This is a genomic window from Roseibium salinum, from assembly GCF_026240905.1.
GTDB lineage: Bacteria > Pseudomonadota > Alphaproteobacteria > Rhizobiales > Stappiaceae > Roseibium > Roseibium salinum.
In genome coordinates this window covers 3,090,223-3,205,565 of the sequence record NZ_JAPEVI010000003.1, presented here as the reverse complement: position 1 = coordinate 3,205,565, position 115,343 = coordinate 3,090,223, and the positions used below count along the sequence as shown (strand labels likewise).

Here is a 115,343-nt window from a genome sequence, read left to right as displayed (position 1 = left end):
CTATCCACTATCTCGTAACAACCTTTGATGCCTGCATGTGCTTCGTCGAGGAAACCCTTATCCAGCGTAGGAATTTTTATCCTGTCACCGTTCCAAAGCAGCACGATGCGTTTGCGAGATCGGCGACCAGCAAGAGGGTCAGTAAGCATCGAAAATTCGTCGACTGCTAGTTCTTCAAGGCGCCGACGCGTCCAATCGGATTCGAGATTGCGTATAGTAAGCTTTGTGCCAGACCAGCCTTTATCAGGCTTTGTGATGCCTTCTCTAGGCGCAATATTTATGTCCTCAAGCATCGCGTCGAGTGCGCCGAATTGTCTCCAATCAATGTCAAGTAAATTGAAATTTCGGTCGTTGGCTGTTGCTGAAACAACTTCGAGAGATGCACCAAGGCGCATCGCTGAAAGTCGGCCGATTCCTTTCTCACCAAGAAATGGTGCAGTAGTTTCTTTCCGGCGAATCGCATCTTCAACTTCAATTTTCCTGGATGGTGTGCCGATTACCAAAAATACTCGCTCAAGATCGTCGAGCGTCATTCCGTGGCCCGTATCTGAAATTGTAATGAAGTTGGATTCGTATATCTTTTCCAGATAATTAAGTAGATCTTCTTCTGAAGTTGCGCTTTCTATTAACTCAGCCGCCAGATTATACAATACTTCCGCATCCGAGTTCAGCTTTTTCTTAATGTCAAGCTTTAGTTTTTCGAGGTCAATTGATCCTTCTGCGAGCCGGTGACGGAGTTCTTTGAACGCTCTGAGGCCGAGGACAACATTAAAAGATATCTCTACACCACGCTCGGAGCCTGCATCGAAGCCATTCTTAATTAGCTCATAAAATGCGATGATGTCGGAACTGATTAGTTCCGAACCTAGCTCTAGAATCGTGCGGGCAGTAACTTTAAACATCAGAAGTCCATAGTACGAAAATCACAAAAAAATCTTAGTTTTACTTGTGACATGTAAGGCATGCTTTTGCCGCTCCACCATACACGTCGTCTAGGTCAACCGTTTGCCGAGGGCGAAGAGGGTTAGACTGCAGGCGTGCTTTAGCTCGCTCCAGCCGCCTCTCATGCTCTTCTCTAATCTGTGCCTGCCTTTCAGGCTGCTCGAGATCTGAAAGCGACTCGCCCTGACTCCAAGTAAAAGGTGAGCCATGTTCAATTGCTGACTTCTCGTAAAGTTTGGCCTCTTCAAATGCTTCAGGATGCCGCTCGCGCAATCGTACCCACTCAATTTTTTGCTGAAAAAAGCAAAAAGTGCAACCACTTCTAGTGCGCCAATCGTAGTAGGCAGGTAAGCCCAAACCTGAACCTTCGAGAATCTCGATAACACCAGACTTATCGATACTTGCCTCTTTGAACGGCAAACGTACCAAGAGTTTATCCTTGTTCGACTGATAACCTTCGCGATATTCCTCGTCGCTCCGGATAGCGACATAGGAAATCACAGTGTCGCCAGCCTCAAGATATTCACGCGCCCACTTTTCAAATGGCTTTAGTTTCAATTGCTTAGTGCACCAACGTGACTGCGCTGACGGTAGGTAGTTCTTGTAACTCTTCAACCAGAAGTCAAAATCCCGGTCAGGGTTCAGGCGCCGAATGGGCTTGCCGAGATAGCCTTCCAATCGGGTGAGGTAATCGTAGACTTCAGGTAGCTCCTTCCCTGTGTCAGTAAAGAAGTACTCCACGTCAATTTCCGGATACCTTTGCCGCATATAGATCGCGAGCGCCGCGCTGTCTCGCCCACCGGACAGCCCTAGAACATGCCGATTGGAGTTCATGCTTTTTCTCCCCTGAGGCGTTCGTCGCTCGCGTGAAGGTATTTTGAAGTCACTTCAATGAGCGCTGCTAGAATTATTTCCCGACTCTTTTGGTCTGCGTTGCTCAGCGCAAGATCCAACGTCTCAGCTAGCTGCGCCACGTCACTCCGGTCGACATCGGAAATTTGGAACTCCCTGAATAGCGACTGAGGCATATCATCTTTGCCCAGGACAACAGCCAGAGCATGTCGTCGGTCTTTGCGCCCCTTCACTCGGGCGACCGTCTCCGTTTTCAGAAAGGATTTCGCAAGTTCCACCAAGCCAACGGTCGCCCGTTCCCGGTCGCCATCATTCCAGTCTCGAGGGAGTTTATTGACCGCCACACCTGCGATCCCTTCCATGTCCTCACGCGTGCCATGGAACTGGGTAAGCCGGCCGACAAAAGCCTCGAGGCGTAGATCGCCGCCGATCTGCCGAATGTTATCTGCGCGGTCGCGCAGATCTTTCAACGCCGCATCGCTTTGGCCGCGCACATCAAGTTCCTTAAGCATCAAAAGCTTTAGATCATCCAGTACTTTGGGGTATGCAGCACGCATTTCGGCGAGAGCATCACGCAAGAGAATGGCTGTCGCGTTCGCGTCAAAATTGCCGTCAGGCAAGGGTTCCGTCAGTCGGGGAAGATCATCGAACAGCAGCTTGTTGGGATCGCTCGCGCGTTTGAGGATCTCACGCACCTGCAGTGTTTGAGGAGACAAGGATTGCGTTCTGGCTGTCCAGGGAACAAGCGCGTCGAATTCGCCGATAATCTTGCGTGCGACTGCGAGTGGCTCAGCTTTGCCCTTCAGTTTCAGAAGAATGCCGAGTGCTTCGAGGGTCTCACCGATAAAGCCTTCCATCTCTACGCGCCTCAATCCGATGTCTCGGGGGTCGCGTGCCAGGAACTCAACACATAGTTCGTTGAAGCTGCTTTGAAAGACACCTTCTCCATAAACTGCTACGCGTTCTCGGCGGGAAAATAGATAAGCGATGATAAAGACTGGGCCGAGTCCGCTCTTCAATCCAATAGGGTTCTCACTCCATTTGCGGATGACCTCGTCAGCCGTGACAACACTATGTTCTGACGCCTCAAGCAGACGGTCGGCTTCGCGCCAAAGCGGAAAGAGTGTGTCGCGCTCTGTTGGTGCGCGATACCGGCCATCAACATGGATGCCAGTTTCCTGGAGAAGCGAGATGTAGAGCCCTCTTTCAGCGGGGTAATTCTTTCCTTCAAAGCCTAGGTCGCGATCGAATGCGCGGATCGCCATCCGCTTCATCAGTTTCGTACGTGCGCTTACCGCGTTGGACGAAGGTTCGGAACAATTTAGCAATTCGTTGTGAATGTGGGGAGCGTCCACGAAGATCGCGTCAGCCAGAGTTGACAGTCGTTCGTTGAGTTGCCGTTTTGTCAATTTCCGGGGCTTTTCGTCGGCCTCAAACCAAAGACACTCGCCTATAAGGCTATGCAGCTTTTCTTCAAGCTTTTGGCGGACCTCAGTGCAGCGCGCATCGATTTCTCGTCTGGCAATCGGATCGCCGCGCAGCTCCGTAAAACGGGTCTCGAGGCTGTTCAGCCCTTCGAGCTCCCGCGACAGTTCAAGCAATCCGATAGCATCACCATGATGGCCGATTATCAAAGGAAGAGGCTTATGTGCCTGTCCGGCTCGCTTGTAGGTGCTCTCGAGCTCCTGCTCCCCTTCTCCATCCATCGGTAAAGTGAAGACGATCCGGCCAATCACATCCTGCGCATTTTTGCGTAAAGTCAGGTTTTCCAAAGCCGATACAGGTTCAATTGACATCTCGAACCACCGCATCGCACCAGTTTCCTCATGATGACGTTTGGCCAGCATGGGCTGAAGATCGGCAAGACTTCGCACTAGGTCGAGGTTGACTTCCTTTATCTCCGTGAGAACCTCGACAAGCCGCGCCTCGACATCGAAATCAGAACCAGCGTAAAGAACGTAGATACCAGAGTGTTTTCTGAACACGATCTCCGATTGCTGCTCGAGACGCCCGAGAGCGGTCTCGATCCCGGAGCGGTCGACCTCATGCAAGGCCAGGGCAAGCGTATCTACATCGGCCGCTAGCCCTGATCGATCCTTGAGCAATTCAAAGATTGCAATCGTCTTCAGAACCTGCTGTTCGATCTCACTTGAACCGCGCGCGACGCTACGTTCGAGCACATCTTGAGCCAAAGCCCAGCGGTGCCCGTCCGGCGAAGAAAGTATAGCTGCGTCAAAGTTCGCTGCGAGATAGTTCCAAAGCAGGTGAGGTGGATAGCAGGTGTCAATGAGTTGGCTGGTGAGAGCATCCTGCAGGCCAAAAGGTTCCGCTGAACTCAGAAACGAAAAGACGCTCCTTTGGTTTTGCCCGAAACGTCTCCGAGAAAGTGGCCCGACCAGACAAGCTGTCAATGGATGAAGCGGGGCTGCTCGCGCGAGCTTGCCTGCCATACGTTTAGCGTCGGCCTTAGTGCGCGCAGGCCGCAAGCGTTCGACGCACGCTTCGGCCAGAGGGATGGCCTTGCGAACTGCGCGTTGGTGGCCGAGTGCCTCGCCGATTAGCTCAACGGTTTCCTCTAATGAGACCGATATCGAGATATCGACAAAGCGACCCTGAATCTTGGCCCAGGACTCCTGTGCCTTACGTCCAAGACGTTCAGCATATTCCTCGAACGCCTGATGCAATATCCCGAGAAAAACCAATTTTCCCTGACTGCGTGATGCGAGTTCAGCAATATCTTGAAGCAGATGCAGGTCGCCGTCGCCTTCAGCGGCAGCCTCTAAGCCTCTTCCAAGCTCGTCCATTATCAGAAGCAGACCATGATCGACCGTTCTGTTTTCAAGCTCAACAAGAATGTCCGAGGGCGTCGCATTGACTGGCAAGTCGAGCAACTCAGCCAATTGGATTGTGATCGATCGCCTTTCCGTCACCAGAGGCAGCACATTCCATCGGGACGGGAAATATGGCAGAGCGCTTTTCAGTGCAGAGACAACATGATCGCCAAAGACTGAAGCAGCATGCTCGCGAACCGGCTTCGGTGCCCCGAACAAGCAGGCGAGCGCAAGTGCAAGACTCGATTTTCCGCCACCATAAGGGCCGGTCCATGTGAAGGCTCCTTGCTCGGTATCTGCAATATGGGATGCCATGAACGTGACCGCCGCCTGAAAAGACGCAGGGCAATGAAAGCCTTCAAGTGCTACTGGCGAGGCATAATCAGTATCGATCCGAACAGAACGTCGAAATCTTGGCGTGATGAATATGGGATCGGTCATGCGGCCTCGCTTTTGCCACCCATAGAAAGAGCGTCGTGAAGAATGGCTCGTTGCTTGTCTTTAGAGCGTATTTGTTTGCGAATGATCTGGCGAAGGCCTGCAGTTTCTGACCAAACAAACTCGCCGGCGGACGTCTGTTCAAGCCGCTCGAGCCGGTCAACGATGTCGTCTTCGTCCAAGAGAAATACACGTCCTGGGGAACCCGGCGCGTAAGCCGTATTCTCAAACGACATTGTATTTTGACTTTCGGCGAATTCACTCCAGAACTCGTTGAGGCAAAACACAAAAACCGAGTCGGGCAGATTCGGCTTGCGTCCCCGGGAGAGTCGTGAGCGGTGCTTATCTATCGGCCGTATCAAACCTAGCTCGGCGAGTATGGATTCTCCTGCCTCGCTCGACCCTCGGCCGCCTATATAGGTTCTGAGAAGACACTGAAGATCCCGATCGACGGTCGTTGAGGCAACTCGGCTCCACCCACGCTCTTGCGCAAGTTTCAGCAAAGCGGCGACAATGTCCTGCTTGAGGAAACTCCCCCCGGAACTCGTTGAAGATCCAATAGGCTGAAGTTAACCGTGTGCGGCCTGCAAGATGCCAATGCAGTAGCCACAATGAAGCGTCTTCTTCAAGATTAGGATCGGTGCCATCTTCCCCGAAAAGCATGTTGCCGAGCCACGTAACCTCGAGGCCTTCACTTGATTCTTCAAGTATACCGGCACCCGTTGCCCAATACCTAATCGCACCAACCATGTTTCGGCCGACGCCAAAGCGTGCAATCGAGTCTGGATTCCGGAACACATGAACGGCATCCTTTGGCGATTGGGCCCGACTTACTGCCTCGTAGGCTTTCTGAAGCCATCCGTAGCGCAACGGAAAAGTTTCATGGCCTGAAAAACAGGGCCGGTACTCATCAGATTTTATCCCGTGCGCGTTCACTTGACCTCCTGGGGGTGTCATCCAGTACGAGACTCAGTCATACTAGGTACTGGAGGCGTCGTCCAGTATTGGGGGCAACATGCAAGTTGGCGATACGATCTATCTCGACTATCAGGCTTCGACGCCTGTGGATGAGCGCGTGCTGAAGGTAATGAATGCTGCATCGACCGCGCTGTTTGCAAATCCACATTCTGCCGATCATGTTCTCGGGTGGCGCGCAGGCGCGGCCATAGAGGCAGCAGCTCATCAGGTTGCAAATCTCTTTGGACTTCAAGGAGATGACGTCATTTTCACGTCCGGCGCGAGCGAATCAAATGCCATGGCGATCCATACAGCCGTTGAGGTTGGTCGAGCATCGCAGCGAACCGAACTTCTGATTGGCGTGGCCGACCATGGATCCATTCTCACTGAAGCCAAAATTTGCCCGCTGGACGTGCGAAAAATTCCGGTAGACAATCGCGGCGCGCCAAATTCTCGCTGCCTTGATGGGATGATAACAGACGTTACAGCGCTCGTATCGATCATAGGGGTCAATAACGAAAACGGTGCGATCGCGGATCTAAAGGACATTGCGACTATCTGTAGAAAGAAGGGCGTGCTCCTGCATGTCGACCTTGCCCAAGCCCCGCTTGCGATGGATATCGATCTCCTTGAGCTTGAGGTTGATTTTGCCACCATCTCTGCCCACAAGCTCTACGGACCCAAAGGCATCGGCGCCCTCCTTACCGGTCCCGGCGTGTCCGACCTTGTAAAACCGGTCATTGTTGGCGCAGGGCAGCAAGCCGGTCGGCGCGGCGGCACAATGCCGACCGAACTGATTGTAGGTTTTGGGGAAGCATGCGAACTCGTAAAAGACTCCGGCCTTGCCGAGCGTGCGAGAGTGTCTGCCATTCGCGACCGGTTTGTGAAAATACTTCAGGAAAAACAGATTGCTAGCCTAATAGGTTCGCAAGAGTGCCGGCACCCTGGCAATGCCCTTCTGCGCTTTCCAGGGCAGAATGCTTCGGAGCTCCTCGGGCGATTGCAGCCTCAGATCGCCGCGTCAACCCAGTCTGCCTGCGCGTCAGGCTCAATTGAACCGTCTCATGTTCTACAGGCCATGGGATACGACAAGATGATAGCCGCTGAATGTATCCGTTTCAGCTTTGGAAGATATTCCACGATAGAGCAGGCGGATGCGGCAGTTGCCGTTCTGGAGAACGCTTTCGAGGCTGCGTAAGGTTTCAAGGCCAAGGAATAGGGACAATAACATGGCACTTTAGGCACATCTTAGGGTACTGCTGCAGTGTTCGGAAAACAGATACACGCGCTATCCAGCTTAATGGGTGCTCTGGACGGGGCCATCAGGCCCCGCCCTTGATTATGTTCTCGCGCTTCCAGAGTGGTTGCAGGTTCGTGTAGTGGCATAGCCTGATTGCCTCTGCGAGGGTCCTGGCACGGCTCAGCGGCACGATATGATCGACTTCCCACTGCCCGTATTTCGCCCACGTCATTCCGGTCCTGAACCGCTTTTCAATATACTGTCTGAGAGCTTCCATGGAGCAGCCTATCGCAGCGACAGGGCTGTGGCTTCCTCGAAGAACCTGTCCACTGCGGCGCTGTACGCTCCGGAACATCCGGTAGGCGGGTTCCCGGCGACAGCGCCGATCCTCCTGGGTCGCTGCCCGAACCGCGTTGCACGCTGTGCATTGCCGGTTGCTGACATACCGTGGTGCGTCATGGCCGGACTTGCAGGGCTTGCCAGTGTAGAAACGAGAGAGGCCGCGCTGGGCGGCCTCTGCTCGGCTGATCACCTGGTGGGTGTCAGGATTTGCGGTTGTCATTGGTCGTGGTCAGGAGACGATAAACTGCGCCTGGGCACCTCCAATCGCACAGGCATAGTCGACGTTGAGTTCTGCAAGCCGCTTGTAGGCTGATGTGGTCGGGTCCTGCAATTTCCTGGACAGTCTGTCGAAGCTTCGCTTCGCGATATTCGCTGCCTGCATCACTTCTCGCTTGGTGTATGTTCCCGGCTTGAGCTGTTTCAAATGTTCAACGAGCCGGTGCAGCGTCAGCTGCTTTCGTGCCGGTGGCACCTTGTCGGCTTTCTTCCAGCTCAACACCTGAATGCCCGGCATCTGTTCTTGTATCGCTGACACTATCTTGTCGCCCTTAGCTCCCTTCGGCATCAGCACGTAAATGTCTGTGCGCTCGCATTCTCCGTGTTCATTGATCGCCTGTCTGCAACGAACCCGGTTAATCGCCTGTACAACGCTTCGGATGGTGAACCCGTCCTTGAGTGCCTGCTGGATGTCAGCGTGCACACCGTATTCACGGTCTCCGCTCAGCCATTCGTTCGTGAGCGTTCCCACGCATCCGAGAAACAGGTTCGTGGGTGTAACGTTGTCCAGGGACGGAAGGCCGAACAACAATGCACTGTCGAAGTCAGCCCAGTTGTTCTTGCCGTCCAGGGCTCCCCAGTGAGCCACCGACAGTTCCCCGTCGAAGTGACCGAAGGTCTGTAGAACGGGTACATTGTCCTTGTGACTGATCGCCAGTACGCGGCGGCCCTCATCTAGGTCGCGCTTCAAGGCTTCCAGAACACGTGACCATTCCTCCCGTCCATTGCTGCACATGTGTTCTTTTCCAACACGGTGGCCATAAGACAGGTTCAGCCGGACGTTGCTGTAATCGCGAATGCCCTCTGGGCGAGGCAGGATTTTGATCCGATCGCCAAGAAGTTCATACGCCGGGTCAGTGCTCGCGGTTGCGTCAAGAATTACGCCGGAGCTGCCCGCATATTTGAAGAGAAGCCTTGCGCCGTTCAGACGCTCAATGCCGCGTTGTGAGCTCTTCCACAGAACGTCGAGCTGGGACAGTTTCTCAAGGCAGGAAACGACTTTCATGTATCCGGAACGAACTTCCACTCCGCGAAGCTCATGGGGTTCTCCACTCGTAAAGTGCCGCTCTGGTGTAAGCCAAAGATCATTGTCGAGTTCATCGAACCAGATGTCGCGCAGAAGGTTCATTTCCTCGGCCGTGAGGACCCGGTTCTGCTGAGTAGCGTTGTCTGCACTGCGCAGCTTGTTGAGGAAGCGTTTCAATTGCTGGTGGCAAATTGTGCCGGACAAGGACTGTATTCTGTCAAGCTCCGTGACCATGGCTTCGATAGCGTTCAAGCTCACAGTAAGTGGTTCCACGAAATTAGGCATTTCATCAATAATCGTCCAAGCTCGCGTTCCCCGTTTCCAGTCCTTAAAATCGTGCAGCCGGGACGTGAGTTTCCTGCCATCCGCAACAGCTTTCAGGGCTTGTTCAAATGCGCTGTGCGTGATGATGAGCACCGGATGACGCTTCATGGCCTCACAACTGATGTCGTTCTCTGAGTGGCAGGCGACAGCGATTGGTGTCTCTGCAATATCGTTGATTTGATCCGCCAATGAATTGGCTTCACTCCGAAACCGGGTGACGATGAGTGCACCGGGGTGTTCAAGTTCTTCGTATCGTGAACACATCAACGCAATGGCCTGGGTCTTTCCGGCTCCAGTCGGTAGTTGGACTGCACTCCAGTGATCGGCCAACGGTTGTCCAGCGACTGCAGCATGCAACTGTTTCCAGCCTTCAATGAGAGCTGGATTGGCTTTCAGTCCGAGCTCGTTGATCCAGCGGCGTTCCATGGCTTCGGCAAATTTCATCTTCAAGTGACTGCTCCTGTAGGCACAAAAAAGGCCCGCCGCATGAAGCGACGAGCCAGGTGAGTTGAAGACCGCCAGTTTTCTCAAGAAGGGTTTATAGAGAGAAGTGGCGGAGCTTGGATGATCAGAACAGGGTTCTATTATCTAATACGAGACAGCTGCTTGAACTTGCTGATTTCAGCCAATTTTTGCATTAGTGTAAGTCAATGCACCTACCCATGTTGGATGTTTGGTACAGCCTCCAAGCGACTGCACGTACCGCTGCGGATAGCTTCATGCAGAACGTCATGTCGTGGTTCCCGTTAGGCATCGGAAACTCTGTACGATGCAATACCGATTGTACCGCATCATTCCCTCCAAGCACCGCAATGGCCACCGAGATACCTTCCTTTGTACCCCGCAGAAATCCCTTTCTTGCCGTATGCATGATGACGACATGTACCGTGGTCCCGTGCTCGAAACGCAATGGACATTGGATCATGCAATCGTCTTTGATGTATGGTTCCAGCTTCAGCAACCTGAATGGCAACGCGATCAGTTCTGCCAGTTCCTGGGTCAGCGGGAGGACTTGTAGGCTCATGCCGCTTCCCTCCGGTTCGTCGCAGTCTGTAGCTTCGTTCTGATATCCTCGGGCTTCAGGTGCGTGTACCGGAACAGCATCCGCAGGTCCCGGTGTCCGCTGATGGTAGCGACTTCCGGGACGCTCAGGCCGAACTCAAAGAACCGGCTGATAGCTTCGTGCCGCAGATCGTGAAAACGCAGAGACTTGATGTCGGGGTGTAGCCGCGCAGCCCGCTTCTTGCAGTGCTCCCACGCGAGCCGGAAGGCGTTTGGGGTTACCGGGAACAGCAGATCATCCGGACGTGAACCGGCGCTGATGCGCTTGCGCAAGAGCGTGACTGCACGTTCGGTCAGCGGAATGCACCGGGCATAGCCGGTCTTCGTTTCGGGGATCGTGAGCAGGGCATCTGCAAGGTTCAGGTCGCGGACACGGATGTTCAGGAGTTCGCCCCGGCGCATTCCCGTATCAACGGCAAGAAGGATACAGGGTATCAGCCAGTCATTCCGGGTGTCCTGAGCCGCTTCCAGGACCCACTCCAGCTCTTCCCCGTTCAGGCGCCGCTGCCGTCCCTGTGGAGCCCTGGGCTTCTTGACCTTCGCCAACGGGTTCTCCGGCAAGGGAATATCCCATTCGCGCCGTGCCGTCTCGAACACCGCTCGCAACAGGCCCATCTCGCGTATGATTGTGCCGGGGCTGACTTCCTGCGCTCGAATATCGCGGTGACGGGAGAACACCTGTGGAGTTGCCTTGGACAGCGGGAGCTTTGCCCACTGATACCGGAGAAAGACCTCCAGCCGCTTGTCTTCGGAGGCTGCGCCGCGCTTAGACGGGGTCACCTCGCGCCGGTATCGCACGATCAGATCGGCAACGGTAGTGTTCTCAAGTTGCGTAGGGTCGCAGGCAAGGGCAGTGCGGTCGAGTTCTTGCTCGGTCTGCCGTATCCAGCGTTGCGCATCAGCTTTGGATATGAAGGATTGTGCACGTGGTTTCAGCCCGGCACGCCGCACCTGTGCCTGCCACTTTCCGTTTCTCTTTCTCAGGGACGCCATGGGCGTTTCTCCTCGTAGCTGTGACCAGAATGTGACCAGCTGATTTAAGGAGTGTCCGAGAGCGGGTTGCAGTTAGCATAACCCGTTGACTTTTCAGGTGAAAAAATGGCGCACCCGACAGGATTCGAACCTGTGACCTCTGCCTTCGGAGGGCAGCGCTCTATCCAGCTGAGCTACGGGTGCCGCGGCCGCGCATTGCGGAAAGGCGCGGCGGATAGAGCGTCCTGATACTAGATCCGGCGATCCTGGGCAATGGCTTTCTGAAATTTTGGACAAGTAATCCGGGCCGGCACAGCGCTTGCGACACTCGGTTTGCCGGGATCGGGGTCAGGGCCGAATTCGCTGCGGTTGCTGCTTCCCGTGAAAGAAGAGACAACCTGTTCCACAGTGTCTGCGCTGCCCGAACAGGCAGCATTTTCGGACTGCCGGAAGAGACACGGCCGAATTATTTCAGTCAGGCAAAAAAAACGCGCAGCCCGAAGACTGCGCGAATAAAGTTACTGTGCACGTGGCCCCATCGACCACGGCGGCAACTCTAGCGGCATCTTTAGTGAATGTCATTACCGTAAAATATTTTATTTTTTGATTCACCTTAATGCGACTGATCGTTATTCATACTGAGTCAGATTCGCAATAACAGGCAATGGCGTAGCGCCCGGCGGCTCCCTGGCGCCGGGACGAGAGAGGTCACCGGAAGCGGGCTGCAGAATGCGTCCGGCAACTGTTCGGCGTTGCGTCTGAAACTTACCCGCAGCTCTTGCCGGAGGAACTGCTGGCTTCGACGGCGAGGCCCGATACCTGCACGCGTGTAATGCCCTTGCTGACAAATCCGAGCGACTTTGCGGCAGCCCATGTCAGGTCGATGACGCGGCCGCCGGTGAAGGGTCCGCGGTCATTGATGCGAACCGTCACGGATTTGCCGTTCGAGAGATTTGTGACAGTGACCAGGGTGCCGAAGGGCAGGGTCCGGTGAGCGGCGGTCAGCCCGTTCGGGTTGGCCCGTTCGCCGCTCGCAGTCGTTCCGCCCAGCTTGTACCAGGAAGCCTTGCCACACTGCTTGAAGGCCGTTACCGGAGAGGCCTGTGCCTGTGCGCTCAGGCAGGAAAGGGCAAAGGCACAGATTGCGGCCCGCCGGAGGCGGCGCGCAAGGTTCGATTGACGCATGTTTTTCCCCGTTCAGAAGGCAGGCCCAAGTCACGCCCCAAGGAACAGGCGGCGTGACCCCACTCAGATCTGCTGCAATGTCATGATTGTTGCCGAGTACCCTGCCGTAGCGGCAGATTTTGGGCCGGGAAGTGATAAAAATATGGCGCGATTCCAGTCCGGGAATCGCGCTAAGTATAAACTGAAGTAAATATCATTTAAATTTTATATATTCTAATAAATATCTTATTAACCATAAAAATCCTAAGATTTGTGGGTAGTTTGTCGTGCCGGAATTTACAAAATAAACTGTGTTATTGATTTGATTCTTAGCAACGGCGCCGTTGGTATTTGAGTTGGCGCCGTTCTGATCTTTTTTGAAAGGGCGGTCTGGTGCAAGTCAGCCATCGGTTTGTCGGCGGCCGGGGGAAACGATCCGGTCGTACGAAAAATAATACGATCTCGGTTTTTCACATTTCCCTGCTGGAGGTCCTGCCTCACGCAGCAGCCTATGTCGCGCAGGATGGACGCATTCTGGCTCTCAACAAGCATATGAAGGCTGCCTGTGACACGGCGGGGGTGAGCGATAGTCCACGCGGCCTTGGCGAGCTGTTGTCCGCTGCCGGCTGGAAACGCTGCGAGCCGGTCCTGTCCGCTGCCTTCAGCGGCGTGCCCGCCGAGGTCCGGGGCCGGATTACCTTCAGGTCGGGCGCTCCCTTTTGCCGGCACGTGATGTGCACTTCGCTGCCCCTGGCCGGAGATCTTCAAGCGGTGCTGGTGCAGTTCGACATGGCGGAAACTGTCCCGGCAACAGGTGCCGGGCCGTCCCGCCGGGCGCCACCGAAGAGGCCTGCCTTGCCAGCGGAACTGCTGGAACATTTCCCGGATGACATTGTGATCTTCGACGGGTGCGAAAGCGCTGAAGAAAAGGCAGTCATGCTGCTTGAGCTCATCGGCAGCGATCGTGAAGCCGGGTTTCTGATCGAGGCGATCGCAGGCCTTGAAGGCGATGCGCCGCAGACCCTTTACCTCCCCGAAGGCAGCGGCCTGGAAACGGCGGGTTACGCCGCTGTCCGGCAGATGTGCGAAATCCGGCTGGTGCCGACTCCGAGCCTTCAGGAAGCGGAAAACGGCGGCCGGCCGGCAATGGCGATCATTCGGCACAATGTCGACTGTCCGCACGAGGTCGCGGAAAACCGCCGTCTTGCCTATCTGGACCCGCTGACCGGCCTGGAGAACCGGCGGGCTTTCACAAAGGTGCTCGAACGGGAGTTGAAGCGCCTCGCCGCCGACACGGAAACGGGCCTTGCGGTTTTTTATATCGACCTGGACGAATTCAAGAAGGTCAACGACCTTGGCGGACATGATGCGGGAGACGATATGCTGCTGCGTGTGGCCGCCTGCCTGCGTCTGACTTTGGGCGAATTCGGCACGGCGGCCCGGATCGGCGGCGACGAATTTGCCGGAATGCTGCCGGCGGCCAACAAGGAAGCGGCGCTGGACGTGGCCGAAAGAATTCTGGATGGGTTCGACCGGATCCGCCTGGAGGTCGGCGAACGGGTCTTCACCATCGGAGGCTCCGTCGGGATTGCCTTTGTTGAAGGGGCCATGCCTTTGAAACAGCTGGACGCCTCCGTCCTTCTGGGGCTCGCCGACCGGGCCTGCCTGCGCGGCAAGCGCTTTGGCGGGCAGTCGGTCCAGCTTCACGCGGTCCAGTCCAACGACTGCGCCGAGGGCGGCGAAGTCGCTGCGCTGCCCGAGCCGGGAAGCTTCCGCGGCAACGAGCTCACGCTCTATACCATGCCGATCATGTGTCTGAAGAAGAACAGGATCTGCGGCTCCGAAGTGTTGTTGCGCCTGCAGGGGGAGCGGGCGCACGAACTGTCGTCGCGCGCCTGGATATCGGCCGCGGAGCGCTCCGGCTTCATCGCCCAGGTCGATGCATGGACCCTCGACAAGGTGCTGGACGCGGCGGACAAAAACCCCTCCCGCGTTACGCTGACGATGAATGTTTCGGCCGAATCCGCCCGCGACCCGCTTTTCCGCGACGGGTTGTCCCAGCGACTGTCGGTAAACCCGCTTCTGGCGGCAAAGCTGTGCCTGGAGATTGCGGAAAAGGACTTCCTGCGCGAGCCGGCGACCGTTGAATCCTTCTTCAAGTTCGTCTCCGGACTCGGCTGCCAGACCGCGATCGACGACTTCGCGGGGCACTGGCCGGTGCTCTCGCGCCTGACCGGCCTGCGCGTCGAATGGCTGAAGCTCGACCCCGGCCTCACCCAGCAGGTGGCCGACGAGCCGGCGAAAGCGGCCATCCTCAACGGGCTCGTCCGGGCAGCCCATGAACTCGGCATCAAGGTGGTCGCCAAGCATGTCGAAAGCGCAGAAGAGGCCGATCTCCTGCGCGAGCTCGACATCGAGGCGGCCCAGGGCTTTCATTTCGGCAGGCCGGAGCCCTGGCCCGATGCCGGTGCGCCCTTCGGCAGACCCGTCAAATGACAAGAGCGGCGAAATCGCCGCTCTTGTCAGTTCCCTGCGATCCGGCGCCCGTCAGATGTCGAGGTTTGCCACGGACAGCGCGTTGTCCTGAATGAACTCGCGCCGCGGCTCAACCTCGTCGCCCATCAGCTTGGTGAAGATATCGTCGGCATCGTCCGCCTCGCGGACTTTCACCTGCAGCAGGGAGCGGGCATTCGGGTCGAGCGTCGTTTCCCAGAGCTGCTCCGGGTTCATTTCGCCAAGGCCCTTGTAGCGCTGCAGCGAAATGCCCTTCTGGCCGATGGTGAAGACCTGCTTCATCAGGGCCCGCGGGCCGCGCACTTCCGTCGCCGTATCTCTGCGGCGCAGCACGGCGGCTTTGGCGTAGATCTCGTTGAGATGCGGCGCATGGGCCGCCAGCCGGCGCGCGTCGGACGAGCCGAGCAGGGCGGCATCGATCATGGCTGCTTCCTCCACACCGCGAACGGTGCGCTTGAAGACCAGGCTGCCGTCGTCCCGTGCCTCGCCGGTCCAGCCGCGCTCGAATTCGTCGGCGAGAATGTCCAGGCGGCGGGCGATATAGGCTGCGGCCTCCTCGGCCTTGGCGCGGTCGTCCAGGATCTCGGGATTGAGAGCCCCCGCAATCGCGGCCTGTTCAACCACATCCCGGTTGTAGCGGGAATGGAGGCCGTCGAAGATTTCCGAAATCTTCCGGGCGGTCTCGACGACCGTATGCAGATCCTGGCCGGTGCGGACCTCGCCATTGGCAAGGCTCAGCGAGGCGTCGTCCAGGCCCTGGGCGATCAGGTAGTCTTCCAGGGCCGTTTCGTCCTTCAGATACTGCTCCGACTGGCCGCGCTTGACCTTGTAGAGCGGCGGCTGGGCAATATAGATGTAGCCCTTCTCGATCAGCTCGTTCATCTGCCGGAAGAAGAAGGTCAGGAGCAGGGTCCGGATATGGGCGCCGTCCACGTCAGCATCGGTCATGATGATGATCTTGTGGTAGCGCAGCTTTTCGATGTTGAACTCTTCCTTGCCGATGCCGGTGCCGAGCGCGGTGATCAGGGTGCCGATCTCGTTGGAGGACAGCATCTTGTCGAAACGCGCCCGTTCCACATTGAGGATCTTGCCGCGCAGCGGCAGGACGGCCTGGTTTTCCCGGTGGCGGCCCTGCTTGGCCGAGCCGCCTGCGGAATCGCCCTCCACCAGGAAGAGTTCGGCCTTGGAGGCATCGCGCTCCTGACAGTCGGCCAGCTTGCCGGGAAGGGAGGCAACGTCGAGCGCCCCCTTGCGGCGGGTCAGTTCGCGGGCCCTGCGGGCCGCCTCGCGGGCGGACGCCGCTTCAACCACCTTGGAGACGATGGTCTTCGCGGGCGCCGGATTTTCCTCAAGCCATTCTGCGAGGATCTGCGAGATCAGGTTCTCGACCACCGGACGGACTTCGGACGAGACGAGCTTGTCCTTGGTCTGCGAGGAGAATTTCGGGTCCGGGACCTTCACCGAGAGGACGCAGGTAAGGCCTTCGCGGCAGTCATCGCCGGACAGGGACACCTTTTCCTTTTTCATCAGGCCGGTCGACTCGGCATAGCTGGTGACCTGGCGCGTCAGGGCCGCCCGGAAGCCGGCAAGGTGCGTGCCACCATCGCGTTGCGGAATGTTGTTGGTGAAGCACAGGACATGTTCGTGATAGCTGTCGTTCCACCACATGGCGGCTTCAACGGTGATGCCGTCCCGCTCGGCCCTCATGTTGATCGGAGCCTCGATCAAGGGGTGCTTGGCCCGGTCCAGGTAGCGCACGAAGGCTTCCAGGCCACCCTCGTAGTAGAGCTCCTCGACGACATCTTCCACGCCGCGCTTGTCGGTGAGGATGATCCGGACGCCCGAGTTGAGGAACGCCAGTTCCCGCAGGCGATGCTCCAGCGTGGCGAAATCGAACTCGATCCTGGTGAAGGTTCCCGGCGACGGCGTGAAGCTGACTTCCGTGCCCTTCTTGCCGTTTGCGGGCCCGACCTCCTGCAGGGGGCCGTCGGCTTCCCCGTGGGAGAAGCTCATGTAGTGTTCCTTGCCGTTCCGCCAGATGCGCAGTTCCAGCTTGGTGGACAGCGCGTTCACCACGGAAACGCCGACGCCGTGAAGGCCGCCGGACACCTTGTAGGAATTCTGGTCGAATTTGCCGCCGGCATGGAGCTGGGTCATGATGACCTCGGCGGCGGAAACGCCTTCTTCCCGGTGGATGTCGGTCGGAATGCCGCGCCCGTTGTCGGAGACGGTCACGGAGCCGTCGGCATTGAGGGCCACCGTGACGTGGTCGGCATGGCCGGCAAGCGCTTCGTCGATGGCGTTGTCGACCACCTCGTAGACCATGTGATGAAGGCCGGAGCCGTCATCCGTGTCGCCGATATACATGCCGGGCCGTTTGCGCACGGCGTCGAGGCCTTTCAGGACCTTGATGGACTCCGCGCCATATTCGGCGCTGTTGTCGGGTTCAGGGGTCGGGATGGGCTCGGGCGTGGATGTGTCGCTCATGCGAATCAGTCACCAATCGGTTTGTCTTTTCCAACCCCGTTATACGGGGTTACGTCAGGCGTTCAACCGCGCGCGGCCCACAGCAACGCCTGCTAGAGGATTATCGTGGAAAAACCACAAGAATCCGGCGGATTTAAGGGGTCTGGGCACCCCGGATTTCCCGTGCCGCGTTGTCCCTGATCTCGAACACCTGCGCCGCAGCGGGCAAAGCCTCGAAAAGCGCTTCGTCCGTACCGGTCATGAACACCTGTCCGCCGAGCGAATTCAGCTTCACGAACAGGGCGGCACGGCGATTGGAATCCAGATGCGCCGCCACTTCGTCCAACAGCAGAACCGGTGTCATGCCGGAGACTTTTGCCGTCAGTTCCGCATGCGCCAGGATAAGCCCGATCAGCAGCGCCTTCTGTTCACCGGTGGAAGACTGGGCGGCCGGCATCTCCTTGGCCGCGTGCAGCACTTTCAAATCGCTCAGATGCGGCCCGTTCAGCGTCCGCCCCGCGGCGCGGTCGCGCGCGCGCCCGTCCCGCAGCATCTGCCGGTAGTGGTCTTCCCGGTCCGCCGCACTCAGGCCGGCCGTTTCGGCTTCGAAATCGCCCTCGAGCGCAACGGCTGCATGGGGAAAGGGCAGGTCCTCGGCGGCCTGGTTCGCGATCATCCGGCTCAGCAGGCCGACGGTTTCGGCCCGGGCGATGGAAACGGCGGTGCCCAGTTCGGCAACCTGTTGTTCCAAGGCATTCAGATAGGCATCGGAGCCGCCTTGATCAAGGAGCCGGTTGCGCTGGCGCAGGGCATTTTCGAAATCGCCGACCCGGCGGCCGTGAGACGGGTCGATGGCCAGCGTCAGCCGGTCCAGGAACCGGCGCCGGTCGGAGCCGGGCCCGGTGAATAGCCCGTCCATGGCCGGGACCAGCCACAGGATGCGCATATAGTCGAGCAGGTTCTCCGAGCCGCGCACTTCCACGCCGTCGACACGCACCTTGCGTCCGCCGGCGCCGGCAGTGATCCCGGTGCCGATCCGTGTCTCCATGCCGTCCAGGAGAACGGTGGCGGCCACGCTCCAGCTGCCGTCGCCATCCTTGCGGGCCGCGTCGGCAAGGGCCGCGCGGCGCAGGCCCCGGCCTGCGGTCAGAAAGGAAATCGCTTCCAGGATATTGGTCTTGCCGGCGCCGTTGGGGCCGACAAGGGCTACCATGTTGGCCGACAGCGTCAAGGTCAGGGCGGCATAGTTGCGGAAACCGGTCAGGGACAGACGGGTGAGCTGCGCCGTCCGGAACTCCGTCATGACCCCACTTCCGCTGGCACTGCGTTGATCGACATGCTGGCTTCACCGCCGTCTTCGGCCGGCCCCTCGAAATGGAATGGCGCTGGCGGCCGGTTCACTCTCGCTTTGGAGACGGCACCGGACCAGGAGGCACGTGTCTCCAAATGCCGGAAACGCCCGCCGCTCGGCCGGACGGGATGTCCGGTTCAGACCCGCATCGGCATCAGAACAAACAGGCAGTCATCGACCGTGTTGTCCTGGATCAGCGTCGGAGACCCGGAATCGGCCAGCCTGAACAGAGCCGTGTCGCTGCACAGCTGGTTGGCGATGTCGAGCAGGTAGCGGGAGTTGAAGCCGATCTCGAGCGGCTCGGCCTCGTATTCGGCGGCCAGTTCTTCCGTCGCGCTGCCTGAATCCGGATTGTTGACCGTCAGGATCATCCGCCCTTCGCTGATGGAGAGCTTCACCGCCCGTCCGCGTTCGGAAGAGATCGTCGAGACACGGTCGACCGCTTCCTTGAACTCGTCCCGGTCGACGCGCAGTTCCTTGTCGTTTCCTTGCGGAATGACGCGGCCGTAATCCGGGAAGGTGCCGTCGATCAGCTTGGAGGTCAGGATGACGGAGCCGGTCGTCAGGCGGATCTTGGTGTCGGAGAGTTCGACCTGGACACTGGCTTCCGGGTCTTCCAGCAGCTTCTGGATTTCGCCGACCGTCTTGCGCGGCACGATGATGCCCGGCATTCCGGCGGAACCGGACGGTGCCGGCACCTCGGCCTGGGCAAGGCGATGACCGTCGGTTGCAACGGCGCGGAACTGTTGGCCCTGGGGCGCGTCCACCGTATGCAGGTAGATGCCGTTCAGGTAATAGCGGGTTTCTTCCGTGGAGATGGCGAATTGCGTGGTGTCGATCAGCTTGCGGAAATCGGCCGCGCTCAGGCTGAAGGAGTGGCTGAACTCACCGGCGGTCAGATCCGGGAAGTCGGTCTCCGGCAGCATCTGCACAGTGAACCTCGAACGGCCGGCCCGGATTTCCAGCGTCGCGTTGTCGCTCGTGGTCTCCAGCACCACCTGCGAGCCTTCCGGCAGCTTGCGCACGATGTCGTAGAACATATGCGCCGGCACGGTGGTCGCGCCCGGCAGCTCGACCATGGCAGGAACGGCCTCGACGATTTCCAGGTCGAGGTCCGTGGCCTTGAGATTGATCGTGCCGCCATCTGCGCGCAGCAGAACGTTGGACAGGATGGGAATCGTGTTCCGGCGTTCGACCACCCGGTGAACATGGGTCAAGGACTTGAGGAGGTCGGTCCGCTCGAGGGTCGCTTTCATTCACTCATTCCGTACTCAAGAAACGCCAGGCGGTCCGCCTTGGCAAAATGAACATTGGCTCCGGGTAGGGAGCGGGGGAAGACACTGCCCTTAACCCGCTTCAAAAGCAAGGGGGCGCCCCGCCGGAACGCCCCCAAAATAGAACGAAATTCGCCTATTTCAAACTCCCGTCGATCCGCCTTCCGGAGCCCTTGCCGGAATGCGGAAAAGCGGATCGTTTTTCGACGCGCCGGAGCATCACGGCGACCGCCCACGTCACGGTGAAGGCATGCATATGATGTTCGCCGGGAGGTTCGTATGAACAACCTCCCGAGAACTCACGGACAGCTAAGCGTCGAGCATGCGTTTGAGCAGCTCGAGCTCCTGGGCGAGGGAATAGTCGGCGCGGGCCAGCTCTTCGATCTTGCGCACGGCGTGCAACACGGTCGTGTGGTCCCGGTTGCCGAAGCGGCGGCCGATTTCCGGCAGCGAACGCGGCGTCATCACCTTGGCCAGATACATGGCGATCTGGCGCGGGCGCACGATGGTCCGGGTCCGGCGGGCCGACAGGAGGTCCGCCTTGGTCACGTTATAGTGCTTGGAGACCACCCGCTGGATGTCCTCGATCTTGACCCGGCGCGGCTCGCTGGAGCGAACCAGATCACGCAGGGTCAACTCTGCCATTTCCTGCGTGATCGGCTGATTGGTCAGCTGGTTGTGGGCAATCAGCCGGTTCAGGGCACCTTCCAGGTCGCGGCCGGAGGAGGCCACGTGACGGGCGACGTAATCCAGGACGCCTTCGGGAACCTCGAACTGCGGGTAGGCCCTTTTGGCCGCCTGGACACGGGACGAAAGAATGTTCCGGCGCAGGGCGAAGTCCGGCTCCTGAATGCCGACGACGAGACCGCCGGACAGACGCGAGCGCACACGGTCGTCGAGCGTATCCAGCTCGGACGGCGCGCGGTCCGCCGCCACGATCACCTGGCGGGCCCCGTCGATCAGGGCGTTCAGGGTGTGACAGAATTCCTGCTGAACCTGCTTGCCGTGCAGAAACTGCATGTCGTCGATCAGCAGCAGGTCGATGGTCCTCAGGTTCTCCTTGAAGGCCAGGGCCGACTGCGATTTCAGCGCGGCAACGAACTTGTACATGAAATGCTCTGCGGTCAGGTAGAGCACCTTGCGCCCGTTTTCGCGTGCCTTCGCGGCCACGGCCTGCATCAGGTGGGTCTTGCCGAGACCGACCGAGGCATGCAGGTAAAGCGGATTGAACGTGACCGTGGTGCCGCCGGCGACCTGCCGGGCCGCCGCCACGGCCAGGTTGTTGGAATCGCCTTCGACAAATGTCTCGAACGTGTATTTGGGATCCAGCGCAGCCCCGTGCAGCACGTCGCGCGGCGTGTCCGCCGCGGCAGCCGAATGTTCGCCGCGGCCGAGAGCGGCGGTCGCCGCCTGCGCACGGGTCACCTGGGACGCATCGCCGAGCCTGTCCGCATGGCTCTCGCCCTGAGCCGGCTTTGTACCCGAAGGAGCGACAAGGCTGGGCTTGGCCACGGTCTGGCGCGGCCGGATAGCGCCGCGGACCGTCAGCTCGATGCGGTGCACGTTGTCGCACTCGCGCTGCCAGAGCCCCATGAGCTGGTCGTTGTAGTTGTTCTGGATCCATTGCTTGAGAAAGCGAGTGGGAACAGACAGGCGCACGGTGCCGTCCTGGTGTTCCTCCAGATCCACGCGTGCGAACCAGCTGGTGAATACGTCATCACCCAGTTCCGCGCGAAGCTGTTTCTTGACGCGCTTCCATTGTTCAGAGCCGCCTGCCTCCTGAACCTGCATGTTATTTGCCTCCTGTATAGATGAAGAACAGTCCGCCACAGCCGTTCTTCGACGCCTTGCTGCTTTTGCAGCATTATGATGTCCCTTTTGGGACGGTTATGGTGTTGGCGGCGGAATGGTTTCCGCCACCTGACCCCGTCTTGCTGCGAGGTATCTAGTTTTGAATCCAAGGCAGGCCGGCTGCCTTCCATCCGGACTGGGTTCCGCGATGGGCCTCCGCGTCGAGCGGGCCCTCGAAACCATCAGATATGTTGAAGCACCGGGAATATCCTGCCTGTGTCATGGCAATTGCCGCGGCCCGGCTCCGGGCGCCGGAGCGGCACAGAAAATAGATCGGCGCATCCTGGTCAAGTCCTTTTTTGACCAGAAGGTCTGAAACCGTCACCGTGAAGTCCGGATTGGGACCTGAAGACGGAAAGCCCTGCCATTCTGTCAGAACGGCTTCCTTTCCGATCGGCCGGAGATCCGGCAGGCCGACAAAGGCCCATTCGGCCTGCGTGCGCACATCGACAAGGACTGCGTCCTCTCGATTGGAAAGCTCCCCAAAAGCCTCCTGCGCGGTTACATCCCCAGCGTAGCCACCCTCAAATTGCACAACTGCCCCCTTCAATAGCTCGAAAGCCATTGACTTAAAGAAAAATCCAAATTTTCGGAAGAAGAATTAGACCAGATCGACGCTAAACACGCTGAGGATTGAATAAGACAATGTATCCATTCGCGCATCTAGATTTTGTTTGATTAGATTTACATCGACTAGACTTATTCATTGTTTGCCCGAACGCCGCTTTTAGGTTGTCCGCTGGTCTTTCCGCGCCAGCCATTGTTAATATACAGACCGCGTCCGGCGGGGCAACTGCGTGTTTTGAAGATTGCCGGAAAGTCGCGATTTCGGCCCGTGCAGCATGCAAGTTGGGCGCCTGATGGGGATAGACCAAATGCTTTTTGCCGCAATGACTTTTCGCCCTTCCAGACACCGTCACAATGCAAAAACAACGGCGTCGAAAAAAATTTAGGCGGGGGTAGCTTGACTCGTATCGAATCCGGTTCGATCCGCTTTCCTAGATAGTACATGCTTATAAACTGTTGAAAGTTATAACTATTCTTTGACAGCATTATGCTCGAGAAATTTACGTAGATCGGGCGCCCAAGTTGCTGCTCTGCGTCATCCACAAAATTGCATGGCTAAAAAAACCCGGCACTGCGGCCGGGTCTTTTTGACGTTCAAATGACAGAAGAATTACGCGCCGAGTGCCTTGATGCGGGCATTGAGACGGGAAACCTTCCGGGACGCCGTATTTGCGTGGAGCACGCCCTTGGACGCGGCGCGCATGATTTCCGGCTGCGCGGCCTTGAAAGCTTCGTTGGCAGCGCTCTGGTCGCCGGAAGCGATCGCTTCTTCAACAGTGCGCAGATAGGTGCGCATGCGGCTGCGACGGGCTTTGTTGGTGGCCGTCCGGCGGGCAATCTTGCGGGCCGCCTTCTTGGCCGATGGTGTGTTGGCCATGGGCTCAATCCTGATCGGTAATTGGGACTAGTGTCCGGTGGCAATCGGGACCGTAACTCAAGGACGGCAAGACCCGATCAAAAAAACAACGGCGGCGGAAATCCGCCACCGATTGGGCGCTGCTTATAATCGTGCTTGGGCTATCCGTCAACGGCTTATCGCCCATAATGGCAAGATTATTTGTTCCTGAATTGCGGTGCGCGTTTCTCGGTGAAGGCGCTCATGCCTTCCTTCTGGTCGTCGAGTGCGAACATCGCCTGGAACACCCGCCTTTCGAACCGGATGCCTTCCGAAAGCGTGGTCTCATAGGAACGGTCCACGCTCTCCTTCGCCATCATGACGACGGGCAGCGAGAAATCAGCGATCTTTTCGGCCGCCTTCAGCGCTTCTTCCAAGAGTTCATCCGCCGGAACGACCCGGCTGACCAGGCCGCTGCGCTCGGCTTCCTCCGCATCCATCATGCGGCCCGTCAACACCATGTCCATGGCCTTCGACTTGCCGACGAAGCGCGTCAGCCGCTGCGTGCCGCCCGCGCCGGGTATCACGCCGAGGGTGATTTCCGGCTGGCCGAACTTGGCCGTATCGGCCGCGATGATGAAATCGCACAGCATCGCCAGTTCGCAGCCGCCGCCCAGGGCATAACCGGCTACCGCGGCGATGATCGGCTTGCGGTTGCGCGAGACCCGGTCGAACGGGGTGATCAGGTCCGTCTGGTAGGCGGAGGAAAAATCGTGCGGCTGCATCTCCTTGATATCGGCGCCGGCGGCAAAGGCCTTTTCCGACCCGGTGATGACGACGCAGCCGATTTTCTCGTCGGCGTCGAGCGTGTCGAGGGCAGTGCCGAGCTCGCGGATCAGAGCAGAATTCAGCGCGTTCAGGGCTTTCGGCCGGTCAAGGGTGATCAGGCCGACCCTGCCGCGCTTCTCGACGCGGATGTTTTCGTATCCCATGTACCCGCTCCCAGTGCTGGATGCCTTCAGGTTGAAGCACCTCAATGCAGGAAAAATTGATCGCTTTCAATGTGCCGGGACTGTCCCTGTTCATTCAACGCGGACAGCTCCGGGTAAAGTCAAAAGGACCGGTCATCCGTAGCCGACCTTGGGCGGGTCTGGCAAGCTTGGCCGTTTGGATAGCGGCCCGGGATCCGTGCCCTGGGTACGCAGCCTGGCGTCAGGTCTGGCAGGACGGGCAGTAGAAGGTCGAGCGGCTGGATTGTACCAGTCGGGCGATGGTTCCCCCGCACCCTGTCGTGCGGCAGGCCTCGCCCTCCCGGTCGTAGACGGCGAAGGAGTGCTGGAAATAACCGAGCGTGCCGTCCGTCCGCGTGTGGTCCCGCAAGGAGGATCCGCCTGCCCGGATGGCCTCTTCCAGCGTCGCCCGGATGTTGACCGCCAGCTCCCCGGCCTTTTTCGTCGGCCGTCCGGTGCCGGTGGCAAGCGTACCGGCCGCCCTTTCCGGGCTGAGGCCGGTCCGCCACAGGGCCTCGCACACATATATGTTGCCGAGGCCGGCGATGAACTTCTGGTTCAGCAGGGCCGCCTTGAGCGGCATCTTGCGTCCCGCGAACAGCCGCGCCAGGGTCTCGCCGCTCAGGTCGTTGCCGAGCGGCTCCAGGCCGAGTTCCCGGAAATAGGGATGGTCGGCAAGGGACGGCCGGGCAATGAGATCCATGAAGCCGAACCGGCGCGGGTCGTTATAGACGATGCGCGCCGTAGACCCCGGCGCTGTTTCCAGATGGAACACCACGTGATCGTGCTTCGGGTCCTTGCTGCGTTCGTGGGCAAAGCCGCCAGGCATTGTTTGCCGGGAATCGTTTTCGATGCGGAACGATCCAGACATTCCAAGGTGCATCACAAGCACGTCGCCGCCCTCGATATCGGCGAGCAGGTATTTTGACCGGCGCGAGAGAGCGCTCACCCGGCGCCCGGCCAGCCTGTCGGCAAACCCCGCGGGAAACGGAAAGCGCAGGTCGGGCCGGTTCTGTTCGACCCGGGCGATGCGCGCGTTTTCAAATGTCGGTGCGAGACCGCGCTTGACGGTTTCGACTTCCGGTAATTCTGGCATTCACAGCCTCTCACGATCGGTTTGTACCACGCTGCCGGCGCCTGCCCGTGCCGGATCGCCGTCCCGCGCCCGAGCGCCGTCGAGCGGACCCAATACCGGCTGCAGCGGCATAAGGACTGGTCTCCACCCCGTTTGCGCGCTATAGGCCTGCGGCATATGGCTTTCTTGGCCGGCCAAGATAGCGCTTGCCAGGCGCTTGTACTATGGTCCGGCGCAATTTGAAGAGAAATGGCGACAGGCTCCGCTGGAGCATCCTGCGTTCACGCGGACGCAGAAGAGCTGATCTAGGAGGCGCTTTCATGACGCAGCAGGCACGCACCGGCACATCCGGCCGCGCTCCGGAAGACATGCCGACCAGCTTCGGGTATGCCCGGGTCGACGAAGGCCGGAAACAGGCCCTGGTGGACGAGGTCTTCCACAAGGTGGCCGAGCGCTACGACCTGATGAACGACCTGATGTCCGGCGGGCTTCACCGGGTGTGGAAGGATGCCATGGTGTCTTACCTGGCACCGCCCAGGGCCATGGGCTCCGGCTGGCGGCTTCTGGATGTCGCCGGCGGCACCGGCGATATCGCCACGCGGGTGGTGCGCCGCTCGAACGAGATGGCCCGGGCGGTCGTCTGCGACATCAATGAATCCATGCTCAATGTCGGCCGCGACCGGGCCGAAAAGGCCGGTCTTGGCGACGTCATCACCTTCACCCAGGGCAACGCCGAGGACCTGCCGTTTCCGGACAGGAGCTTCGACGCCTATACGATTGCCTTCGGCATCCGCAACGTTCCGGACATCCCCAAGGCGCTTCGCGAGGCCCGCCGCGTCCTGAAGCGGGGCGGCCGGTTCCTGTGCCTTGAGTTTTCCGAAGTCGACGTGCCGGTGCTGGACAAGCTCTACGACACCTTTTCCTTCCAGGCGATTCCGGTCGTCGGAAAATGGGTGACCGGCGACGGCGATCCCTACCAGTATCTGGTGGAATCGATCCGCAGGTTCCCCAACCAGGAGCGGTTCGCGGACATGATCCGCGAGGCCGGCTTTGAGCGGGTGACCTACCGCAATTACTCCGGCGGGATCGCGGCCCTGCATTCTGGCTGGAAGCTCTGATAGATGTCGTTTGCGGTAATGCCTTTCTTCCGCCTCGCGCGGGCAGGTTTCGTCATGGCGCGCGAAGGCGTGTTCGGTCTCGCCTCCCTGCCGGATCTGCCGACGGGGCCGCGGGTGATGATTGCGGCGGCGCGTCTTCTCGAGCGCCGCACGGTCAAGAACAAGAGCGCCGACCTGCGCCTGTCCGACGCGCTCAACAGGCTCGGGCCGTCCTACGTCAAGCTCGGCCAGTTCCTGGCGACCCGTGCCGATGTGGTCGGCAAGGACGCGGCCCGCGAACTTGCCGCCCTGCAGGACCGGCTTCCCCCTTCGATCATGACGAGGCCCGCGAGGCGGTGGCCGAGCAGCTCGGCAAGCCGGTCGAGGAAGTATTTGCCGAATTCGGCCAGGCCGTCGCCGCCGCCTCCATCGCGCAGGTGCATCCGGCCATCGTCCGGGAGAAGGACGGCACGGAGCGGAAAGTCGCCGTCAAGGTGCTGCGTCCCGGGGTTTCCCGCCGCTTTCAGCGGGACCTGGAGAGCTACTACATGGTCGCCCGTCTCGCCGAGCGGTTTCATGCGCCCTCGCGCCGCCTCAGGCCGGTTGCCGTCGTCGATACGCTGGCGCAGTCGGTCGCCATCGAGATGGATTTCCGCCTGGAGGCAGCCGCCCTTTCGGAAATGGCGGAAAACACGGTGGAGGATCCCGGGTTCGAGGTGCCCGGTGTCGACTGGCTGCGCACCTCCAAGGGTGTCCTCACCATGGAATGGATCGACGGCCGCAAGATGTCGGATCTCGACGGCCTCAGGCAGGACGGTCACGATTTCGAGGCGCTTGCCGCCGCCATCATCCAGAATTTCCTGCGCCACACGCTCCGGGACGGCTTTTTCCACGCCGACATGCACCAGGGCAATCTCTTCGTCCAGACTGACGGAACGCTGGTTGCAGTCGACTTCGGCATCATCGGCCGGCTGAGCAAACGCGAGCGCCGGTTCCTGGCGGAAATCCTGTTCGGCTTCATCACCCGCAACTACAAGCGCGTGGCGGAAGTGCATTTTGAAGCCGGATATGTTCCCGCCGATCAGGATGTCGACATGTTCGCGCAGGCGATCCGCGCCATCGGCGAACCGATCCACGGCCACCATGCCAGCGAGATTTCCATGGCCCGGCTGCTCACCCAGCTGTTCGAGGTCACCGAGCTCTTTCACATGCGCACCCAGACCCAGCTCATCATGCTGCAGAAGACCATGGTCGTGGTCGAAGGCGTGGCCCGCACGCTCAACCCAAATCTCGACATGTGGAAGACGGCAGAGCCGGTTGTCGGCAGCTGGATCAAGGAGCATCTGGGGCCCACGGGCAAGCTGCGGGACGCCGGAGACGCGCTCGCATCGCTGGCCCGCATCGCCAACGACATGCCGATCTTTGCCGACCGCATCGGCCGCCTGTCGGAAGAAGTCGAGGAGATGGCGAGCGAGGGACTGCGTTTCAACCGGGAAACCGCCGAGGCGATCGGCAAGGCCGAAGCCCGGCACACCCGCTCCGGCCGCGTCGCGCTCTGGGTCATTGCCCTGTCGATCAGCGCGATTGCCGCTCAGATGTTCTTCTGAATTTTCTTCGCTCGCCCATGACGTCTTCAACAATCCGCCTGGCGTGAGGTTGAAAGATCGCCCGCCTGTCCGTGCCTGGCAACGCGAGCCCGGCTGACGTCACATTCAGGGGCCGGTTTTGTCCGCAATGGCGGCCAGAAGCGTCCTGCAGGCTGTCTGGATATGGCTTTTCAGGATGCTTGCCGCCTCGGCCCCGGATCGGGCCCTGCAGGCTTTGACCAGGTCTTCGTGATCCTGCAGCCATTCGCCGGTGCGTGACGGCAGGATGCCATAGCCGGCGATGTGGATGCGGCAGGTACGGCGCAGACCCTCTATCATGGCCAGTTGCCGGGGCCGCCCGGTGGGCAGGTAGAGACTGCGGTGAAATTCCCAGTCGCCTTGCGCCCATCTCTGCGTTCCCGCATCGATCGTCGAATGGGCGAGGGCGGCCTCGATGCTGTCGATATCCCGTTCGCTCATCTTAGCGATCGATTGGTTCAGGCAATCGGTTTCCAGAAGCAGCCGCAGATCGTAGACCTCCCTGATTTCGGCCGCGGACAGGCTGATCACGCGGGCGCGCCGGTTCGGCACCAGGTCGATCAGCCCGCGCGCCGCCAGCAGTTGCAGGGCATCGCGTACGGGAATCCGGCTGATGGAGAAACGCTCGGCAATCTGGCCCTGCTTCAGCTCTTCCCCGGGCTTGAAGGCGCCCGTGACGATTTCGGCTTCAAGCGCGGCGGCAATCCGGTCGGCGGTCATCGGACGAAGGAATCTCCTTTTTGCTGTTTATACCCGCCTTGACAGCGGCGCACAATTCGAATGTATAATTGTATACACTTTACTTGATGGAGTGCGTGGATGAACTCGGAACACAAATACACGTCCGCCGTCGCCTGGACGGGAAACCGGGGCGAGGGCACAAAAACCTACCGGGGCTATGACAGGAGCTGGGAGATCAGGACGCCGGGCAAACCGCCGGTCTCCTGTTCGAACGATCCGCTGCTCGGCGGCGACCCGGCCCTGCATAATCCGGAAGACCTGCTGCTTTCGGCGCTCGCAAGCTGCCACATGCTTTGGTACCTGCACCTGGCCAGCAATGCCGGGATTACGGTAACCGCCTATGAGGATGCGCCCGAAGCCATCGGCGAGTCGGAACCAGGCGGCGCTGGCCGGTTCCTGCGGGCCACCCTGCGGCCGAAGATCACGGTGCCGCCCGGGACGGATCTGGCAAAGGCCGACGCCATCCACGGCAGGATCCACGACGTCTGCTACATCGCCCGGTCGGTGAATTTTCCGGTGCGCTGCGAGGCGGTCTATCTGGAAGGATGAGGGGCAGGCGAAGCCTTCCCTCATTCTCCCGTCACGCGCCTCAGGGTCAGATTGATCCGCCCGCCGTTCTTCAGCAGCGTCGACGTGCCTTTCAGCACCCGGTCGATGCCGTGGAAAGCCAGCCTGGCTTCGCCGCCGAGCACGACCACGTCGCCCGATTGCAGGCGGAACGACCGGGTCGGGTCCTTGCGGCTGAGGCCGCCGACGCGGAAGGTGGCCGTCTCGCCCAGGGAAACGGAAACGACCGGCGCCTCGAAGGTCTGTTCGTCCCGGTCCTGATGAAGGCCCATGCGGGCCCCCGGCTCATAATAGTTGATGAGACAGGCCTCGGGAGGCGGGGCCTGCGGCGCAACGTCGCGCCAGAGGCTCGTGAGAAGCTCCGGCATCTCCGGCCAGGGCCTGCCCGTCTCCGGATGGTGCGGCTGATAGCGGTAGCCGTTGATATCGGACACCCAGCCGAGCGGCCCGCAATTGCTCATCTTCACCGTGAACGGTTTTCCGGTCTTGGGCATGACCGGCCGGAACAGCGGCGCCTCTGCAACGATCGCGCGGATCTCCTCCAGCAGCGTTTCCTGCGCGCCCCGGTCGAAATAACCGGGCAGATAGGAGAGGCCGCTCGGGCCGTTGATGGAAACTTCCTGCATGACGCTCCCTGCCTGGCGGCTCCCTGCATGGCGGGCCATTGTGTCCGTTCGTCATTGCCGCCGCAACCTCCACGACCGGAGCCGGGCCGGATGGCAATTGCCGCGATCTAGGACAAAGGCCTGGATCGGATTCGATGCCCGAAATGAATTCCAGAATTCGGCGCGGCCTCCGCAGTCTTCGCTTTCCCGGTAACGACTTGCGAAGAAATATCGGCGATGTCTTTGCACAGCCTGCAAAATGTCAGTGGATAGATGACTTGCAGGCAAAGTTTCATCCACCTATATAGCGGTCAAGCTTGCGCCAGGTCTTCAGCCGGAAGGTCTGGCGCAATGTCCGGTCCCCCGGAACCCAAGTGAGAGGAGCCGGAACAGACGCCTTAATGGGTCTTTCCGGTTTGCTAGAAAGAGAGGCAGATATGGCAAAGGTCATTGGTATCGACCTCGGCACGACCAACTCGTGCGTCGCCGTCATGGACGGCAAGGATCCCAAGGTTATTGAAAACGCAGAAGGCGCCCGCACCACTCCTTCGATGGTGGCCTTCTCCGACGACGGCGAGCGTCTCGTCGGTCAGCCGGCAAAACGCCAGGCGGTCACCAACCCGACAAATACCCTTTTCGCGGTCAAGCGCCTGATCGGCCGTCGCTACAGCGACCCGACCGTCGAAAAAGACAAGGGCCTGGTTCCCTACGGTATCGTCGAGGCTGACAACGGCGATGCGTGGGTGGAAGCCAACGGCGAAAAATACTCTCCCTCCCAGGTCTCCGCCTTCATTCTCCAGAAGATGAAGGAAACCGCCGAGAGCTATCTCGGCGAAAAGGTGACCCAGGCTGTCATCACCGTTCCGGCCTACTTCAACGACGCGCAGCGCCAGGCCACCAAGGACGCGGGCAAGATCGCGGGCCTTGAAGTTCTGCGCATCATCAACGAGCCGACGGCCGCGGCCCTTGCCTACGGACTTGAGAAGAGCGAAGGCAAGACCATCGCGGTCTATGACCTTGGCGGCGGTACGTTCGACGTTTCCATCCTGGAAATCGGCGACGGCGTCTTCGAAGTGAAATCCACCAACGGCGACACGTTCCTCGGCGGTGAAGACTTCGACATGCATCTGGTCGACTACCTTGCAGCCGAGTTCAAGAAGGAACAGGGCATCGACCTGAAGAAGGACAAGCTGGCTCTGCAGCGCCTCAAGGAAGCTGCCGAGAAAGCCAAGATCGAGCTGTCCTCTTCGTCCCAGACCGAAGTCAACCTGCCGTTCATCACGGCCGATGCCACCGGTCCGAAGCACCTGACCCTGAAGCTGACCCGCGCGAAGTTCGAGTCGCTGGTCGACGATCTGGTCAAGCGCACCATCGAACCGATGAAGGCCGCCCTCAAGGACGCGGGCCTTGCGGCCGGTGAAATCGATGAAGTGGTTCTGGTCGGCGGCATGACCCGTATGCCGAAGATCCAGGAAACCGTGAAGAACTTCTTCGGCAAGGAGCCGCACAAGGGCGTGAACCCGGACGAAGTCGTGGCCATGGGTGCCGCGATCCAGGCCGGTGTCCTGCAGGGCGACGTCAAGGACGTTCTCCTGCTCGACGTGACCCCGCTGTCGCTCGGCATCGAAACCCTTGGTGGTGTCTTCACCCGTCTGATCGACCGCAACACGACGATCCCGACGAAGAAGAGCCAGGTGTTCTCCACCGCTGAAGACAATCAGACGGCTGTGACCATCCGCGTCTTCCAGGGTGAGCGCGAAATGGCTGCGGACAACAAGGTCCTCGGTCAGTTCGACCTGGTCGGCCTGCCGCCGGCGCCGCGCGGCGTACCGCAGATCGAAGTCACCTTCGACATCGACGCCAACGGTATCGTCAACGTGTCCGCGAAGGACAAGGGCACCGGCAAGGAACAGCAGATCCGCATCCAGGCATCCGGTGGTCTGAGCGACAACGACATCGAACAGATGATCAAGGACGCCGAAACGCACGCTGACGAAGACAAGAAGCGCAAGGAGCTGGTGGAAGCCAAGAACCAGGGCGAATCCCTGGTCCACTCCACCGAGAAGTCGCTGAAGGACTACGGCGACAAGGTTTCCGCAGACGACAAGTCCGCGATCGAAACCGCTCTGGCTGAGTTGAAGACGTCTCTGGAAGGCACTGATCTGGAAGACATCAAGGCCAAGACGCAGGCTCTCGCCGAAACGTCCATGAAGCTTGGTGAAGCCATGTACCAGGCCGCACAGGCGGAAGCGGAAGCCGAAGGCGGCGAAGAGGCCGAGGCCAAAGCTGAAGACGATGTGGTCGATGCGGATTTCGAAGAAGTCAAAGACGACGACGACAAGAAATCGGCATAAATAAAAACTGCGGCCAGCCGGAAACGGCTGGCCGCATCATTTTAGCGCCGGACGCGTGATTGCCTGATGACAAGGGCACTTCTGCCCGGCGCTTTCGCCGTGACCGGCGCCGGAGTTGTAGAGCAGCCTTTAGTCCATCCGGACGGCGCCGCTCTGCCGCTCCAGTTACGATCGGCCTGAATGCAGGCTGATCCGGGCAGCCTGCGGTGCAACAACAAGACCGAGAGATCTTGATGTCCAAACGTGATTTCTACGAAGTACTGGGCGTAGCCCGCGATGCGGACGACAAGACGCTGAAAAGCGCGTACCGCAAGATGGCCATGCAATTTCATCCGGATCGCAATCCGGGCGATGCGGAGGCCGAAACCAGGTTCAAGGAAGTCAACGAAGCCTACGATACGCTGAAGGACGGCCAGAAGCGCGCCGCCTATGACCGTTTCGGCCATGCGGCCTTTGAAAACGGCGGCTTCGGCGGCGGTGGGCCGGGCGCCCACGATTTCTCCACCACCATGTCCGACATTTTCGAAGAATTCTTCGGCATGGGCGGCGGCGGCCGCCGGTCGGGCGGACGCGAGCGCGGCGCGGACCTGCGCTACAATCTGGACATTACCCTCGAAGACGCTTTCACCGGCAAGACGGTGGAGATCGAGGTTCCGACCAGTATCACCTGCGACAATTGCTCGGGATCGGGCGCAAAACCCGGCACGAGCCCGTCCGTCTGCCGCACCTGCGGCGGTGCCGGACGCGTGCGTGCCGCCCAGGGTTTCTTCACGCTGGAGCGCACCTGCCCGAGCTGCCAGGGACGCGGCCAGGTGATCACCGATCCGTGCGAAAGCTGCGGCGGCTCCGGCCGCAAGACCCAGGAGCGCAGCCTGTCGGTCAATATTCCGGCCGGCATCGAGGACGGCACCCGCATCCGTCTGGCAGGCGAGGGCGAAGCCGGCCTGCGCGGCGGCCCGGCGGGCGACCTGTACATCTTCCTGACCGTCAAGCCGCACGAGCTTTTCCAGCGCGACGGTGCGGATCTTTATTGCCGCGTGCCGATTTCCATGACCACCGCAACGCTCGGCGGCCAGTTCGACGTGCCCACGGTGGAAGGCTCGACGAGCCGCGTAAAGGTTCCCGAAGGTACGCAGACCGGAAAGCAGTTCCGCCTGCGCGGCAAGGGCATGCCGGTGATGCGCTCCAGTCAGCACGGCGACATGTACATCCAGGTGACGGTCGAGACGCCCACCAACCTGACGAGACGCCAGCGCGAACTTCTCGCGGAATTCGAGAAGGAATCCTCCGGCGACAACAACCCGGCATCGACCGGCTTCTTTTCCAAGGTCAAGGACTTCATCAACGATCTGGGCGTGTGAGGCCGATGGAGATCGGCGTGACTGCCCAATCCGCGGGTTGCTTCGACCAAGGGCATTGACGCTGCCGCTCGCAGCTGTTTTGGCGTCCTTCGGATCGCTCCGGAACGGACCAGTACATACAATTTTAGGAATCCCTAGCCTAGGGTTTGGCCCCATAAAATTGAACGCACTGGCGTCAAAATGGCAACGAGCAGGGAGGAAAAGTCCGCAGGTCGATGCCTGTGCATCCGCCAAGGGCTTTGACGCTGCTGCTCGCAGCCGTTTTGGCGTCCGTCGGATCTCTCTGGAGCGGACCGTCTCCTGCGTTGCGAAGACTTGAAAACCGACCGGGTTTCCTGCGCCTTCGCGCCTTGGATACGGTCCGCTCCAGAGAGACCAGTGCATTCAATTTTATGGGGCCATACCCTAGCATCTTCTGACAAGGGTACCTATATTCGTCCCGTTCACGTCACCGAGGTAACATGCTGAAGCGCAACGGTAATCGCGGAGATATCCTCCGGGAGAAGCTCAACAGGGCCAATGCCGTCCGGACCAAGGTTCTGGATGAGGTCAAATTCATCAGGTCCTGGGCTCAAAACCCGTTGCGGACCGGGGCCCTCACTCCGTCGGGACCCGACCTGGCGGCAAAGATGGCTTCCTTTCTGACGCCGCGGCCGCATTCCCGCGTCGTCGAGCTCGGCCCGGGTACCGGCGTCGTGACGAAGGCGATCCTGGATCGCGGCTTTTCCCGTCAGCAACTGAACCTGGTCGAGTACAGCCAGGATTTCTGCGAGCTTCTGGACTTGCGTTACCCGGGCATTTCGGTGCTTCAGGGCGATGCCTATTCCCTGCGGCGCTCCTTGTCGGCGGCTGGCGGCTTCCTTGCCGATGACGAGGACGGCAATCACGGACTGGACGGCATCGTCTCCTCGCTGCCGCTTCTGACCCGGCCCGAATCCGTCCGCAACTTGCTCCTGGAAGAGGCATTCCAGCTGCTGAAGCCGGGCGCGCCGTTCATCCAGTTTTCCTACGGCCTGCTTGCTCCGGTCAAACCGGTCAGGGGCGTCTCTGTCCACTCCTCCGAGTGGGTTTGGAAAAACCTGCCCCCCGCCCGCGTCTGGGTCTACCGCAAGGGGCACTGACCGCCCGCGCCTTCGGGGCCTTTGCCCGAGGGCCGGCATTCGGCCATTCCGGCGCGGCAGTTTGATTCGCCCCGGCAGAGCCGTCTCTCCGCCGTTCGATTCTCGAACTCCCCAATTTGAATCTCTCGTTTTGAACTCCTGACGCGATCTCTCCGGATCGTTCCTTTCGCCACCCGTGGTGACGCGTGTCACAGAGACCTGTCTCGCCCCTGTGTTAGCCCGGACCCATGCAGATGGTCCACCAAAGGCGACACAGGGAGAAGTGCACGTGATCTGTTCATCGATTGGAATCTCGGGCTCCGTCGGCCGGTTCGGCAAGAACGAGAAGTTCGACGTGGAAACTGTTCAGGTCAGGCTGAACGACCTGATGGGAACCTCGCGAAAGCGTCTGGATGTAGATGGCAGGATCGGTCCGAAGACCATCGGCACCATCAAGGACTTCCAGTACAATGTCGTCCGGCTCCGCTATCCGGACGGCCGGGTCGATCCGGAACAGAAGACGATTCGGGCCCTGAACGATCCCAACTCCGCTTCCGCCTGGCAACGCATGTGCATCCCGCCGCAGGCCTATCTCGACCGGGTGGCCGAGGAAGCGGCGCGCGACGAACGCCTGTCTCTGCCGGAAAAGCTGCTCGCCACAGAGGCGGCCGAGATGGGCGAGAGCAGCGCCTTCGAGGAACTCAGACGGGAGCTGATCGACAAGAGCGTCCCGGAAATGAAGAAATTCCTCGGCTCGCTCGGCAGGGCCGGAGATGCCCGCAAGCTCATTGCCGCCTGGTCACAGTTGCGCAGGTGGGGCTTCACCGTCGACGAAGCATCCGAGGTGATGCGAGCCGTTTCCGGCATGAACGGCCCCCGAATGGGTGCGCTGGATGCGCTTGCGTCATCGACGACCAAGTTCGGCAGGTTCGTCGGCACGGTCGCCAACAAGGCCGGCGCCGTCGGACATGTGGTCACCCTGATCGAAGTCGCGGACAAGTTCGAGCAGGGCGACTACCTGTATGGCGTGTCGGAGCTCTACAAGCATGGCATGGGAACGGCGTTTCCATGGGCCAACATGGTGGAAGGCCTGCAGAGCCTGGTCGAGGGCCTGATGCCGCGATCGGCCAAGAACAGCAAGATCTTCCAGGTGATCCGGGCTTGCGATCCGATAGGTCTCGGGGCGTCCGGCGTCGACAGCATGATGACGCTGGTGCTTGGAACCGTTCACCTCATTCAGACCGGCAACATCGACATGGCGCGTCTCAGCCGTCTGGTGGACCGGATGAAACAGGGGCCCACAAGATTGTTTGCCGAGATGGGCGAGGACCTTGGAGACTCCATCTACGAAATGTCCAGATGGCGCCGGGACGACTGGAGCTATGCGGTCAAATGCGTCCCCGGGTTCATCGCCAGCCTGTTCTGAATGGGTCCTGGCTCGAACCCGGCCGTGCCGGGAATTCGGCTGCGGTGTTGAAGGAAAAGCGGTTTCGCGGTTGCCTGATCGCCCATAGTTTGGAAATGTGAAGCGGCTTGTACCCAGTTTCAAATCAGAGCCTCTTCATGCGCAATCCCAAGATACTAGTCTTTTCCGGTTCGTCCCGCAGCGGGTCCTATAACGGGAAACTTGCCGCACTCGCCGCCAAGCGATTGGCAATCCTGGACGCCGAAGTCACGCGGATGTCGCTCAAGGACTATCCCCTGCCGATCTATGACGGCGACCTGGAGGATGCCAATGGCGTCCCGGAAAATGCGAAGAAACTCCACCGGTTGCTGCAGGCGCAGGACGGCGTGTTCATCGCCTGCCCGGAATACAATTCCGGCGTGACGCCGCTTTTGAAAAATACGCTCGACTGGATCAGCCGCGTGAAGGATACCAAGGATCCCTTCAAGACGAGGGTCTTTGCGCTCGGGGCCGCTTCCCCGGGCAGCTATGGCGGCATGCGGGGCCTGATCGGCATGCGGACCATTCTGGAGGTCGGTCTCGGCGCCATGGTTCTTCCGCAGATGGTCTCGGTCATCAAGGCGGCGGCCGCCTTCGACGACAAGGGCGATCTTTCCGACGAACGGGCAAGCGGTCAGCTCGACAAACTGGTGGATGCTCTCTTGCGGGCGACCAGAATTGAGATGTCCCACTGATTGGCTGCTTGGAAATGCCGCGATTGACGCCTACATAGGGCGGCAACAGGAAAAGTTCCTGGATCCCGCGTTCCGGCGAACGCCGGCTGGTCCGGGACGGTTGCAAGGGGATTGCATGAGCGAAACGCGCGAACCGGCCGTCTGGCACGGAACGACGATCATGATGGTGCGCAAGGGCGGCAAGGTCGTGATTGCCGGCGACGGCCAGGTCTCCATCGGCCAGACCGTCATCAAACACAGCGCCCGCAAGGTGCGGCCGCTGGCCAAGGGCGAGGTGATTGCCGGTTTCGCCGGGGCGACGGCCGACGCCTTCACCCTGTTCGAGCGGCTGGAAGCCAAGCTGGAACAGTATCCCGGCCAGCTCATGCGCGCCTGCGTCGAACTGGCCAAGGACTGGCGCACCGACCGCTATCTGCGCCGCCTGGAAGCCATGATGCTGGTTGCCGACAAGAATGTCTCCCTCGTCCTGACCGGGACGGGTGATGTTCTGGAACCGGAAGGCGGCATGATGGGCATCGGCTCCGGCGGCAATTTTGCCCTGGCGGCCGGACGTGCCCTTGCCGATTCGGATTACGATGCGGAGACCATCGCCCGAAAGGCCATGGCCGTTGCCGCCGAAATCTGCGTCTACACCAACGGCAGCGTGACCGTTGAGACGCTGGAGACGGTGGAGTAGACCGCCCATGATCGCGTTCCGCCCCGTCACGCCGGAAGATCTGCGGCTGCTGTCCGACTGGATGGCAAGGCCGCACTGGCGGGAATGGTGGGGCGATCCGCAGACGGAAGTCGGTTACGTCAGAGACATGATCGAAGGGCGCGATTCAACGCGGCCGTTCATCTTCCAGATCGGCGGAACCGACAAGGGATACATTCAGGTCTGGTCGATAGGCGACCAGCAAGGCACTGAATTGACCGGCGAATATCCCTGGCTGGAGCTTCTTCCGGTCGATTGTGTGGGGGTCGACCTGTCGATCGCCGATGAAGACGATTTGTCGAAGGGACTGGGAACCCGGGTATTGCAGGCGTTTGTCCGCAAGCTGCGGCAGGACGGCCATCAGCGGATCATTATCGATCCGGATCCGGCCAACCTGCGTGCAGTGAAAGCCTACCGCAAGGCGGGATTCCGCGAGATCGCGGATCTCATCGGCCGGACGGGCGACAGCCTGCTGATGGAACATGTACTGATGGAAGGCGCGTCTTAAAAAATGACCGATTTTTCTCCGCGTGAGATTGTTTCCGAACTTGACCGCTACATTGTCGGCCAGAAGGATGCCAAGCGGGCCGTGGCGATCGCTCTGCGCAACCGCTGGCGCCGGCAGCAACTGGTCGGCATGATGCGCGAGGAAGTGCTGCCGAAGAACATCCTCATGATCGGGCCGACCGGGGTAGGCAAGACCGAAATCGCCCGCCGGCTCGCCAGGCTCGCCAACGCCCCCTTCACCAAGGTCGAAGCGACGAAGTTCACCGAGGTCGGCTATGTCGGCCGCGACGTCGAGCAGATCGTCCGCGATCTCCTGGAGTCCGGCATCACGATGGTGCGGGACCAGAAGCGCGAGGCGGTCAAGGCGAAGGCCCATGTGCTTGCCGAAGAGCGGGTTTTGGATGCGCTGGTCGGCAAGAATGCCAGCCCCGCAACGCGGGACAGCTTCCGCACGCGGCTGCGCGACGGCGAGATGGACGACAAGGAAATCGAGGTCGAAGTGCGGGCCCAGGCGAACATGCCCAGCTTCGAGTTGCCGGGGATGCCCGGCGCCAGCGTCGGTGTCATGAACATGTCCGACCTGCTCGGCAAGGCGTTCGGCGGCCAGACCAAGACCAAGCGGACGACGGTGCGCGATTCCTACCAGCTGCTGATCGACGAGGAATCCGACAAGCTGCTTGACGAGGAAAAGGTGATCGAGGAGGCGATCGCGCTGGTCGAGAATGCGGGCATCGTCTTCCTGGACGAAATCGACAAGATCTGCGCACGCGAAGGCCGGGCCGGCGGCGACGTCTCCCGCGAAGGCGTTCAGCGCGATCTGCTGCCCCTGATCGAGGGAACGGTCGTCTCCACCAAGCATGGACCGGTGAAGACCGACCACATTCTCTTCATCGCCTCCGGCGCGTTCCACGTCGCCAAGCCGTCTGACCTGTTGCCGGAGCTGCAGGGCCGCCTGCCGATCCGCGTGGAATTGCGCGCGCTGACCAAGGAGGATTTCCGGGCCATCCTGACCGAGCCGGAAGCCAGCCTCATCAAGCAGTATGTGGCGTTGCTGGCAACCGAGAAGGTCGGCCTGTCCTTCACCGAGGACGCAATCGAGGAAATCGCCTCCGTCGCGGTGGACCTGAACGGTTCGGTCGAGAATATCGGTGCCCGCCGCCTGCAGACGGTGATGGAACGGATCCTGGACGAAATCTCTTTCACGGCGCCGGACCGTGGCGGCGAAACCGTGGAGATCACGGCGGATTTCGTCCGCGAGAACATCGGCGACCTGGCCAAGAACGTCGATCTGTCGAAGTTCATTCTCTAGCAGGTTGTTGACTTTGCATGTGTCGACGCGATCTCGCGTTCATAGTTACATCGCTAAGCGGTACCTCACCAAGCGACGGCGCTCCACCCAGTAGACGGAGTGTCCGGTCGAAACGGGGGCAGTTCAGCCGTCGATCACGCTCAATACGGAACCTTTGAGAATGTACCGTGTTTTCCAGTACAATGATGCGGACGGATGACCGGAATCAGCGCCGACAAGGGACTCGGTGAATCAATGCCGACTGACGCAGAGTTATCAGAGACATTTCGCATTCTTGAGCAAACCGGCGCGGTTCGCCAAAGTGAGGGCGTATGGGTGCACGAAACCAAGATCGACGCGCAGAAGGATGCGGAGGAATTGCTTGCGAGGCGATTCGGCCGCGAACGCGCACGGCGGCTGATCAGACTTGCGCTAGCGGAAACTTCAACCGAAACGCCACCTGACTTCCAATAACAATACGAGATTAAATCGACAGCAAGCCCCGACAACAGGCTCCTTGGAGTTTTGGGAGGACCATCAAAAGTCGATTGTGAACGACCCGCAACCCCATTGAAAAGGTTGACTGACCGACTGCTGCAAGCATTCGTGAATTGCACAATCCAATTTCGACTTTATCGCGGCCTTGACGCAACCGCCGAAATTAGAGATCAGCCAACTCAAGAACTTTCTCTGCCCTTTCGTGTATCGTCGCCCTGCTCCATGTCCTGGTGATTTGCAGGTGCCTTGGGATGCAGTTGGACAAGCCGCAACGCCAATCCCAACAACACTGTGCTGGCCGGCAACAACAGCAGGGTGGCAATTTCATTCCATTCCAGGTTTATGTTGACAGTTGAAAACGCCTGCAAGGCCTGTCTCAAGAAAAGTACAAATAAAATCACCACGATGAGTTCTGCGACGACCTGTTTCAATTGTCCGATCTGGCGGACCCGAAGCCATGCCGGCAGCGAGTACTCTTCTTCCGGTTCTTCGGGATGAATAAAAAGCGAATAGACGCCATAGGCAAAGTAGAGAAGAACTAGAGCGATCAGAAAACGATCAAGACTTTCGATCACAGCAATTATAGCACTAGCGCCAAAAACGTCATTTTCGGCACCTGGCTTAAAAACGTCCCGGAATGCTACGTAGACATTGTAGCTTCCGAGAAAAAACATCAACAAGGCACCAGCAAGCGAGCCAAGAGCAGCGACAATTGTAAGGTAACGAGTGCTCCATATTAACCCGCGTTCCAGATTCTTTAGGGTCAATTTGTAATTCCCTCTACCAAGTGAAAATTTTGCTTTGGCCGTTCAGAAGCACGCTCCCGACGGTACTCAGCAGTTTCAGGGGAGCCACCATGCCCTGCTAAATGAATGTTCTATGCAGCAATATGTTCCAAGTTGCAGGCCAGCGACGATCCGCAATCGGTTCTCGGCTGTTGATTTTCACTGCCTCGACGGGTGTTTGATGCGTTCCAGTAGCCCTGGACCATGTTCACCGCGGCGTTCGGTGATGACCCCGAGCACGATCAGGGCACCAAGCCCGGCAAAGAACGCTTTCATCGTCCGCTCTCCCTCATTCGGCAGCTTCTTGCCCGAAGTATCTTCGTCGAGCTTGAGCGTCATTCCCTGGCCGTCGACGTTCTGACACAGCCGCGCCACCTGAGCCATCTCCTGACGCTGCTGGGGCGGCACCCGGGGCTCGATGTTGTGATAGACCACGCCTCAAAACCCGATATTCGCACCAGAGGGTTCCCCCGTGGGCCGAGGATATCAGCACTCTGGCACCGTAGACATCCGCCTGGTGCAAACTCTCCGGCCTCGTGACCGAGGCACCGGAAAACTGGACGGCGGACGACCTCAAACCCTATGTCGATCATCTTCTCTGCGTCTTCGGACCCGGAAGACTCATCTGGGGCAGCGACTGGCCTGTCTGCACGCTGGCCGCCACATATGAGAAATGGATCTCCGCGACCGAGCAGTTGCTGTCGGGCCTGAGCGAGGAAGAGGCAAGGCGGGTCTGGTGTGACAATGCGGTGGAAGCTTGCGGACTGGTGGCGAAGGCATAAGTAAGCTCACACGAGCTATATCGATCATCTGTCTAGCAGGCTGTTGAAGTAGTCCATCGGCGAGCGATGAAGTTGGCTTCGTCGCCGCCTTGGAAGCAGACAGCGCCGTTGAGGGAACCGTCGGGCTGGAGATCAGCCACCAAGGACCAACCAGCTGGCGGGTCAACTTTTGCTCCGCCATGTCCGCGATGACGGGCAGGGATTTGCCGGCAGGCCGGTGGCGTGGGCCTGCCGCGAACGCGGCAATTTCGCCGCTTGCGGAGCGCGCGGACCGGTGGCAGCATGCGGCCATGGTAGCTATTCGAAAAAGCAACGAGGAAGGCCACCGCCGGAAGTTTCTGGTCGTGGTCGATGATACGCCCGAATGTGACCGGGCGATCGTCTATGCCGCCAAGCGCGCGGCGCGGACCGGCGGCGTCGTCACGCTGGCCTACATCATTGCGCCGGGCGATTTCCAGCACTGGCTGGGGGTCGAGGACATCATGCGGGCCGAGGCCGAGGAAGAAGCCGAAACGACGCTGGCCAAGGCGGCGGAACGCGTGCGCTCCGTGGCCCGGACGGAACCGGAAACCGTTGTGCGCGAGGGCGCAAAGGCGGAGGCGATTCTGGATCTGATCGAGGCGGATGCGGATATCGCGATCCTCGTTCTGGCCGCCGGAACGGGATCGGAAGGCCCGGGACCCCTGGTCTCGTCGATTGCGGGAAAATCCGCCGTACCTTTCCCGATTCCCGTGACCATCGTGCCGGGCAATCTGGACGACGATTCCATCGCGGCCCTGGCGTGAGGCAACAGCTTATTGTGCGCCGGCAGGCTTGACCGGCGCCGATCTGAACTTATGTAGTTTTTAATGGTTCCAAACTGAGTGCGAATGCGCTAGAAACATTCATCGGTGTTATGCGATGGGAGAGCCGCAGGACACATTCTGCAAATGGACGCGTTGAATAAGCGCGAGGACGGGAAAATGTTCATTCAAACCGAAGCAACGCCAAATCCGGCAACCTTGAAGTTTCTGCCGGGCCGGGTGGTCCTGCCGGAAGGCACGTACGACTTCCGTTCCAAGACGGACGCGGCGGTTTCGCCGCTGGCCGACAAGCTGTTCGACATTCCGGGAGTTGTCGCAGTCTTTTTCGGTCATGACTTCGTTACCGTGACCAAGGACGGAACCGACTGGCAGCATATGAAGCCGGCTATCCTCGGCGTGATCATGGAACAGTTCATGTCCGGCCAGCCGGTCATGGCTGCCGGCGAGAGCGAGGATACCGAGGAAGGCGAATTCTTCGATCAGGCGGACCAGGAAACCGTCAACACGATCAAGGAACTCATCGAGACGCGGGTCCGGCCCGCGGTTGCCCAGGACGGCGGCGACATCACCTTCAAGGGGTTCAAGGAAGGTGTGGTCTACCTGTCGATGCGCGGCGCCTGCGCCGGCTGCCCGTCCTCCACGGCAACGCTGCAGCACGGCATCCAGAACCTTCTGCGCCACTTCGTGCCCGAGGTCGAGGAAGTCCGTCCGATCTGAGCGCAAACGCTCTTGACTGCCAGGGGCCCGGCCGTGCTGCCGGGCCCTTTTTGTGAATCTGGTTTCTTTGTGGAACGCAAGCCCCCCATTGGACTTAGGTCCAAAGCTTGTCTCGACACGGCGCCGCCTCCGGGTTAGTGGCATTGTTAGATATGCTTTAGGTCGTGGTGGTCGTCATCCCGGCCCGGGCCACCAACTCATAATCGACCAGCATGCGCGTCCTAGCCATCGACACAGCCCTTGCCAATTGCGCCGCCGCGGTCCTCGACGATGGTGCCGACACTGCGTGTTTTGTGGCCTGCGGCGAGGAAATCGGCCGCGGACATGCGGAACGGCTGATGGAAATGATCGGTGAAGTGATGGCGGAGACGTCCACGGCCTTTTCCGATCTCGACCGGGTCGCGGTCACGGTGGGGCCGGGGAGCTTCACCGGCCTGCGCGTCGGCCTCGCCGTTGCGCGCGGCTTCGGACTGGTGCTGGGCACGCCCGTCGTCGGCATTACCACCCTTGCCGCGATTGCCCGGGCCTGTGCCCGGGAGGAGGACGAAGCGCCGCTGCTCGTCGCGCTGACCGGCAAGGGCGAAGAGGTCTATTGCCAGGAATTCACCTCTGCCGGCGTTCCCTCCGGCGAAGCAGCCGTGCGCACTTTGACCGAACTTGCGGCAACCTTGCCTGAGGGAATAAGATTGTCCGGGTCCGCAGCGGAAAAAGTCGCTGAAAAACTCGGTCTGCCGCCGGAGCGGATTTTGTCACGCAGCACTTTTCCGGGTATCAGGGAAGTTGCCGAGCTTGGGCTTGCCGCGGATCCGGCGAAGGCATCGCCTTCACCGCTTTATCTGCGCCCGGCCGATGCCATGCCGCAGACCAGGGGAAGGATCGAACGGCAATGAGTTTTTGGTGGTTCTGGACCCAGCCGCCGGTAATAGAAGAGGCGCTGGACGAGGATCTGCCGAAGATTGCCGAAATTCACGCAGCCTCCTTTTCCCACGGTTGGAACGTCGATGAACTTGGGCGCATGCGAGCACAGGACGGCGTGACCTTTCTGGTCGCCCGGCGGGCAAGTCCCTACGGGACGCGGACGCCGCTCGGCTTCTTGATCCTGAGGACGGCCGCGGACGAGGCGGAAGTCATCACCATTGCGGTTCATCCCCGCCAGCGCGGCCGGGGCATCGGCAAGAAGCTGATGGAAACGGGTTTTTTCCGTTTGTATGCGGAGCGCTGCCACCACCTGTTTCTGGAGGTCGATGCGGCCAATCAATCCGCCTTGTTGCTCTATCGGAGCCTCGGTTTCAAGGAAGTCGGCCGGCGCAAGGGCTATTACGGCAGCAGTGACGCGGACGGCACGGCGCTTGTCATGCGCATCGATCTTCGCTAAGCGCTTTAGCAAAAGAAAGCAATCGACCAGCGGGTGGCGCTTCAATGGCGGACGAGCATCAATCAACGCTAGCGGACATGTGCATCGCCAAGGGCATGCGCATGACCGAACAGCGGCGTGTCATCGCCTGGGTGATTGAGCAGGCTTCCGACGAACATCCGGACGTGGAGGAACTTTACCGCCGCGCCGTGGCGATCGATGCCAAGATTTCCATTTCCACCGTCTATCGCACGGTCAAGCTGTTCGAGGACGCCGGCATGATCGAACGGCACGATTTTCGCGACGGCCGCTCGCGTTACGAGGCCGTGCCCGACGAACATCATGACCATTTGATCGACTTGCGCAGCGGGAAGGTGATAGAGTTCCGCAACGAGGAAATCGAAGCGCTGCAGGAATTCATTGCCAAGAGGCTCGGCTACAAGCTGGTCGACCATCGGCTGGAACTCTACGGCGTTCCGCTCGATCCCGCGAAGGACAAAAAGGCCGATGGCTGAGATCAAGGCCGTTTTCATTATCTTCATTCTGGCCCTCGTCTCGCTGGTCCTCATTCCGCTGCAGTGGATCGCCATAAAGCTTCGTCTTCCGGTGCAAAGAAAGCTGCCGCAGATCTGGCACCGCGTCGCAACGCGGCTGGTCGGTATCCGGGTCCGCCAGGACGGACAGCCCTCGCACGAAAGACCGCTCCTGATCGTTTCCAATCACGCCTCCTGGGTCGATATCACCATCCTCGGGTCGCTGATGCCGCTGTCCTTCATCGCCAAGTCGGAGGTCTCCCGCTGGCCGGTTTTCGGCCTGTTTGCGAAATTGCAGCGCACGGTCTTCGTGAACCGCACCAAACGGGCGCATACGGGCCGGGCGGCTGATGAGGTCGCCGAACGCATGGCGGCAGGAGATGCGATGGTGCTGTTTGCCGAAGGCACCTCCAACGACGGCAATTCCGTTCTGCCCTTCCGCTCGGCGCTGCTTGGGGCCGCGACCCGGGCGGCCGGCAATGGCGGCGAAGGCATCAAGGTCTGGGTCCAGCCGCTCTCCCTGGCCTATCGCGGCTTTTACGGCGTGCCGATGGGCCGGGCGCACCGGCCGCACGCCGCCTGGTACGGAGATATGGAGCTTGCCGGGCACCTTTGGGGCATTTTCACCCACGGAGCGCTCGATGTTACGGTGTCCTGGGGTGAGCCTGTGCTGGTCGAGCGCACCACGGACCGCAAGGCGCTTACCCGCCGTCTGGAGAGACAGGTTCGGGCAATGACAATCGCCTCGCTGCTGCAAAAGCCGGTCGAGAGCGATGATTCCGCGGAAATCGAGATATTCGAGTTCTTCCATAACGCGGAAAAACCCGTTAAAGCTGGCGCCTGAATCCAAGGGCCGGGACACGGACCCGCCGACAGGTCCTCACCCCCGATCAGCAAACGTTCAATCGGTTCTGTTTGAGCGTCGGATGGCCGATCGATTTTAGGTGTCAGCAGGCCCTGACCATCACGACACGCCGGCTGCCTGATGCAGGCAACGAGGAGCGAATGACAAGCCGCCCGGAAACAGAACAGGAAACGGCCCAGAGCGCCGTTTGCGCGATTGAAGAAAAGACGGAAGCAAAGGCAGGCGCCACCCGCAAGGTGTTCGTGCGCACCTATGGCTGCCAGATGAATGTCTATGACAGCGAGCGCATGACCGACGTGCTGGCGCCGGAAGGCTATCAGGCGACCGACGATCTGGAAGACGCGGACCTTGTGATCCTGAACACCTGCCACATCCGGGAAAAGGCGGCGGAAAAGGTCTATTCCGAGCTCGGCCGCATCCGGAAGGTGAAGGAACAGCGCGCGAAATCCGGCAAGGACATGATGGTCGGCGTTGCCGGCTGCGTGGCGCAGGCGGAAGGCGAGGAGATTTCCAGGCGCGCGCCCATCGTCGATCTGGTCGTCGGACCGCAGAGCTACCATCAACTGCCCTCGCTCCTGAACAGGGCACGGCAGGGGGCCAAGGTCGTTGAAACGGAATTCGACATCGATGCGAAATTCGATCACCTGTCCGAGCGCGCCGAACGGCCGGTGCAAAAGCGCGCGCCGGCGGCGTTCCTGACCGTTCAGGAAGGCTGCGACAAGTTCTGCACCTTCTGCGTGGTGCCCTATACGCGGGGCGCGGAAGTCTCGCGCCCGGTCGCGCAGATCGTCACCGAGGCCGAACGCATGGCCTCTTCGGGCGTGCGTGAAGTCACGCTGCTTGGCCAGAACGTCAACGCCTATCACGGGCAGGGCCCGGACGGGGCGACCTGGGGCCTCGGGCGTCTGCTGCGGCGGCTGTCGGAAATCGACGGTCTGGACCGGCTGCGCTACACCACCAGCCATCCGCGCGACATGGACGACGACCTGATCGAGGCGCACCGGGACTTGAAAAGCCTGATGCCGTATCTACATCTGCCCGTGCAGTCCGGGTCCGACAAGATACTCAAGTCGATGAACCGGCGTCATACCCGCGACGACTATTTCCGGCTGATTGACCGCATCCGCGGCGCGGTGCCGGACATCGCGCTATCCGGCGATTTCATCGTCGGATTTCCGGGTGAAACGGACCGGGATTTCGAAGACACGATGGATCTGATCCGGCGCGTGGGCTATGGCTCCGCCTTCTCGTTCAAATACAGCCAGCGGCCCGGAACGCCGGGCGCGACGATGGACGATCAGGTGCCGGAAGCGGTGAAGTCCGCGCGTCTGGCCGAATTGCAGGCGCTCGTAAGCGAACAGCAGAAGGCCTTCAACGCATCGCGGCTCGGAATGCATTGCGACGTGCTGCTGGAGAAGAAGGGCCGCAATGCCGGCCAGCTCGTCGGCAAGTCGCCGTGGCTTCAGCCGGTCCAGCTGGACGCGCCGGAAAATCTGGTCGGCACGATACAAGCGGTGGAAATCGTTCAGATCGGATCTAATTCGCTGTTCGGTCGTTTGATTGAAGGGCAAGATGAAACGGACTTTTCCGGGGCCATCCCGGCTCCGGCGGCTCAGGCCGGTTGATGACAGGAGACGTCATTTGACGCGTGACAGCCAATCTTCTTCCCGCAAGACTTCGGATCAATCCCCTGCGGCCGGTTCGGCCTCCGATATGACTCATATTGTTCTTGCATTTGAAGACAACCGGCTGATCGGGGATCTCTTCGGTCAATTCGACCAGAACCTGGCCCTGATCGAACAGCGGCTGGGGGTCGACGCAATTGCCCGCGGCAACCAGGTGACGCTGAAAGGCACTCAGACCGCCTGTGCCCAGGCCCGCACGGCGCTGGAAGCGATGTATCAGCGGCTCCTGCAGGGTCATGAGATCCACCCGGGCGATGTTGACGGCGCCCTGCGCATGGCGGCCGCGGCGGAAGCCCAGCTGCCGCTGCCGACCCTGGAGCCGAAATCACGGCTTGCCTTTGCCCAGATCGCCACCCGCCGCAAGACCATTGTCGCCCGCACGCCCACGCAGGACGCCTATATCCGGTCCATGGACCGGGCGGACCTGATTTTCGGCACGGGACCGGCCGGCACGGGCAAGACCTTCCTGGCGGTCGCCTATGCGGCCGCGCTTCTGGAACGCGGCGATGTCGCCCGGCTGGTGCTGTCGCGCCCGGCGGTGGAAGCCGGCGAACGGCTCGGCTTCCTGCCGGGTGAAATGAAGGACAAGGTCGATCCTTACCTGCGCCCGATCTACGACGCGCTTTACGAGATGATGCCGGCGGAAAAGGTCGATCGCGGCCTGCAGTCGGGCATGATCGAAGTGGCTCCGCTGGCCTTCATGCGCGGCCGGACCCTGTCCAATGCGGTGGTTCTGCTCGACGAGGCGCAGAACACGAGCTCCATGCAGATGAAGATGTTCCTGACGCGCCTGGGCGAAGGCTCGAAGATGATCGTCACCGGCGACCCCAGCCAGGTCGACCTGCCGCCAGGGCAGCTGTCCGGCCTGAGGGAGGCCCTGGGCCTGCTGACGGGTATCCAGGATGTCGCCCATGTGCGGTTCACCGAAAAGGATGTCGTCCGTCACGAACTGGTCGGCCGCATCGTGACCGCCTATGACAATGCCTCCCGGGAAGAATCCGAAGCGCGCGAGCGGCGCTATGCCGAGCGGCAGCGCGATGCGGATCGCGGGGAAACTACGCCGCGGCCGCGCAAGCGCGAAGCCGCCGTTTCCTGAGAGCTTTTGGACCGCAATGCCCGACGTCTTGCCTGATGGATTTGTGATCGACCTGTCGATAGAGGCGGGAGACTGGCCGGACGAAGACAGCCTGACCGCCATTGCCCGGCGTGCGATCTCCGCCGCCTTTGCCGCGGCGGACCTGCAGGTCGTCGGTGACACCGAAGTATCGCTCCTGTTCACCGACGACGCGTCGATCCGGAAATTGAACCGGGAGTGGCGCGACAAGGACAAGCCGACAAATGTCCTCTCCTTCCCCGGCAGCGACCCCAGGGGAGAGGTTTACGGACCCCTTCTCGGGGACATTGTCTTTGCCTATGAAACAGTCGCTGCAGAAGCACGGAAATTGGGAATTGAATTCTCCGATCACCTTTCCCATCTGACAATTCACGGTCTGCTTCACCTTTTCGACTATGATCATCAGGACAATGAAGAAGCGGAACTGATGGAAGGCCTTGAGAAAGCCATATTGGCGTCCTTAGGCATAGATGACCCTTATGCCGACAGGCCTCTTGTGGCGGACGGTGGTTAAGTGGCATCATGGAACACGATATTTTTGTATTGACGGATGATGAGCGCAGTAGAAATGCAAAGTCCTGCTGGTGAGCCGAAGGCCGATACGGCAGGACAGTCCCAGGACGGGGAAGACCCGCAACAGACCAGGCCGCAGTGGACTGCGGCCTTTCTCGACCACATCAAGCGTGTACTGCGTCTTGGGCGCCAGGCTTCGAGCCTGCGCGAAAACCTGGAGGACGAACTGGCGCGCGAAGGCAGTGGCGACACCGCCTTTTCGCCGGAAGAACGTCTGCTTCTGGGCAACATCCTGCGTCTGCGGGAACTGCGCGTGGACGATGTGATGATCCCCCGGGCGGATATCGACGCCGTGGATGCGCAAACCACGCTGAGCCGCGTGGTGGAACTCTTCCAGGCGAGCGGCCATTCCCGCATGCCCGTCTTTGAGGATCTCGCTCGATGATCCGCGCGGGATGGTGCACATCAAGGACCTGATGGCCTATATCGTCGAACGCGGTGCGGCCAATCGTGCCGCAACGGCCGCGGACAAGGACGCGAAAGGGGACGAGGCCCCGCTCCAGAACGGCAATGGCAATGGTAACGGCAACGGCCGCAATGGCCACAACATGCCGGACCTGGATCTGTCCAGCGTCGACCTGTCGGTCACGCTGAAAGACGCGAAGCTCCTGCGGAACGTGCTGTTCGTGCCGCCCTCCATGCCGGCCACCGACCTGATGGCGAAAATGCAGGCCGACAGGATCCAAATGGCGCTGGTGATCGACGAATATGGCGGCACGGACGGGCTGGTGTCGCTGGAAGACCTGGTGGAAGAGGTCGTCGGCGATATCGAAGACGAGCATGACGAGGACGAAGAAGCCATGCTGACCCCGGCGGGGGACGGCGTGTGGATCGCCGATCCGCGTCTTCCGCTCGAGGACCTCGACGAAGCGCTCGGAACCCGGCTGACGGAAGGCGAGATTTCCGAGGACGTCGATACGCTGGGCGGTCTGCTCTATTTTTCCGTCGGCCGTGTCCCGGTTCGCGGCGAACTCCTGCTCGTGCCCGATGAAGTGCCCGGCTACGAGTTTGAGGTGATGGATGCGGACCCCAGGCGCATCAAGCGCCTGAAGATCCGCCGGCGCCGCGCCGAGCCCCGTCCGCAGGAGCTGCGCCGCCGCCCGAAACGCCCGGATGCTCCCCCGGTGGAAACCGCTTCGGGCGAGGAAGACAGCCCGACCAAATCCACGGCGTCCGGCGGCAACAGATAGCCACCGGTGCATTCAGTCTTGTGAGTTCGGGTCCCGGCCTGTCCCGGCGCCCGGGCGTGGAAGATCCCGGCAGGCCATGGAGACGGCGCCCTGCGCCTCCTCGGGCCGGGGCTGGCGTGCGCCGGGACCATGACGAAACATTTCTCCAGGCTCCGCTGTCCCCTGTTAAACCACATTAGACCTTGACCGCCCGGCTGCCGACCGACAAATCTCCTTGCCGTACAAGGGGAGATTGATTTTCAATGCATTGGTTGTCGCAACGCCTGTCCGCCCTGCCGAATACCTTCCTTTTGGCCTGGGGCTGGCAGCGGCGCCTGTTCTGCGTGCTCTGCGGAGCCGCGACCGCGTTTGCGCTTCCCCCTTACAATCTGACGCCGGTTGTCCTGATCACCTTTCCTTGTTTCGTCTGGTTGCTGGACGGCGCGCTGGAGCCGGGCAGCGGCAAGGCGCGCGCGCGCCTGCGGACCGGCTTCGCGCTCGGCTGGCTGTTCGGCTTCGGCTATTTTCTCTCCGGCCTCTGGTGGATCGGCGCGGCCTTTCTCGTGGAGGCGGAGAAGTTTGCCTGGATGATGCCTTTTGCGGTTCTGGCAATGCCTGTCGGTCTCGCCCTGTTCACCGGCGCCGGGGTTGCCCTGGCCGCGCTTTTCTGGACCGATCAGTTTCGCCGTATCCTGCTGCTGGCCGCCTGCCTCACGCTTGCGGACTGGCTGCGCGGCCACGTGCTCACCGGCTTTCCCTGGAATGCCTTCGGATATGCGGTTTCCGGATCCCTGCCGCTGTCGCAGACGGCCAGCCTCGTCGGCCTTTACGGCCTGACCTTCCTGGTCGTTGCAATCGCCGCATCCCCATCGGTTCTTGCAGATGCCAGGCCCCTTCGCCAGCGCCTGACGGCCCTCGTTACGGCGGTCGCGGTCCTTGCGGCCGTGTTCGCCTACGGCTCCATCCGGCTCTCGACGGTGGAGACACAGGATGCGGGCCTGGATATCCGCATCGTCCAGCCGTCGATCGATCAGAGGCAAAAATGGCTGCCGGAGCTTCGGGAAGAGATCTTCCAGACATATCTCGACATGAGCGAAGCCCCGCTCGGCGGCAGCGCCCGGGTCGGGCAGCCGAGACTGGTGGTCTGGCCTGAATCCGCCGTACCCTTTCTGCTGACGCAGCAGCCGGGCGCCCTTTTCCGGATCGCCGCCGCGCTCGGATCGGGGACCGAACTGGTGACCGGCGCCATTCGCGCCGAAACCGGTGTTGACGGCCCCGATTACTTCAACAGTGTCTACGTGATCGCGGAAGACGGGACGGTGAAGGGCATCTACGACAAGGTTCGCCTCGTGCCGTTCGGCGAGTTCGTGCCGCTCAAGTGGCTGCTTGAGGAGCTGGGGATTTCCAGCCTGGCGGCCCCCATCGAAGGGTTTGACGCCGGGTACCAGCAGCGTGTGCTGTCTACCTCCGAAAGTTTTAGTTTTCTACCCATGATTTGCTACGAAGCGATCTTCCCGGGCCTTTTGCCGGGGGATTCCGAGCGCCCGTCCTTCTTGCTGAACGTCACGAATGACGCCTGGTTCGGCCGCACCCCGGGTCCCTACCAGCATTTCGCGCAGGCGCGGATGCGGGCGATCGAGACGGGCCTGCCCCTTGTAAGAGCCGCGAATACAGGCCTCTCCGCCATCATAGACGGAAAGGGAGAAGTTATTGAAAGATTGGAGATTTTCGAAAAAGGCATCATAGACGGCAAGCTTCCTCTGCGTATTGGCAAAACTATCTATGAGACTTTTGGCGATGTTCCGGTGCTTGTTGCCATGTTTCTACTTGTCGCTTTTGCGGCTATTGCTCAATACAACCGGGGTTCGCGCTTAGATTGATATTTTTTGTTTGAGTTGAGTGAAGAACCTGTGATACAACCGTGAAATAGCCGATTGAAGGCTGCTTCACGTGCAAGTGAAGGGTTGCGGGCACACTTCAGTCTCTTGAGCCTTTGAGGGGAGGACTTCGAGGGAACTTGTGCAAATTAAACAAAGCGGTGCTGCCGCTGGAAAAAAGAAAGAGCGACGCAAATGCCCAGTAAGAAGTCTCCGAATCCGATTGATATTCACGTTGGAAGCCGTGTCCGTCTCCGGCGGATGATGCTTGGCATGAGTCAGGAAAAACTGGGCGAAAGCCTGGGAATCACCTTTCAGCAGATCCAGAAATACGAAAAAGGCACCAACCGGATCGGCGCAAGCCGCCTGCAGCACATCGCGACCGTTCTCAAGGTTCCGGTTTCCTTCTTCTTTGAAGATGCCCCGGGCACGCCCGAAGAAGCCGAGGGCTTCGGCGAAACCCAGCCGACCTCCTACGTTGTCGACTTCCTGTCGTCTTCCGAGGGACTGTCTCTGAACAAGGCTTTCGTGCGCATCGAGGACCCGAAGGTCCGCCGCCGGATCGTCGACCTCGTCCGGTCTCTTGCCGGTGACGACTGAAAAAACGCATCTCGTGCTTGACGTGGCGAAGAACTTCTAAGATTGATGCACGCGAAGCGGCGGGGACCATCGCCACTTCGCTCATATTCATTCCCAGAAGGACGATCGCCAATGGCACGTCAGAATTACCTGTTCACGTCCGAGTCCGTGTCAGAGGGACACCCGGATAAAGTCTGTGACCGCATTTCCGATGCGGTCGTGGACGCCTATCTCAGAGAGATGCCGGAAGCCCGTGTGGCATGCGAAACGCTGGCGACGACCAACCGGATCGTCATTGCCGGCGAAACCCGCGGTCCGGCGACCATCACCAAGGAATACATTGCGCATCTGGCGCGGATGGCCGTTAAGGACATCGGCTACGAGCAGGACGGTTTCCACTGGGAAAACTGCGACATCGCCGTGCACCTTCATGCGCAGTCCGCCCATATCGCCCAGGGTGTCGATGCCAGTGGCGACAAGGATGAAGGCGCGGGCGATCAGGGCATCATGTTCGGCTATGCCTGCCGTGAAACCGAAGAGCTGATGCCGGCTCCGATTCTTTTCGCTCACAAGATTCTGCGCCAGTTGGCCGAGGTGCGCAAATCCGGCAGCGAGCCGGCGCTCGGCCCGGACGCGAAAAGCCAGGTCACGGTCCGTTATGAAAACGGCATGCCTGTCGGCGTCGCCTCCATCGTGCTGTCCACGCAGCATCTCGATCCGGCGCTGAAGTCCGAAGATGTGCGCCGGATCGTCGAGCCGCACATCCTCACGGCGCTGCCGGAAGGCTGGATCAATGGTGACACCGTCTGGCACGTGAACCCGACCGGCGCCTTCGTCATCGGCGGTCCGGACGGCGATGCCGGCCTGACCGGCCGCAAGATCATCGTCGACACCTATGGCGGCGCTGCGCCCCATGGCGGTGGAGCGTTTTCCGGCAAGGATCCGACCAAGGTCGACCGCTCGGCGGCCTATGCGGCGCGCTACCTTGCCAAGAACGTCGTGGCCGCAGACCTCGCGGATCGCTGCACCATCCAGCTGTCCTATGCGATCGGCGTCGCCGACCCGCTGTCTGTCTATGTCGATCTGCACGGCACCGGCCGTTGTGACGAGGCCCGGCTGGAGATGACGCTGCGCGAAGTCATGAGCCTGAGCCCGCGCGGCATCCGCCAGCACCTGAAGCTCAACAATCCGATCTATGAGCGCACCGCGGCCTACGGCCATTTCGGCCGCGAGCCGGATGCCGACGGCGGGTTCTCCTGGGAGAAGACCGACCTGGTTGACGTGCTCCGCCCGCTCGCGGGCTGATCCGATTTCGAGCGCTGACATGCACCACGCAGACGGGATCGCCGGCCGACGCCGGCGATCCCTTGGTTTGAAACTGTTGCAAGATGACTGACAGATACGAAGGCTCCTTTTTCGGCCGCCGCAAAGGCAAGCCCCTGAGCCCGCGCCGCGAAGCGCTGATGGAAAACGACCTGCCGGCCCTGGCGCTGGACCTCGGCAGACCGGCGCCGGGGGACCTGCGAGAGCTGTTCGGGGCGGATGTTCACGACATCTGCCTGGAAGTCGGCTTCGGCGGCGGGGAGCACCTGCTCCACAGGGCAAGGACCAACCCGTCAACCGGGTTCATCGGTGTTGAGCCCTTCGTCGGCAGCCTGGCCAAGGCGGTCGCCGCGGTCGTGGACGAGGGCCTTGAAAACGTCCGTCTTTATGGCGACGACGCGGTCGACGTTCTGGACTGGCTTCCCGAAGCTTCCGTCGATCTTGCCTATCAGCTCTATCCCGATCCCTGGCCAAAGAAGCGGCACTGGAAACGCCGGTTCATCAACGAGCAGAACCTCACCCGCTATGCCCGTGCGCTCAGGCCGGGATGCGAGTTCCGTTTCGCCAGCGATATCGACACCTATGTCGACTGGACCTTGCGCCACTGCCGCGACCATCCGGCGTTCGAATGGACGGCGGAAACGGCCGGTGACTGGAAGACGCCCTGGGACGGATGGCCGGGCACGCGCTATGAAGCCAAGGCCATCCGCGAAGGCCGCGTCGGCCGTTACCTGACCTTCCGCCGCGTCTGACGGCCCAAGCGCCATCGGGGGTCTCCACCGGTAGGTTGGCGAACGGAAGCGGCCCCTCCCGGTCAAGAAAATGCGCGCACGGACAAGCCCGCACGCGCGCCAAGTGGCGTTCTTCGGGGCAGTGTTCCGCGGTTTTTCGACGCCAGATGGCACCATGGCGCAAGACACGGCTTGCACGCGCAACTTCTTCCAGGGATTTTCCCCTGGCCCCTTGCTTTCTTGCAGCCTTTGGAGTTATACAGCCCGTGTTTCACCTCAAACGGCTTATCTGGGCATTTTGAGAGTGGGCCCGCCGGGGACCCGCTCTTTTTTGCTTACACAAGGCCGGAAACCGAAGAAATTCAGCAGGATTGCTCTATGTAAACCGACAATCAGGCGCATCTGATGCTTAAAGCCGTAAACGGGAGCCAAGTGTGAGCGCACACGAACCGAGAATTGTGACGGAGCAGGGTCTGGAGGCCCGCGTTGCCGCAATTGTGGAACCGGTGATCGAAGATCTCGGGTACCGGCTGGTGCGCACCAAGATCAGCGCTTTGAACGGTTGCACGCTGCAGATCATGGCCGAACGCACCGACGGCACCATGACCGTCGAGGATTGCGAAGCCGTCAGCCGCGCCGTGTCGCCTGCTCTTGATGTCGATGACCCGATCAACCGGGCCTATCATCTTGAAGTCTCATCCCCTGGAATTGACCGTCCTCTCGTCCGTGTCGGCGATTTCGATCGCTGGGCCGGGCATGAGGTGAAGGTCGAAATGGCAGTGATGCAGGATGGCCGGAAGCGATTCCGGGGAACCCTGCTCGGCGCTGAAAACGGCGCAGCCAAGGTGCGTCTGCCGGATGTGCGCGAAGGTGAGGAAGACACGGTTGGTTTGCCGCTCGAAGATATCGGCGAAGCCAAGCTGGTGCTTACCGACGATTTGATTACCGCAGCTCTGAAGGCGGAAAAGGCGGCTCTGGCCGCCCGCGACGGCGATGAGCTGACACAGGACAACAAACCCAACTAGGCGGTTACGCCTGGTGGCAAGAAGAAACGCGCTCGACAGGCCCCTTGGTACGGCTAACGGCGCAAGAGGAGTGGAATATGGCAATCAGCGCGAACCGGCTGGAACTGCTGCAAATCGCCGACGCGGTCGCCCGGGAGAAATCGATCGACCGGATGATCGTCATCAATGCGATGGAAGATGCGATCCAGAAGGCGGCCCGCTCCCGGTATGGCACCGAAACGGAAGTCCGTGCAGAAATCAATCCGAAGACCGGTGAGATCCGCCTGCAGCGTCTTCTGCAGGTTGTCGAGGTCGTGGAAAACGTCTCTACCGAGATCGCCCTGGCCGATGCGCAGGCCCGCAACCCGGAAGCCAGCATCGGCGATTATATCGCCGAGCCGCTGCCGCCGCTGGATTTCGGCCGCATTGCAGCCCAGTCCGCAAAGCAGGTCATCGTGCAGAAGGTGCGCGAAGCCGAGCGCGATCGTCAGTATGACGAATTCAAGGACCGTGTCGGCGAAGTCATCAACGGCGTCGTCAAGCGCGCCGAATACGGCAACGTGATCGTGGATCTCGGCCGCGGCGAGGGTATCGTCCGCCGTGACGAGCTGATCCCGCGGGAGATCTTCCGCACCGGTGATCGCATCCGGGCCTTCATCTACGACGTGCGCCGGGAACAGCGCGGCCCGCAGATCTTCCTGTCGCGCACGCATCCGCAGTTCATGGCCAAGCTCTTTGCCCAGGAAGTGCCGGAAATCTACGACGGCGTCATCGAGATCAAGTCCGTTGCCCGCGACCCGGGATCGCGCGCCAAGATCGCCGTGATCTCCAAGGACAGCTCCATCGATCCGGTCGGCGCCTGCGTGGGTATGCGCGGCAGCCGTGTTCAGGCGGTCGTCGGCGAGCTGCAGGGCGAAAAGATCGACATCATTCCGTGGAACGAAGAACCGGCAACCTTCATCGTCAATGCGCTGCAGCCGGCGGAAGTTGCGAAAGTTGTTCTCGACGAGGACGCGGAACGTATTGAAGTTGTGGTCCCGGATGACCAACTATCTCTTGCAATCGGTCGTCGCGGCCAGAACGTGCGCCTTGCGTCCCAGCTGACAGGCTGGGCCATCGACATCATGACGGAGCAGGAGGAATCCGAACGCCGTCAGAAGGAATTCCAGGAACGCTCGCAGCTGTTCATGGAAGCTCTCAACGTCGATGAGATGGTCGGCCAGTTGCTGGCCACCGAAGGTTTCACCTCCGTTGAAGAAGTCGCCTATGTGGAGCTTGATGAAATCTCCATGATCGAGGGCTTTGACGAGGACACCGCGGTCGAGATCCAGGCCCGTGCGCGGGACTATCTGGGCGAGCTGGAATCAAAACTCGACGAAGAGCGGATCGAACTCGGAGTTTCCGATGAATTACGGTCGATTGACGGGCTGACAACCGCTATGCTGGTTGCGCTTGGCAAGGACGGTATCAAGACGATCGAAGACTTCGCCGGATGTGCCGCGGACGATCTCGTCGGCTGGGTCGAACGCAAGGACGGCGAGACCAAGCGTTTCGACGGGGCTCTTTCCGGGTTCGATGTATCCCGTGCGGATGCTGAGAACATGGTGATGTCGGCCCGCCTGGCGGCAGGCTGGATCACCGAGGAAGAACTCGCGGCTCAAGGCGCCGAGGCGGACGAAGACGTTGAAGAGGACGTCGAGGCTGTTGCGGCAGAGGAAGAAGCGCCGAGCGGCGTGATCCTGAACGGATAAGAGAGGCTGGAAAGCCTCCGCGGGAGCATCCGGTCCGGATGACATGGATGCTCCAACACCTTATGGTTGGTCAGTTTTCTGCTTTCGGGCAGGTGATCTGAGGAGTGGCAGCGTGCCCAGGAAGAATGAACCGACCGAGCGGCAATGCGCCGTCACCCGGGAGGTTCGCCCCATCAGCTCGCTGATCCGGTTCGTGCTCGACCCCGAGGGAGAGGTGGTCCCGGATCTGAAGCGGGTGCTTCCCGGGCGTGGTGTTTGGGTGACGGCGACAAGTGACATTGTTGTCGCTGCCGAAAAAGACCGGAAGAAAGTTTTCGGCAGGGGCTTCAAGGGTGAAGCCCGTGTCGAGCCCGGACTGGCGGAGCGTGTCGATGCGCTCATGGAACGGTCAGCGCTGCAGGCGCTCTCCATGACGCGCAAGGCGGGTGAGCTGGTCACCGGGAATGCAAAGGTTGAAGCAGCCCTGCGGCGGGATCCCGTCGTCGGGCTGGTCCATGCCTCGGACGCGGCAGAGGACGGGGTACGGAAGCTGGCGGCGGTGGCCGCCGGCACAAAGGAAACCGCAGATGGATGCCATGTCGTCCGTTTGTTCGATTCGGCTCAATTGGATTTGGCATTGGGCCGGTCAAATGTGATACATGCTGCACTGCTTGCAGGACATGCGAGCGAAAACTTTCTGGCACGAGTGCGTGACCTGGAGCGTTTTCGCCGTTATTCCGACGCAGACGGCAAATAGAGCGACGCTTGAAAAAGGCGGTTGCGCAGGACTGAAGGCAATATGAGCGATACGAAAAATCCAGGCGACAAGACAATCAGCGTTGAGCGTGGCAAGACGCTTGGCCTCAAGCGCGGGGGTGGCGACCAGGGAACTGTTCGGCAGTCATTCTCGCATGGCCGGACGAAAGCCGTCGTCGTGGAAAAGAAGAAGCGCCGTGTTGTAGTTCCGGGGCAGGAGCCGAAACCGGAAGCGCCGGCGCAGACGACGCAGCGGCTTGAGACCCCTTCCGAAGCACCGCGCAAGCAACAGCCGGAATCGCAGGCGGCCAGGCAGGGCCGACGGCCGGCGACTGCCGGTCAGCCGCGCCAAAAAGGCAACGGCAATGTCCTGCGTTCCTTGACCAAGGAAGAAGCTGCGGCCCGTGCGGCTGCGCTCCAGATGTCCAAGGAACGTGAGGCCGAAGACCGCAAGCGCCGCGAGGAAGAGGAAAAACGCCGCGCGGTGGAAGCAGCTCAGCGCCAGGCTGAAGAGGAAGCGCGAGCCAAGGTCGAAGCGGAAGAGCGCGCCAAGCGCGAAGCCGAGGAAGCGGCCCGGATCGCAGCACTGCCCGAAGAAGCCAGGGTGGCTGAACAGGCAGCGGCAGCCGAGGCGGCCGAGGCTTCCGAAGCGCAGCGGACGGTTCGCAAGCCGGCCCATGCGGACGGCGGCAAGCCGCCGAGCCTGGACGACATGGGCAGGCAGGCGAAAGCCCCGCCCGCGGCACCGGTCAAACCGGACACCCGCGAAGAAAGTGATGACGACCGTGCCGGCAAGAACGTGCGCGCCGTCAAGCGTCCGAAACAGGCCCCGGCGCCCGTGGCCCGTCCGCGCGGCGGCGACGACCGTCGCCGGTCCAAGCTGACGATTTCCGCGGCCACTGGTGGCGATGACGGTCAGCGGGCACGCTCGCTTGCTTCCATGCGCCGCCGCCAGGAAAAGGCCAAGCGCGGTCAGCAGCAGGTCGTGCGCGAAAAGATTTCGCGTGAAGTGGTCCTGCCGGAAGCTATCACCATCCAGGAACTCGCCAACCGTATGGCCGAGCGTGCCGTCGACGTGATCAAACTGCTGATGAAGCAGGGGCAGATGCTCAAGATCAACGACGTGATCGACGCCGATACGGCTGAACTGATTGCCGAGGAAATGGGCCACACGGTAAAACGCGTCTCCGAAGCGGACGTGGAAGAAGGACTGTTCACTCTGGAAGATGATCCGTCCACAATGTCGCAGCGTCCGCCGGTCGTGACCATCATGGGTCACGTCGACCACGGCAAGACGTCGCTGCTCGACGCGATCCGCAAGTCCAAGGTGGTCACCGGCGAAGCCGGCGGCATCACCCAGCATATCGGCGCCTACCAGGTCGATCAGGACGGTCAGAAGATCACCTTCATCGACACGCCGGGCCACGCCGCCTTCTCGCAAATGCGTGCCCGCGGCGCCAAGGCGACCGATATCGTGATCCTGGTCGTTGCCGCGGATGACGGCGTCATGCCGCAGACCAAGGAAGCGATCGCGCACGCCAAGGCGGCCGAGGCTCCGATCATCATCGCGATCAACAAGATCGACAAGCCGGGCGCCGATCCGAACCGGGTCCGTACGGAACTGCTGAGCCAGGATCTCGTCACCGAATCCATGGGCGGCGATATCATCGACGTCGAAGTCTCCGCCAAGACCGGGGACAACCTCGACAAGCTGCTCGAAATGATCCTGCTGCAGGCAGAGGTCATGGAGCTTCAGGCCAATCCGGAAAGGACCGCGGAAGGCGTCGTCATCGAAGCGCAGCTCGACCGGGGCCGCGGGCCGGTGGCAACCGTTCTGGTTCAGAAGGGTACGCTCAGGCCGGGTGACATTCTTGTCGCCGGTGCGGAGTGGGGCCGCGTCCGTGCGATGCTCGACGAAAACGGTCAGCCGGTGAAGGAAGCCGGTCCCGCCAAGCCGGTCGAGGTTCTGGGCTTCCAGTCCACGCCGGAAGCCGGTGATCTGGTCGCGGTCGTCGAAAACGAAGCCCGCGCCCGTGAAATCACCGACTATCGTCAGCGCCAGATCCGCGAGAAGGCCTCCGTGGTCGCGACCGGCACGCGCGGTTCGCTCGAGCAGATGATGAACCGGCTGCAGGAAACGGGCCGGAAGGAATTCCCGCTCGTGCTCAAGGCCGACGTGCAGGGCTCCGCGGAAGCGATCGCCCATGCGCTCAACGACCTCGGCAATGAGGAAGTCGGCGCACGGATCCTGCTGTCGGGTGTCGGCGGCATCACGGAAAGCGACATCACGCTGGCGTCCGCCTCCAAGGCCCCGATCATCGGCTTCAACGTGCGTGCCAACAAGCAGGCCCGCGAAGCCGCTGCCCGGGACGGGATCGAGATCCGCTATTACAACGTGATCTACGATCTGGTGGACGATGTGAAGGCGGCAATGTCCGGCCTGCTGTCTCCGGAGCGCCGGGAAACCTTCCTCGGCAATGCGGAAGTCAGGGAAGTCTTCAACATCTCCAAGGTCGGCAAGGTTGCAGGCTGTCTGGTTACCGAAGGCGTCGTGGAACGCGGTGCCAACGTCCGCCTCATCCGCGACGACGTGGTCATCCACGAAGGCGAACTGGGCACGCTCAAGCGCTTCAAGGACGAGGTCAAGTCGGTCGAATCCGGTCAGGAGTGCGGCATGAACTTCGTCAAGTACCAGGACATGCGGCCGGGCGACGTGATCGAATGTTTCCGCGTCGAGCAGATCGCCAGGACGCTCTGAGCCTGAGCTGCAGGAACACCGTTCCGGGCACTTGCGGTGTTGCCGCACGCTGATCCGGAAACCAGATATGAGGGCGCGCGCAAGCGCGCTCTTTTTGCAAATGGACGCCCGCCCCTGAGGCACGTGCGCGAGACCGGTTCCGGCAAATGCGGAGACCGGGTCTTGCGGCTCGCTGCCGCGGCTCAAGGCATCCTCATTCCGGGTCGGCGCTCAGTCGCGCACTGTGCTGATCCGCAATGGCGCTGAACAGGATAACAAGAATGGCAAGACATCACGGACAAGACAGCCGTGGACCGTCCCAACGCCAGCTGCGCGTTGGTGAAACGGTGCGCAAGGAACTGTCGGACATTTTGACCCGCGGCGAGCTGTCCGATCCGGATCTGGACGGCGTCATCGTCACCATTCCGGAAGTGCGGATGACACCGGACCTGCGTCTGGCGACCTGTCTCGTCATGCCGCTCGGCGGCAAGAACGCGGACAAGGTCGAAAAGGCGCTCAACCGCAGCGCCAAATACCTGCGCGGCCTGGTGTCCCGCCGGCTGACGATGAAATACATGCCCGACCTGCGTTTCGTGCTCGACACGCGTTTCGACGATGACGACCGGATCGAGTCTCTGCTGCATTCCCCGGACGTGGCGAAGGATCTGGAAAACGACGAGGGCGAGGAAAGCTGACGCGGCAATTGCTGATGCCGTAACGAATTCCTCCCTTCCTTGCGACGGACATTGTTGGATCTTGAAAACGAATACAAATGGCACGGCAAAAACAGATCAAAAGAAAAAAGAACGCCATCAATGGCTGGCTGGTGCTCGACAAGCCCTACGGCATCACGTCGAATGAAGCGCTGAGCAGGATAAAGCGCATATTCTCGCCCCAGAAGGTCGGCCATGCCGGCACCCTCGACCCGCGCGCCTCCGGTCTGTTGCCGGTCGCTTTCGGCGAAGCCACCAAGACGGTCCCCTTCGTCATGGACGGCCGCAAGGTCTACCGTTTCGAGGTGACCTGGGGTGTGGAAACCGATACGGACGACACGGAAGGCGAAGTGACCGCCACCTCCGATCTGCGTCCGGCGCCTGATGCCATTGCCGCCGTCCTGGGCGAGTTCACCGGTACCATCCTCCAGGTTCCGCCGAAATTCTCCGCCATAAAGGTGGATGGCGAGCGGGCCTATGATCTGGCCCGCGACGGCGAGGACGTGACGCTCGAGGCCCGACCCATCGACGTGCACCGGCTGGATCTGGTGGAATGCCCGGACGAAAACCGAGCTGTCTTCGAGGCCGAATGCGGCAAGGGCACCTATGTGCGCGCCCTGGCGCGCGACCTCGGCCGCCGCCTCGGCACGCGCGGCCACGTCACCGCACTCCGCCGCCTGCTGGTCGGGCCGTTCGGTGAAGACGACATGGTCGGACTGGACGAAATTCTTCAAGCGGCCGGAGAGCTGGCGGAAGACGAGGGCGTGCAGTCCCTGGTCGAGGAATTCGTCCTGCCCGTGCGCGAGGCCATGGAGGAACTGGTCGAAGTAGCGGTGTCACTCGACGATGCCGCCAGGATCCGCAAGGGCATGGCCGTGCTTCTGAGGGGCCGCGAAGCCCCGCTCAACACGGAAATCGCCTTCGCCAGCCACGCCAACGTACCGGTCGCCATCGGCTCGGTCGACAAGGGCCGTTTCCAGCCGACGCGGGTGTTTCATCTGTAGCTTTGAACGATGGCGGAAAGCTCCGAGAAAGTTCTGGCTTTTTCCCTGCTTTTCCGCCATATTCCGCCGCCATTGGGCAGTAAGGCTCAATTCGTCCGGACGGATCCTTTGCTGAACGACATCTCGGCTCTGGAAACATTCGGATCAGGCCGGTCCTCCGGCAGTCCAACGTGCCAGTTAAACTGGCCGCAACTCTTCGAAAGGAAAGAGCGATGTCGATTACTGCAGAGCGCAAAGCCGAGCTGATCAAGGAATATGCGACCAAGGAAGGCGATACCGGGTCTCCGGAAGTCCAGGTTGCGATCCTCACCGAGCGCATCACCAGCCTGACCGAACACTTCAAGGACCATGGCAAGGACAATCACTCCCGCCGCGGCCTTCTGAAGATGGTTGCGCTGCGCCGGTCCCTTCTGGACTACGTGCGCGGCAAAAGCGAAGAGCGTTACAAAACGCTCATCGAACGTCTTGGCATTCGTCGCTAAGATCGCACTATCCAAAAAGCGCGGCAGGTGATTTCACCCGCCGCGTTTTTTCTTAACAGCGTTTCCCTTTTGACGGCAAACGCATTATAGAGACCTCGTGACACGTCATGGGGCAGGATTGCCGGCTTCTTTCTGATCCGATTTCCGAAAGCAGCCTGCTGTCTTGCCCGTGGCCTGTCCGCCGGTAACCGGCCCGTACGGGGCCGACCGGGAATGTGTGTGTTCTTCTTGTGCTGTACCGAAAGCAGCCGGGGAGCAGACAAAGCTGTAAGGACAGATGATGTTTGATATTCATCGCGTAGAAGTCGAGTGGGGCGGCCGCCCGCTCGTCCTCGAAACGGGCAAGGTTGCCCGTCAGGCCGACGGCGCCGTAATGGCGACCTATGGTGAAACCAAGGTTCTGGCGACGGTCGTTTCCGCCAAGGAACCCAGGGCCGGCCAGGATTTCTTTCCGCTCACCGTGAACTACCAGGAAAAAGCGTTTGCTGCCGGCAAAATCCCAGGTGGCTATTTCAAACGCGAAGGCCGTCCGTCAGAGCACGAAACCCTGACGTCCCGCCTGATCGACCGTCCGATCCGCCCGCTCTTCGCGGAAGGTTACAAGAACGACACCCAGGTGGTCATCACCGTTCTGTCGCACGATCTGGAAAACGCTCCCGACATTCTGGCCATGGTCGCGACCTCCGCGGCGCTGACCCTGTCCGGCGTGCCGTTCATGGGCCCGATCGGCGGCGCGCGCGTCGGCTACATCAATGGCGAATACGTTCTGAACCCGCTCGTTGACGACATGCCGGAATCCTCTCTGGATCTGATCGTTGCCGGCACCGGCGATGCGGTCCTGATGGTGGAATCGGAAGCCAAGGAACTGGACGAAGACATCATGCTCGGTGCAGTGATGTTCGGCCACAAGGGTTTCCAGACGGTCATCGACGCGATCATCAAGCTCGCCGAAACCGCTGCCAAGGAACCGCGCGATCTGGTTCTGCCGGATTATTCCGAACTCTTCGGCAAGATCAAGTCGATGGCGTCCGAAGAGCTGAGCGCCGCCTACAAGATCACCTCCAAGACCGAGCGCAAGAACGCGGTCGACGCCGCCAAGGCGAAGGTCGTCGAGGCGCTGATCACCAATGCTCCGGAAGGCGAAGCCGTCGAATCGACGGTCCTCAGCGGCCAGTTCAAGAAGCTCGAAGCCGAGATCGTCCGTGGCGGCATCCTGGACACCGGCACCCGCATCGACGGGCGCGACCTGTCCACCGTCCGCCCGATCGAGTCGGAAGTCGGCATTCTGTCGCGGGCACACGGTTCAGCCCTCTTCACCCGCGGCGAAACCCAGGGTCTCGTCGTCGCCACTCTCGGCACCGGCGAAGACGAGCAGTATATCGACCTTCTGGAAGGCACCGTGAAGTCGCACTTCATGCTGCACTACAACTTCCCGCCCTATTCCGTCGGCGAGACCGGCCGCATGGGCTCTCCGGGGCGCCGCGAAATCGGCCACGGCAAGCTGGCCTGGCGCGCGATCAACCCGGTGATGCCGCCGCATCACGAGTTCCCGTACACCGTCCGCGTGGTTTCCGAGGTCACCGAGTCCAACGGCTCCTCGTCGATGGCAACCGTCTGCGGCACCTCGCTGTCGCTGATGGATGCCGGCGTTCCGCTGAAGGCACCGGTTGCCGGCATCGCCATGGGTCTCATCAAGGAAGACGACCGTTTTGCGGTTCTCTCCGACATCCTGGGCGACGAAGATCACCTCGGCGACATGGACTTCAAGGTTGCCGGGACCCGCACGGGCGTCACGTCGCTGCAGATGGACATCAAGATCCACGGTATTACCGAAGAGATCATGAAGGTGGCGCTGGCGCAGGCCAAGGACGGCCGTATCCACATCCTGGGTGAAATGTCCAAGGCCATCACGGAAGCCCGTGCCGAGCTCGGCGAGCATGCGCCGCGCATCGAAGTGATGAAGATCCCGGTCGACAAGATCCGTGAAGTCATCGGTTCGGGCGGCAAGGTGATCCGCGAAATCGTTGAAAAGACCGGCGCGAAGGTCAACATCGAGGATGACGGCACCGTCAAGATCGCCTCTGCCGACGGCAAGGCCATCAAGGCCGCCGTCAACTGGATCAACTCCATTGCCGCCGAGCCGGAAGTGGGCATGATCTACGAGGGCACCGTCGTGAAATGTGTCGATTTCGGCGCATTCGTGAACTTCTTCGGCGCAAAGGACGGGCTGGTCCATATCTCCCAGCTGGCCCCGAAGAAGGTCGCCAAGGTCACCGACGTGGTCAAGGAAGGCGACAAGGTCTGGGTCAAGCTCATGGGCTTTGACGAGCGCGGCAAGGTGCGCCTGTCCATGAAGGTCGTCGATCAGGAAACCGGTCAGGAAGCCCCGAAGGAAGACGCCGAGTAACGGCGTGTTCCCGGTGGACAGCAATGCGGGGGCCTTTCGGCCCCCGTTTTTGTCTGCGCAAAAATCGCCGGCCCATCGGCGTCGCCCGCTTGTCCGATGGACCACATCGCGCACCGCCACCCCCGGCCGAGGAAGCCGGACGACCTCGTCAAATGCCTGAAGCGGATCGAGAAACGCTCCGGGTGTGAGTTGGGGGAGCCTGTTCGTGTCAACTGTGAACCTGCTGCGGAAAATCACCTCATCCTGAGGAGGACCGTCAGGTCCGTCTCGAAGGATTGGCGGCATATTTCGCGCAAGCAGCCCATCCTTCGAGACGCGAGCGAGCTCGCTCCTCAGGATGAGGTCGTCTGTGTAACCAGGCTGTGCGTTGACTGCGGCCGTATGGGGCCATAGCCTAACCGGCCCGCCCCATGACGTGTTTCAGGCCGTTCATGCGCGCCAGGTACCGGTGGAAATCGACGCCGGCCATCGGCCGGGCGATGCTGTAGCCCTGGATGAGGGCGCAGCCGAAAGAGGAGATGAGATCGCACTGCTCGGCGGTCTCGGCGCCTTCGCAGATCACTGAAATTTCCAGCGACCGGGCCATTGAAACGATCGCCTCTACGAGCGCCTGGCCATCGGCATCCCGTTCCAGCTCCATGATGAACGACCGGTCGATCTTCAGCGTGTCGATCGGCAGGCGTTTCAGGTAGCTGAGCGAGGAATAACCGGTGCCGAAGTCGTCGAGCGATATCTTCACGCCGAGCGCGCTGATGGCTTCGAGGATCTTGATAGGGTCGGCGCGCTGGTCGTCGAACATCACGCTCTCGGTGATTTCCAGATGCAGCCGGGCCGGCTCCATGCCGGTCTCGGTGAGGATTTCTTCAAGCCGGCCGACAAAGCCGGCGTCGCGGCATTGGCGGGGGAAATGTTGACGCTGAGGCTGTCCAGCTGCAATCCGTTGCGGTTGCAGGACAGGTAAAAGCGGCAGGCTTCCCGGAGCACCCATTCTCCCAGGGGAACGATCAGCCCGCTCTCTTCGGCAACCTTGATGAATTCGCACGGCGGGACGGAGCCCAGTTTCGGGTCGATCCAGCGGGCCAGCGCCTCGCAGCTGACGATCCGGCCCTGGGGATAATCGATGATCGGCTGGAAGTTCAGATGCAGGCCACCGCGCTCGACGGCCTCGCGCAGCGCCGCCTCTATCTGGCCGGATCGTGCGGTCTGCTCGTTCATTCGCGTGGCATAGAACCGGTAGCTGGACCCGCTTTCGGCCTTGGCCTGGTACATGCTGGTATTCGCCTGCAGAAGCAGCGCCTCGTCGTCGTCGCCGTCATTGGGCGAAAGCGTGATGCCCAGGCTGCCGGCAAGCACGATCCGGGCATTGCCCTCCAGTTCGACCGGCCTTTCGACTTCGCTCAGGATGTCGCGGGCAACCTGCTCGATCTGCCACCGGTCCTCCGGGTTTGACAGGATAATGGCGAACTCGTCGCCGCCCATCCGGGCCACTGTCTGTTCCGGTCCGAGGACCTGCGTCAGGCGCGCGGCCATGGTCTCGATCACCTGATCGCCCGCCTTCGGGCCATAGGTCTCGTTGACGGTCTTGAACCGGTCGAGATCGAGGACCATCAGCGCGGTCATTTCGCCGATGTGATTGTTGCGCTGAATGGTCTGAGTCAGCCTGTCCATCAACAGACGGCGGTTCGGAAGGCCGGTCAGGATGTCGAAATTGGCGTTCTTGGTCGCCAGCTCTTCCTGGCGCTTTCGCTCGCTGATATCGGTGATCGTGGCGTAGTAGGCCGGCACGCCGCGCCACTCGGTTACGCGCACATGCTGCTCCAGCCAGATGGGTTCACTGGTTCTCGTAAGGCCCTTGATTTCATAGGCCCGGGGCGCGCCGCCATTCTTGCCCATATCGTAATAGCTGCGCAGCCGGCTGTGTTCATCGGAGGCGTAGATCTCAAGCACCGGCGCGCCGACCAGTTGCTCCGGGGCGCCCGGGTCATATCCGAGGATCTTCAGCAATGCCTCGTTGACGTAAAGGATCCGGTTGTCGGCATGCACCAGAACTCCGTGCAGGGAGCCGTCGATCATCTCCTTGAACTGGGCCTCGCGGTTGCGAATGGATTCGAACGCCGCCTGGAACATGGTGGCCAGTTGGTTGAACTCGACGATGAAGCCGGGAGCCGGCACGTTCACCACGCGGTCCTGGCGCAGGCTCATGGCGTAGGTCAGCAGACGGGCGAGGCCGGTGGTGGTGATCCTGTTCACGATCAGGGCGGCACCGATTGCAAGGATGCCGGTGTAGATGAGGAAGGGCGTGAACAGGCGGCTGTAGGTGTCTTCCACCTTCTGCAGCGTGTCGACCGGTTGTTTTGTGACGGCGGACAGATGATGTCCGTCCACGTCCATCATCAACGGTATATGGACGTAGAGGCTGTCGCCCTTCAGATGATAGGCGACGTCCTCGTCGGACGCCATGAGCGTCTCGGGCAGGACTTCCCGGGTCAGGTCGCCCATGCCTGCCACCACGTGGCCGTGGTGATAAAAAGCCAGTTCGTCCAGCTGCAGTGCTTTTGCCAGTTCCCCGGGCAGGGTAAAGGAGTCGGTGACGGTGGTTCCGCCGAAGATCCTGCCCAGCACCTGGCCCGTTTCCGGATCCAGAACCAGAATGGCGAGCGCGGTGGTCACCATCAGCGGCTCCGAATCGTGCTCCGAGTACGTGATCCAGATATCCGGCGGCATAGCCGCGCGGACATCTGGCGGCAGCTGATGGCTCAGGTCGATCAGGCCCAGGCTGGTGTTCACCCAGCCGTCCTCGCCGGGACGGTCGATCAGCAGGATATCGAGCGTCGCACTGGTCATGCCCTGCGTTGCGCGCTCGATCGCTTTCCTGGCGGCGGCCTTGTCGTTGTCTGCAAGCGCTGTGCGGATTGCGGGATCGGCCGCCACCTCGCGGATCTGGACTTCCAACTGGTCCAGATGCTGCATGAAGACCAGGCGGGCGAGGGTTGCCTTCGATCTGGCGGTGCGGGCGATCTCGTGTTCGGCTATCGACACGCTGCCGAGATAGGTTATCCAGAACAGCGCGACGGCCGTGCCGACAAGCCCCAGCGTGAACAGCACCAGTATCAGCCGGCTGAAAGGGATGGAAAAATTCAGTCTCAAAAAGGCGCTCCCGTAGGCCCGTTCTGCGGTTGGCACGCAGGAGCATTCTGCGCCCGGGTCCGGGCAGGCGAGACAGCCTTATCGCGAAGCGCGTCGTCTACGCTACGAGTTGATCTTCCAGCCTGCCGGATGTCCGAAGTCCCGAACATGAAGTCTTGCCCCTGCATCCACACTTGTGAGAGCGAATAATCCACTTGTGTGAGCGTATACGGCCCAGCGTTTATCTTTGGTGAATTAGAACCTTGAATCTATTCACACGCTGTAGGCGATTCGTCTTGCTGTTTACCTTGGATTGGGATCCATGTGGATTGCCACAATTCACGAGGGTTTTGTTGCGCTTGCCCTGCGGGAATACGATGACATCAAGCGTTTGCCTCCATCGGCGAAACTGCTATACCCCCAGCGAGAGTTGAATGTGAGGAACCCGATGGGGCAGATGCGCTTGGTTGTGGTTGGAGCCGGCGGCAGAATGGGCCGGGCTTTGACCCGTGCCGTAACCGAAACCCCGGGAGCTGAAGTCGTCGCCGCGATCGAACGGGAGGGCTCGGATCTTCTCGGCCAGGACGCCGGCGAACTGGCCGGCACCGGCAAACTGGGCGTTGCCCTGACCGACGATCCGCTGACGGCCTTTGCCGCGGCTGACGGGGTGCTGGACTTCACCGCCCCGGCCGCAAGCCTGTGGTTCGCCGAACTGGCGGCGCAGGCCCGTATCGTCCATGTCATCGGCACCACCGGCTGGGCGGAGGGGGAGGACGAACCCCTGCTGGCGGCGTCGCGCCATGCGCGGATCATCAAATCCGGCAACATGAGCCTGGGCGTCAACCTGCTGGCCAGTCTCGTGCGCAGGGCAGCGGCCGCCCTCGATGCGGATTTCGATATCGAAGTTCTTGAAATGCATCACAAACACAAGATCGACGCGCCTTCGGGAACCGCCCTGCTGCTCGGCGAGGCCGCGGCCGAGGGCCGGGGCATCGAACTTGCCGCGCGCTCCGTGCGCTCCCGCGACGGCATCATGGATCCGCGCAAGACGGGCGATATCGGCTTCGCGACGCTGCGCGGCGGATCGGTGATCGGGGAGCATTCGGTCATTTTCGCCGGCGAGGGCGAGCGGATCGAACTGACCCATCGTGCCGAAGATCGCCAGTTGTTCGCGCGTGGAGCCGTCAAGGCGGCACTCTGGGGGTTCGACCAGAAGCCGGGATTTTATTCGATGGCCGACGTGCTCGGCCTGAACGATTAGGGCGTGTCCCGCGTTTGGAAGAACGTGGAATGGTCTCGCAGTTAGCTTGAGGAGAAAGGCATGGATCGCCTTCTTGTGCTTGTCCGTCACGGACAGAGCGAATGGAATTTGCAGAATCTGTTCACCGGCTGGAAAGACCCGGGTCTGACAGAGCAGGGCCTTGCGGAAGCCCACAAGGCCGGCGAGCAGCTCAGGGATCTGAAGCTGACCTTCGACCTGGCCTTCACCTCCGTCCTGTCACGGGCGCAGAAGACCCTTGATGTCATCCTGGAGGAGCTCGGCCAGACGGGTCTCGAGACCATCAAGGACCAGGCCCTGAACGAGCGCGACTATGGCGACCTGACCGGCATGAACAAGGATGAGGCCCGCGAGAAATTCGGCGAGGACCAGGTGCATATCTGGCGACGGTCCTATGACGTTCCGCCTCCGGGCGGCGAAAGCCTCAAGATGACGGCCGAACGCGTGCTGCCCTATTACAAGACCGAGATCCTTCCCAGGGTCCTCTCCGGCAAGCGGACCATCGTCGCCGCCCACGGAAACTCTCTCAGGGCGCTCATCATGGAGCTGGAGGACCTCAGCCCGGAAGAAATCCTGAAGCGCGAACTGGGCACCGGCACTCCGATCATCTACCGCCTGGACGAGAATGGCGGTGTCGTGAGCGTGCAGGACCTGGCGGACTAGAAAAATACAAAGGGCGGTCGTTTGACCGCCCTCGTGCTTTGTGATTCAGATGTCGAACCCGCTCTGGGCGGCAACGTCCTTGAGCGGACGTTCCGGGCGGGCGCCGACATGGGTGATGACATTTGCCGCGCACACGCAGCCGAGTGACGTGGCATCGCTCAGCGAGTAGTCGCGGGCAAGGCCGAACAGGAACCCGGAGGCGAACAGGTCGCCCGCGCCGGTCAGGTCGACCACGTTGTCGATGGCCTGGGCGGACACCTTCACCGTCTCTTCCCTGTTGAACGCCATCGCCCCGTTCTCGCCGAGGGTGAGCGCCGTCAGGGCACCGGTCTCCCGGGCCGCGTTGATGGCGGTGTCGAGATCCGACGTCTCGTAAAGCGCGCGAAGCTCATGCTCGTTGGCAAACAGGAGATCGACGACCTTTTCGTTGAGGAGCGACTGGAATTCGCTGCGATAGCGGTCGACGCAGAAGGAATCGGACAGGGTCAGGGCCACTTTCCGGCCGTTCTTGTGAGCGATCTCCGCAGCTTTCAGGAACGCCTTCTTGGCCTCTTCCGGATCCCACAGATACCCTTCCATATAGGTGACTGCGGAAGCCGCGACGACGTCTTCGTCGACGTCCGAGGGGGTGAATTCGACACAGGCGCCGAGATAGGTGTTCATGGTCCGCTCGCCATCCGGCGTGATCAGGATCATCGAGCGTGCGGTCGGGTTGGAATCCCTCAGGCGCGGCGTATTGAAGTAGACGCCCGTGCCGTTCATGTCGTGGTAATAGCTATCGCCGAGTTCGTCTTCGGCAACCTTGCCGAAATAGGCCGGCTTGCCGCCGAGCGACGCGATTCCGGCAGCCGTATTGCCGGCGCTGCCGCCCGAAATGCGGACGGTCTGTCCCATCTTGTCGAAAAGGCGCACGGCCTCTTCCGTATCGATCAAGCGCATGGCGCCTTTGACGAGGTCCTCCCGGAGGAGGAAGTCTTCTTCGACATGCGCGAATACGTCGCAGATGGCATTACCAATACACAGGGCGTCAAATCTCGTTTCGGTCATATGGTCCTCTGAATGCGCCAACGTGTGGCGTTAGGAATGGGGATTAGGTCGCAGAGCGCGATTGGCTTCCGGTTCCTTGATCTTGTCCCTGAAGGGACTGGCGCGATAAACGCCGAGAATGTTCAGCTCTGCGCAGAAAAAGGCGAGTTCCTCGAGCGCAAGGGCAACCGCGGGATCGTCCGGGTGACCTTCCACATCTGCATAGAACATGGAGGCGAAGAACTGGCCTTCGAGCTGATACGATTCCAGTTTTGTCATATTCACCCCGTTCGTGGCAAATCCGCCAAGCGCCTTGTAGAGGGCGGCCGGCACGTTGCGGACTCGGAAAACGAAGGTGGTGATGACCGGCTGACCGTTATGCGCGGCCAGCAATTCGTCCCGTGACAGGATCACGAAACGCGTCGTGTTGTGCGCCTCGTCCTCCACATCGCGGCGCAGGATGTCCAGGCCGTAGATCTCGGCCGCCATCTCGGGGGCAAACGCGGCGACGGACGGATCTCCCAGTTCGGCGATCTGCCGGGCGGATCCCGCGGTATCGCCGCCGACGATCGTCGTCAGCCCCAGCTCGCGGATGACCTTCCGGCACTGGCCGAGGGCGTGGATGTGGCTCTGGACCTTTTTCAGGCCGCCGAGCGTCGCGCCTTTCGGCGCCATCAGCTGGAAGCGGATCGGCATGAAATATTCGCCGATGATGTGCAGGTCCGATTTCGGCAGCAGGTGGTGAATGTCCGCGACGCGCCCGGCGACCGAATTCTCGATCGGGATCATGGCGAGGTCGGCCGAGCCGTCCGCCATGGCGGAGAAGCAGTCCTCGAACGTGGCGCAGGGGATGGCTTCATAGTCGGGATAGACGCTCCGGCACGCCATGTGCGAATTGGCGCCGGTCTCTCCCTGGAATACAATTCTTTTTCTGTCGGTCATGGGTCTTTCCGCCTTGCAGCAGCCTGCTTCAAAGTGATTGGTAGGCCGCGCGTGCGCGTGCCAGGTCTTCCGGTGTGTTGACGTCCATCGGCGCGCTGTCGATCATCGATACGTCGATGCGCATGCCCGCTTCCAGGGCCCGCAGCTGCTCCAGCTTCTCCCGCATCTCCAGCGGCGAGGGGGGCAGCCTGACGAAATCGGCCAGTGCGGTGCGGCGGTAGGCATAGATGCCGATATGGTGATGCAGCGGGCCGTCCCCGCTCGGGGCCGTTGCGCGGGTGAAATAAAGCGCGCGGTGATGGCCCTGGCCATTCGGGGTTATGATCGCCTTGACGAATGTCGGATCGTCGCGAAATGCAGGATCGAGTTCGGTGGCGATCGTGCCGATGGCAACCTCCGGATTGGACAGCGGAGCGAACGCCGCCCGAATCGCCTCCGGGGCGATAAGCGGCACGTCCCCCTGCACGTTCAGGATGAATTCGTGCTTCCGTTCCGGGTCCAGAAGCTCGGCGGCTTCATGGATGCGGTCGGATCCCGAAGCATGGTCGGGTCTGGTCATGACGGCGGTGCCGCCGTTGTCGCGGACTGCTTCGGCGATGTCCTTGTCGTCGCAGGCGACGGCCACGGGGCCGATATCCGCGTTCAAGGCCTGTTCGAGAACCCGCACGATCATTGGCTTTCCGCAAATATCGGCCAGCGGTTTGCGGGGAAGGCGGGACGCCGCGAGGCGGGCCGGAATCAGGACAAGGGCAGCGGTCACGAGGGTCTCCATTGGGCCGGACGGGCCCGGCAAGACGTGAAAAACACCTGCCGCGTCCGTTTGTCGTATCAGATGTCCTTTTAAAGCTATGGACAGCAAGGTCAAAAATTTTTAGGTTCCGGCGACTTTTGAAAAGCTGATAGGGTTCGCAGCCTCATATTGCGAGCCCGGACGCGTATGAGCTTGGAGCCGGAGAGAATGGATTCCTTCACGCTGAACAAGGCCGCCGGCGCGGTCCTGATGGTGCTTATTCTGACAATGGGTGTTGGAATCGTATCCGACATAATCTTCGAGCCGACCATTCCCGGCGAGCCGGGATATGAGATCGTCGTTGCCTCCGAAGAAGATGCGACTTCGGAAGTGGAAGCGGTTCCGGAGGTGGCACCGATCTCCGAACGCCTGATCGAAGCGTCCGCCGACGCTGGCGAGAATGTCGCCAAGAAATGCCAGGCCTGCCACACATTTGAACAGGGCGGCGCCAACAAGGTCGGGCCGGCCCTGTGGAACGTTGTCGGCCGGAAGCCCGGCGGTGTGGACGGGTTCAGCTATTCTGCGGCGATGGCGCAGTTCGGCGAGGAACAGCCCGCGTGGACCTATGAAGAGCTGGATCATTTCCTGGCCGACCCGAAGGGCTACGTGAGCGGCACGTCCATGGGCTTTGCCGGTTTGCGCAAACCCGAAGACCGGGCGGACATAATCGCCTATCTTCGTCAGCAGGCTGACTCGCCTCAACCTCTGCCTGGAGAGTAAATTCCAGGCGAAAGCTTAAAATATATATGAAGAACGAAAAGCCGGATTAAATATCCGGCTTTTTTTACTTTGGCGGCATGAAAATTTAACATTTTCTTGTGCCTCGTAGTATAGTATCGGTGCGGGCGAGGGACAGGCGAGAACCATATGGGAGCTCATCTGACACGGCGTATCTTTTCGAAGTCGAGTGGAACGCTTGCCGCGTCCATTGTAGCGGGCGTTTGTTTTTTCGCCGGCATTGCAGTCACGGCGCATGTCGGCCAGCTTGTGCGCAACGGGCTGGTTGCCCAGCACAAGCGCGAAGCAACGGCTGAATTGTCCGAGGCGCGCGCGCGCCTTGAGCGGGAGATCAGCCGGACGGTTGCTCACGGGCTCGGCATCAGGGCCTATGTCGCGCAACTGGGCGACAAGCCGTTCGACATGGCGGACTATCTGAAGATCGCTGCCGATCTGGTTGAGGAAAACCCGTCCATCCGGTCAATCGGGCTTGCACCCAACAACATCCTTCGTGGCGTTTATCCGCAGGAACCCAACGAGGCGGCGCTCGGCCTGAACTACCGGATGAACTCTTCGCAATGGCCGGCGATCCGCGAGGCCATGACGAAGCGCGAAGTGGTAATTGCCGGCCCGCTGGATCTCGTCCAGGGCGGCCGGGCGCTCGTGATCCGGATACCGGTTTTCCTGCCGGCCTTTCCCGGCCAGCCGATCAAGGACCGGAGCTACTGGGGTATAGCGACCCTCGTCCTCGATGAGGACGGCCTGATGTCGGCCGCGGGCCTCAAGGATGGTGTCGGCGGGCTCCGCACGGCGGTTCTCAACAAGAACGCAGTCGGCGCGGCCAGCGTCACGTTCGGCAGCCCGGCCATTCTCGACAAGGACCATATCGCGCTTCCCCTTCATCTTCCCGGAGGGCTTAATTGGGAACTGATCGGCTATCCGGAGACCGGCTGGACGAATACCGGCAGCCAGGTCTGGTTCACCCAACTGGCCGGCAGCCTGATTTCCCTGGTCTTCGGCACGATGGCGTTTCTTCTGATCAATGAGGTCTACAAGGTCCGCTCCATGGCCCTCCACGACCCGCTCACCGGCCTGGCAAACCGGCGCCTTCTGGAGGAACGCATGCTCCAGCTTGCAAGCATGTGCGAGCGGTCCGGGGTGGGGTTTGAAATCTTCTACGTGGATCTGGATGCCTTCAAGCCCGTCAACGACAGCTACGGCCATGCGGTGGGCGATCAGCTGCTGATCGAAGTCGGCCGGCGGCTGCAGGTCGAGACCCGTCAGACGGACACGGTTGCCCGGGTCGGCGGCGACGAGTTCATCGTCCTGACCCCTGGCACAATGCGCCGTCACGAAAAGGAAGCGTTCCTGACGCGGCTGTTGGAATGTATCTCCGTGGTCTTCGAGTTTTCCGGAGCCAGGATCGACATGAGGGCCAGTATCGGCAACGCGAGTTTCCCCGCGGATGCCGGAACGGTGGAAGATCTGCTGAGGATCGCGGACAACCGGATGTATGCCCAGAAGGCCAATTCGAAGCAGGGCCCGAGGGATTTGCCCGACGGCGGCGTTCCCCAGGCAGGTTAAATTTCTGTCATATGGGCAACCAGCAGGTGACGTGGGGGCGGCTGGTGCCTAAGTTAGCGTTAGAGATCTGCAAAATTGGGATAAAAGCGGAGGGACGGAGAAGCCGATGGTGTTCACTTGGCGCGGTTTGAAATCGACAGCAGCGAAAGCTGTGCTGGCAGGCGTTGTGTCCATGACGGGGTTGAACCTGGCTTACGGGCAATCAGCCGAGCCGCAGTGGCGGCATGCCACGGCACTGACCGGAGAACCGCGCTACAGCCCTGACGTCGAACACTTCAACTATGTGGAACCGGATGCGCCCAAGGGGGGAAGGTCCGGCTATCGAGCATCGGAGGCTTCGATACGTTCAACCCCATTCTTCCGAAGGGAAGCATCGCTCCCGGCATCGGACTGATCTATGAAACCCTCATGGAGCAGGCGCTGGACGAAGACGACATCAGCGCGCAATACGGGGTCATTGCAGAGGCGGTCAGATATCCCGAGGACTATTCCTGGGTCGAATACCGGCTGAACCCCGACGCGAAATGGCATGACGGCCAGGCGATTACACCGGAAGACGTTGTCTGGTCGTTTGAAAAGGCGACCGAACTGGATCCGCGCAAGAAGTTCTACTATCAGAACGTCAAGTCGGCACAGGCGCTCCCGGACGGGGTCGTGCGCTTTGAATTCGACACGACGGGAAACAGGGAACTGCCGCATATCCTGGGCCAGTTGCTGGTGCTGCCGAAACACTGGTGGACCGGAACCGGAGACGACGGAAACCAGAGGGACATCGGCGGCAGCCTGTTGGAGCCGCCGCTGGGCTCGGGTCCCTACAAGATCGGGAGTTTCGAACCCAATCGACGCGTTACGTACCAACGGGTCGAAGACTACTGGGGGAAAGACCTGCCCATTCGCGTGGGAACCTACAATTTCGATGAGATCCAGTACGATTCCTATCGCGACCAGACCGTTCTGCTCGAGGCATTCAAGGGCGATCAGTATGACTGGCGCTCCGAGAATGTCGCAAAGAACTGGGCAACCGGCTATCAGGTGCCTCCAGTCGAAAACGGCCAGATCATACTGGAAAAGTTCCCGGACGAGGGGCGCGGCATCATGCAGGCCTTCGTCCCCAATCTACGTCTGGAAAAATTCAGCGATGAACGTGTCCGCCGCGCTTTGAACCTGGCATTCGATTTTGAATCAATCAATCGCACCGCCTTCTATGACCAGTATAATCGAACGGCTTCCTATTTCGCGGGAACGGAACTCGCTCACTCGGGACTGCCGGAAGGCAAGGAACTCGAGATCCTGGAAAGCGTTCGCGATCTGATTCCCGAAGAAGTATTCACGGAAGTTTACGAGAACCCCGTGAACGGCGATCCTCAAAAGCTTCGCTCGAACCTGCGCAAGGCGCTGAGCCTGCTCCAGGAGGCAGGTTACGAACTGAGGGGCAATACGCTGGTCAACCGCGCAACGGGAGAGCCGTTCACGATCGAGTTCGTCGACAACGACCCGAACAGCGAGCGCTATGTTCTCCCCTATGCCCAGAACCTGAAAAGACTCGGCATCGATCTCAGGCTTCGGATTCTGGACACGCCCCAATACACGAACCGTATTCGCAGCCGTGACTTTGAAATGACCACGCTTGGGTGGGCGCAATCCCTTTCACCTGGCAACGAACAGCGTGACTACTGGGGGTCCGCGGCCGCCGACCAGCAGCAATCCTTCAATTATGCGGGCATCAAGGACCCCGGCATCGATGCGCTGATCCAAAAGCTGATCTTTGCGGACGACCGTGAGACGCTGGTCGCGGCCACGCACGCTCTCGACCGCGTGCTCATGCACCATAACTTCGTCATCCCGCAGTGGTATTCCGGGGTCTTTCGCACGGCCCGCTGGAACCGCTTTGGTCGTCCGGATAACATTCCGGAGTACACGCACGGCTTCCCGACCATCTGGTGGTACGACGAGGAACTGGCCGCCAGTGTCGGAGCTCAGCGATGAGCGGGTTTTCCTTTCCATCCCGCAGGCGAGTGCTGAAACTCACGGGTGCGGCGGCGCTGCTGGCCGCGGTGCCCTGGAGGCGAGGGGCTGCGCTGGCCGCCGAAGAGCCTCCCGTGAACGGCCCCCAGCACGGCGTTTCCGTGTTCGGCAACCTGAAATACGGGCCGGACTTCAGGTATTTCGACTATGTCAATCCGAATGCCCCGAAGGGCGGGACCTTCTCGTTTCAGGCGCCCTACTGGTATTACAACCAGAACGTCCAGACCTATAACACCTTCAATTCCTTCATCTTGAAAGGAGATGCGCCGCCACGCATGGAGCTGTGTTTCGACACGCTCATGGTGCGGGCCTGGGACGAGCCGGACGCCGTCTACGGGCTGGTCGCCGAAACGGTCGAGGTTTCCGAAGACCGCAACGTCTTCACGTTCAATCTGCGGCCCGCGGCGCGGTTCCATGACGGTTCGAAGCTGACGGCCGAGGATGTCGCCTTTTCGCTCATGCTGATCAAGGCGGATGGCCACCCGATGCTGAGCCAGCCGCTGAATGCGCTGAAGGAAGTGGAGGTTGTGGACACTTACCGGGTCGTTCTTGTGTTCGACGGAACCCAGGCGCGTCAGTTGCCGCTGGAGATCGCCTCCACCATTCCGATCTTTTCCAAGCGGTATTATACGGCCTACGACTTCAAGCAGTCGACATTGACGCCGCCCCTGTCCTCCGGCCCGTACAAGGTCGGCAAGCAGGCTGTCGGGCGCTATGTCGAATACCACCGCGTCGAGAACTACTGGGCCAAGGAACTGCCCGTCGTGGTGGGAAGCTACAATTTCGCCGTTCTCCGGATCGAGTTTTTCCGCGAACAGCAGGTGGCGTTCGAGGCCTTCAAGAAAGGCAATGTGCTCTACAGGGAGGAATTCGTCTCCAAGACGTGGGCGACGGAATACAATTTCCCCGCATTTGAAGAAGGCAAGGTCGTGCGCACGGAATTTCCGGACGGGCGCCCGTCCGGAGCTCAGGGCTGGTTCATCAACACGCGGCGGGAGAAATTCCAGGATCCTCGCGTTCGCGAGGCACTCGGCTATGCTTTCGATTTCGAATGGTCCAACAAGAACCTGTTCCACGGGCTGTACGTGCGGACACAGTCGTTTTTCGAAAACTCCGACATGAAAGCGGTCGGGCCGCCCCGGCCGGAAGAACTGGCCCTTCTGGAACCGTTCCGCGACCAACTGCCCGAAACCGTCTTCGGTGAGCCGATCATGCCGCCGGTCAGCGACGGCTCCGGCAATGACCGCAGCCAGTTGCGCAAGGCAAGCAACCTGCTGAAAGAGGCAGGTTATGAGCGCCGGGGAGGCATGCTGGTCGGTCCGGACGGAGGCCCGTTGACGATCGAGTTCCTGAACAACACGACGGCTTTTGAACGGATTACCAATCCGCTGATCAAGAACCTGGAGAGACTGGGGATCAAGGCGAACCTGCGCGTCGTCGATCCGGCGCAATACCAGTCGCGGCTGAACGACTATGATTTCGATATCGCCAGCCGCAGGTTCAGCCTTGACGCCACGCTGTCCGACAGCATCCGCGACATATGGGGATCAAGGGCGGCCGCGATACCGGGCAGCTACAATGTCGCCGGCATTGCCAGCCCCGTCGTCGATGCGCTGATCGACAAGGTGATTGCCTCCCGGTCGCGCGAGGAAATGACCACCGCCGCCCGGGCCCTGGACCGGGTGCTGCGGGCCGGGCATTACTGGATACCGCAGTGGTACAAGAACATCCATACCGTTGCGATGTGGGATATCTACGGTTATCCGGAAGAACCGCCTCGCTATTTCTTCCCTGTTGAAGAACTCTGGTGGATAGACAAGGAAAAGGCGGCAAAACTCGGCAAAGGCAGTTAGGGTCCGACCAAAGGCTTTCACATTACGAACACACTGAGTAGTCAGGTGTTATCTCCGGCCCGCTTCAGAAGGCCAATAACCAAGGGGACTGCGCGAGCTTCATGGGCGCCTATATTCTTCGCCGCATACTGCTGATGATCCCGACGCTGGTCGGGATCATGGCAATCAACTTCGCGATCATCCAGTTCGCGCCCGGTGGCCCGATCGAGCGGGTCATTGCGCAATTGCAGGGCACCGACGTTTCGGCAACCTCCCGCATCGGCGGGGGCGGCGGCGATATGGGCGGTGCCGGAAACGATGCGTCGGGCGGAAGCGGCGGAGGGGCCGGAGTGACCTCCAAATACCGGGGTGCCCAGGGGCTCGATCCGGAGTTCATCAAGGAACTGGAGGTGCAGTTCGGATTCGACAAACCGCCGCTCGAACGCTTCCTGAACATGCTCTGGGATTACGCCCGGTTCGATTTCGGCGAGAGTTATTTCAGGGACGTGAAGATCCTCGATCTCATTGGCGAGAAGCTGCCGGTGTCGATCTCCCTGGGGATCTGGATGACCCTGATATCCTATCTGATCTCCATTCCGCTGGGGATCAGGAAGGCGGTCAGCGACGGGTCCCGGTTCGATATCTGGACATCGGGCGTGATCATCGTGGCCTACGCCATTCCCGGCTTCCTCTTCGCCGTTCTCCTGATTGTGCTTTTTGCGGGCGGGTCCTTCTGGGATCTGTTCCCCTTGCGCGGTCTCGTATCGGACAACTGGGAGGAACTGTCGTGGCCGGCGCGCATCGTCGACTACTTCTGGCACCTTGCCCTGCCGCTCACCGCCATGGCCCTGTCCGCATTCGCAACGCTCACGCTGCTGACCAAGAACTCGTTCCTCGATGAAATCCGCAAGCAGTATGTGATCACCGCGCGGGCAAAGGGCCTGACCGATCGCCAGGTTCTCTACGGCCACGTTTTCCGCAATGCCATGCTGATCGTGGTCGCGGGTTTCCCCGGCGCGTTCATCTCCTCGTTCTTTGCCGGCGCGCTGCTGATCGAGCAGATCTTCTCGCTCGACGGCCTGGGCCTGTTGGGTTTCGAATCCGTCATCAACCGCGACTATGCGGTCGTGTTTGCCACGCTCTACATCTTTTCGCTGATGGGACTGCTGGTCAATCTGATCTCCGACCTCACCTACATGTGGATCGATCCGCGGATCGATTTCGAGAGCAGGGAGGTCTGATCGATGACACCCGATCATGGCACCGATGCGGACACCTACGCCCCGGAAAGCGGGCGCCACGCCAACGTGAGGCCCGGCGGCGATCACGCACAGGGCTCCACGCAAACACATGACGCCGCGCCCCTGAAAAAATCGCGCCTGTCGCCGATCAACCAGCGCAGGCTTGCCAATTTCAAGGCCAACAGGCGGGGCTACTGGTCGCTCTGGATTTTCCTGGTTCTGTTCGTCCTGGCGATGCTTGCCGAATTCATAACCAACGACCGGCCGATCCTCGTCTCCTACAAGGGCGAGCTGTTGGCGCCTGTCTTTGTCGATTATCCGGAAGAGAAGTTCGGCGGCTTCCTGGCGGTGACCGACTATCGCGATCCGTTCGTTCAGGACGAGATAAATGCCAACGGCTGGATGCTGTGGCCGCCGGTCCGCTATTCCTACCGGACGGTGAACCGCGACATCCCGGTTCCGGCGCCCGCGCCGCCCTCCTGGATGATGGACAAGGAGCAGCGCTGCTCGCGCTATCCGCTCGGTGTGGATGACCCCAACTGCGTCATCGGCAACTGGAACTGGGTGGGGACCGACGATCAGGGCCGCGATGTTCTGGCCCGCCTGATCTACGGCTTCCGCATATCCGTCCTGTTCGGCCTGGCCCTGACGCTGGCCTCCTCCGTCATCGGTGTCGCGGCCGGCGCGGTGCAGGGGTATTACGGCGGCTGGCTCGACCTCATCTTCCAGCGGTTCATCGAGATCTGGACGGCGATCCCGACGCTCTACCTGATCCTGATCGTCTCCTCGTTCCTGGTGCCCGGTTTCTGGACGCTGTTCACCATTCTGCTCGCCTTTTCCTGGGTGGCCCTGGTCGGCGTGGTGCGGGCGGAGTTCCTGCGCGGCCGGAATTTCGAATACATTTCAGCCGCCCGCGCTCTTGGCGTTTCCAACGGGGTCATCATGTGGCGGCACCTGCTGCCCAATGCCATGGTGGCAACGCTCACCTTCATGCCGTTCATCCTGAATGGTTCGATCTCGACCCTGACCGCCCTGGATTTCCTGGGCTTCGGCCTGCCGCCCGGCTCCGCATCGCTCGGCGAGCTTCTGGCTCAGGGCAAAAACAACCTTCAGGCCCCGTGGCTGGGCATAACCGGATTTATCGTCATCTCGCTGATGCTGAGCCTGCTGATCTTCATCGGCGAAGCGGTGCGCGATGCGTTCGATCCGCGCAAGAGCATGGCGTAACGAGGACATGATGGCAGACGAGACCCTCCTTTCCATAAAGGACCTGTCGGTCGCCTTCACCCAGGGCGGCCGCGAAACCCTCGCCGTCGACCGGATCTCCTTCGACATCCGAAAGGGAGAGACGGTCGCGCTGGTCGGCGAGAGCGGGTCGGGCAAGTCCGTTTGCGCCCTCTCGGTGCTGAAACTGCTGCCCTATCCGGCGGCTTCGCATCCTTCCGGCCGGATCGAAATGGGCGGCAAGGATCTTCTGCAGGCCGGCGAGAGCGAGATGCGCAAGGTGCGCGGCAACGTCGTGTCGATGATCTTCCAGGAGCCGATGACCTCGCTCAATCCGTTGCACACGGTGGAAAAGCAGATCGCGGAAGTGCTGAAGATCCACCGCGGCATGGGCGACAACCAGGCAAGGGCGCGTGTGCTGGAACTGCTCGGCCAGGTCGGCATCGCCGAGCCTAAGACGCGCCTGAAATCCTATCCGCATCAGCTTTCCGGCGGCCAGCGCCAGCGCGTCATGATCGCCATGTCGCTCGCCAACGAACCTGATCTCCTGATCGCCGACGAGCCGACCACCGCGCTCGATGTGACGGTGCAGGCGCAGATCCTGCAATTGCTCAAGGACCTGCAAAGCCGGCTCGGCATGGCCATGCTGTTCATCACCCACGATCTGGGCATTGTGCGGAAATTTGCCGACCGCGTATGCGTGATGACCCACGGCAAGATCGTCGAGCAGGGACCGGTGGCCGACCTCTTTGAGCGCCCGCAGCACGACTACACCAGGCATCTTCTGGCCGCCGAGCCGAAGGGTGAACCGCCCAGAACCGACAAGAGCAAGCCGATCGTCGTCCAGGCGGATGACCTGAAGGTCTGGTTCCCGGTAAAGCGCGGGCTCATGCGCCGCACGGTCGACCACGTCAAGGCGGTCGACGGGATCGATGTCACCGTCCGGCAGGGCCAGACGCTCGGCATCGTCGGCGAAAGCGGCTCCGGCAAGACGACGCTCGGTCTCGCCATCCTGCGCATGATCTCCTCCAAAGGCCGGATCACGTTCGACGGCAAGGAAATCCAGACCAATTCCTGGAAGGAAATGCGTCCGCTGCGGCGGGACATGCAGGTCGTCTTTCAGGATCCCTTCGGAGCCCTCTCCCCGCGCATGTCGGTGGCCAATATCGTGGGTGAAGGGCTCCAGGTGCATTTTCCCGGCATCTCCGCCGAGGAGCGCGACAGGAAGGTGGCCAAGGCGCTCGAGGAGGTCGGCCTCGACGCATCGACGCGCCATCGCTATCCGCACGAGTTTTCCGGCGGCCAGCGCCAGCGCATCTCCATCGCGCGGGCCATGGTCCTGGAGCCGAAATTCGTCATGCTGGACGAGCCGACCTCGGCGCTCGACATGAGCGTCCAGGCCCAGGTCGTCGACCTGCTGCGCGACCTGCAGAAGGCCCACGGCCTCGCCTATCTCTTCATCTCCCACGATCTGAAGGTGGTCAGGGCGCTCGCCAACGAAGTCGTCGTCATGCGCCAGGGCAAGGTGATGGAATCCGGCCCGGCGGAGCAGATCTTCGACGCGCCGCAGACCGATTACACCAAGGCCCTGATGGCCGCCGCCTTCCGCCTGGAAGCCGCCCCGGAAGGGGTGGTGAGCGCCTAGGGTATGGCCCCCACCAGGCTCACGTGACCGTATGAGCGCTGGCTTGATCGTCCCGGCTGCCGCGAAGCGGAGAGCCGGGGCCGGCGCGCTGCGGATTGTCGCGAAATGCACCGAAAAATCCAGGCCGTGGCTCTCGGGCCCCGGCCCTCGCTGCCGCCCAGTCCGGGGCAGGTATCAAGCCTCGCTGCCCAAAGATGATGCTTGAAACATCATCTTTGATATGTAAATAGTGCATACTCATGAGTGAGGGATGAACTCATATGATCACAGCCGCTCAGATGCGCGCCGCGCGTGCGCTTGCCGGCATCGACCAGAAGACGCTTGCCGAAAAGGCCGGCGTGTCGGTGCCGACGATCCAGCGCATGGAGGCCAGCGAAGGCAATGTGCGCGGTGTGATCGAGACGCTGACCAGGGTGATCGACGCCCTCAACGCCTGCGGCGTCGAGGTGATCAGCGACAATCAGGTGAGCGAGCGCGGCGGCCGAGGCGTGCGGCTCATCGAGCCGGGGCAGCCCGGCGGCCGAGCGGCCGGGTGACGCGCAAAACCACTTCGAACGACGGCATCCGCCGACCATAGTGCCGACGGTCCCGCCGCCTTCAGGAAGGCAGGAAGGACACAATGGAGTCTTCACGACAGGCGCAAGCAGCTGCTGGATCGGGTAGCCCGCGGGCGGCACCGGTTTCCGCTCCGACATTTGTGGAGCTGTTCACTCCCAAGCTCGTCACCGTGATGCGCGAAGGCTACGGCTGGGTGCAACTGCGCACCGACGCAGTCGCCGGGCTGACCGTGGCCATCGTGGCGTTGCCGCTGTCGATGGCGATTGCCATCGCCTCCGGCGTTTCGCCCGAGCGCGGTCTCTACACGGCCATCATCGGCGGTTTCCTGATCTCGGCCCTTGGCGGCAGCCGGTTCCAGATCGGTGGTCCGGCCGGTGCCTTCATCGTGCTGGTCGCTGCGAGCGTGCATCGCCATGGGATCGACGGCTTGCTTCTGGCAACCATGATGTCGGGCGTCTTTATGCTCGCCGCCGGCTATCTCAGGATAGGCACCTATATCAAGTTCATTCCCTATCCGGTAACGGTCGGCTTTACCGCCGGCATCGCCGTCATCATCTTTTCCAGCCAGCTCAAGGACCTGTTCGGCCTGACCGTGGCGGGCGAGGTGCCCGGCGAATTCGTGGAAAAACTCACCGTCCTCGCCGAGGCTCTCCCGACCTTCAACTCGGCAGCGATCGCCCTGGCGGCACTCACCATCTTCACGATTTCCGGTCTGAAACGCCTGCGGCCGGGCTGGCCGGGCATGCTGATTGCGGTCGCCGCGGCTTCGGTTCTGGCCGCCGTCCTGGCGCTGCCGGTGGAGACGATCGGCTCCCGCTTCGGCGGTATCCCGCGCAGCCTGCCGCTGCCGTCCCTGCCGCCGCTCGACGTTGCAACCGTGCTGGCCGTCCTGCCGGACGCGATTGCATTTGCCTTGCTGGGCTCGATCGAATCCCTTCTGTCCGCCGTTGTGGCCGACGGCATGACCGGGCGCCGTCACCGCTCCAACTGCGAACTCGTCGCACAGGGCGTGGCCAACATCGCTTCGGCGCTTTTCGGCGGCATCTGCGCGACAGGCACCATCGCGCGTACAGCGACCAATGTCCGGGCCGGGGCGCATGGGCCGGTGTCAGGGATGCTGCACGCCCTGTTTCTGCTCGGCTTCATGCTGGTGGCGGCCCCGCTGGCCAGCTATATCCCGCTCGCCGCCCTGGCCGGCGTTCTGGCCGTCGTCGCCTGGAACATGATCGAAAAGCATGCCTTCGCCGCGCTCCTGCGTTCCTCGCGCGGCGATGCGCTCGTGCTGATGGTCACGTTCCTGCTGGTCGTCTTCCGTGACCTGACGGAGGGCATCGTCGTCGGCTTTGCCCTCGGCGCCGTGCTCTTCATCGGCCGCATGTCGAAGGCGATTTCGGTCGAAATGCAGGCCCTGCCGTCGCTCGACGATGTCGCTGACAGCAGCAACGGCCAGCGGGAGGCCTACCAGGCGGAAACCGCAAGCAACCCGGATACGGTCATCTACCGGATTTCCGGCGCCTTCTTCTTTGGCGCTGCCTCCACCGTCGGCTCGGTGCTCGACCACATTGCCGACAAGAGGCGCAACTTCATCCTGGACTGCTCGGCGGTGCCGTTCCTGGATTCCACGGCCGCCAGCGTCATCGAAGGCTCGGTGCGCAAGGCGAAGCGGGCGGGCGTGCGCTTCTTCATCACCGGCGCTTCGCAACAGACGCTGCGCATGCTGATCACCCACCACGTGCGTCCGCCGGACGTCCGCTACAAGTCGACCATCGCCGGTGCCCTGCGGCAGATTGCGAAGGAAAGCGGAGCGGGCGGGGAACCGTAGGTCCATTGGCGGCGCGAGTAGAGCCGCTTGTGCGGCGCGCCGGCGTGAGGTTCGCGAATGGCCCGCGACATCACCCCACCCAGCAGGTGGCAAAGAATCCGTTCTTTTCCTGATCCTTGCCGATGGAGCGGCGGGTCTTGAAACCGATGAGCCCGTCGGCTCCGCCGACATCGTGGCCGAGTCTCTGCAGGCGCTCCTGAAGGTTCCGGACAGCCCCGCGGGTGGTTTCCTTCATCGGCTTCCAGTCGCCGGCAAAGCCCTGGTTGTTGCCGTAGCGGTCGGCCAGGTGCCCGACAAACAGCGCGTAAGTGTCGCTCTCGTTATAAGCCTTCAGTACATAGAAGTTCTCCGTGGCGATGAAGGCGGGACCATAGCGGCCGGCGGGCAATAGGATATTGCCCGGCTGGTTCAGCTCATGATCGGGAAAGGGCTTGCCGCTCACGCGCTTGACGCCTTCGCGCACGAAGGTGGAAATCTTCTGGCGGTTGTCCGGCCCCTCGCGGGTGCACGAAATGGTATTGGGCAGATGGACCTCATAGCCCCAGTCCCGGCCTGTCAGCCAGCCATGGGCGGAAAGGTAATGGGCGATCGAGGCCATGGTATCGACCTCAGACGTCCAGATGTTGCGCTTGCCGTCGCCGTCGAAGTCGACGGCATATTTCAGGAAGGACGAGGGCAGGAACTGCGGCTGGCCCATGGCCCCGCCCCACGAGCTCTTCATGGCACTGCGCGAGACGTCGCCGTTCTGCAGGATCTTCAGCGCCGCAACCAGCTCGCCCTTGAAGAAATCCGGCCGCTGGCCCATGAAGGCCTGCGTCGCCAGAACCCGCACCGCATCATAGGGGATCTTCGCCCCGCCATAGCCCGACTCCCGCGCCCAGATCGCCAGGATGATACGCCTCGGGACGCCGTACCGGGCCTCGATGGCGCCGAGCGTGCCGGCATGTTTCTGCATCAGCCGGCGGCCGCCGGGAACGAGCGCGTTGAACTGGCTGTCGCGGAAATAGCGCGCGGGCGTGCGAAACTCCGCCTGGAAGTTGACTTCCGGCGACTTTCCCCGGCCGCCCGGTCCGACAAGGCCGGGAAGGGAGGTGTCGGGGGCAAGACCGGCCAGCTCCCGGTCGATGGTCGCCTGCGAGACGCCCGCCGCCCGGGCCGCCGGGATTACCTCGGAATTCAGGAACTGACGGAATTGGGCATCATACTGACCGGCGGCTGCCGGCAGGGCCGCGGCAAGGGCCGGGAGGACGAGCAAAAGGCACACGAGGCGACGGATCACGGGCAGGCTCCAGGGTGTAAGTGCCGGCAAGCCTAACATGATCCGGCCTCCGGGCCGACAGCGCTCACAGCTCTGTCCACGCCAGATGGCGGCCCATCTGGTCCATCAGCCAGCGTTTTTCGAAACGGTACCAGCTGCCGCCCCGTTTCTGGTCGCGCTGCCTTGTGATCGGTTCGCCCATCAGATGGCACATCAGCAGCGTGCCGACGGCGCCATGTCCGACGAAGAGGACCGGATGGTCGTCCGGGATCTGGCGCAGGACGCTCCTGATCCCGTTGACCACCCGGTTCTGCGCATCGATCGCCCGTTCCCAACCGCGGACGGACTCGCCGGGATTTGCAAAGAACGCATCGGCGGTCGTCTCGAATTCGGCCGGCGGGAGAAAGCCCGTGGCGCTCCTGTCGTTCTCGTGCAGGAAATTATAGACCCGGTGGAAAACCCTCAGGTGCCCGGCAAAGACCTGTGCGGTCTCTATCGCCTTGCGTTCGTCGCTGGAGACGACCTGCCTGACGTCCCTGGCAAAGGGCTGCCGGACCGCCTTGGTTGCCCGCTCCCGGCCAAGCTCCGACAGGCCCCATTCCGGCACCGGCACGTCCGGATCGATCCGGACCTCCGGATGGGTCAGGTAAACGCACCAGCTCATTCGTTTTCCAGCCAGCCGACGATCAGTTCATGGGCGATCGAGATCGGCGGCGGGATCCTGTGCCCCTCCGGATGCGTGCCCGCGATCATCCGGCGGACTTCGTCCCGGTCGCACCACTTGCAGGCTTCCAGCTCGTCATCCTCGATCTGGATCTCGGTGGAAACGGCGGTGCCCATGCAGCCGAGCATGAGGTTTGCCGGAAACGGCCATGGCTGATTCGAGATCAGCCGGACATCGCTCACCCTGATGCCGGATTCCTCCAGCGTTTCGCGCCGGACCGCCTGTTCGATGGTCTCGCCGGGCTCCATGAAGCCGGCAAGCGTGGTGTAGATCCCTTCCGCCAGACGGGGCGGGCGGCCGAGCAGGGCCCGCTCGCCGTCCGTGATCAGCATGATCACGCAAGGATCAGTGCGCGGAAAGTGCTGTCCGCCGCAGTCCGGACAATCGCGCCGGTATCCCGCCTCGGACATCACGGTCCTCGCGCCGCAGCGGGAGCAGAACCGGTGCGTGCGGTGCCAGTGGATCAGGGCGCGGGCCTGGGCGAGCGGGCCCAAATCTTCCGGCGGAAGCAGGTTCTTGAGGGCGAGCGTCCTCAAGTCTTCCAGCCTCAGGTCCGTCCGCTCCGCCAGCTCCTCGTCGCCGACCGGCAGCGTCGTTGCAAAGATCGCCTGACCGTTTTCGGGCCTCAAGCCCAGAAACACCAGCTCCTCCGGATCGGCACCGAGCGCTTTGGCGGCCGGCAGGTCATGGCCCATCGTCAATGTCTCTGCGGCGGCAAAGACGAGAGTCCTGTCGGTCGAAAGCACGATCCTGGTGTCGCGCCCGGTCAGGAGACCGTCGAGATAGGCCTTGTCGCCACGGCGCGTCGATTGCCGGTCGAGACTATTGCCGAGAAAACTCATCTCCATTGCCTGGAGATCGGCGGCAGGAGCGTGCATGTTCTGAATCCTTGGAAAGATGTCTGGCAGACTGGGACGCAGTGGAAACTAGGATGGCGAAAGTCCCATGTCCAGATGGGCGCCGTGTCCTAGCCGTCATCCGACGTGAAGGCGTCCCGAAGATGCTCGACCAGGTTTTCCGCCTTTGCCGGGTCGTAGGCTTGCGGGGGAACGACGCCCCACACGGGCCCGGGCCAGGCCGCGTCGTCGCGGGTGCGGGCGATCACATGCACATGCAGCTGCGAGACCTGGTTGCCGAGCGCGGCGACGTTCAGTTTCTCGCAATTCACGGCGGATCGGAGAGCCTTGCTGGCCAGGGCGATTTCCCGCATCAGCTGCTGCTGGTCGTCCTCGTCGAGATCGATGATTTCAACCAGGTCCTGCTGGCGCGGAATAAGCAGCAGCCAGGGATAATTGGCATCCTTCATCAGCCTAACCGTCGAAAGCGGCAGATCGGCAACGAAATGGCTGTCGCCTTCCAGGCGCGGATTGAGGTTGAAAAAGGTCATGTCGCGTCATCCAGAGAGATCGAGGAATGTGGTGCTTCGCGTGTCCGGCGCCGACATTACAGCATAGGGCGAGAAGGCGGGAGATGCGAACCTGTTTTGCCGTTCGTCCCTTCAGCGTTTCCGGCAAAGAAAAAACATCGGCCGCCCCCTTGCCAAACCCCGTGTGTCTTCTGATATAAGGCCCTCGGGAGGTTGGTGGTGGACGAGCCACTCGCCAACCGGGTCAGGTCCGGAAGGAAGCAGCCCTAACGAGCATCGGCACGGGTCACCGTGCCAGCCTCCCACCCTTCGTTTTCGTTTGAAGAGACGATGAGCACTGCCGGATAGCGCAGTGCTTTTTTGTTTTGCACCGACGTGTTCCGCCCTGGGATCTTTCCAATCGGACAGGGCAGACGCCCTGCCGGTTTCCAGGATGCCATGCACAGAAAAACTTTCAAAAGCCCGTCCAACTTTTTAAAAAAGCCGCTATGGTGCAGCACATGGATGAGACAGGCTTTCTGCAAGGTGGCGCCGGTGAGGCGCCGGGACTGATGGACGATCACGTGACCGCCAAACCGGCATCGCAAGATGGTGCTTACCGCGTTCTGGCGCGGAAATACCGTCCGAAGACGTTTGAGGATCTGGTCGGCCAGGAGCCGATGGTGCAGACGCTGGAAAACGCTTTCGAAACCGGGCGCATCGCCCAGGCCTGGATGCTGACCGGCGTGCGCGGGGTCGGCAAGACGACCACCGCCCGTATCCTGGCGCGCGGCCTCAATTACGAAGTGCCGGGCCTTGCCGACAAGCCGACGGTGAAGCTTTCGCAGGAAGGCACGCACTGCAAGGCGATCATGGAAGGCCGCCATGTCGACGTCATCGAGATGGACGCCGCCTCCCATACCGGCATCGGCGATATCCGCGAGATCATCGATGCCGCCCGCTACCGTCCGGCCACGGCGCGCTACAAGGTCTATATCATCGACGAAGTGCACATGCTGTCCAACGCGGCGTTCAACGGTCTCTTGAAGACCCTGGAAGAGCCGCCGGAGCACGTGAAGTTCATCTTCGCCACCACCGAGATCCGCAAGGTTCCGATCACGGTTCTGTCCCGCTGCCAGCGCTTCGACCTGCGCCGCATCGAGCAGTCGAAGCTGATCGGACTGCTGCGCCGGATTTCGGACGCGGAAGATATCCGGATTTCCGACGAAGCCCTGATGCTGATCGCCCGGGCAGGTGAAGGCTCGGCCCGCGATTCCCTCTCGCTGCTCGATCAGGCGATGGCCCATGGAGCGGGCCGGATCGAGGTGGAAGACCTGCGCCAGATGCTCGGCCTCGCCGACCGGGCGCGGGTGATCGATCTCTTCGGCCACCTGATGGCCGGCCGCATCGAAGAGGCGCTGGGCGAACTTCAGGGTCAATATGAGGTCGGTGCGGATCCGGCGGTCGTGTTGACGGATCTTGCCGACTTCACCCATCTGGTAACCCGCATGAAGGTAGCCCCGAAATCCGCCGACGAGGCCTCCGTCACGGAGGCCGAAAGAGGCCGGGGGCGGGAATTTGCCGAGAAACTGTCGGTCCGCCTCCTCTCCCGTGCCTGGCAGATCCTTCTGAAGGGCGTTCAGGAAGTTCACGCGTCGTCAAAGCCCCTGGCAGCTGCCGACATGGTTCTCGTGCGTCTGGCCTATGCCGCCGACCTGCCCGATCCGGGCGAATTGATGGAGCAGGTCAGGAACGGCCGGAATCCGTTTGGCGGCGGCGGTGTCCCCTCAGGTGGCGGCGGCGCGCCTTCCGGCGGCGGCACCCAGGCAATGGCCGTCGGCATGCCGCGGTCCTCCGGTTCGTCGGGCAGCGGGCCGACCATGCGAAGCGGCGCCCGGCCGCAGCTTTCCGCCATCCAGGGCGGCATGCCGAACGAGCGGGCAGCGCCGCAGATGGCGCCCGAGCCGGAGATCGCGGCCGAGCCCGCCCACAATCTGCGCAGCCTCCACGATTGCGCCGCGCTTGCTTCCGAAAATCGCGACATTCCGATGAAGGTCGCGATCCAGCGGCAGATGCGGCTGGTGAAATTCGAGCCCGGCAAGATCGAGATCCAGCCGACCGAAGATGCGCCGCCCGATATTGCCGGTGAGCTCGGCCGCAAGCTGATGGAATGGACCGGTCAGCGCTGGTTCGTGGTCGTCTCGCGCACGCAAGGGCGCCCGACCATTCACGAGGAACAGGAAGCCAATCAGCAGCAGCTCCTGTCCGACGCGAAGTCGCATCCGACCGTTGCCGCGTTGCTCTCCCAGTTCCCGGGGGCCAGGGTCGTCGACGTGAAGGTTCAGGTCACCGACGAAGATGAAGCCGCCTTGGCCGATCCGCTTCTGAACGATCCCCTGCTCAACGAAGCGCTGGGCAATGACGAAGACGATTGATCCGCAGGCATTGTTCTTTAAAAGCGAAACTTAGATAACAAGAGCGCCCCGCGTTGGCAGGCGCATGAGGTGTTGGAAGGAGCTAGCCCCATGGATTTCCTCAAGATGATGAAACAGGCCAAGCAGATGCAGGAGCAGATGGGCTCGCTGCAGGAACAGATCGTTGAGATCGAGGCGGATGGGTCGGCCGGCGGCGGCCTGGTTTCCCTGCGGCTCAACGGCAAGGGCGAGCTCAAGAGCCTGAAGATCGATCCGTCGCTTCTGAAAGAGGGTGAAGGCGAGATCCTGGAAGACCTGATCATCGCGGCCCACGCCGACGGGCGCGTGAAAGTCGACCAGGCCATTCAGGAGAAAACCCAGGAGCTTATGGGCGGCCTCGGCCTGCCCCCCGGCATGAAACTGCCGTTTTGAATTTGGAGTAAGGGTTGCCGGGGAGAGCCGTTTTCCACGGCCCTGAACCGTCGGACGGGAGGCAAGCCTTTCGTCCAAGTCGGGTGAAACTGGAAGAAAACGGGAATGGCGCAAAAGAGTGTCGCAGGTCCGGAAATCGAGCGGCTGATTCAGCTGCTGGCCAAGCTGCCGGGCCTCGGCCCGCGCTCCGCCCGCCGTGCCGCCCTGCATCTCATCAAGAAAAAGGACCAGCTTCTGGTGCCGCTCGCCGAGGCCATGGGCGTGGCGGTGAAGGAGATCGGCATCTGCTCCACCTGCGGCACCGTCGATACGTCCGATCCCTGCACCATCTGTTCGGATCCCAGGCGCGATCCCGGCCTTCTTGTGGTGGTGGAGGATGTCGCCGACCTCTGGGCGCTGGAGCGCGCCAGCGCAATCAATGCCCGATACCATGTGCTCGGCGGGACGCTTTCCCCGCTCGACGGCATCGGCCCGGACGATCTGAACCTTGCCTCGCTGATCGACCGCTGCAGCTTGGAAGGCTTCAGCGAAGTTATCCTGGCGATCAACGCGACGGTCGAGGGCCAGACCACCGCCCATTACATCATGGACCAGCTTTCCCACCTCGACATCAACGTCACCCGCCTGGCCCACGGTGTCCCTGTCGGCGGGGAACTGGACTACCTGGACGAGGGGACGCTGTCCCAGGCGCTGAAGGCACGGACGCGGTTCTGAGGGGAGTGCCGTGACCGAACCAAGCCTTGAAATCAAATATTTCCTGACTTTCCACGGCAATGAAGACATTGAGGACCTGAAGGAGTTTCCTGTCGAAGGCCTGAATGAACTCGCAATATACGTGACGATCGGCATAGGTGAAGTCGGGTCTAAGAGCGCAAATGACTTCAACTTGATGATCTTGTGCGGTGAAACGCAGAGGATGAAACATGCAGCAAAACGCGCCGGGCGCGAAAGCGTGAAGTACAAGCGTTTTTCCAGCATCGACATGAATATTGCCGAGAATTGGATCCGGGACAGGGTGAGGAAATGCGACGCCGGATCGTACGAAGCGAGCCTTCCGTGTTTGCGAAGAAATTTCGAATGGGAATACGAAGGGTGCAAGCCCCTGTATCGAGATAACCCGTCAGCTTGAACTTGGCGTGTGTTGGGTCTTGAATGCTAAGCGTCCCCGAAGGCTCATCAGAACTCACTTCTCAAACCGATAACCGCAGCAGAATAGATCCCCGGCATGCGGAAAATCCGGCTGGACGCTGATCCAAACTCAGTTGCGCGATGCAATGCATACAGCGCTAAGTTTTGCCGCGAACGGGGCATCTTGTGTTCCGGGCCCCGATTTCCTATGTGCATGAGGTCCACGATCCGACCGAAGGGGTTCCATGTTCCAGGCAGCTTCCCGAGCCATGTCTCAGGTTTTCGAACGGCCTTTCCGGTCGATCTTCTGGAAAATGCTCGGATTCACGCTCGCCGTCCTGTTGGTGATCTGGGTCGTGTTGCAGGGCCTGGTGGTGAATTTTCTCGAGCTGCCCTATGGCTGGATGGACACGGTCGTTTCGGTCCTCACCGGCATCGGTGCCGTGTTCGCGCTCGGGTTTCTGATCGCGCCCATTTCGGCGCTGTTTGCGGGCCTCTTTCAGGACGATGTCGCCGATATTGTCGAAGCGCGGGATTATCCCGGCGACCGGCCCGGCAAGGCGCTGCCGCTTGCGCAATCGGTCGGCCAGACGATCAAGTTCACCGGCGTCGTGATCCTCGGCAATATCCTTGCCCTGCTGCTGCTGCTGATCCCGGGCGTCAACCTGGTGGCATTCTTTGTCGTGAACGGCTATCTGCTCGGCCGCGAATTCTTCGAATTCGCCGCCATGCGCTTCCTGCCTCCGGCAGAGGCCAAGGCTTTCCGCAAAGCGAGGAGCGGAACCGTGTTTATCGGCGGCCTCGTCATTGCCGCCCTGCTGGCCGTGCCGGTGCTGAACCTGGTCACCCCGATTTTCGCGACCATATTCATGATGCATCTTTTCAAGCTGCTTTACGCCCGCCAGCCCGGATATGCGGGAGCCCGCGAGGGTTGATATTCCGGACCGCGGTCCTGAATGACGGCGTCCGCTGACTGCCGACGCTTTCCAGGACTTGCATCTTCGCCGGCAATCTGAAGAACTGCCAAGCCAGTATGGAGAGGCAGATGCAGAAACTGCTGGAAGAGATAGCAACCACCGCCGCGACCAATCCCGACAAGGGCAGGGTGGCGACCTATATTCCCGAACTGGCGGGCACGGACCCGAACCAGTTCGGGATTGCGGCCGCCATGGCCGACGGGCGGGTTTTTTCGGCCGGCGATGCCGACGTTCCGTTTTCCATCCAGTCCGTCTCGAAGGTCTTTGCGCTGGCGCTGGCGCTCGGCCGTGTCGGCGATGCCATGTGGACGCGGGTCGGGCGAGAGCCTTCCGGGCTTTCCTTTGATTCGGTCCTGCTCCTGGAACGTGAGAACGGCATTCCGCGCAATCCCTTCATCAATGCCGGTGCGCTGGTGACCACGGACACCTACCTTGCCGGCTCCAGCCCGCGTGAAGCGCTTGGCGAGCTTCTGCGCTTCATCCGGGCCGCCGCGGACGATGATGGCATTCATATCAACGAGAAGGTGGCGCGCTCGGAACTGGCCACCGCCCACCGCAATTATTCGCTGGCGCATTACCTCGCCTCTTTCGGCAACATGCAGGCATCGATCGACAAGGTGCTGGGGACCTACTGCCACCAGTGCGGGGTCGAGATGACCTGCCGCCAACTGGCCATGGCCGGGCGCTTTCTCGTCGACGGGGACAAGATGCCCGCGCTCGTCTCGGCCGAACGGCGCCGCCGGATCAATGCGCTGATGATGACCTGCGGCCACTATGACGGGTCCGGGGATTTCGCCTTCCGCGTCGGCATGCCGGGCAAGAGCGGCGTTGGCGGCGGCATTCTGGTGGTTTCGCCCGGGAGGGCCTCCATCGCCGTATGGTCTCCGGGTCTCAACCCTTACGGAAACTCCAAGCTCGGCACCGAGGCGATGGAAGCCTTCGCCCGCAAGACCGGCTGGTCGGTTTTCGGAGTTCCGCAAGGCCATGAGCAGGTGACCTAAAGGTGAGGTGGCGGCGTTTAATGTTGCGCCACGGCAATTTAAACGATTCAGAAGTGGTTTCGATGCAATTAGGCCTATAGGATATTTTGACGTTTAGACGCGTTGGCGCTAGAACCCCTCTAGACAACGCTTTGATTTGCTTACGTTTACGTGAACGGAAGGCAGCGTCGTACGGGAGAGGAATTCCATGTCGAACGCCGATCTGCGGGGCAACCGCCCGCTGTCGCCCCATCTTCAGATTTATAGACCGATCATCACGATGGTCATGTCGATCCTGCACCGCATGACGGGCGCGGCGCTCTATTTCGGCACCATCTTCCTGGCCTGGTGGCTGATCGCCGCCGCCGCGGGTCCGTCCTATTTCGATCTGGTCAACGGCATCTACGGATCCATCATCGGCCGGCTCGTCCTGTTCGGCTTCACCTGGGCCCTGGTGCACCACATGCTCGGCGGACTGCGCCATCTCATCTGGGATACGGGTGCCGGCTTCGGCGAAAAAGCCCGCATATGGCTCGCCAGGGCCAACATCATCGGCTCCGTTTCCCTGACGCTGATCCTGTGGATCATCGGCTACGCGGTTCGCTAAGGAGAGCGTCATGAAGGATATGCGCACCCCGCTCAACAAGGTTCGCGGCCTCGGCTCGGCCAAGGAGGGCACCGACCACTTCTGGAAGCAGAGGCTGACAGCGGTCGCCAACCTGTTCCTGATCTCGTTCTTCGTGATCCTGGTGATCTCCATGCAGGGCTCCTCGCACGGCGACGTGGTCGAGATGCTGCGGAACCCGCTCATCTCGATCGTCCTGCTCCTGGTGATCCTCTCCGGCACCTATCACATGAAGCTCGGCATGCAGGTGATCATTGAAGATTACATCCATGCCGAAGGCATCAAGTTCATAGCGCTGATGGCGAACATTTTCTTCTGCGCCTTTATCGGTTTCGGCTGCATTTTCGCAGTGCTCAAGATTGGCTTTGGAGGTTAACCCGGATGGCCAGGACGTATGAATTCGTCGACCATACCCATGACGTGGTCGTTGTCGGCGCCGGAGGCGCGGGCCTGCGCGCGACACTCGGCATGGCCGAGCAGGGGCTGCGCACCGCCTGCATCACCAAGGTGTTCCCGACACGCTCCCACACGGTGGCTGCCCAGGGCGGCATCGCCGCGTCCCTGAAGAACATGACGCCGGATTGCTGGGAATGGCACATGTACGACACGGTCAAGGGCTCCGACTGGCTCGGCGATGTCGACGCCATGGAATATCTCGCCCGGGAAGCGCCCAAGGCGGTCTATGAGCTGGAGCATTACGGCGTGCCGTTCTCGCGGACCGAAGACGGCCGCATCTACCAGCGCCCTTTTGGCGGCCACATGCAGAACTACGGCGAAGGCCCCCCGTGCAGCGCACCTGCGCGGCGGCCGACCGGACCGGCCACGCCATCCTGCACACGCTCTACGGCCAGTCCCTGCGCAACAACGCGGAATTCTATGTCGAGTATTTCGCCCTCGACCTGATCATGTCCGAGGACGGCGTCTGCCAGGGCGTGATCGCGTGGAACCTCGACGACGGTACCATTCACCGCTTCGCGGCCAAGATGGTGGTCCTGGCGACCGGCGGTTACGGCCGGGCCTATTTCTCCGCGACCTCCGCCCACACCTGCACCGGCGACGGCGGCGGCATGGTGGCCCGTGCGGGCCTGCCGCTGCAGGATATGGAATTCGTCCAGTTCCACCCGACCGGCATCTACGGCTCCGGCTGCCTGATCACCGAAGGGGCCCGCGGCGAAGGCGGCTATCTGGTCAACTCCGAAGGCGAACGCTTCATGGAGCGCTATGCGCCGTCGGCCAAGGATCTGGCCTCCCGTGACGTCGTCTCCCGCTGCATGACCATGGAGATCCGCGAAGGCCGCGGTGTCGGCAAGGAGAAGGACCACATCTTCCTGCATCTGGACCACCTGGATCCGGCGATGCTGGCCGAGCGCCTGCCGGGTATTTCGGAAAGCGCCCGCATCTTCGCCGGCGTCGATGTGACCAAGGAACCGATCCCGGTCCTGCCGACCGTTCACTACAACATGGGCGGCGTTCCGACCAATTACTGGGGCGAGGTCCTGAACGCGGACAGCGACAATCCGAACCGCATCCAGCCCGGCCTCATGGCTGTCGGCGAAGCCGGCTGCGCATCGGTTCACGGCGCCAACCGTCTTGGCTCCAATTCCCTGATCGATCTTGTGGTCTTCGGCCGCGCCTCCGCCATCAGGGCAGCGGAAGTGGTCGATCCGAAGGAATCCGTCCCGACCCCGAACGAAGCGAGCTGTGACAAGGTCATGGACCGCTTCGACCGGCTGCGCAACGCGAACGGCGCAATCCCGACCGCCGATCTGCGCGACAAGATGCAGCGCGCCATGCAGGAGGACGCGGCCGTCTTCCGCACCCAGAAAACCCTGGAGCAGGGCTGCAAGCGTCTTTCCGACATCTGGGGCGAATTGAAGGACCTCAGGGTCACCGACCGCTCGATGATCTGGAACTCCGATCTGGTGGAGACACTGGAGCTGGAGAACCTGATGGCCAACGCGATCACCACGGTCTACGGCGCGGAAGCCCGCAAGGAAAGCCGCGGCGCCCACGCCCGCGAGGACTACAAGGACGGTCCGTTCGCAGGCCGCGACGACGAGAACTGGCGCAAGCATACGCTGGCCAGGGTGAACGAGGCCGGCGATGTGACGCTGGACTACCGTCCGGTCGTTCTCGACCAGCTGACCACCTTGGAGCAAGGCGGCATCGACCCGAAAAAGATCGCGCCGAAGGCGCGTGTCTACTAGGGCATCCTACGCCGGAAATGGCGCAGAAGATGTTCTGGCAATTTTTGAAAGCGATCAACGCTCCTGCATCCAGGCACTGCGGCCCGAATGCAGGTTGATCTAGGAGCACTGTATTGAGCCAGGCGGCGACCCAACTGGACACGAGCAGCCCGTTCGGCACCTATCCGGCCGAACGGCTGGTCCGGGCTGCCTGGCGTCTTGCCGACCGCCACGATCTCTCCAGACAGGTGCGCCGGCGGATCCGCTCCCTGGTCTCGCGGTTCTTCAAGGGACCGTACGACCTTGAGGCGGACGGTCTGAAGTTCCGGATCTATCCGGGCGAGAATTACGACGACCGCAAGATCCTCGCCAAGGGCCGGCTGCCCGAGCGCGAGGAACACCGGCTGATCGCGCCGCATCTGGGGCACGGCAAGGTCTTCGTCGATATCGGTGCCAATATCGGCTCCTATTCCATATTCGCCGCCGGTCTCGGCGCCGAGGTTCTGGCGATCGAGGCCAACCCGCAGACCGCGGACAAGCTGGCGTTCAATGTGCGCGCCAACGAGCTGCACAACGTGGCCGTCGTCAATTCGGCGGTCGGCCCGCGCGAGGAAACGCTGCCGCTGTGGCAGGAGCCGAGCAATTGCGGCTTTGCCACCTTCGTGAAGGACCTGACCACCGGCGAGTGGGCGGGCGACTGGACGCCCACCTTCATGAAGCTGCGTCCGCTGACGGCGATTGCCGAGGAGCACGGGCTGGCGCGGATCGATGTTCTGAAAGTGGATGTGGAAGGGTTCGAGGACCGGGTGGTGCTTCCCTTCCTCAGGCACGCGGACATACGCCTCTGGCCCCGCGTGATCCTGCTGGAAACAAATTGCCGGCCCTACTGGTCCGAGGATTGCCTGCACGAACTGGCAAGCCGGGGCTACAAGGTGACCGGCCAGACGAATGACAACATGGTCTTCGAGCTCGGCGAGCGGGCCGCAGGACCAACCGGCCCGGACGCGACTCCAGGGCCCAACGCGGAGCAGTAACGAGATGGTTCAGCTGACGCTACCCCGGAACTCCCAGGTGACGGCAGGCAAGGTGTGGGACAAGCCGGAAGGCGCGACCAATGTGCGTGAGTACCGCATCTACCGCTGGAACCCGGACGATGGCCGCAATCCACGGGTCGATACCTATTTTATCGATGCCGACGACTGCGGTCCGATGGTTCTGGACGGCCTCATCTACATCAAGAACAAGATCGACCCTACCCTGACCTTCCGCCGCTCCTGCCGCGAAGGGATCTGCGGTTCGTGTGCGATGAACATCGACGGCACCAACACCCTGGCCTGCACCAAGGGCATGGACGAGATCGCCGGCGACGTGGTCAAGATCTACCCGCTGCCGCACATGCCCGTGGTCAAGGACCTCGTGCCGGATCTGACCCGCTTCTACGCCCAGCACCGCTCGATCGAGCCCTGGTTGAAGACCATATCGCCCCCGCCGGAAAAGGAATGGCTCCAGTCTCATGAAGACCGGGAGAAGCTGGATGGTCTCTATGAGTGCATCCTGTGTGCCTGCTGCTCCACCTCCTGCCCCAGCTACTGGTGGAACGGCGACCGCTATCTCGGTCCGGCGGTCCTGCTGCAGGCCTACCGCTGGCTGATCGACAGCCGCGACGAGGCAACCGGCGAGCGCCTGGACAATCTGGAAGATCCCTTCCGCCTCTACCGCTGCCACACCATCATGAACTGCACGCAGGCCTGCCCCAAGGGCCTCAATCCGGCAAAGGCCATTGCCGAGATCAAGAAGATGCTCGTGGAACGGCGGGTCTGATTTTCGGACCCATGTGCTGTTCGTGGAGGCCGCCGCTCGAGGCGGCCTTTTCATTTGCCCGATTGTCATTCGGGCCCCTGCACGAAATCTGCTGAAACCCTGCTGGAAAGTCCCGCATTTCCGCCCCGGAAACTCCCGAAAGAACCGCGATCCTCAGCCCATTGACCGGGCGCCCGTAACCTGCGGGCACCCATCATTGAAAGGGTTGTGCCATATGACGAGCGATACGGATCTGAATTCTTCCGATGCGCCATCCGGCCGGCAGCCGCCGGCCGGCAGATCTCTTGCGTTCTTCAATTCTCCGGCCGCCAAGCTGGTGCTGATCGGCTTCGTCACACTGATGCTCATGGTGCCCAGCACCTTTGTCTGGGTCCTCATAGAAGAGCGCGCGGACCGGGCACGGGACGTGGCGGTCGACATTGCGAAGTCCTGGGGCGGGGTGCAGGCGGTCAACGGGCCCTACCTCGTCGTCCCGTTCAGCGAGACCCGTGTCACGGGATCGGGCAACAAGGCCAGGACCGAAATTCACCAGCGCACCGCCGTCCTGTTTCCCAAGAAGCTGGAGGTGGCCGGGGACATCACGGTGGAAGAGCGCCGGAAATCCATCTATTCGCTCCCCGTCTACAAGGGCCGCTTCAATTTGAAGGGAGCGTTCGCGCGCCCGCCGGAAGCGATGTTCGAGCCGCGCCATGGCGGCACGATCGACGTAGCGGCGGACAAGGCGGTTCTGGTGATCGGCATCGGCGATGTCACGGCGCTCAAGAGCGAAGTGGTGCTGGCGCTGGACGGTGTCCAGGCCATTCCGTTCGAACCCGGGCTCGGGCTCCTCTCCCGGAATGCTTCCGACACCGTCCGCTCCCTGCAGTCGTCCGGGATCAATGCCGCCGTCCCGGCGCCAAAATGGCGCAACGGCTTTTCCTTCAATATTCCACTCCAGCTCAACGGTTCCACGGCATTCTATGTCGCCCCTGCCGGTCAGACGACCAAGGTGGCCCTGCAGTCGGATTGGCCGCATCCGGGATTTACCGGTACTTTCCTGCCGGAAACCCGGACGATCTCGGACACCGGCTTTGAGGCCGACTGGACCATTCCCTATCTCGCCCGCGGCACGCCGGGCGTACAGGAAACCGATCAGTTGCCGCTCCAGGACAAGCTTCTGGGGGTGAAGTTCGTCGACCCGGTCAACTTCTACCAGACGATTTCCCGGTCGCTGAAATACGCCATCGGCTTCATAAGCCTGACCTTCCTAGCGGTCTTCGTTCTGGAAATGCGGACCGGTTGGCGGTTCCACTGGATCCAGTACGGCCTGGTCGGACTGGCTCTCATCATCTTCTACGTGATGCTGCTCGCCTTTGCCGAACATGCCGGCTACGGCCCCGCCTATCTGATTGCGGCAGCGGCGGCGACCGTCCTCAACGCGGTCTATGTCGGCACGTCCCTCAAGAGCCGTACCGCCGGACTGACCATGTTGCTCGTGCTGGCGGTGATCTTCTCCGTGCTCTTCGCCCTGATGCAGGAACAGGACTATGCCCTGCTGATCGGCTCCGCGATCGCGTTCATCTCCCTGGCCGCAACCATGTTCGTCACCCAGAAGATCGACTGGTCCGGTAGAACCGTACCCATGACGGCATAGCCTGGATCACAGACGGAAGACGGGCCTTTGCCCGTCTTCGCGTTCTGCCCCCGGGAAAGGTCCCGAAGAAATGAAATCCGCTCTGCCATCACGGCACCCTCACGGTCTTTTGCGCAAGGACAAAGCGGAGTTGAGTTGCCCGCGCGGCCCGGCACGTTACCTCTAGCGGCAACAATGGAGGACCTGTCATGAAGCGCTTGCTGCCGCTGTTTCTCGCTACCGCCCTTGCCGGTGCGGCTCCGCTCGTTCCCGCACAGGCGGAAACGGCCATTCTCGCCGGAGGCTGTTTCTGGTGCGTGGAGGCGGACCTTGAAAAGCTGCCCGCCGTGCGCGAGGTCGTTTCCGGCTATGCGGGCGGAGAGACCGAGGATCCGACCTACAAGACCTACGAGCGCGGCGGGCACCGCGAGGTGGTGAAGGTCGACTTTGACCAGAGCAAACTGAGCTACGGCGATCTGGTCGGGATATTCCTGCGCACCATCGACGTGACCGATCCCGGCGGCCAGTTCTGCGACCGCGGCTTCGGCTATTCCAGCGCGATCTATCCGCTGGACGAGGAACAGGCGCGCCAGGCAAAGGCGGAAATCGAAGAAGCGCAGCAGGTGCTGGACGCAAAGGTCGTCACGCCGGTCGAAGACCCGGCTGCCTTCTGGCCGGCGGAAGACTACCATCAGGGCTTTTACAAGAGCGACGTGCGCACCCTGACCCGCTTTGGTTACGTCACCCGCGCCGAGGCCTACGAAGGCTACCGCAAAGGCTGCGGCCGCGATGCGCGGGTGAAGGCTGTGTGGGGCGGCGAAGCTTTCAAGGGATTGCCGAAAGCCGGCGGGTAAAGGCCCGCCTGCGACCTATGTCAAACCTTCGGATTGTCCTCCCGGACCCAGCGAAGCGAAGATCCGGGATCGGCGAGCCGAGGTCTTCCGTATAGAAATGCAAAGCTAATGGCTCTCCGGTTCCGGCGCGCGCTACGCCTGGCCGGAATGACGAAGGATAGGCAGGACCTGCCGGCAAACCTCAGTTGCCAGTGGCCGCCTTTCACAATCGGTCGTGCCTGAGCTCCACAGACCCTAGAACCGATGCCCGATGCCGGCATTGAAGACGTCGGCATTGCCGTCGGCGGAAAAAGGCGACCAGCCCGAAACGTTGTATGTCTTTTCGTCAAACTGGTAGTGCTTGTAATCCACCCGCGCAAAAACATTGTCGGTGAGGCGGGCTTCGACACCGCCGCCGGCCACGAAGCCGACATGGATGTTTTCATCCGAGGCGCCATCACTCTTGCGCTCGACCTTGTAGTTGCCGAAGCCGACCCCGGCCGAAAGGTAAGGCATGAAGCGTCCGGCGTCATATCCGATGCGGACCGTGGCGGCACTCAGCCAGTTGGAGCTCTGCCGCGCGCTGCCGGATCTGGTGTCGCCCCGGAAATTCGTCAGCGCACCTTCCAGGCTCGCGCCGAAAATGACGCGGTTGGCTTGCTGATCGTAGCCGATCGAGCCGCCGACCAGGCCCGAGCGGAAGAACGCGTCCAGTCCCAGACTGTCCGTGCCGCTCAAAAATCCGCCACCGGCGAAAACAACGGCATTGAAACCCGTCCAGTCGGCCCGGGTCAGCCGCAATTGTTCGACCGTGCCGAAATCGGCGGCGGGCATCTCGTTTACGGGAATGTCGGCCGCCATCGGTGCCGACGAAAAGCCGGCCACGGCGACCAGGAAAATGGAAGGAAAACGCATGTGAATACCCCTTGCAACCTATAGGGGTTTCTTCCCGCAAAATTCTCAAGAAATCATTAAGGTTAAGGATCTTGGCTAAACATCTAGACGCCGGCTTCGAAGGCCTCGACCACGTCGAGAAACGCCGCGCCGTATCTTTCCAGCTTGGTCTGGCCGACGCCGGAAACGGCCAGCAGCGCGTCCGCGGAGACCGGGCGCGCCGCGGCAATGCCGGCAAGGGTCGAATCGGGGAAGACCACATAGGGCGGCACGTTCTGGTCGCGGGCGATCTGCGTCCTGAGGCGCCGCAGGCGCTCGAACAGGAGCTTGTCATCGTGGTCGAGCTCATCGGCAATCGAGCCGGTCCGGGAGTTGCGGGTCTTCTTCAGCCCGGCCGCGCTGCGGTCCCGGCGCAGGGCGATCCTTTCTTCTCCGCGCAGGGCGGATCGTGATTTTTCCGTCAGCACCAGCGCACCGAACTGGGCGTGGTCCACGTCCACATACCCGGCAGCAACGAGCTGGCGGGCGATCGATTGCCATGTCTTCTGCGCCACGTCCTGGCCGATGCCGAAAACCGACAGGTTGTCATGGCCGAAACGGGAGATCTTCTCGTTCGTCTTGCCAAGCAGCACGTCGATGACATGGCCGGTGCCGAAGCGCTGCCCCGTGCGGTAGATGGCGGACATCAGCTTCTGCGCCGCCTCCGTTCCGTCCCAGGTCTCCACCGGTGACAGGCAGGTATCGCAATTGCCGCAGGGCTCCGGGTAGGTCTCGCCGAAATGGGCTAGCAGCGCCTGCCGGCGGCAGCCGGCGGTTTCGCAGATGCCGAGCAGGGCGTTCAGCTTGGCGTTTTCCGCCCGCTTCACCTCGTCCGGCGCGTCGCCTTCCGCGATCATGCGCCGCCGCTGCACCAGATCGGCCATGCCATAGGACATGAACGCTTCGGAAGGTGCCCCGTCGCGTCCGGCGCGCCCGGTTTCCTGATAGTAGGCTTCCACCGATGAGGGCAGGTCCAGATGCGCGACATAGCGCACGTCCGGCTTGTCGATGCCCATGCCGAAGGCGACGGTGGCCACAAGGCAAAGTCCTTCTTCCAGGAGGAAGGCATCCTGGTTCGCGGCGCGTTGCTCCGCCGGCAGCCTCGCGTGATAGGGAAGGGCCCTGGTGCCCTTGCTCGTCAGCCACTCGGCGATTTCTTCCACCTTGGCCCGCGACAGGCAGTAGACGATGCCGCTCTCGCCCTCGTGTTTTTTCAAAAAGTCCAGCAACTGCTGGCGCTGATTGGTGCGCTCGACGATTTCGTAGCGGATGTTCGGCCGGTCGAAACTGGTGGAAAAGACCTCGGCCTCTTCCAGCTGCAGCCGCGCCAGGATGTCCTTTTGCGTGTGCGGGTCCGCGGTCGCCGTCAGGGCAACGCGGGGCACGCCCGGATAGCGTTCGCTCAGGCAGGACAGCGACAGATATTCCGGCCGGAAATCGTGGCCCCACTGGCTGACGCAATGGGCCTCGTCGATGGCGAACAGCGAGATCTCGAGCGTGTCGAGGAACCGGCGGAACGTCTCGTTGCCGAGCCGTTCGGGGGTGACATACAGAAGATCGATTTCCCCGCGCCGCAGGCTTTCGCGCAGGGCCGCCTGATCGTCCGGGGAAAGGGTCGAGTTCAGGGCCGCGGCATTGACGCCGGCGGCGCGCAGGGCGCCTACCTGATCCTTCATCAGCGCGATCAGTGGTGAAACGACGATACCCACGCCCCGCCGGCAGAGCGCCGGGATCTGGTAGCACAGAGACTTGCCGGCCCCGGTCGGGAACAGCACGACGGCATCGTTGCCGTCCACCAGCGTCTCGATGACCGCCTGCTGCTTGCCCCTGAAACTGCTGTAGCCGAACACTTTCTGCAAAACGGCAAGCGGCTTCGGTTCCGGGCGGATCGCCGGAGCGGCATGGGGCTGAACGGGCGGGATTTCATCCGCGGCGGTCGCGGGCGAAACGGACATGGGGCAATGCTTCCTCAGATTTCCCAAGCACCATGTCTTATTCGCGCCGCAAGGGCAATCAACGCCGGCCCGCGCCTGTGGATGACGCAGGACGCATCGGCAGAAAACGTCAGGGAGGCGTCAGAATTCCGCGTCCGGATTGGTGGCCAGCGTTTCGGAGCAGTGGATGCGCATCTGTTCGGTCAGCTCGCCAAGGTCCCCCTCGAGGCGTTCCGGCCGGATCGGCTTGCCGAAATGCACGCGGAACCTGGCGTTCTTCTTGTTGAGCAGCTCGTTGAAGACGGTCATGTCCCGCAACTCGGTCGAGACCCGGGCAAGGAAATAGAAGAGACCGGAATTGCGCCCGCCCATATGCATCGGGATGATGGGCGCCTTGTTCTTGCGCGCCAGCGCCAGCGCGGATGTCATCCACGGCCGCTCGGTCAGCCTGCCTTCGTTCCAATAGGCCAGCCGCCCGGAGGGAAACAGGACAACCACGCGTTCCTTGGTGAAGGCCGTGGAGGCGAGTTTGAGCGTTTCCTTGGATTTCTCCCGACTTTTGAAGTCTGCCCGCCACTCGACCGGGATGATCATGTCGGCAAGGCGCGGGTTGATGCGGATCGCGTCGCGATTGGCGAAGATCGCGAAGTCGGTGCGCCTGGACTTGATGGCATCGTAAAGGACGACACCGTCGGCGATACCGGTCGGATGGTTGGAGACCAGCACGACGGGCCCTTCGCTCGGGACGCGGTCGAGGCCCAGCGTGGTGACGTCAAGGGTCAGCAGCTCGCTCAGATGGGCGAAGACGTCGAGTGCTTCCATCTGGGCGATCGTGTCAGCCATCTCGACCGCGGACTTGTAGCGCAGGAACTTGTGCGCGACGGGTCTGATGAACGGCCACCATGGGCTCGCCATCACCAGTTTTCCACGTTCGGCTATCAGAAGGTCGACGATGTGGCGATCGGCCAGCTGCCGTTGAGCCGTGCGCTCGCGTTGCGCCGGCAAGGTGTTGTCCGTTGTCTGGTCAGTCGTCCGCACAATACACCTCTGCCTGTCGAGGAACTGCAATACATGCTGGCATCGTTACCGAAACCAGCGGCCCGTGCAAATGATCCATTGAAGAAATTTTTGGTTTCGTCGTGCCGTTTCAGCTCCAAAGGGAGCTGGTGAATAGAGCGATGCTTGTCAAGAATGCCACCGCCCATGCCAGAGAGCGCGGAGTGGCCCGATCGGTCCAATAGCAGAATACGTAAATCACTCTCAGCATGACAAAGAGGACGGCCAACCGGTCGATCCACTGCGGGTCGCCGCCCTGGCTCATCGCCACGAGAACGGCAATGGCAAAGAAGGGAAAAACTTCGAAGCCGTTGGCCTGTGCGGCCTGCGCGCGCGCCCGGAAGCCGTGGCGCCAGTAGTCCGGGTCCCGGGGATTGGCATTGTCGAACTCCTTGCTCAGCTTGGCGGGAAACGCCGAAAGGACGGGCAGAAGAGCGGCGATCAGGATACACCAGATGGCTGTCGGCATGGATCATTCCTTTTCAAAAAGCCCGGGAGGGGAGAAGGCCGGAGCGGATTCAGTCAAATGGCAGAGAAAACGGCCACGGGTCATGCGGTGGAGAGCCGCACTCGCTTCAAGGATGTGGAGGATATCCTCATGTAATTCAGACTTGCCGGGTTATTGTCATAAAGATTTCCCGCCAAGAGTGTAGGAGGGGGCAGCCTGCGACCGGATGCGCGCAGACAGGATGCTCCAGGCGGCGCAATCCGCCCGACGTGATCTCTTGATAAGGTGCTCTTGTGACAAAGACCTCCGTCCTGTTCCTTTGCCCGGACAACAGCCTGCTGGGACCATTGGCCGAAGCCTATCTGAATTTCAAGGCCGGGGGGCTGTTGCGGGCATTTTCCGCGGGCATCGAGCCGGCGGCCGGTCTGAACCGGAATGTCCACCGGCTTCTGTCCGCGGAAGGTGTCGACACGGTGGGGCTTGCGCCGAAACCGGTCGGCATCTTCCTGATGCCGCATGCGGTCATTCCCGACAGGGTGATCTACCTTGCGGACATGGACCCGATCGAACCGCCGCATTTCTGGAAGGCCACGACCTCCAGCCACTGGTGGAGCATTGCCCGCAACCCGCAGCTTGCCGACACCTTCGGCGCCTGCGCGGACTGTTTCCTGCGGATCAAAACGGCGATCGACCGCCTGGTGGAGCCGCCCCGGGCCGCCGGCAAGCCGCTCATGTGGAACGTGGCCTGATCCACGCCTTTGCGCCTTCCGCGGCCGCAAATATCCGGATTTTGCATTTTCGACAAATTCTGGGCTAAGAGATGCACTTATATTGGGTCGAAGGTGAGGGACTGATTCGTCATGATGCGCGCGGGAAAACTTGTTCTGGTTTTGGGAATGGTCATCCTGGCTGCGGGATGCCAGCGTTTGTCAGGTGGGGGCAACCAGCAGCCCGCACCGCTGCCGGCAACACCGACCACGCCCGTCGGGGCGGGCACTCTGGCCCCGCTTGATCCCAACGCACCGCCCGTGGGCACGACCAGCATGGACCCGGCATCCGGCGCGACCGATCTTACCAGCAACCCGGTTTCAGCGCCGGCCAATGCCCAGCAGGTCGGGCGCACCGATCTTCTCGGTGGCTGGAAGGTTGCCTCCGCCGGCGACAATTGCATGGCCTTCATGACGCTGACCTCCTGGTCGGGCGGGTATCGCGCCAATACCAGGGGTTGTACCGCTCCGGTGCTGGCCGGCATTTCGGCATGGGATCTGAGCGGCAACCAGGTGGTCCTGAAGGACGGGTCCGGTGTCACCGTCGCACAGCTTTATTCCAGCGCTCCCGGACAGTTCAGCGGCCAGACCTCCACAGGGGCGCCGATCTCCCTGCGCCGTTAATAAGCCTCGGTAATTTTTACTGGACAGTTCGCGTTATAGGTGTGTACATTGCCTCTACTACCGGAAAGGCTGTGCACATGTCGAAGTACGAACCATTGCGTGAACATTTGGCGCGTCTGGAAGATGTGGTCTGGGCGGCCAAGCTTGACGAGGTCGAAGAAATCATCGGCTCGTCACTTCCCAAAAGCGCACGCGAACACAGGACTTGGTGGGCCAATTCCGGCGGCAGCCTGGTTCACCAGAACGCCTGGCTGGACGCCGGATGGAGGGTTGAGCGCACGGATCTGATGCGCGACGTCATCGTCTTCCGCCGTCTCAGGATCGGTGGAACGTCGATCGCCGCGAAATCCTCCGGCCTGGACCGTCCGACCGGAAACCCGCAACGTGTGGCTGAAAAGCGCCTGGCCAGGGAAATGGCCGCTCTTCGTCAGCCGGCAACGGTCACGCTGCGCACCGAATGGACGCCCCTCGGCGACGTTCAGCATACGCCCTGCTCCAATGCCGCAATTCCTGCCGAATCCGGGGTGGTGCGCTTTGCCGCCATGGATGGCGACGACATCGTGACGGCAATCGTCGCGGCCCAGTCGGTGCAGCAGGTCTATCGCAGTCTGCGCATGGGCATGAAGGGACTGGAAAACGGTCAGACCGACCGTTTCGGATCAACCATTCTCGACAAGGGCGGATTCGACCCGAAGGCGCCGATCGAATGCGATGTCGTCAAGCCGGGCAACGCCTGGCTGCTGACGGACGGTCGCGGCCGCAGGGCCGATCTGAGCGAGCAGGCGGAGTGTTTCCTCGTCGCTCAGCTCCTCTATCTTCAGGAATTGCAGAACGGCCGCAAATCGACCTTACTTCTGCGCTAGAGTTTGCTCCTTCCAATCAGTTTGCTCCACCGCCTGCAACCGGATCTTCCGGTGCAGGCGTTTTTTTGCCGTCTCCGGGCGAGATGGCGAGCGCGCAGGTTATCAAACGCCGTCTGGCCGGACGTGGACTTCTCCAGCATCCCGCCGAAGTCCCAAATGGTCAGCACCAGGATTGGACACGCGGCCCGGCTCTGCAGCCTGGCACCCTCTCCCCCTTGCGGGGGAGATGTCTCCGAGAGGAGACAGAGGGGGGTGACAGCCTTGCGGCAGAAAGGCACCTGCGAGTTTGCGGCACCGCTTCACCCCCCTCTGTCGGCTCGCGCCGACATCTCCCCCGCGAGGGGAGAGAGGGGGAGCCTGCCGCGATTCAAGTCGAGATTTGATGGTGCTGAGAAGGGGAAAGGCTGAGGGGGGCAACGCACGCCGCCACCCGGATTTGGACGCCACTCGTATCAATCAGCCGTGCCGCCTGACCGCTCCAATCCGGGTCGTGGGAAAAAGTTCGATCGGCATGAATCAGGAACTCTTTAGTTTTCAACCGGTTGAAAAACGAATCTTTGAAACCGGGGGACCGGGTTCGACCATATCATGACTTGCATCTGCGACGTTTTGACCTTATTCCGCCCCAGGGTTTTGATGACCCGCACCTGGTCACCTTCACGACTCCATGAGGTCTCATGGAGGGAGTAGCCGCTTGAAGATGGAACTGCCGGTCAATCGCGCGCTGAATGCCCGCTACGATGCGCTGATCGCATCCGGCGAGATCAGGGAAGACCCTGTTCAACGGGAGGCGGTTCGGCAGCTGGATCTGCTCAACGCCCGGCTTGCCGAAACCCGGCTGGCTTCGAAGAAGAGTTCGCTCGGCTGGCTGTTCGCCAAGAAGAAGAACCAGCTGTGGGCCTCCGTTCAGGGCCTCTACATGTGGGGTGGCGTCGGGCGCGGCAAGACCATGCTGATGGACCTGTTCCACGAGGTCACGGTGATCCGCCGCAAGCGCCGGGTTCACTTTCACGAATTCATGAACGACGTGCATGAGCGCATCCATACCCACCGCCAGGCGCACAAGCGCGGCGAGGTGAAGGGCGACGATCCGATCCCGCCGGTCGCGGCCCAGATCGCCGACGAAACCCGCCTCCTGCTTTTCGACGAGTTTTCCGTCACCGACATTGCCGATGCAATGATCCTCGGCCGTCTCTTCACTCAGCTGTTCGAGCACGGGGTGATCGTGGTGGCAACCTCCAATGTCGAGCCCTCGCAGCTTTACAAGGACGGTCTCAACCGTCAGCTGTTTCTCCCCTTCATCCGGTTGCTGACCTCGAAGGTCGAAGTCCTGCATCTCGATTCCCCCACCGACTACCGGCTGGAGAAGCTCGCAGGCGCCCCGATCTATGTGACCCCGCTCGGTGAGGCGGCGGATGCGCAGATGGATGCGCTCTGGGCGAAACTCACCCACGGCATGACGCCGCACAGCGAGGAGCTGGAGAACAAGGGACGGCGGATCCCGGTACCGGTCACGGCGGCCGGGGCGGCCCGGTTCACGTTCGGCGAGCTGTGCTCGCAGCCGCTGGGGGCCAGCGACTACCTGCGGATCGCCCATGCCTACGGCACCGTGTTCGTGGATCACGTGCCCGTCATGTCGAAGGCCCGGCGCAACGAAGCCAAACGGTTCATCACGCTGATCGACACGCTCTACGATTGCGGCATCAAGCTGGTCCTATCCGCGGAAGCGGAACCCCAGGATCTTTATGTCGCCGACGGTGGCACGGAAGCCTTCGAATTCGACCGGACGGCCTCCCGGTTGATCGAGATGCGGTCTGAGGCGTACCTTGCGGGAGAAAAGCACGAAGCACACGCATAGGTCCGCATTCCCTATAGGAGAGGTATGCGGACGAGAACATTCGAGAAAATTTGCCCGGGCACTGCGCAATATTCTTTTGGCGAGGTTGCACAGGGGCGGCAAAGGGAGTAGTGCCATCGTCGGTCATCGGCGGATGGCATAGAGTTCCATCTTACGTAAAGGGAAACTTTCGATATGGCGCGGAACAAAATTGCCTTGATCGGCTCAGGTCAGATCGGCGGCACACTCGCACATCTGGCAGGTTTGAAGGAACTGGGAGACGTCGTTCTCTTCGACATCGCGGAAGGCGTTCCGCAGGGCAAGGCGCTCGACCTCGCTGAATCCTCCCCGGTGGAAGGATTCGATGCCAAACTGGCCGGTGCCAACAGCTACGAAGCCATCGAAGGAGCCGACGTTGTCATCGTCACCGCCGGTGTCCCGCGCAAGCCGGGCATGAGCCGCGACGACCTCCTGGAGATCAACCTGAAGGTCATGGAGCAGGTGGGGGCCGGGATCGCGAAATACGCCCCGAACGCCTTCGTCATCTGCATCACCAATCCGCTCGACGCCATGGTCTGGGCTCTGCAGAAGTTCTCCGGCCTGCCGAAGAACAAGGTCGTCGGCATGGCCGGCGTTCTGGACAGCGCCCGTTTCCGCTACTTCCTGGCCGAGGAATTCAACGTGTCCGTCGAAGACGTGACCGCGTTCGTCCTGGGCGGCCACGGCGACACCATGGTGCCGCTGACCCGCTATTCCACCGTTGCCGGCATCCCGCTGCCCGACCTGGTCAAGATGGGCTGGTGCACCGCCGGGCGCCTGGAAGAGATCGTCCAGCGCACCCGTGACGGCGGCGCGGAAATCGTCGGCCTTCTGAAAACCGGTTCCGCCTTCTACGCTCCGGCGTCCGCCGCAATCTCGATGGCCGAAAGCTACCTGAAGGACAAGAAGCGCGTCCTGCCCTGTGCTGCCGCCCTCGACGGCCAGTACGGCCTGAAGGACACTTATGTGGGCGTTCCGGTCGTGATCGGCGCCGACGGCGTGGAGCGTGTCATCGAGATCGAACTCCAGGGCGAGGAGAAATCCAACTTCGACAAATCCGTCGCTTCGGTCGACGGTCTCGTCGATGCCTGCAAGAAGATCCAGCCGGCACTCGCCTGATCCGCGTCTGTCCCGAAGAACAACCGGCCGTTCTTTCGCTCCGGAAGAACGGTCCTCCGACAACGGGGGATTGAAATGAACATTCATGAATACCAGGCCAAGGCAGTGCTGAAGGAATACGGCGTTCCCGTGGCCGACGGCGTTGCAATCTTCTCCGCCGGCGAAGCGGAAGACGCCGCCAAGAGCCTTCCGGGCCCGCTCTGGGTCGTGAAGTCCCAGATCCATGCCGGCGGCCGCGGCAAGGGCAAGTTCAAGGAACTTCCCGCGGACGCAAAAGGCGGTGTACGCCTTGCGTTTTCGCTGGACGAGGTCAAGGCGCACACCAGGGAAATGCTCGGCAACACGCTGGTCACCAAGCAGACCGGCGAGGCCGGCAAGGTCGTAAACCGCCTCTATATCGAAGACGGCGCCGACATCGAGCGTGAGCTCTACCTTTCCATTCTCGTCGACCGGTCCGTCGGCCGTCCGGCCTTCGTGGTCTCCACCGAAGGCGGCATGGACATCGAAGCCGTCGCCGAAGAGACACCGGAAAAGATCATCACCCTGCCGATCGATCCGGAGACCGGCGTCACGCAAACCGATGCCGGCAAGCTCTGCGACGCGCTGGAACTGACCGGCGCGGCCCGCCAGGACGGCATGGAGCTGTTCCCGATGCTGCACAAGGCCTTCGTCGAAAAGGACATGAGCCTTCTGGAAGTGAACCCGCTGATCGTCATGAAGGACGGTCACCTGCGCGTTCTCGACGCCAAGGTCTCCTTCGACGGCAACGCCCTCTTCCGTCACCCCGAGATCGTCACCCTGCGCGACGTCACCGAGGAAGACGCGAAGGAAATCGAGGCGTCCAAGCACGACCTCGCCTACGTTGCTCTCGATGGCGACATCGGCTGCATGGTCAACGGCGCCGGTCTTGCCATGGCGACCATGGACATCATCAAGCTCTACGGTGCCGAGCCGGCCAACTTCCTCGATGTCGGCGGCGGCGCTTCCAAGGAGAAGGTGACGGCCGCGTTCAAGATCATCACGTCCGATCCGAACGTGAAGGGCATCCTGGTCAACATCTTCGGCGGCATCATGCGCTGCGACGTGATCGCGGAAGGCGTGATCGCGGCCGTTCAGGAGGTCGGTCTTCAGGTTCCGCTCGTCGTGCGCCTGGAAGGCACCAATGTCGAACTCGGCAAGAAGATCATCAACGAAAGCGGTCTCAACGTGATCGCCGCCGACGATCTCGACGACGCCGCCCAGAAAATCGTGAAAGCCGTTAAGGGGGGCGCGTGAATGTCCATCCTCGTCAATAAAGACACCAAAGTTATCGTCCAGGGCCTGACCGGCAAGACCGGCACGTTCCATACCGAACAGGCCCTTGAATACTACGGCACCAAGATGGTCGCCGGCGTTCACCCGAAGAAGGGTGGCGAGACCTGGGGACGCGGCGTCGAAGGCGCTGCCGAGCTGCCGATCTTCGCCACCGTCGGCGAAGCCAAGGAAGCGACCGGCGCGGATGCGTCCGTGATCTACGTTCCGCCGGCAGGCGCGGGCGCCGCGATCATCGAGGCGATCGATGCGGAAATCCCGTTCATCGTCTGCATCACCGAAGGCATTCCGGTTGCCGACATGGTCAGGGTCAAGGCGAAGCTGGACAAGTCCAAGTCCCGCCTGCTCGGCCCGAACTGCCCCGGCATCCTGACCCCTGAAGAATGCAAGATCGGCATCATGCCCGGCTCCATCTTCAAGAAGGGATCCGTCGGCGTCGTCTCGCGCTCCGGCACGCTGACCTACGAGGCGGTATTCCAGACCACCAATGCGGGCCTCGGCCAGACCACCGCGGTCGGCATCGGCGGCGACCCGGTCAAGGGCACCGAATTCATCGACATCCTGGAAATGTTCCTGGCCGATGACGAGACCCAGTCGATCATCATGATCGGCGAGATCGGCGGTTCGGCCGAAGAGGAAGCCGCCCAGTTCCTGAAGGACGAGGCCAAGAAGGGCCGCAGCAAGCCGACGGCCGGATTCATTGCCGGCCGCACGGCACCTCCGGGCCGCACCATGGGCCACGCAGGCGCGGTGATCTCCGGCGGCAAGGGCGGCGCGGAAGACAAGATCGCGGCGATGGAAGAGGCGGGCATCAAGGTGTCACCGTCTCCGGCGAAGCTCGGCGAGACGCTGCTTCAGGTTCTGAAGGGCTGAAATCGCCAGGAAAACTTTGCCGCAGGGGACGGAAACTGTTTACGTTTCCTGTTGCATGGTGAAAGGATGGGTTGCGGCGCCGCATGTGCCGTAACCAATTTTCGAGGGGCCGGTGCCTTGCATCGGCCATTGTAGGGAAACCGGCCGCGGGTCATATTTCAGGCCCGCCTAAACAAAAGGGCGGAGCACTCTCCGCTGAAGGACATGGCACGGCAGGAAGCGAACAACGTATTCGCACTGACGTCGTTGCTTTACGGCGCCAACGCAGCCTATATCGAAGACCTCTACGCGCAGTACAAGACGGATCCGAATTCGGTCGAGGCCGAGTGGCGGGATTTCTTTGCTGCCTTCCAGGACGAGAAGGAAGCCGTCCTGAAGGAAGCGCGCGGGGCGACCTGGAAGCGCAAAGACTGGCCGATCGAGGCCGATGGCGACCTTGTCAATGCCTTTGACGGCAACTGGGCGCCGATCGAGCAGAAAATCGGCGACAAGCTGAAGAAGAAGGCCGAGACCGGCGGTGAAGCGCTTTCGGATGCGCAGGTCCATCAGGCAACGCGCGATTCCGTTCGTGCCCTGATGATGATCCGCGCCTACCGCATGCGCGGCCATCTGCACGCGGATCTCGACCCGCTGGGTCTTGCCGGCAAGGGCGATCACGAGGAATTGCATCCTTCTTCCTACGGCTTCACGGAAGCCGACTGGGACCACAAGATCTTCATCGATCATGTTCTGGGTCTGGAATACGCCACCATCCGCGAGATGCTGGAAATTCTGAAGAGGACCTATTGCTCGACGCTCGGTGTCGAGTTCATGCATATTTCCGATCCCGCCGCCAAGTCCTGGATCCAGGAACGCATCGAGGGTCCGGACAAGCAGGTGGCCTTCACCTCCCAGGGCAAGAAGGCGATCCTGAACAAGCTCATCGAGGCCGAAGGCTTTGAGAAGTTCCTGGACGTCAAATACACCGGCACCAAGCGCTTCGGCCTGGATGGCGGCGAGGCGCTGATCCCGGCGCTGGAACAGATCATCAAGCGCGGCGGCCAGATGGGCCTCAAGGAAAT

General features: G+C 61.3%; 95 protein-coding genes, 1 tRNA gene, 1 other RNA gene and 7 pseudogenes (2 of these 104 only partly in view). 71 read left to right on the top strand and 33 right to left on the bottom strand.

What is annotated here, in order from left to right; all coding sequences use genetic code 11:
- From ON753_RS19390 to ON753_RS26845, 5 genes and pseudogenes are all read right to left on the bottom strand, one after another.
- Window positions 1–902 carry the 5' end (the start) of a sensor histidine kinase gene (locus tag ON753_RS19390; RefSeq protein ID WP_265964570.1) on the bottom strand. It extends 1,441 nt beyond the left edge of the window, so the window shows 902 of its 2,343 coding nt (coding positions 1–902); its start codon is at window positions 900–902; its stop codon lies beyond the left edge, outside the window.
- A gap of 40 nt (window positions 903–942) precedes the next feature.
- Window positions 943–1,776 carry a phosphoadenosine phosphosulfate reductase family protein gene (locus ON753_RS19385; RefSeq protein WP_265964569.1) on the bottom strand — a complete coding sequence of 278 codons (834 nt, stop codon included), beginning with the start codon at window positions 1,774–1,776 and terminating at the stop codon, window positions 943–945.
- A complete protein-coding gene (locus ON753_RS19380; RefSeq protein WP_265964566.1) occupies window positions 1,773–5,066 on the bottom strand; it encodes a hypothetical protein in 3,294 nt (1,097 codons plus the stop codon). The genes ON753_RS19385 and ON753_RS19380 overlap by 4 nt, the downstream gene beginning before the upstream one ends.
- Window positions 5,063–5,623 (bottom strand): DUF4007 family protein, encoded by a 561-nt coding sequence (locus ON753_RS19375; RefSeq protein ID WP_265967210.1) that lies wholly within the window; start codon window positions 5,621–5,623, stop codon window positions 5,063–5,065. The genes ON753_RS19380 and ON753_RS19375 overlap by 4 nt, the downstream gene beginning before the upstream one ends.
- Window positions 5,610–6,020 (bottom strand): annotated as a pseudogene (locus ON753_RS26845) (DUF4007 family protein); the annotation flags it as partial. The gene ON753_RS19375 and the pseudogene ON753_RS26845, both read right to left, overlap by 14 nt.
- A 58-nt stretch (window positions 6,021–6,078) precedes the next feature.
- Here ON753_RS26845 and ON753_RS19370 point away from each other — a divergent pair.
- Window positions 6,079–7,218, top strand: coding sequence for a cysteine desulfurase family protein (locus ON753_RS19370; protein WP_265964564.1), 1,140 nt, complete (start codon window positions 6,079–6,081; stop codon window positions 7,216–7,218).
- A 124-nt stretch (window positions 7,219–7,342) separates the two neighbouring features.
- Here ON753_RS19370 and ON753_RS19365 read toward each other — a convergent pair whose 3' ends face one another.
- From ON753_RS19365 to ON753_RS19345, 5 genes are all read right to left on the bottom strand, one after another.
- Window positions 7,343–7,537 carry an HNH endonuclease signature motif containing protein gene (locus tag ON753_RS19365; RefSeq protein ID WP_265964562.1) on the bottom strand — a complete coding sequence of 65 codons (195 nt, stop codon included), beginning with the start codon at window positions 7,535–7,537 and terminating at the stop codon, window positions 7,343–7,345.
- Between the two features lie 294 nt (window positions 7,538–7,831).
- Entirely contained in the window at window positions 7,832–9,679 is a 1,848-nt protein-coding gene (locus tag ON753_RS19360; RefSeq protein WP_265964560.1) for a DEAD/DEAH box helicase family protein, read from the bottom strand.
- Between the two features lie 570 nt (window positions 9,680–10,249).
- Window positions 10,250–11,242, bottom strand: a complete 993-nt coding sequence (locus ON753_RS19355; protein WP_265964558.1) for a tyrosine-type recombinase/integrase — start codon at window positions 11,240–11,242, stop codon at window positions 10,250–10,252.
- A gap of 148 nt (window positions 11,243–11,390) precedes the next feature.
- A tRNA-Arg gene (locus tag ON753_RS19350) sits at window positions 11,391–11,467 on the bottom strand.
- A gap of 561 nt (window positions 11,468–12,028) precedes the next feature.
- Window positions 12,029–12,448 (bottom strand): septal ring lytic transglycosylase RlpA family protein, encoded by a 420-nt coding sequence (locus tag ON753_RS19345; protein WP_265964556.1) that lies wholly within the window; start codon window positions 12,446–12,448, stop codon window positions 12,029–12,031.
- Between the two features lie 372 nt (window positions 12,449–12,820).
- Between ON753_RS19345 and ON753_RS19340 the strand changes: the two genes are divergently transcribed.
- A complete protein-coding gene (locus ON753_RS19340) occupies window positions 12,821–14,923 on the top strand; it encodes a GGDEF and EAL domain-containing protein (protein WP_265964554.1) in 2,103 nt (700 codons plus the stop codon).
- A gap of 51 nt (window positions 14,924–14,974) precedes the next feature.
- Here the strand turns inward: ON753_RS19340 and gyrB are convergent, their stop codons facing one another.
- From gyrB to mutM, 8 genes are all read right to left on the bottom strand, one after another.
- The gene (gene gyrB / locus ON753_RS19335; RefSeq protein ID WP_265964553.1) at window positions 14,975–17,428 is read right to left on the bottom strand and encodes a DNA topoisomerase (ATP-hydrolyzing) subunit B; all 2,454 of its coding nucleotides are present in this window, start codon (window positions 17,426–17,428) and stop codon (window positions 14,975–14,977) included.
- Between the two features lie 133 nt (window positions 17,429–17,561).
- Window positions 17,562–18,710, bottom strand: a complete 1,149-nt coding sequence (gene recF / locus ON753_RS19330; protein WP_265964551.1) for a DNA replication/repair protein RecF — start codon at window positions 18,708–18,710, stop codon at window positions 17,562–17,564.
- A gap of 185 nt (window positions 18,711–18,895) precedes the next feature.
- A complete protein-coding gene (gene dnaN, locus ON753_RS19325) occupies window positions 18,896–20,014 on the bottom strand; it encodes a DNA polymerase III subunit beta (protein ID WP_265964548.1) in 1,119 nt (372 codons plus the stop codon).
- A 327-nt stretch (window positions 20,015–20,341) separates the two neighbouring features.
- Window positions 20,342–21,823, bottom strand: a complete 1,482-nt coding sequence (dnaA, locus tag ON753_RS19320; protein WP_265964545.1) for a chromosomal replication initiator protein DnaA — start codon at window positions 21,821–21,823, stop codon at window positions 20,342–20,344.
- A 154-nt stretch (window positions 21,824–21,977) separates the two neighbouring features.
- On the bottom strand, window positions 21,978–22,448 hold the full coding sequence (locus tag ON753_RS19315; protein ID WP_265964543.1) for a rhodanese-like domain-containing protein: 471 nt from the start codon (window positions 22,446–22,448) through the stop codon (window positions 21,978–21,980).
- 612 nt (window positions 22,449–23,060) lie between these two features.
- Window positions 23,061–23,327 carry a 30S ribosomal protein S20 gene (rpsT, locus tag ON753_RS19310; RefSeq protein WP_265964541.1) on the bottom strand — a complete coding sequence of 89 codons (267 nt, stop codon included), beginning with the start codon at window positions 23,325–23,327 and terminating at the stop codon, window positions 23,061–23,063.
- A gap of 176 nt (window positions 23,328–23,503) precedes the next feature.
- On the bottom strand, window positions 23,504–24,277 hold the full coding sequence (locus tag ON753_RS19305; RefSeq protein ID WP_265964539.1) for an enoyl-CoA hydratase: 774 nt from the start codon (window positions 24,275–24,277) through the stop codon (window positions 23,504–23,506).
- A gap of 220 nt (window positions 24,278–24,497) precedes the next feature.
- A complete protein-coding gene (mutM, locus tag ON753_RS19300) occupies window positions 24,498–25,391 on the bottom strand; it encodes a bifunctional DNA-formamidopyrimidine glycosylase/DNA-(apurinic or apyrimidinic site) lyase (RefSeq protein ID WP_265964537.1) in 894 nt (297 codons plus the stop codon).
- A 299-nt stretch (window positions 25,392–25,690) separates the two neighbouring features.
- Here mutM and ubiE point away from each other — a divergent pair, with 299 nt between their 5' ends.
- Together ubiE and ubiB are read left to right on the top strand one after the other, a co-directional pair.
- Entirely contained in the window at window positions 25,691–26,488 is a 798-nt protein-coding gene (gene ubiE, locus ON753_RS19295; RefSeq protein WP_377047135.1) for a bifunctional demethylmenaquinone methyltransferase/2-methoxy-6-polyprenyl-1,4-benzoquinol methylase UbiE, read from the top strand.
- A gap of 3 nt (window positions 26,489–26,491) precedes the next feature.
- Window positions 26,492–28,074 (top strand): annotated as a pseudogene (gene ubiB, locus ON753_RS19290) (2-polyprenylphenol 6-hydroxylase).
- 105 nt (window positions 28,075–28,179) lie between these two features.
- Here ubiB and ON753_RS19285 read toward each other — a convergent pair.
- A complete protein-coding gene (locus ON753_RS19285) occupies window positions 28,180–28,812 on the bottom strand; it encodes a GntR family transcriptional regulator (RefSeq protein ID WP_265964536.1) in 633 nt (210 codons plus the stop codon).
- 99 nt (window positions 28,813–28,911) lie between these two features.
- Here ON753_RS19285 and ON753_RS19280 point away from each other — a divergent pair, with 99 nt between their 5' ends.
- Window positions 28,912–29,382, top strand: a complete 471-nt coding sequence (locus ON753_RS19280; protein ID WP_265964534.1) for an OsmC family protein — start codon at window positions 28,912–28,914, stop codon at window positions 29,380–29,382.
- 20 nt (window positions 29,383–29,402) lie between these two features.
- Here the strand turns inward: ON753_RS19280 and ON753_RS19275 are convergent, their stop codons facing one another.
- Window positions 29,403–30,026 carry an alpha-ketoglutarate-dependent dioxygenase AlkB family protein gene (locus ON753_RS19275; protein WP_265964532.1) on the bottom strand — a complete coding sequence of 208 codons (624 nt, stop codon included), beginning with the start codon at window positions 30,024–30,026 and terminating at the stop codon, window positions 29,403–29,405.
- Window positions 30,027–30,442: 416 nt separating this feature from the next.
- On the opposite strand from ON753_RS19275, the gene dnaK reads away from it, so the two are divergent.
- The 9 genes from dnaK (at window position 30,443) to ON753_RS19230 (ending at window position 39,922) form a co-directional block, all read left to right on the top strand.
- Complete coding sequence (gene dnaK, locus ON753_RS19270) at window positions 30,443–32,359, top strand: molecular chaperone DnaK (protein WP_265964531.1); 1,917 nt, start codon at window positions 30,443–30,445, stop codon at window positions 32,357–32,359.
- Window positions 32,360–32,592: 233 nt separating this feature from the next.
- Entirely contained in the window at window positions 32,593–33,720 is a 1,128-nt protein-coding gene (dnaJ, locus tag ON753_RS19265) for a molecular chaperone DnaJ (RefSeq protein ID WP_265964529.1), read from the top strand.
- Window positions 33,721–34,181: 461 nt separating this feature from the next.
- Window positions 34,182–34,841, top strand: a complete 660-nt coding sequence (locus ON753_RS19260) for a class I SAM-dependent methyltransferase (protein WP_265964527.1) — start codon at window positions 34,182–34,184, stop codon at window positions 34,839–34,841.
- A gap of 268 nt (window positions 34,842–35,109) precedes the next feature.
- On the top strand, window positions 35,110–36,246 hold the full coding sequence (locus ON753_RS19255) for a peptidoglycan-binding domain-containing protein (protein ID WP_265964525.1): 1,137 nt from the start codon (window positions 35,110–35,112) through the stop codon (window positions 36,244–36,246).
- 137 nt (window positions 36,247–36,383) lie between these two features.
- Entirely contained in the window at window positions 36,384–36,959 is a 576-nt protein-coding gene (locus ON753_RS19250) for an NADPH-dependent FMN reductase (protein WP_265964523.1), read from the top strand.
- A gap of 115 nt (window positions 36,960–37,074) precedes the next feature.
- Entirely contained in the window at window positions 37,075–37,635 is a 561-nt protein-coding gene (hslV, locus tag ON753_RS19245; RefSeq protein WP_265964522.1) for an ATP-dependent protease subunit HslV, read from the top strand.
- Window positions 37,636–37,642: 7 nt separating this feature from the next.
- A complete protein-coding gene (locus ON753_RS19240) occupies window positions 37,643–38,161 on the top strand; it encodes a GNAT family N-acetyltransferase (protein ID WP_265964520.1) in 519 nt (172 codons plus the stop codon).
- A 3-nt stretch (window positions 38,162–38,164) separates the two neighbouring features.
- Window positions 38,165–39,469, top strand: coding sequence for an ATP-dependent protease ATPase subunit HslU (gene hslU / locus ON753_RS19235; RefSeq protein ID WP_265964519.1), 1,305 nt, complete (start codon window positions 38,165–38,167; stop codon window positions 39,467–39,469).
- A gap of 195 nt (window positions 39,470–39,664) precedes the next feature.
- Window positions 39,665–39,922 (top strand): hypothetical protein, encoded by a 258-nt coding sequence (locus tag ON753_RS19230; RefSeq protein WP_265964518.1) that lies wholly within the window; start codon window positions 39,665–39,667, stop codon window positions 39,920–39,922.
- Window positions 39,923–40,125: 203 nt separating this feature from the next.
- Here the strand turns inward: ON753_RS19230 and ON753_RS19225 are convergent, their stop codons facing one another.
- Complete coding sequence (locus ON753_RS19225; protein WP_265964516.1) at window positions 40,126–40,713, bottom strand: YqhA family protein; 588 nt, start codon at window positions 40,711–40,713, stop codon at window positions 40,126–40,128.
- Window positions 40,714–40,935: 222 nt separating this feature from the next.
- On the opposite strand from ON753_RS19225, the gene ON753_RS26840 reads away from it, so the two are divergent.
- The 24 genes and pseudogenes from ON753_RS26840 to pnp all read left to right on the top strand — a co-directional run bounded on the left by ON753_RS26840 (window position 40,936) and on the right by pnp (window position 65,669).
- Window positions 40,936–41,271 carry an amidohydrolase family protein gene (locus ON753_RS26840; protein ID WP_377047137.1) on the top strand — a complete coding sequence of 112 codons (336 nt, stop codon included), beginning with the start codon at window positions 40,936–40,938 and terminating at the stop codon, window positions 41,269–41,271.
- Window positions 41,253–41,513, top strand: a pseudogene (locus ON753_RS19215) (amidohydrolase family protein); the annotation flags it as partial. The gene ON753_RS26840 and the pseudogene ON753_RS19215, both read left to right, overlap by 19 nt.
- Before the next feature lie 290 nt (window positions 41,514–41,803).
- The gene (locus ON753_RS19210; protein ID WP_265964511.1) at window positions 41,804–42,298 is read left to right on the top strand and encodes a universal stress protein; all 495 of its coding nucleotides are present in this window, start codon (window positions 41,804–41,806) and stop codon (window positions 42,296–42,298) included.
- A 177-nt stretch (window positions 42,299–42,475) separates the two neighbouring features.
- Entirely contained in the window at window positions 42,476–43,033 is a 558-nt protein-coding gene (locus ON753_RS19205; RefSeq protein WP_265964509.1) for a NifU family protein, read from the top strand.
- 212 nt (window positions 43,034–43,245) lie between these two features.
- Window positions 43,246–43,923 carry a tRNA (adenosine(37)-N6)-threonylcarbamoyltransferase complex dimerization subunit type 1 TsaB gene (gene tsaB, locus ON753_RS19200; protein WP_265964507.1) on the top strand — a complete coding sequence of 226 codons (678 nt, stop codon included), beginning with the start codon at window positions 43,246–43,248 and terminating at the stop codon, window positions 43,921–43,923.
- Complete coding sequence (gene rimI / locus ON753_RS19195; RefSeq protein ID WP_265964504.1) at window positions 43,920–44,408, top strand: ribosomal protein S18-alanine N-acetyltransferase; 489 nt, start codon at window positions 43,920–43,922, stop codon at window positions 44,406–44,408. The genes tsaB and rimI overlap by 4 nt, the downstream gene beginning before the upstream one ends.
- A gap of 44 nt (window positions 44,409–44,452) precedes the next feature.
- Window positions 44,453–44,902, top strand: a complete 450-nt coding sequence (locus ON753_RS19190; RefSeq protein ID WP_265964501.1) for a Fur family transcriptional regulator — start codon at window positions 44,453–44,455, stop codon at window positions 44,900–44,902.
- Entirely contained in the window at window positions 44,895–45,764 is an 870-nt protein-coding gene (gene olsA / locus ON753_RS19185; protein WP_265964499.1) for a lyso-ornithine lipid O-acyltransferase, read from the top strand. Before ON753_RS19190 ends, olsA begins: the two co-directional genes overlap by 8 nt.
- 161 nt (window positions 45,765–45,925) lie before the next feature.
- The gene (gene miaB, locus ON753_RS19180; RefSeq protein WP_265964498.1) at window positions 45,926–47,410 is read left to right on the top strand and encodes a tRNA (N6-isopentenyl adenosine(37)-C2)-methylthiotransferase MiaB; all 1,485 of its coding nucleotides are present in this window, start codon (window positions 45,926–45,928) and stop codon (window positions 47,408–47,410) included.
- 88 nt (window positions 47,411–47,498) lie between these two features.
- Complete coding sequence (locus ON753_RS19175) at window positions 47,499–48,566, top strand: PhoH family protein (protein ID WP_265964497.1); 1,068 nt, start codon at window positions 47,499–47,501, stop codon at window positions 48,564–48,566.
- Window positions 48,567–48,582: 16 nt separating this feature from the next.
- Window positions 48,583–49,098, top strand: a complete 516-nt coding sequence (ybeY, locus tag ON753_RS19170; RefSeq protein WP_265964495.1) for an rRNA maturation RNase YbeY — start codon at window positions 48,583–48,585, stop codon at window positions 49,096–49,098.
- Between the two features lie 39 nt (window positions 49,099–49,137).
- Window positions 49,138–50,347, top strand: a pseudogene (locus ON753_RS19160) (hemolysin family protein).
- 242 nt (window positions 50,348–50,589) lie between these two features.
- Window positions 50,590–52,206 carry an apolipoprotein N-acyltransferase gene (gene lnt / locus ON753_RS19155; RefSeq protein ID WP_265964488.1) on the top strand — a complete coding sequence of 539 codons (1,617 nt, stop codon included), beginning with the start codon at window positions 50,590–50,592 and terminating at the stop codon, window positions 52,204–52,206.
- 192 nt (window positions 52,207–52,398) lie between these two features.
- On the top strand, window positions 52,399–52,803 hold the full coding sequence (locus tag ON753_RS19150; protein WP_023014432.1) for a helix-turn-helix domain-containing protein: 405 nt from the start codon (window positions 52,399–52,401) through the stop codon (window positions 52,801–52,803).
- Window positions 52,804–52,914: 111 nt separating this feature from the next.
- Entirely contained in the window at window positions 52,915–54,087 is a 1,173-nt protein-coding gene (metK, locus tag ON753_RS19145) for a methionine adenosyltransferase (protein ID WP_265964479.1), read from the top strand.
- 83 nt (window positions 54,088–54,170) lie between these two features.
- Window positions 54,171–54,857 (top strand): tRNA (guanine(46)-N(7))-methyltransferase TrmB, encoded by a 687-nt coding sequence (trmB, locus tag ON753_RS19140; protein ID WP_265964477.1) that lies wholly within the window; start codon window positions 54,171–54,173, stop codon window positions 54,855–54,857.
- A 413-nt stretch (window positions 54,858–55,270) separates the two neighbouring features.
- Complete coding sequence (gene rimP / locus ON753_RS19135) at window positions 55,271–55,861, top strand: ribosome maturation factor RimP (protein ID WP_265964476.1); 591 nt, start codon at window positions 55,271–55,273, stop codon at window positions 55,859–55,861.
- A 77-nt stretch (window positions 55,862–55,938) separates the two neighbouring features.
- Window positions 55,939–57,591 carry a transcription termination factor NusA gene (nusA, locus tag ON753_RS19130; RefSeq protein ID WP_265964474.1) on the top strand — a complete coding sequence of 551 codons (1,653 nt, stop codon included), beginning with the start codon at window positions 55,939–55,941 and terminating at the stop codon, window positions 57,589–57,591.
- A gap of 112 nt (window positions 57,592–57,703) precedes the next feature.
- Window positions 57,704–58,327, top strand: coding sequence for an RNA-binding protein (locus ON753_RS19125; RefSeq protein ID WP_265964473.1), 624 nt, complete (start codon window positions 57,704–57,706; stop codon window positions 58,325–58,327).
- Between the two features lie 42 nt (window positions 58,328–58,369).
- Entirely contained in the window at window positions 58,370–61,084 is a 2,715-nt protein-coding gene (infB, locus tag ON753_RS19120) for a translation initiation factor IF-2 (RefSeq protein WP_265964470.1), read from the top strand.
- Window positions 61,085–61,344: 260 nt separating this feature from the next.
- A complete protein-coding gene (gene rbfA / locus ON753_RS19115) occupies window positions 61,345–61,758 on the top strand; it encodes a 30S ribosome-binding factor RbfA (RefSeq protein ID WP_265964467.1) in 414 nt (137 codons plus the stop codon).
- A 77-nt stretch (window positions 61,759–61,835) separates the two neighbouring features.
- Window positions 61,836–62,780: a tRNA pseudouridine(55) synthase TruB gene (gene truB / locus ON753_RS19110; RefSeq protein WP_265964465.1), complete on the top strand. Its 945-nt coding sequence runs from the start codon at window positions 61,836–61,838 to the stop codon at window positions 62,778–62,780.
- A gap of 212 nt (window positions 62,781–62,992) precedes the next feature.
- Window positions 62,993–63,262 (top strand): 30S ribosomal protein S15, encoded by a 270-nt coding sequence (gene rpsO, locus ON753_RS19105; RefSeq protein ID WP_265964462.1) that lies wholly within the window; start codon window positions 62,993–62,995, stop codon window positions 63,260–63,262.
- A gap of 280 nt (window positions 63,263–63,542) precedes the next feature.
- Window positions 63,543–65,669, top strand: a complete 2,127-nt coding sequence (gene pnp / locus ON753_RS19100; RefSeq protein WP_265964459.1) for a polyribonucleotide nucleotidyltransferase — start codon at window positions 63,543–63,545, stop codon at window positions 65,667–65,669.
- A 394-nt stretch (window positions 65,670–66,063) separates the two neighbouring features.
- Here the strand turns inward: pnp and ON753_RS19095 are convergent.
- Window positions 66,064–67,796: pseudogene (locus ON753_RS19095) on the bottom strand (putative bifunctional diguanylate cyclase/phosphodiesterase).
- Between the two features lie 1,456 nt (window positions 67,797–69,252).
- Here ON753_RS19095 and dapB point away from each other — a divergent pair.
- Complete coding sequence (gene dapB / locus ON753_RS19090; protein WP_265967207.1) at window positions 69,253–70,056, top strand: 4-hydroxy-tetrahydrodipicolinate reductase; 804 nt, start codon at window positions 69,253–69,255, stop codon at window positions 70,054–70,056.
- Window positions 70,057–70,116: 60 nt separating this feature from the next.
- Window positions 70,117–70,737, top strand: a complete 621-nt coding sequence (locus ON753_RS19085) for a 2,3-bisphosphoglycerate-dependent phosphoglycerate mutase (RefSeq protein WP_265964457.1) — start codon at window positions 70,117–70,119, stop codon at window positions 70,735–70,737.
- A gap of 45 nt (window positions 70,738–70,782) precedes the next feature.
- Here the strand turns inward: ON753_RS19085 and ON753_RS19080 are convergent, their stop codons facing one another.
- From ON753_RS19080 to ON753_RS19070, 3 genes are read right to left on the bottom strand one after another with little or no spacing between them, the layout of a single operon-like run.
- On the bottom strand, window positions 70,783–71,784 hold the full coding sequence (locus ON753_RS19080) for an adenosine kinase (protein WP_265964456.1): 1,002 nt from the start codon (window positions 71,782–71,784) through the stop codon (window positions 70,783–70,785).
- A 30-nt stretch (window positions 71,785–71,814) separates the two neighbouring features.
- A complete protein-coding gene (locus ON753_RS19075) occupies window positions 71,815–72,705 on the bottom strand; it encodes a prephenate dehydratase (protein WP_265964454.1) in 891 nt (296 codons plus the stop codon).
- Between the two features lie 28 nt (window positions 72,706–72,733).
- Window positions 72,734–73,477 carry a 3-deoxy-manno-octulosonate cytidylyltransferase gene (locus tag ON753_RS19070; protein ID WP_377047140.1) on the bottom strand — a complete coding sequence of 248 codons (744 nt, stop codon included), beginning with the start codon at window positions 73,475–73,477 and terminating at the stop codon, window positions 72,734–72,736.
- A gap of 186 nt (window positions 73,478–73,663) precedes the next feature.
- Between ON753_RS19070 and ON753_RS19065 the strand changes: the two genes are divergently transcribed.
- The 9 genes and pseudogenes from ON753_RS19065 to ON753_RS19025 all read left to right on the top strand — a co-directional run bounded on the left by ON753_RS19065 (window position 73,664) and on the right by ON753_RS19025 (window position 86,143).
- Window positions 73,664–74,215 carry a c-type cytochrome gene (locus ON753_RS19065; RefSeq protein WP_265964450.1) on the top strand — a complete coding sequence of 184 codons (552 nt, stop codon included), beginning with the start codon at window positions 73,664–73,666 and terminating at the stop codon, window positions 74,213–74,215.
- Window positions 74,216–74,362: 147 nt separating this feature from the next.
- On the top strand, window positions 74,363–75,796 hold the full coding sequence (locus tag ON753_RS19060) for a diguanylate cyclase (RefSeq protein WP_265964448.1): 1,434 nt from the start codon (window positions 74,363–74,365) through the stop codon (window positions 75,794–75,796).
- Between the two features lie 106 nt (window positions 75,797–75,902).
- A pseudogene (locus ON753_RS19055) lies at window positions 75,903–77,782 on the top strand (extracellular solute-binding protein).
- Complete coding sequence (locus tag ON753_RS19050; protein ID WP_265964447.1) at window positions 77,779–79,674, top strand: extracellular solute-binding protein; 1,896 nt, start codon at window positions 77,779–77,781, stop codon at window positions 79,672–79,674. Before ON753_RS19055 ends, ON753_RS19050 begins: the two are co-directional and overlap by 4 nt.
- Before the next feature lie 101 nt (window positions 79,675–79,775).
- The gene (locus ON753_RS19045) at window positions 79,776–80,894 is read left to right on the top strand and encodes a microcin C ABC transporter permease YejB (RefSeq protein ID WP_265964445.1); all 1,119 of its coding nucleotides are present in this window, start codon (window positions 79,776–79,778) and stop codon (window positions 80,892–80,894) included.
- A gap of 3 nt (window positions 80,895–80,897) precedes the next feature.
- Window positions 80,898–82,121, top strand: coding sequence for an ABC transporter permease (locus tag ON753_RS19040; protein WP_265964443.1), 1,224 nt, complete (start codon window positions 80,898–80,900; stop codon window positions 82,119–82,121).
- A 10-nt stretch (window positions 82,122–82,131) separates the two neighbouring features.
- Window positions 82,132–83,763, top strand: coding sequence for an ABC transporter ATP-binding protein (locus ON753_RS19035; protein ID WP_265964439.1), 1,632 nt, complete (start codon window positions 82,132–82,134; stop codon window positions 83,761–83,763).
- 260 nt (window positions 83,764–84,023) lie between these two features.
- Window positions 84,024–84,299: a helix-turn-helix domain-containing protein gene (locus tag ON753_RS19030; protein ID WP_265964435.1), complete on the top strand. Its 276-nt coding sequence runs from the start codon at window positions 84,024–84,026 to the stop codon at window positions 84,297–84,299.
- An 83-nt stretch (window positions 84,300–84,382) separates the two neighbouring features.
- Window positions 84,383–86,143, top strand: a complete 1,761-nt coding sequence (locus tag ON753_RS19025; RefSeq protein ID WP_265964433.1) for a SulP family inorganic anion transporter — start codon at window positions 84,383–84,385, stop codon at window positions 86,141–86,143.
- Between the two features lie 70 nt (window positions 86,144–86,213).
- Here ON753_RS19025 and ON753_RS19020 read toward each other — a convergent pair whose 3' ends face one another.
- From ON753_RS19020 to ON753_RS19005, 4 genes are all read right to left on the bottom strand, one after another.
- Window positions 86,214–87,461, bottom strand: a complete 1,248-nt coding sequence (locus tag ON753_RS19020) for a lytic murein transglycosylase (RefSeq protein WP_265964431.1) — start codon at window positions 87,459–87,461, stop codon at window positions 86,214–86,216.
- Window positions 87,462–87,486: 25 nt separating this feature from the next.
- Complete coding sequence (locus ON753_RS19015) at window positions 87,487–88,065, bottom strand: histidine phosphatase family protein (RefSeq protein ID WP_265964429.1); 579 nt, start codon at window positions 88,063–88,065, stop codon at window positions 87,487–87,489.
- Complete coding sequence (gene nudC, locus ON753_RS19010; protein ID WP_265964427.1) at window positions 88,062–89,003, bottom strand: NAD(+) diphosphatase; 942 nt, start codon at window positions 89,001–89,003, stop codon at window positions 88,062–88,064. The genes ON753_RS19015 and nudC overlap by 4 nt, the downstream gene beginning before the upstream one ends.
- Before the next feature lie 89 nt (window positions 89,004–89,092).
- Entirely contained in the window at window positions 89,093–89,512 is a 420-nt protein-coding gene (locus ON753_RS19005) for an HIT domain-containing protein (RefSeq protein WP_265964425.1), read from the bottom strand.
- 187 nt (window positions 89,513–89,699) lie between these two features.
- Between ON753_RS19005 and ffs the strand changes: the two genes are divergently transcribed.
- The 14 genes and pseudogenes from ffs (at window position 89,700) to msrA (ending at window position 102,499) form a co-directional block, all read left to right on the top strand.
- Window positions 89,700–89,797: signal recognition particle sRNA small type (ffs, locus tag ON753_RS19000), an RNA gene on the top strand.
- Between the two features lie 245 nt (window positions 89,798–90,042).
- Window positions 90,043–91,905 carry a DNA polymerase III subunit gamma/tau gene (locus tag ON753_RS18995; RefSeq protein ID WP_265967206.1) on the top strand — a complete coding sequence of 621 codons (1,863 nt, stop codon included), beginning with the start codon at window positions 90,043–90,045 and terminating at the stop codon, window positions 91,903–91,905.
- 90 nt (window positions 91,906–91,995) lie between these two features.
- Complete coding sequence (locus tag ON753_RS18990) at window positions 91,996–92,316, top strand: YbaB/EbfC family nucleoid-associated protein (RefSeq protein WP_265964423.1); 321 nt, start codon at window positions 91,996–91,998, stop codon at window positions 92,314–92,316.
- A 105-nt stretch (window positions 92,317–92,421) separates the two neighbouring features.
- Complete coding sequence (recR, locus tag ON753_RS18985) at window positions 92,422–93,030, top strand: recombination mediator RecR (protein ID WP_265964421.1); 609 nt, start codon at window positions 92,422–92,424, stop codon at window positions 93,028–93,030.
- A 10-nt stretch (window positions 93,031–93,040) separates the two neighbouring features.
- Window positions 93,041–93,445, top strand: coding sequence for an Imm8 family immunity protein (locus ON753_RS18980; RefSeq protein ID WP_265964419.1), 405 nt, complete (start codon window positions 93,041–93,043; stop codon window positions 93,443–93,445).
- A 244-nt stretch (window positions 93,446–93,689) separates the two neighbouring features.
- Window positions 93,690–94,379, top strand: a complete 690-nt coding sequence (locus ON753_RS18975; protein WP_265964418.1) for a sulfate transporter family protein — start codon at window positions 93,690–93,692, stop codon at window positions 94,377–94,379.
- A 110-nt stretch (window positions 94,380–94,489) separates the two neighbouring features.
- The gene (locus tag ON753_RS18970; protein WP_265964416.1) at window positions 94,490–95,422 is read left to right on the top strand and encodes a glutaminase; all 933 of its coding nucleotides are present in this window, start codon (window positions 94,490–94,492) and stop codon (window positions 95,420–95,422) included.
- Window positions 95,423–95,609: 187 nt separating this feature from the next.
- Window positions 95,610–96,008: a succinate dehydrogenase, cytochrome b556 subunit gene (gene sdhC, locus ON753_RS18965; RefSeq protein WP_265964414.1), complete on the top strand. Its 399-nt coding sequence runs from the start codon at window positions 95,610–95,612 to the stop codon at window positions 96,006–96,008.
- A gap of 10 nt (window positions 96,009–96,018) precedes the next feature.
- Window positions 96,019–96,402 (top strand): succinate dehydrogenase, hydrophobic membrane anchor protein, encoded by a 384-nt coding sequence (gene sdhD / locus ON753_RS18960; protein ID WP_265964412.1) that lies wholly within the window; start codon window positions 96,019–96,021, stop codon window positions 96,400–96,402.
- Between the two features lie 5 nt (window positions 96,403–96,407).
- Window positions 96,408–98,233: pseudogene (gene sdhA / locus ON753_RS18955) on the top strand (succinate dehydrogenase flavoprotein subunit).
- Window positions 98,234–98,346: 113 nt separating this feature from the next.
- Window positions 98,347–99,246, top strand: a complete 900-nt coding sequence (locus ON753_RS18950) for an FkbM family methyltransferase (protein ID WP_265964410.1) — start codon at window positions 98,347–98,349, stop codon at window positions 99,244–99,246.
- A gap of 4 nt (window positions 99,247–99,250) precedes the next feature.
- On the top strand, window positions 99,251–100,033 hold the full coding sequence (locus tag ON753_RS18945) for a succinate dehydrogenase iron-sulfur subunit (RefSeq protein WP_265964408.1): 783 nt from the start codon (window positions 99,251–99,253) through the stop codon (window positions 100,031–100,033).
- Window positions 100,034–100,247: 214 nt separating this feature from the next.
- Window positions 100,248–101,666, top strand: coding sequence for a cell envelope integrity protein CreD (gene creD, locus ON753_RS18940; protein ID WP_265964407.1), 1,419 nt, complete (start codon window positions 100,248–100,250; stop codon window positions 101,664–101,666).
- Between the two features lie 188 nt (window positions 101,667–101,854).
- Entirely contained in the window at window positions 101,855–102,499 is a 645-nt protein-coding gene (gene msrA / locus ON753_RS18935) for a peptide-methionine (S)-S-oxide reductase MsrA (RefSeq protein WP_265964405.1), read from the top strand.
- Between the two features lie 234 nt (window positions 102,500–102,733).
- Here msrA and ON753_RS18930 read toward each other — a convergent pair whose 3' ends face one another.
- The 4 genes from ON753_RS18930 to ON753_RS18915 all read right to left on the bottom strand — a co-directional run bounded on the left by ON753_RS18930 (window position 102,734) and on the right by ON753_RS18915 (window position 106,870).
- Window positions 102,734–103,393 carry an outer membrane protein gene (locus ON753_RS18930; protein WP_265964403.1) on the bottom strand — a complete coding sequence of 220 codons (660 nt, stop codon included), beginning with the start codon at window positions 103,391–103,393 and terminating at the stop codon, window positions 102,734–102,736.
- Window positions 103,394–103,476: 83 nt separating this feature from the next.
- Window positions 103,477–105,366, bottom strand: a complete 1,890-nt coding sequence (gene recQ / locus ON753_RS18925; RefSeq protein WP_265964401.1) for a DNA helicase RecQ — start codon at window positions 105,364–105,366, stop codon at window positions 103,477–103,479.
- Between the two features lie 120 nt (window positions 105,367–105,486).
- On the bottom strand, window positions 105,487–106,383 hold the full coding sequence (locus ON753_RS18920; RefSeq protein WP_265964399.1) for a GNAT family N-acetyltransferase: 897 nt from the start codon (window positions 106,381–106,383) through the stop codon (window positions 105,487–105,489).
- 109 nt (window positions 106,384–106,492) lie between these two features.
- Window positions 106,493–106,870: an MAPEG family protein gene (locus tag ON753_RS18915; RefSeq protein ID WP_265964397.1), complete on the bottom strand. Its 378-nt coding sequence runs from the start codon at window positions 106,868–106,870 to the stop codon at window positions 106,493–106,495.
- Window positions 106,871–107,142: 272 nt separating this feature from the next.
- Here ON753_RS18915 and ON753_RS18910 point away from each other — a divergent pair, with 272 nt between their 5' ends.
- From ON753_RS18910 to ON753_RS18875, 8 genes are all read left to right on the top strand, one after another.
- Window positions 107,143–107,598, top strand: coding sequence for an arsenate-mycothiol transferase ArsC (locus ON753_RS18910; protein WP_265964395.1), 456 nt, complete (start codon window positions 107,143–107,145; stop codon window positions 107,596–107,598).
- Between the two features lie 111 nt (window positions 107,599–107,709).
- Window positions 107,710–108,240, top strand: coding sequence for a protease inhibitor Inh/omp19 family protein (locus ON753_RS18905; RefSeq protein ID WP_265964393.1), 531 nt, complete (start codon window positions 107,710–107,712; stop codon window positions 108,238–108,240).
- 77 nt (window positions 108,241–108,317) lie between these two features.
- Window positions 108,318–109,103, top strand: coding sequence for a DUF7662 domain-containing protein (locus tag ON753_RS18900; RefSeq protein ID WP_265964390.1), 786 nt, complete (start codon window positions 108,318–108,320; stop codon window positions 109,101–109,103).
- A 700-nt stretch (window positions 109,104–109,803) separates the two neighbouring features.
- Entirely contained in the window at window positions 109,804–110,961 is a 1,158-nt protein-coding gene (gene zapE / locus ON753_RS18895; protein WP_265967205.1) for a cell division protein ZapE, read from the top strand.
- 174 nt (window positions 110,962–111,135) lie between these two features.
- Window positions 111,136–112,098: a malate dehydrogenase gene (mdh, locus tag ON753_RS18890; protein WP_265964388.1), complete on the top strand. Its 963-nt coding sequence runs from the start codon at window positions 111,136–111,138 to the stop codon at window positions 112,096–112,098.
- A gap of 75 nt (window positions 112,099–112,173) precedes the next feature.
- Window positions 112,174–113,373: an ADP-forming succinate--CoA ligase subunit beta gene (gene sucC, locus ON753_RS18885; protein WP_265964386.1), complete on the top strand. Its 1,200-nt coding sequence runs from the start codon at window positions 112,174–112,176 to the stop codon at window positions 113,371–113,373.
- A complete protein-coding gene (gene sucD / locus ON753_RS18880) occupies window positions 113,374–114,282 on the top strand; it encodes a succinate--CoA ligase subunit alpha (protein WP_265964385.1) in 909 nt (302 codons plus the stop codon).
- Between the two features lie 204 nt (window positions 114,283–114,486).
- Window positions 114,487–115,343, top strand: partial view of a 2-oxoglutarate dehydrogenase E1 component gene (locus tag ON753_RS18875; protein ID WP_265964383.1) — the start only. It continues 2,131 nt past the right edge of the window; 857 of the gene's 2,988 nt are visible here — the first part of the coding sequence; it begins with the start codon at window positions 114,487–114,489; its stop codon lies off the right edge, out of view.

Bases quoted from the DNA above. Each gene is read 5' to 3' on its own strand.
- ON753_RS19385 (WP_265964569.1), bottom strand. From the start codon at position 1,776: ATGAACTCCAATCGGCATGTTCTAGGGCTGTCCGGTGGGCGAGACAGC.
- ON753_RS19380 (WP_265964566.1), bottom strand. From the start codon at position 5,066: ATGACCGATCCCATATTCATCACGCCAAGATTTCGACGTTCTGTTCGG.
- ON753_RS19370 (WP_265964564.1), top strand. From the start codon at position 6,079: ATGCAAGTTGGCGATACGATCTATCTCGACTATCAGGCTTCGACGCCT.
- ON753_RS19365 (WP_265964562.1), bottom strand. From the start codon at position 7,537: ATGGAAGCTCTCAGACAGTATATTGAAAAGCGGTTCAGGACCGGAATG.
- ON753_RS19345 (WP_265964556.1), bottom strand. From the start codon at position 12,448: ATGCGTCAATCGAACCTTGCGCGCCGCCTCCGGCGGGCCGCAATCTGT.
- gyrB (WP_265964553.1), bottom strand. From the start codon at position 17,428: ATGAGCGACACATCCACGCCCGAGCCCATCCCGACCCCTGAACCCGAC.
- recF (WP_265964551.1), bottom strand. From the start codon at position 18,710: ATGACGGAGTTCCGGACGGCGCAGCTCACCCGTCTGTCCCTGACCGGT.
- dnaN (WP_265964548.1), bottom strand. From the start codon at position 20,014: ATGAAAGCGACCCTCGAGCGGACCGACCTCCTCAAGTCCTTGACCCAT.
- dnaA (WP_265964545.1), bottom strand. From the start codon at position 21,823: ATGCAGGTTCAGGAGGCAGGCGGCTCTGAACAATGGAAGCGCGTCAAG.
- ON753_RS19315 (WP_265964543.1), bottom strand. From the start codon at position 22,448: ATGGCTTTCGAGCTATTGAAGGGGGCAGTTGTGCAATTTGAGGGTGGC.
- rpsT (WP_265964541.1), bottom strand. From the start codon at position 23,327: ATGGCCAACACACCATCGGCCAAGAAGGCGGCCCGCAAGATTGCCCGC.
- ON753_RS19305 (WP_265964539.1), bottom strand. From the start codon at position 24,277: ATGGGATACGAAAACATCCGCGTCGAGAAGCGCGGCAGGGTCGGCCTG.
- mutM (WP_265964537.1), bottom strand. From the start codon at position 25,391: ATGCCAGAATTACCGGAAGTCGAAACCGTCAAGCGCGGTCTCGCACCG.
- ubiE (WP_377047135.1), top strand. From the start codon at position 25,691: ATGACGCAGCAGGCACGCACCGGCACATCCGGCCGCGCTCCGGAAGAC.
- ON753_RS19285 (WP_265964536.1), bottom strand. From the start codon at position 28,812: ATGACCGCCGACCGGATTGCCGCCGCGCTTGAAGCCGAAATCGTCACG.
- ON753_RS19280 (WP_265964534.1), top strand. From the start codon at position 28,912: ATGAACTCGGAACACAAATACACGTCCGCCGTCGCCTGGACGGGAAAC.
- ON753_RS19275 (WP_265964532.1), bottom strand. From the start codon at position 30,026: ATGCAGGAAGTTTCCATCAACGGCCCGAGCGGCCTCTCCTATCTGCCC.
- dnaK (WP_265964531.1), top strand. From the start codon at position 30,443: ATGGCAAAGGTCATTGGTATCGACCTCGGCACGACCAACTCGTGCGTC.
- dnaJ (WP_265964529.1), top strand. From the start codon at position 32,593: ATGTCCAAACGTGATTTCTACGAAGTACTGGGCGTAGCCCGCGATGCG.
- ON753_RS19260 (WP_265964527.1), top strand. From the start codon at position 34,182: ATGCTGAAGCGCAACGGTAATCGCGGAGATATCCTCCGGGAGAAGCTC.
- ON753_RS19250 (WP_265964523.1), top strand. From the start codon at position 36,384: ATGCGCAATCCCAAGATACTAGTCTTTTCCGGTTCGTCCCGCAGCGGG.
- hslV (WP_265964522.1), top strand. From the start codon at position 37,075: ATGAGCGAAACGCGCGAACCGGCCGTCTGGCACGGAACGACGATCATG.
- ON753_RS19240 (WP_265964520.1), top strand. From the start codon at position 37,643: ATGATCGCGTTCCGCCCCGTCACGCCGGAAGATCTGCGGCTGCTGTCC.
- hslU (WP_265964519.1), top strand. From the start codon at position 38,165: ATGACCGATTTTTCTCCGCGTGAGATTGTTTCCGAACTTGACCGCTAC.
- ON753_RS19230 (WP_265964518.1), top strand. From the start codon at position 39,665: ATGACCGGAATCAGCGCCGACAAGGGACTCGGTGAATCAATGCCGACT.
- ON753_RS26840 (WP_377047137.1), top strand. From the start codon at position 40,936: ATGTTCACCGCGGCGTTCGGTGATGACCCCGAGCACGATCAGGGCACC.
- ON753_RS19210 (WP_265964511.1), top strand. From the start codon at position 41,804: ATGGTAGCTATTCGAAAAAGCAACGAGGAAGGCCACCGCCGGAAGTTT.
- ON753_RS19205 (WP_265964509.1), top strand. From the start codon at position 42,476: ATGTTCATTCAAACCGAAGCAACGCCAAATCCGGCAACCTTGAAGTTT.
- tsaB (WP_265964507.1), top strand. From the start codon at position 43,246: ATGCGCGTCCTAGCCATCGACACAGCCCTTGCCAATTGCGCCGCCGCG.
- rimI (WP_265964504.1), top strand. From the start codon at position 43,920: ATGAGTTTTTGGTGGTTCTGGACCCAGCCGCCGGTAATAGAAGAGGCG.
- ON753_RS19190 (WP_265964501.1), top strand. From the start codon at position 44,453: ATGGCGGACGAGCATCAATCAACGCTAGCGGACATGTGCATCGCCAAG.
- olsA (WP_265964499.1), top strand. From the start codon at position 44,895: ATGGCTGAGATCAAGGCCGTTTTCATTATCTTCATTCTGGCCCTCGTC.
- miaB (WP_265964498.1), top strand. From the start codon at position 45,926: ATGACAAGCCGCCCGGAAACAGAACAGGAAACGGCCCAGAGCGCCGTT.
- ON753_RS19175 (WP_265964497.1), top strand. From the start codon at position 47,499: ATGACTCATATTGTTCTTGCATTTGAAGACAACCGGCTGATCGGGGAT.
- ybeY (WP_265964495.1), top strand. From the start codon at position 48,583: ATGCCCGACGTCTTGCCTGATGGATTTGTGATCGACCTGTCGATAGAG.
- lnt (WP_265964488.1), top strand. From the start codon at position 50,590: ATGCATTGGTTGTCGCAACGCCTGTCCGCCCTGCCGAATACCTTCCTT.
- ON753_RS19150 (WP_023014432.1), top strand. From the start codon at position 52,399: ATGCCCAGTAAGAAGTCTCCGAATCCGATTGATATTCACGTTGGAAGC.
- metK (WP_265964479.1), top strand. From the start codon at position 52,915: ATGGCACGTCAGAATTACCTGTTCACGTCCGAGTCCGTGTCAGAGGGA.
- trmB (WP_265964477.1), top strand. From the start codon at position 54,171: ATGACTGACAGATACGAAGGCTCCTTTTTCGGCCGCCGCAAAGGCAAG.
- nusA (WP_265964474.1), top strand. From the start codon at position 55,939: ATGGCAATCAGCGCGAACCGGCTGGAACTGCTGCAAATCGCCGACGCG.
- infB (WP_265964470.1), top strand. From the start codon at position 58,370: ATGAGCGATACGAAAAATCCAGGCGACAAGACAATCAGCGTTGAGCGT.
- rbfA (WP_265964467.1), top strand. From the start codon at position 61,345: ATGGCAAGACATCACGGACAAGACAGCCGTGGACCGTCCCAACGCCAG.
- truB (WP_265964465.1), top strand. From the start codon at position 61,836: ATGGCACGGCAAAAACAGATCAAAAGAAAAAAGAACGCCATCAATGGC.
- rpsO (WP_265964462.1), top strand. From the start codon at position 62,993: ATGTCGATTACTGCAGAGCGCAAAGCCGAGCTGATCAAGGAATATGCG.
- pnp (WP_265964459.1), top strand. From the start codon at position 63,543: ATGTTTGATATTCATCGCGTAGAAGTCGAGTGGGGCGGCCGCCCGCTC.
- dapB (WP_265967207.1), top strand. From the start codon at position 69,253: ATGCGCTTGGTTGTGGTTGGAGCCGGCGGCAGAATGGGCCGGGCTTTG.
- ON753_RS19085 (WP_265964457.1), top strand. From the start codon at position 70,117: ATGGATCGCCTTCTTGTGCTTGTCCGTCACGGACAGAGCGAATGGAAT.
- ON753_RS19080 (WP_265964456.1), bottom strand. From the start codon at position 71,784: ATGACCGAAACGAGATTTGACGCCCTGTGTATTGGTAATGCCATCTGC.
- ON753_RS19075 (WP_265964454.1), bottom strand. From the start codon at position 72,705: ATGACCGACAGAAAAAGAATTGTATTCCAGGGAGAGACCGGCGCCAAT.
- ON753_RS19070 (WP_377047140.1), bottom strand. From the start codon at position 73,477: ATGGAGACCCTCGTGACCGCTGCCCTTGTCCTGATTCCGGCCCGCCTC.
- ON753_RS19065 (WP_265964450.1), top strand. From the start codon at position 73,664: ATGGATTCCTTCACGCTGAACAAGGCCGCCGGCGCGGTCCTGATGGTG.
- ON753_RS19060 (WP_265964448.1), top strand. From the start codon at position 74,363: ATGGGAGCTCATCTGACACGGCGTATCTTTTCGAAGTCGAGTGGAACG.
- ON753_RS19050 (WP_265964447.1), top strand. From the start codon at position 77,779: ATGAGCGGGTTTTCCTTTCCATCCCGCAGGCGAGTGCTGAAACTCACG.
- ON753_RS19045 (WP_265964445.1), top strand. From the start codon at position 79,776: ATGGGCGCCTATATTCTTCGCCGCATACTGCTGATGATCCCGACGCTG.
- ON753_RS19040 (WP_265964443.1), top strand. From the start codon at position 80,898: ATGACACCCGATCATGGCACCGATGCGGACACCTACGCCCCGGAAAGC.
- ON753_RS19035 (WP_265964439.1), top strand. From the start codon at position 82,132: ATGGCAGACGAGACCCTCCTTTCCATAAAGGACCTGTCGGTCGCCTTC.
- ON753_RS19030 (WP_265964435.1), top strand. From the start codon at position 84,024: ATGATCACAGCCGCTCAGATGCGCGCCGCGCGTGCGCTTGCCGGCATC.
- ON753_RS19025 (WP_265964433.1), top strand. From the start codon at position 84,383: ATGGAGTCTTCACGACAGGCGCAAGCAGCTGCTGGATCGGGTAGCCCG.
- ON753_RS19020 (WP_265964431.1), bottom strand. From the start codon at position 87,461: ATGTTAGGCTTGCCGGCACTTACACCCTGGAGCCTGCCCGTGATCCGT.
- ON753_RS19015 (WP_265964429.1), bottom strand. From the start codon at position 88,065: ATGAGCTGGTGCGTTTACCTGACCCATCCGGAGGTCCGGATCGATCCG.
- nudC (WP_265964427.1), bottom strand. From the start codon at position 89,003: ATGCACGCTCCTGCCGCCGATCTCCAGGCAATGGAGATGAGTTTTCTC.
- ON753_RS19005 (WP_265964425.1), bottom strand. From the start codon at position 89,512: ATGACCTTTTTCAACCTCAATCCGCGCCTGGAAGGCGACAGCCATTTC.
- ON753_RS18995 (WP_265967206.1), top strand. From the start codon at position 90,043: ATGGACGATCACGTGACCGCCAAACCGGCATCGCAAGATGGTGCTTAC.
- ON753_RS18990 (WP_265964423.1), top strand. From the start codon at position 91,996: ATGGATTTCCTCAAGATGATGAAACAGGCCAAGCAGATGCAGGAGCAG.
- recR (WP_265964421.1), top strand. From the start codon at position 92,422: ATGGCGCAAAAGAGTGTCGCAGGTCCGGAAATCGAGCGGCTGATTCAG.
- ON753_RS18975 (WP_265964418.1), top strand. From the start codon at position 93,690: ATGTTCCAGGCAGCTTCCCGAGCCATGTCTCAGGTTTTCGAACGGCCT.
- ON753_RS18970 (WP_265964416.1), top strand. From the start codon at position 94,490: ATGCAGAAACTGCTGGAAGAGATAGCAACCACCGCCGCGACCAATCCC.
- sdhC (WP_265964414.1), top strand. From the start codon at position 95,610: ATGTCGAACGCCGATCTGCGGGGCAACCGCCCGCTGTCGCCCCATCTT.
- sdhD (WP_265964412.1), top strand. From the start codon at position 96,019: ATGAAGGATATGCGCACCCCGCTCAACAAGGTTCGCGGCCTCGGCTCG.
- ON753_RS18945 (WP_265964408.1), top strand. From the start codon at position 99,251: ATGGTTCAGCTGACGCTACCCCGGAACTCCCAGGTGACGGCAGGCAAG.
- creD (WP_265964407.1), top strand. From the start codon at position 100,248: ATGACGAGCGATACGGATCTGAATTCTTCCGATGCGCCATCCGGCCGG.
- msrA (WP_265964405.1), top strand. From the start codon at position 101,855: ATGAAGCGCTTGCTGCCGCTGTTTCTCGCTACCGCCCTTGCCGGTGCG.
- ON753_RS18930 (WP_265964403.1), bottom strand. From the start codon at position 103,393: ATGCGTTTTCCTTCCATTTTCCTGGTCGCCGTGGCCGGCTTTTCGTCG.
- recQ (WP_265964401.1), bottom strand. From the start codon at position 105,366: ATGTCCGTTTCGCCCGCGACCGCCGCGGATGAAATCCCGCCCGTTCAG.
- ON753_RS18915 (WP_265964397.1), bottom strand. From the start codon at position 106,870: ATGCCGACAGCCATCTGGTGTATCCTGATCGCCGCTCTTCTGCCCGTC.
- ON753_RS18905 (WP_265964393.1), top strand. From the start codon at position 107,710: ATGATGCGCGCGGGAAAACTTGTTCTGGTTTTGGGAATGGTCATCCTG.
- ON753_RS18900 (WP_265964390.1), top strand. From the start codon at position 108,318: ATGTCGAAGTACGAACCATTGCGTGAACATTTGGCGCGTCTGGAAGAT.
- zapE (WP_265967205.1), top strand. From the start codon at position 109,804: ATGGAACTGCCGGTCAATCGCGCGCTGAATGCCCGCTACGATGCGCTG.
- mdh (WP_265964388.1), top strand. From the start codon at position 111,136: ATGGCGCGGAACAAAATTGCCTTGATCGGCTCAGGTCAGATCGGCGGC.
- sucC (WP_265964386.1), top strand. From the start codon at position 112,174: ATGAACATTCATGAATACCAGGCCAAGGCAGTGCTGAAGGAATACGGC.
- sucD (WP_265964385.1), top strand. From the start codon at position 113,374: ATGTCCATCCTCGTCAATAAAGACACCAAAGTTATCGTCCAGGGCCTG.